Here is a 115,343-nt window from a genome sequence, read left to right as displayed (position 1 = left end):
AAATAGGCATTGACAAAAAGGGAAGCTTATGTTAAAGTAATATCAGTAACAGTTACTAATATCAAAAATAAAAAACTGTTATAAACCACAAAATTGGAAATGATAAAATTAAATACACAACAAAAAGAAAGGAAAGAAAGACTATGAAAAAATTTGTATGCAGCGTATGTGGATATGTTTATGAAGGAGCAGAAGCACCGGAAGTCTGTCCGATCTGTAAAGCACCGAAAGAGAAATTTATCGAGCAGGGCGAGGATCTGACCTGGGCAGCAGAGCATGTAGTTGGCGTAGCATCCGATGTTCCGGAAGATATCAAAAAAGACCTGAGAGCCAATTTCGAGGGCGAGTGCTCTGAGGTTGGTATGTACCTGGCAATGTCCAGAGTAGCATTCCGCGAGGGATATCCGGAAGTAGGTCTGTACTATGAAAAAGCAGCTTACGAAGAAGCAGAGCACGCAGCAAAATTCGCAGAGCTTCTCGGCGAAGTCGTAACCGACAGCACCAAGAAAAATCTGCAGATGCGTGTAGAGGCAGAGAACGGAGCAACCGCTGGCAAAACAGATCTTGCAAAACGTGCCAAAGCCCTGAATCTCGATGCAATCCATGACACCGTGCATGAGATGGCAAGAGACGAAGCTAGACACGGAAAAGCATTCGCTGGTCTGCTGGCTAGATATTTCGGTAAATAAAAACTTTTTAGTAAAATAAATTTATTGAAGAGAGAATGGAGAAATCTGTTCTCTCTTTTTGTGCGTTTTTTCTGCATTTCCTATGTCTTTTTCGTGTACAGCTGTCTTTTTGATAAATCCCAAGGAAGAAAATGTGCTTTTAATTTTAAATGGAGAGCAGTGTGAACAGGATATTTGCAACACAAAATGTCGGCAAATAATACCGATTTAATGCCGGAAATAATACAGTGCATGGGACATTAAGTAAAGAAAAGCTGATAAGCTGGGATTTTTATGATTTATTCACAGCTTATCAGCTAATACACATCAATTATTGAGACAGTTGTATATTGAACAGTGTTGAAAAAACATAATAGAGTAATCTGATTTTATTCTTCTATTCGTTTTTTGTCATAGCAGATAAAGGTATAAGTTCCATTATCTGCGAGAGGATGTGTTTCACCAGAAAAAACAAAATTGCGATCCGTAACATTTCCAGAACGAATATCCTGACATACTTTGAGCACATCTTCTAAAGTGGTTGGCTTGGAATCTCCATTTCCATGTGAGATCAGGACTCGGTCATATTTTCCGGCAATTTTTTTCTGTAGCGCTCGTAAATTTTTTTCATAGGAAGCAAGTCCTGTGGAAAATTTGTCAAACAGGAATAAAAATGGATTGCAGGCATCACCGAGAAGAATTGTCCGCTCTTCCGGAATCAGCATGACAACACTGCCCAGGGTATGACCGGGTAATTCATAAATAACAACATGAATTCCACCAAGCTCAAAAACATCACCTTCCTGCAGATTATGAAATTTTTCAAATGGAGCAGATGGTATCATATCTGTTTCTTTGATAAGCCCTTTTTCAGGACACAATCCTTTCGCGCCTTCCAGACGGAAGCCTTTTTCAGAATGAAGCTGATATACGGATTTATCCTTATGATTCAGATAAATTTCTTCAAATTCATTGGCGCCCATGGCGTGATCTACATGACCGTGGGTTATCAGGACTTTTAATGGCTTGTTAGTCAGGTTATGGATACAGTTTTTTAAACTATAGAATCCGCATCCAGTGTCGATTAGGACAGCTGCTTTGCTGCCTTCAATTAGATACATAAATTCTGTGCAGAATCCATGAATTCTTGTAATGTGTTCTGAAATTTTTTCAGTTTTAAATTGCATAGTAGAACCCCCATTCTTTTTGCTTTAAATCTAAGTATAGCATAGAAATTAGTTGAAAAGTTGTTGAAAAACAGCAAAAACATAGGAATAAATTTATAAAAACACAGTATAGAAAATGTGTATGTGTCAAAAAACACAAAAAAATATAAAAACAAGATCAAAAATATCATATAAAACAAAAAGCATATTTGATATACTGAGATTATTCAAAATCATATGAGTTTGTAGAAACTGAAATTTGCAAATTAAAAAGGGAGAATTCTTATTGTCTAATATCAGACAGGGTTTTAAAGGAGGTTTTTATGAAACGAAAAATAATATCAGTGATGCTAACGGGCACTATGATCGCAGGAATGCTTACAGGCTGCGGTTCAGACAGTAGCAGTAAAAGCAGTTCAAGTGTAATTTCCGGGTCGTCAGAAACTGAAACGGAGACTACAGAAGCAGACGAAAGTGATGATAAGACACCAGTCACATTTGAATATTTCAATGCAGACGGCAAAAATGGAAATTGGGATAATCCGGTAGCAAAAGCGATCACAGAGGCGACAGGTGTTACGTTGGATGTCAGCTATCCGGTTGCATCGCAAGGAGATGCAAAAGAGGATGTTGCGTTGATGATTGCAAATGATGAATATCCGGATTTGATTTATGCAAAATCGAATGCAACGGATCTGTATGCAGCCGGTGCCTTAATTGATATGACAGATCTGATTGAAAAATATGGACCTAATATAAAAAAAATGTACGGAGATGAGCTGGAAAAATTACAGTGGAGTAAAGATGATCCGGGAATTTATCAGCTTTCTTATGCGGGTGTAAATCAGAAAACACTGACAACAGGAGGAACCTGCCAGATCCAGTGGGCTGCACTGAAAGAGAATGATTACAAATATCCAAAAACAATAGATGAATATGAAAAAATGATCAAGAGCTATTTGGCAGCTCATCCAAAGACAGAAGATGGTTTGGATATGATTGGAATTACTATGAGTGCAGCAGACTGGCATTGGCTGATTACACTGAGTAACCCGGCAGGCTTTATCGCAGATGCAGCGCCGGATAATGGACAGTGGCTGATTGATGATGACTATACAGTACATTTAAAAACGGTTACGCCGGAAGAAAAAGAGTATTTTAGATGGTTATGCCGTATGTACAATGAAGGAATTCTGGATCCGAATTTTGCAACACAGACGGATGATGACTATATTGCAAAGGTTGCCAGCGGCCGTGTTGTTGCCTTGACAGATTCAGAATGGCACTATAGTCAGTGTGAAACAGCATTGATGGCTGATGGAAAAGTAGATCAGACATATGTTGGACTGCCGGTAACCTTAAGAGAGGATCAGGTCTGCAAAGCTCTTTTGTATCAGGGAACAACGGTCGGATATGGAATGGCAATTACAAAAAGCTGTGAGGACCCAGTTCGTGCAATCAAATTCATGGATTATCTGTGCTCAGATGAAGGACAGATTTTATATCATTGGGGAATTGAAGGAGAAAATTATTTCCTGGACGAAAATGGAAAGCCGTATCGTACCGATGAAGAAGTTGCCAAAGCACAGTCAGATCCAGACTATCATAAGAACACAGGTATTGATAACTATACTGGATTTCCAATCTATGGAGCAGGTTCTTATACTGAGGACGGATTCCCGTATACTCCAACGACGAAAGAATCTGTGATTGCAAATTATAACGAAGCGGAAAAAGCCGGATGCGAGGCAATGGGAATCGAAATGCTGACAGATATGTTTCCGCAGCCAGAAGAATTTGAGCTTCTTCCATATTCTGCACTCTGGGCATATCAGCAGCCACAGGAACTGACCGAGCAGCAGAATACAATTTCGGATATTAGTTGGCCAGGGCTGGTAAAATGTGTTTCGGGTACGGAAGAGGAATTTGACGCAAATTGGGACAACCTGGTAAACGAACTGGAAGAAAATGGTCTGGCGGATACAGAGAAGGCTGTTACTGAATTTCTTGCTACGAAACTTGTGAATACTGATAAATGAAAAATCTAAATTTCCCGGCTATACTGGGAAGAATAGAGTAGTTGAAAACGTTAATGATTGCAATAAAAACGCCAAACTTCTATGCAGCAATGAAGTTGACACTGCAAGCTAAATTTACGTATAGAACAGGTACGAATTTTACATACAAGTCGCTGTATACCAGTGAACTGTAATCAGCTTTAGTCCGCGATTATGATAGCCTGGTTGATTTTTTACTTGAAGTGAGTATAATTAGGTAAGAACAGAAATGTTCTCGATGTAAGAGCATCGTTAAAAGTTGGACTGCAGATGGAGCAGGATAAATTTCCATCTATTTAGGTCCTTTAATAAGACATTGAGTCTGACAGCTTGGAGTAAGTTATAGTCCACGTGGGGGACTTAATGATTTCCATGCCGTTAAAGGTATCTTAACTGGATACCGAGGCTGACAACCAGCAGAAAACTCTTTACAAAAGATGTTCTTAGAGGAGTGTGGTTAAGTATCACACTCCTCGTTACATATGAGATATGGATAGTAAAAAAGAAAGGGATTTCAATATGGAAAAACAGACAGGCTGTGTCCACATCTACTGTGGGGATGGAAAAGGAAAGACGACTTGTGGTATGGGACTCTGCACGCGTGCGGCAGGGTATGGATACCGTGTTTTGATTTATCAGTTTATGAAAGATAACAGCACGAGCGAGCGGAAGGTGCTCTTACTGTCGCCGAATGTGACGTTTGTGCCGGGGCAGGACAAGATAAAGTTTTCGTTTCTGATGACACCGGAGGAGAAGGCAGAGCAGAAACGGTATTATGAAGAGCAGTTTCAGAAAGTGACAGAAAAAGCAGTTCAGGAAGAATACGATGTACTGTTTCTGGACGAGCTGGTTTATACGATTGGAAGCAAACTGTTTGATGAGCAGCTCCTTCTGGATTTTCTGGACCACAAGCCGGAGAAGCTGGAAGTGATTCTGACCGGGCAGGGACCGTCGGAGGCGCTGATTGAGCGGGCGGACTATGTTTCGGAGCTGAAAAAAATCAAGCATCCGTTTGACAAGGGTCTTGCGGCAAGAGATGGAATCGAGCGGTAACGCTGAAAAAACAAGAAAAAAGATACTGTTTTGCGGGGAAGGTGATTCCATGCAGAACAGTATCTTTTTCTTGATTTTGCGGCAATGAACCAAAATCTGTGATGGAACAAGTTTCTGGTGATTGCCGCGATAACCTGAGAAGTATCTGGAAGGCGCTGTAAGACAGAAAATAACGTTATTATTTCGCACCGCGATCCGCAATCATTTTCGTGGATTTCTTCACGCAGTACAGACATGTCGGTGCGATATAGCAGCAGGCGGCGAGCCACGCAGCCTGATCCGCAAAGCAGATTGCGGTGAAGCCAAACGCACCGACAAATCCCAGGCAGACAATCGTTCGTGCCAGCATCTCCATTACGCCGGAGAAAACGGCTCTTCCCGAGTAGCCAAGTCCCTGCGTTACCATACGGCAGACATTCAAAATACCAAGCATCCAGTAGAAAAATCCGAGGCAGCGCAGATATTTTGCCGAAGCGTTGATTGCTTCGAAAGCAGAGCTGACAATAAAGAGCTTTGTCAGCGGCCGTCCGAACAGAATCATGATGACACCTGCAAACGCACCATAGCCGACACCGACAAGCACACCCTGGCGGAGTCCCTGACGGATTCGCTTTGACTGGCCGGCTCCGAGATTCTGACTGCAGAAGACGGAAGCCGCGGTACTGATCGCATCAAACGGACACATCATAAACTGTTTGATTTTCATGGCAGCTGTGAACGCCGAAACATAAACACTGCCAAGCCCATTATTCGCTGACTGCATTACCATACTGCCGATCGCCGTGATCGAAAACTGCAGTCCCGTCGGAATGCCCATTGCGAGGAGTTCCTGCGCGGCATCCTTTCGCAGAGTGCGGTTTTCCTTTGTCGGAAGCAGGAGCTTTACCTTACGGGAAATAAAAAACAGACATAAGAGTCCGCTGATCGCCTGGGCGGAAATCGTCGCAATCGCCGCGCCTGCGCACCCCAGATGCAGAATGATAATACAGAACAGGTCGAGGAAAATATTCAGGATTGCCGAAAATGCCAGAAACAGAAACGGCGTGCGGCTGTCCCCGACGGCACGCAGGATGCTGGAAAGATAATTGTACAGAATCGAAAACGGAATCCCGAGGAAAATCACAAGCTGATATGCGTAGGCATCCGCGAAGATATCGGACGGAACCGACAGCAGGTGCAGAATCGGTGCACAGAGTAAACTGCAGAGTGTGGTCAGAATAGCCGCAATCAGGACAGCAAGTGCAGCACCATTAAAAATATAATCGCGCATTTTATCAAGCTTTCCGGCGCCGAAATACTTGGCAACCGGAACACTGAATCCCGTGCAGCTTCCCATACAGAAGCCGAGCACCAGAAACTGTACACTACTGCTTGCACCGACGCTGGCGAGCGCCTCCGGGCCAAGTGCCTGGCCGACAATCGCCGCATCGATGATGTTATATGTCTGCTGCAGCAGATTTCCGATGAGAAGCGGAAAGGCAAACGAGAGCATCAGCTTTACCGGATTTCCCTTTACCATAGATGTTGCCATAAAAAACGCCTCCCCTGCTTAATATGCACGTGAATTATAAACGAGTGCCGTCTTATTCAGGTTCTGAATCATGAAATAGTCGGCAACGAGTTGGCCGATTCCGCCGGTCAGGTAGCCGAGTAGCGTCCACAGAAGAATGGCGGAACCGTTTTCCTCAATCATCACACCGTAGCGGTCGTAGGATTCGCGGTACATGCGGTTTGCCTGTTTGTAACGCCAGTAAACGCCGTAAATTCCACAGGTAACCCAGGACAGAAGCAGCACAATAATGTAGTTCGGGCTGTCTTCGCCGTCACCGTAAAAGATGGTGTTCAGGTCTTCCACATAAACATACCAGAAGTAGATCGAGTAGAGTCCGCACGTCAGAAATGTGAGCAGAAGATAGAACCAGAAACTGCGGTTGTCTTTTACATTCATTTGTAAATACCCCCTTTAATTAAGATAGAACCATTGTAGCACGCGCCCGAGAGAGGGGTCAATAGAAAGGAGCGGGTCGTGGTAATAAATGCGCCAGGCATAAACGGCGAGAAGCAGCACGACAAGCACCGTAATGATCCCCTTTTTAAAACGCCGAAGTCCCGCCGTCTGTTCCGGCCCGAAGAAGAGCCAGACACCTGCGGGCAGCACGGCATAGACAAGCGGATGCATCCGAAACGCCGCCTGAAAATGACTGGAGAGCATTAACAGTACCGCGCGGCTCATTCCGCAGCCCGGGCAGGAAATGCCTATGAAAAAACGGATCGGACAGCCGATGCCTGTGAGGGTGATGAAGGCGACGTAAACGCCGAGGAGCAGGCAGAAGAAAAAGAAATCGCGGCAGCGTTTCCTCAGAAAAGAAAGATACGCGCTGCCGCGGCCGGGATCACGTTTCATGGAGTTTGGTAACGGCGTATTCATATAAAGCCTCCTTGCGCTCGCTGTCGGTCGTGAGAAAATGCGAGTACAGAACGTCGATCATAACGAGAATCGGGAACTGCGGAGAGATTGCGCCGCCGTTTTTCAGATGCTCTTTGACCGCAAGCAGCAGGACTTCATCGCAGAAGGCATCGTAATCGCTGGAGCTGCGGGAAGTAAAGAGAATGGTAGAGGCTCCCTTTTCCTTTGCGGCTCCGAGCGCACGCAGCACCTCCGGTGTCTGTCCACTGACGGTAATGCCGATTGCAGCGCAGCTCTCATTGAGCAGAACGGCATTCATTTTCATGATGTGAATGTCGGTAATTGCTTCAATATCCACGCCTGCAAGCATAAAACGCAGCTTCATTTCCTGGGCGGAAAGTCCGGAGCTTCCAAGACCGTAGACATACACCCGACGCTTCGAAGTGAGAATATGGCAGATGTGGTCAATCTGCGCGCGGTCGGCGAGCGAGTAGCTTTTATTCAGCAGCTCCTGATACGTATTCAGCACCTGTTTGATGTGATCGTCCGTGCCAGGCAGTGCGGCGTTCAGACCTTCCTGGTAACGGTAGACAAATTCGCGGTAGCCCGTGTAGCCGCATTTTTTCGCAAAGCGGGAGAGCGAAGCCTCCGAAACATAGAGCAGTTCCGAAACGTGGCGCGCGGACAGATCCGACTCGTCGGTATTATGAATAAAAAAATCTGCTACCGTCCGTTCCAGGGGAGTGAACGAGGGATAGACAGACTCAATGACAGGAATAATCGATTTTTCAAAGTGTTCCATGGAACGTAAGTCCTCCTGGTATCTGTAAATATCTGAAAAAAATTCAGATCAGTTCTTGCTTTATTGTATCACAGGCAGAGTGGTGAATCAACTTTCAATTGTGTGTGAATTGCACGGGAAAGCGGGCGGAAAAATGGAAAGAACTTTAATGGCGTGAAAGTAATTTCTAAAATATAAAAATAGTTGAAAATAAAATCAACATAAATTATAATCAGAACAGATCAAAGAAAGAAGGCAAGACAATGATTATCAAAAACGGACGTGTATTTCAGGAAGACGGAACGTTTGCGGAAAAAGATCTTTATATAGAAGGAAAACGTTTCGTTTCCACAAAAGAAGAAGTGATCGATCAGGAAGTGATCGATGCGAAAGGCATGATGGTTCTGCCGGGACTGGTTGACGTACACAGCCACGGCGCTGCCGGACATGATTTTTCAGACGGAGACGTGGAAGGTTTAAAAGAGATCCTGCGCTACGAGAAAGCGCACGGCATCACCTCTTACTGCCCGACATCCATGACACTGCCAAAAGACGATCTGCTGAAAATCTTCGGAACCATCGAAGCAATCAAAGATGAGCCGGAAGCAGAAGTGATCGCCGGCGTCAACATGGAAGGACCGTTCATCGATCCGATCAAAAAAGGCGCACAGGCAGAGGAGAACATCGTGGCTCCGAACGCTGAGTTCTTCCGCGCATGCAATGCGGCGAGCGGCGGAAAAATCCGTCTCGTAACCCTGGCCCCGAATATGCCTGGCTCACTGGAATTTATCAAAGAGGTTTCCGATGAAGTCATGGTTTCCATCGGCCATACGACAGCAGATTATGACACCGCGCTGGCTGCCATGAAAGCAGGAGCACACCATGTCACCCATCTGTACAACGCCATGCCGCCGTTCGCACACCGTAACCCTGGTGTCATCGGCGCCGCATTCGACGATCCGGAGTGCCGCATGGAGCTGATCTGTGACGGCTATCACATTCACGGTGCGGTTGTCCGCGCGACCTTCTCCATGATGGGAAGTGAGCGTATGGTTCTCATCAGCGATTCCATGATGGCAACGGGAATGCCGAACGGAACGTATTCTCTCGGGGGACAGGCTGTCTGGATGAAAGACGGAAAAGCAACACTGACTGACGGCGAGACGATCGCGGGTTCCGCTACGAACCTGTACGACTGCATGAGAAAAGCAGTTTCGTTTGATATTCCGCTGGCAGATGCCATTTTTGCGGCAACAAGAAATCCGGCACAGAGCATCGGTATCTACGATGAAGTAGGATCCATTGCACCGGGCAAAAAAGCGCATGTACTTCTGGTGGACGACGAACTGAACCTGAAACAGGTTATTATGTAATTTATTATATAGAAGAAATTTGGAGGAAAAACAAATGTTATTAATTGAAGCAAAAGATTACAATGATATGAGCAGAAAAGCAGCAAACATCATCTCCGCGCAGGTGATCATGAAACCACACGCAGTGCTCGGCCTTGCAACCGGATCTACCCCGGTCGGCGCTTACAAACAGCTCGTTGAGTGGTACAACAAAGGCGACCTTGATTTCGCAAATGTCACCAGCGTAAACCTGGACGAGTACAAAGGACTCTCTCCGGAGAATGATCAGAGCTATCGTTACTTCATGAACACCAACCTGTTCAATCATGTCAACATCAACAAAGAGCGCACCTTCGTTCCGAACGGACTGGAGCCGGACAGCGAAAAAGCATGTGCAGCATACAACGAAACCATCCGCAGCGTCGGCGGCATTGACCTGCAGCTTCTTGGACTTGGAAACAACGGCCACATCGGATTCAACGAGCCGGGCGCAGCATTCGAGAAAGAGACACACTGCGTTGACCTGACCGAGAGCACCATTCAGGCAAATAAACGTTTCTTTGAAAAAGTAGAGGATGTTCCGACCCAGGCATACACCATGGGAATCAAGAACATCATGCAGGCAAGAAAAGTTCTGCTGATCGTCAGCGGCGAAGGAAAAGCAGAGATCCTCGACAAAGTTCTGTACGGACCGGTTACTCCGCAGGTTCCGGCTTCCATCCTGCAGCTTCACAACGATCTGACAGTTGTAGCAGATGAAGCAGCAATGTCTGTGATCAAAGCAAACCACAGATAATTGTTATGATGAATGAAAGGTCCGCCGAATGGGGAGAATATAAAAAAATCCCCGTACGGCGGGCTTTTTTGCGGTTTACAAATTGATGTAAATGTGTTAGCATAAAACCAGTGCATAAAAACAAAACACAGTGACGAAGAGAGTACATCTGCATGTGCGAATTTACAGAGAACACCCCCGAAAACCATTCCGGTTTTGCAGGCTGAGAGGGGAGGAGGAGCGGCAGATCGAACATGGCTTCCGAGAGGCGCACCGAACCGTGAGAACAACAATCTGAAACGGTAAGGCTGCGACAGGTTCCGCCTGTTACAGCGGAGAGGTATGGCACATGTACCTGCAGAGGTTTCTGCCGTGAGGCAGGGACGAAAAGAAGTGGTATCACGGGTAAACAAACCTGTCTTCTTCCGACTACAAGAGAGCGGAATAAGGCAGTTTTTTTATTTGAAAGGAGAAATGAAAGCAATGGAAAAAATCAGACCGAAATATTATATCACCACGGCGATTGCCTACACATCCGGCAAGCCGCACATCGGGAACACCTACGAGGTCGTACTCGCGGACAGCATCGCCCGCTTCAAACGTCAGCAGGGCTACGATGTATTCTTCCAGACCGGAACCGATGAGCATGGCCAGAAGATCGAGCTGAAAGCAGAAGAGGCAGGTATCACGCCAAAAGAATTCGTAGACAACGTATCCACCGAGATCAAGAGAATCTGGGATCTGATGAATACGTCCTACGACAAATTCATCCGTACCACCGACGCCGATCACGAGGCACAGGTACAGAAAATCTTCAAAAAACTGTACGATCAGGGAGATATCTACAAAGGATATTATGAAGGTCTTTACTGTACACCGTGTGAATCCTTCTTCACCGAGTCCCAGCTTGTAGACGGAAAATGCCCGGACTGCGGACGCCCGGTTACCCCGGCAAAAGAAGAGGCATATTTCTTCAAAATGAGCAAATATGCACCGAGACTGATCGATTATATCAACACCCATCCGGAGTTCATCCAGCCGGTTTCCAGAAAGAACGAGATGATGAACAACTTCCTTCTTCCGGGACTGCAGGATCTCTGTGTATCCAGAACCTCCTTCACCTGGGGAATCCCGGTATCCTTCGATCCGAAGCACGTTACCTACGTATGGCTGGACGCACTGACCAACTACATCACCGGAATCGGTTATGACTGTGACGGAAACAGCTCCGAGCAGTTCAACAAGCTGTGGCCGGCAGACCTGCATCTGATCGGAAAAGACATCATCCGTTTCCATACCATTTACTGGCCGATCTTCCTGATGGCACTCGATCTGCCGCTTCCGAAACAGGTATTTGGTCATCCGTGGCTGCTGCAGGGCGACGGCAAGATGAGTAAATCCAAAGGAAACGTGATCTACGCAGACGATCTGGTAGACCTGTTCGGCGTAGACGCTGTCCGCTACTTCGTTCTGCACGAGATGCCGTTTGAGAACGACGGTGTCATCACCTGGGAGCTGCTGGTTGAGCGTATGAACTCCGACCTTGCCAACACGCTTGGAAACCTGGTAAACCGTACCATCTCCATGAGCAACAAATATTTCGGCGGCGTTGTGACAAAGACCGGCGCAGCAGAAGAGGTGGATGATGATCTGAAAGCAGTCGTTACCGCAACAAAAGCAAAAGTTGCTGCAAAGATGGAAGAGCTGCGTGTGGCAGATGCGATGACCGAGATCTTTGGTCTGTTCAAACGCTGCAACAAATACATTGACGAGACGATGCCGTGGGCATTGGCAAAAGACGAGGCAAAGAAAGACCGTCTGGAAGAGGTTCTGTACAACCTGGTAGAGAGCATCACCATCGGCGCATGCCTGCTCGAGTCTTTCATGCCGGAGACCACCGAGAAGATCCTGGCTCAGTTGAATGCAGAGAAACGCAGCTACGAAGAGCTGGATCAGTTCGGACTGTATACATCGGGCAATCAGGTAACCGATCAGCCGCAGATCCTGTTCCAGAGACTCGACGTCAAAGAGGTTATGGAAAAAGTAGAAGTGATCCAGGCAAAACAGAAAGCTGCCATGGCTGCCGCATCCGGAGAAGAAGAAAAAGAAGAGGAGGCAGTGATCGACCTTGAGCCGAAGGAGGAAATTACCTTCGAAGATTTCGGAAAAATGCAGTTCCAGGTAGGTGAAATCATCTCCTGCGAGCCAGTGAAGAAATCGAAAAAACTCCTCTGCTTCCAGGTTAAAGTCGGAAGCCAGACAAGACAGATCGTCTCCGGAATCAAAGCATATTACAAACCGGAAGACACCATCGGAATGAAGGTTATGGTCCTGACCAACCTGAAACCGGCCAAACTGGCAGGAATGATGTCCGAAGGAATGCTGCTCTGCGCCGAGGACGCCGAAGGCAACGTATGCCTCATGACCCCGGAAAAAGCAATGCCGGCGGGTGCGGAGATCTGCTAATTGATTAAAAGAAAAATAGAGTAAATAGAGAAATCCCTTTCCATGCGTGATGTGTGGGAAGGGATTTTTTGCGTTTTAAAAAGTTAAGGAAAACGTCATATAAAGATTCTGAATCTTATGATAATATAATGATAAAGAGAGAATATTTGAACGGGTTTATCGAATATGACAACAGGAAGGAGGAGCGTTGTATGAGAAAAATGCGGACGTTATTTCTGGTTTTACTTTGCTGCGGACTGTCATTGTATGCGGGGGTATCTTATGTGAAGGCAGAGGAAAAGGTTCCTTCTGATTACGATGCTTATTTGCAGGAAACAGGGATGCCAGAGAATGAGATACAAAAGCTGGATGAGCATGTGAAGCAGTTTATCGTCGATGATTTAAAAAGCGGAGATGGAAAATTCGAGTATATGAAAATCAATGCAGAAGAACAGATGATGAATGGAAGTGCGGAAGATTTTACGGGAATTGAATTTTATGCATCAGCCTTCAAAAATGGTTCGGCGATTTATGTTTATCCAACCTATGGATTCACAGAGAACAAAAAGCCCTGTGGAAACGACAGCTTCTCGTTTTTACTAGGAGAGGCGATCAGACCGTATGAATTTGGCGGAACCTTATGGTACAAAGACAACACAATGAGCGACTGGGCAGTCAGTGGAAATCTTATTGCAAACAACCAACAGCTAAACGGCGCCAGCTACTCCGGAAGCCAGCTGGGAACACCGAGATCTGCGATGAAATTCATGGGAACCACATACTGCCATGCGTCGGTGGGGACGGGGGATGATAACAGAATTTTGATGGGGTATTCGTATCAGCCGAAGGAAGTAAGGGTTGAGTTATTCGGATGGAGGCTTTCGAGAAAACAAATAATTTTTGTGCTGGCGGGAGGAGTTGTTGTAGGAAGCGTATGGTGGAGAAAAAATAAGGGTAAGACGCAAAAATAGCCACCCCTGTCTGCAAACTAGGCGACCATTTTTGACATAATTAGTAAACAGGCTGACCGTCTGTCGGCAGCGCTCTTTTTCGACATCATAGCATCACGCTTTTGCAAAAATGTCAAAAGTTCTTTCAAACGTATTTTCTGAATCCAAATTTTTCTATTTGTTGTTTTTATACGCCTTTAGGAGTATAATTCGAAGCAGAGGTGATAAAATGAAAAAAACAGTTTATCATGGTTCGGATCATATTATTGAACGGCCGAAATATGGTTATGGAAAAATTTATAATGATTATGGTGTTGGATTTTACTGTACAGAAAACCAAAATATGGCCAAAGAATGGGGTGTCAGTGCGGATAAAAATGGTTACGCAAATAGATATGAGATTGAATGTGATGGATTGAAAGTTCTCAATTTGAATATGCGCGACTATACAATGCTCCATTGGCTTACGATTTTGTTGGAAAATCGAGAATTTGATGCATCCACACCGTTGGCGGCAGAAGCAAAAGAATATTTGCTACAAAATTTTCATCTTGATTATGAAAAGGCAGATATTATCATTGGATATCGTGCTGACGACAGCTATTTTTCTTTTGCAGCGGATTTTATTAATGGTGCAATTTCTTACCGTCAGTTGAGTAATGCAATGCGTCTGGGAAAACTGGGCCAGCAGTTTGTTTTAAAAAGCAGAAGAGCATTTGAAAGTTTGGAATTTACAGGGTATGAGATTGCAAGTGTGCAGGAATGGTATAAGAGGAAAGCATCCCGTGATCATATGGCGCGTCGGCAATATTTTGATCTGGAACGAAACCGCCGTCAGCGGGGTGATTTATATATCACCACAATTTTAGATGAGGAGATGAAACCAGATGATCCACGCTTACGATAAATTATATCTTTCTGTTGCACAAAAAAATCTTGCCTGCATGCTGGATTATATGGTCAACGATTTAAAACGGCCGTTGGAAACTGTATGGCAGTGGTTTTGTATGAGTAATACAGCGTCACGGTTTGAACGAGGTGACTGTTCTGTGGTAGCGGGAATGTCGGGAGTTGAAATTGCATATGAAGTATTACAGGAAGCAGGGGAACCAAAGCCGGAACAAGCCCCCTCTTATTCTTACGATCGCAGCCCTGAATATTGGACAGGCTGGGCGTTGGCCTATTATCAGTGGAGTACCAGTTTGTCTTTTGCGGAAATAAACCAGGCTATTCCTGTAACTGAAGTGCGAATGCTCTACACGCCATATCATGAAATGGATGTTCGTCAGTTTGTAGATAAAATGAATGAATTATATCGTGAAGCAAAACCGGAGACAAACTTGAAAGAATTGCGTACTTTTGCAAATCTAAGTCAGAGTGAACTGGCACAGCAGGCAGGTGTTTCGGTTCGGACCATTCAGCAGTATGAACAGCGAAGAAAGGATATTAACAAGGCGCAGACAGAGACCTTGTTGAAGATTGCGCGGGCATTAGTATGTACGGTAGAAGATCTGGTGGAGAAAGTTCCAACTTGATAAAATGAATAAAAAGTTTCTTGTTCAAAGTTTCAGAAAACGTCATAAACTTTTCACCTACGCAAGGTTATATCTTCAGCCCCGGGAGGCCGCTGGGAGAGAGCTTAAGCAAAACTCGATTATCAGAACAAGCGAACTAATTGAAAATAGACGCTCCCCTTGCGTTATAGATACTAGGGGAGCGTTTTTGAATAGCGGTAGAGAATTTCTATAAGGGATGTTGTTGCTTTTTCTTTGATTTAAATCGAATGCATAAGAAAAATGTAAGAAAATTTTCACCAAACGTCATAGATTTTCAGAAGAATATATGGTAGTATAGGGCTAACAAAAAAGTATGTGAAAAAAATAACAAAGCGGAAAGGAGATGCAGGTGTATGAATAAAAAATTAACAGGTATTTTTGCAATGTGTGCTCTGTTGCTGACTGGATGTCAGGGAGCGAAAGAGAGCAGCAAGGAAATTACGCCGCCGGATACCGGATGGGGAAAAACAGTGGATGAAGTGCTTGCCGACTGGAATTTAGATCGGGATCAGGTGGAAATTTTCTCTGAGACCGAAAGTGCAGCCGCGATCGCAGTAGATACAGAAGCCACTGTTTTCGGCGAGCAAACTTCCAGAGTCATGTTTCAGTTTATCAACCTCGATCAGACCGGAGCGACGGGAAAACCGGTATTGTGCGAAGTAGACATCACCTACCCGGATGATGCCGATATGGATACCGTGAAAAAAGAAATGGAAAAATCCTACGGAAGTTCCAAAGACTCCATTACCCGCTACGAGCTGTACCAGTCGCTGGGCGACGATCAGCTCCCAGAATACACTTACAAAAAAGCAGATCAGCTTGCCGTCTGGTCCGGCGAGAGCCTGAAAGATGCGATTCCTTCCGATAAGAGCACCGAATACGAAACCGCCTGGGAAGCATACCAGCCTGGCCTTACCACCGACAACTGGGAGAACTACACCGAACAAGCAAGCATGGCAACCGCCGTATGCGCATCCGGCGCAGAAGCATTCCCAATGTTTGAAAAAAACGGTGTCAGCCTCGAAGCTTATCCGGGACTGGTATATGAGCAGGTGAAAAGTAATATGAAATAAGAAAGTCATAAACTCCCGGCAGTGCCGGGAGTTTTTCCGTGCATAGGGAGAAGGAAAAGAGTGTGTCCCGGAAAAATTTATGATATACTGAAAAGAGAAAATTCAACTTTTGGAAGGTTCCCGGAATGTCTGTTTTGGAAGAGAGGTGATTCGCCCGTGTATTTTAAACCTGAAAGAGGAGAATCAGGAAAAACTGAAAAGCGGAGAGGCAACACAAAGAAGGGTTGCGATTCCATAGAAAAATAGAGAAAAGCGTGCCTGGAGAACAGACACGCTTTTTAACGTCATGCAGAATGAAAGAGTCTGATGAATATTTGGAAGTACGATTTTAATTTGCACAATTCCGCTCACACAGGAACGCCAGCCCTTTCAGCAGAAGGTTCGGGTCATAGATATGAGGATGTAAAACGAGCGGTTCGACGAAGCGTGCCGCGCCGCCGGTGAGGATGAGGGTGGCGGGGGAGCCGAGTTCGGCTTCGATGCGCTGGACCATTCCGTCGAGCATCGCGGCCATGCCGACGATGGTGCCGGAGAGAATGCATTCTTCGGTGTTTCTGCCAATGATGCGTTTCGGGATCTGGAGGTCGAGCCGCGGGAGCTGGGCGGTCCGCTCGGAGAGGGCGCCAAGTCCCATATCGAGTCCCGGTGCGATGGCGCCGCCGCAGAAGACGCTGTTTTCCCGGATGACATTGAAGGTCGTCGCTGTTCCAAGATCCACGGTGATGACCGGCAGCGGATAATGTGCGGCGGCCCAGGCTGCATCAACGAGGCGGTCGCGGCCTACTTTTTCCGGTTCCGGGATGGAAAATGTCATGCCGAGATCACTTTCGGATGTGACGAGCAGCGGTTCTGTGCCGAACAGATTACGGACACATTCCTGCAGAAGCGTCAGAACCGACGGAACAACGCTGGAAATGATGACGCCCCGAAAGTCGGACGGGGAAAGATTCTTGTCTTCAAAAAGCTGCTCGATCGCAGATTCATACTGGCTGGCAGACCAGGTGTGGTTGATGTCAATCCGGGCTGTGAATTCGAGGGAATATGCTTGCTGCGGTGCGATCCGGACGCCGCCGAGCGTAACGGTTGTGTTCCCGATATCAATGGCTAAAATCATAAAAATACCTCGCGATTATTTTAAAAGTAGAGCTCTTTTGTCCTTTTATTATAAAGCCTTTTTGCATCAATGGCAAACAGGATTGGTTGTAATCTGTTTTTCTGTCTGCTATACTTAAAACTATCATAGGAAAAAAGTTGCTTCGAGGCAGCAGAACGGAGTTACAATGGAAAATCTTGACGGAAAATGTGTTGTACTTGGTGTGACAGGCGGAATTGCCGCCTATAAAATGGCAAATGTGGCGAGCGGTCTTCGGAAAGCCGGAGCAGACGTGCATGTCATCATGACCGAAAACGCGACGCAGTTCATCACCCCGCTGACGTTCGAGACGCTGACCAACAACCGCTGCGTGGTCGATACGTTTGCGCGTGATTTTAAATATGAGGTGACGCATATTTCGCTGGCAAAAGCGGCGGATCTGATTATGATTGCCCCGGCTACCGCCAATGTGATTGCAAAAATGGCACACGGCATTGCAGATGATATGCTGACAACGGTGGTGCTCGCAGCGAAGTGCAAAAAGCTGGTCGCTCCGGCGATGAATACGGCGATGCTGGAAAATCCGATTACGCAGGATAATCTGGCGACGCTGAAAAAATACGGTTTCGGCATCATCGAGCCGACCGTGGGAATGCTGGCGTGCAAGGACGTCGGAAAAGGAAAACTGCCGGACCCGGAGGTGCTGCTCGATTATATCGCGATGGAGCTTGCCCGCGAAAAGACGCTCGCTGGTGTGCGTGTCACCGTGACTGCAGGCCCGACGCAGGAATCCCTCGATCCGGTGCGGTATCTGACGAACCATAGCAGCGGCCGCATGGGATACGCGATTGCGCGGGAGGCGATGCTCCGCGGCGCGCAGGTAACGCTGATTTCCGGCCCGGTTTCATTAGCCCCGGTTCCAGGCGTTGCGATGCGACCGGTGACGACGGCGAAGGACATGCTGGAGGCGGTGCGGGAGACATTGCCGGAGACGGATATTCTGATTAAGGCGGCCGCGGTTGCTGATTACCGGCCTGTGACGGTGGCGGATCAGAAAATCAAAAAGAAGGACGGTGACATGAGCATTCCGCTGGAGCGCACCGACGATATTCTGGGATGGGTGGAAAAGAACCGTCATCCGGGGTTGTTTGTGTGCGGCTTCTCGATGGAAACCGAGAACATGGTGGAAAACTCGCGTGCAAAGCTGGAGAAGAAGCATCTGGACATGATCGCGGCAAACAATTTGAAGACAGAGGGTGCCGGCTTCGGTGTGGCGACGAATGTGGTGACGCTGATCACGAAGGACGGCATCAAGGAGCTTCCGCTCATGGGAAAAGACGAAGTGGCGGGCTGCCTGTTGGATGAGATTGCGGCGCGGCGGTGATCATGTTGAAGTGTGACTTTTTTTCGTTTCCTGGTTGACGCGGGAAAAATGAATGCGTTATAATAAGCACAGGCGCAGCGGCGCACTTTACTTTTACGAAAACAACGAACGATAGGATGGATAAACGTGGAAACGGAAACAGGGGAAGGCTATGCAGAGCTTTCTTCCGTTTCTGTTTCGTTTTTTTAAGGAGAAATTCGGATATGATATTTGAAACACATGCACATTATGACGATGAGAAATTTGATGAAGACCGCGCAGAGCTGCTTTCCTCGATGCAGGAAAACGGGATCGGGCGTATCATCAATGTCTCGGCAAATCTGGAATCACTGGAAAATACAAGAAAACTGATGGAAGCGTATCCGTTCATCTACGGCGCGTTCGGCCTTCACCCGGATGAGGTGGGCGATCTGAACGAGGACGTGATGGCGCGGATGCGGGAACTCTGCCGCATGGAAAAGGCGGTCGCGGTCGGTGAGATTGGCCTTGACTATTACTGGGACAAGGAGAATCATGAGAAGCAGGAATACTGGTTCCGCCGTCAGATTGCGCTTGCTCGGGAAGAAAAACTTCCGATGATTATTCACAGCAGGGAGGCGGCGGCCGATACGCTCCGCGTCATGAAAGAAGAAAAATCGGAGGAGATCGGCGGCGTCATTCATTGTTTTTCCTACTCTGTGGAGATGGCAGAGGAATACCTGAAAATGGGATTTTATCTTGGCATTGGCGGCGTGGTGACGTTCAAAAATGCAAAGAAGATCAAAGAAGTGGTTCAGATGGCTCCGATGGAGCGCATTCTGCTGGAAACAGACAGTCCGTATCTGGCACCGGTTCCGTACCGGGGAAAACGAAATTCATCTCTGTATCTGCCGTACGTTGTGCAGGAGATCGCAGAACTCAAGGGAATTTCGGAAGAAGAAGTCATTGAGACGACAGAAAAAAATGCGGTCAGACTGTTTCGAGCAGAGGAATAGGAAGCGATACCAGAGGTGTTTCTTCTGTTTTATTTGTTCGGATCAATTCCGTCTGGCCGGACAAATTGAATAGGAGAAAGCGAAAATGGTTGATAAAACAATGATGGGCGACAAATGCGCCGAGCTGGTGCGCGCCGCGATGATCGGTGCGCTCGCAGTGACACTGGGAAACCCGACAGCCGTTTATGCAGCAGAAGAGGAAACGGCCGATCCGGGACAGATTGGAATTGAGATTGCAGGGGAAGCAGCCGTTGGGGCTGCTTCTTTTTGCGTGGAGGAAGATGCGGCGGAGGAGGCACCTGCGGAAGCGGAAGAGGTGACAGAACCGGAAGGTACGCAGAATGATGAGATGGAAGAGGAAAGTGGATCCGAGGGAAAAGAAGATGAGACAGTCCCGGAGGAACCGGAACCGCAGGAGCCTGACGGCGGAGAGAATGCAGGAATGACGGAACCGGGAAAAACGGGCGAGACAGAACCAGAGGGGCCGGAAAATGCAGAACCGGGAGAGGCAGGCGAGACAGAGCCAGAGGAGCCGGAAAATCCAGAACCGGGAGATCAGGGAGACATGCCGGAAACACCGGGAAACAGTGAAATGGATGGATCGTGGCCGGGCGAAGGGGAAGATATTTCCAACGATCCATGGCCGGGGCAGGAAGAAATCGGCGGCGGAGATGGGGAGCAGATGGAACCGCCGGAGGAAGAAAACGGATCTGCAGGAAGTGATGATGCAACTGGTGGGGACAAGACGGCAGAAGTCTCTTCGGATTCTGATTTATCACAGTCTGCGGAACCGCCAGCCGCTGAGGCTGAACCCGTCTTTTCGGCAGAGCAGGAAGCTGAGCGTACGCGGGAAAGCTACAGTGAGTGGCAGGCGGCAGAAGCTGAAAAAGTCACGATTTCCCGTATGCCGTGGCTGTTTCATACGGTTGAAAAAACATATGCTATCGCCGATGTGAATTCCTGGCTTCACGTCCGCGAAGGAAAAGGCACAAATCAGAAAATCGTCGGAATCCTGCCGAAGGGAAGCCTCTGTTATATTTTAGCGGATGCGGATTCTGACTGGGTTTATGTGGAATCCGGCGATGTCCGTGGATTTGTCTGCGCGCGGTATCTCCTGCGCGGAGAAGAGGCTGAAAAAGAGGTAAACCGTTGGCAGGAGGAAAGTTTTCCCATGGCGGAAATGTGGGTGAAGCCATGGAATAATAAGGCGTACACCTATACATATGCAACGACGAGAACACTTCTTTCTTCTGACGAAGCGCGCGGCGAGGTCCTGCAGTACGCGAAAAAATTCCTGGGAAATCCGTACGTCTGGGGCGGGACGAGTCTTACAAACGGCTGCGACTGTTCCGGCTTTGCCCAGCAGATTTTTGCTAATTTCGGGTATACCCTTCCGAGAACCTCACGCCAGCAGGCGAAAGCTGGAACACGCATTCCGGTGCAGGAGGCAAAGCCTGGTGACCTGCTGTTTTACCAGCGGGAGAGCGGGTTTATTTACCATGTCATGATTTATCTCGGTGATGGAAAAGTAATCCACGCTGGAAGCGAGGCGACGGGGATTCTGATTTCAGATTTTAACTATGAGAAATCGACAGAATTTGCTGTGCGGGTGATTTCGGAGGAAATACGTGAGAGCAAAGTAGAAACGGGAGATGTGGATAATGGGAGAAAAGAAGGAAACTCTGTGGATAACCAGACAACAGAAAACGGGAATGGTGGAAAACAGAAGGCGGGAGCAGAAAATGTGCAGAATACAAGTGCAGAAAACAGTACCGCAGGTGATCGGTTGGAAAGCGCTTCGGGAAAATATCTCGGCAATTTTAAACTGACCGCTTACTGCAACTGCGCCGTCTGCTGTGGCCGCTGGGCGGGCGGCCCGACCGCATCCGGAAAAATGCCGGTGCAGGGCCGGACCATTGCAACCGGCGTTCTGCCGTTTGGAACGAAGCTGAATATCGGCGGAAAAATTTACACGGTCGAGGACCGCGGCACGCCGTACGGCCACATTGATATCTATATGGAACGCCATGCAGACGCAGAGGAGTTCGGCGTGCGCTACGCGGATGTATATCAGTCAGAAGAAATCTGATAAAATTTGCCGATCACGGCGGCATGTGCATCCGTGCCGTGGCCGATATACGGAGTCCTTGCAATCGGGAGATCCGGTCCGGCCGCCTGGCGGACAAGCTGCGGCATATCCGGCGTCAGCTGGTCGCGTTCCATCTGGGAAAATGTTCCGAGGAGAATACCATTGATCTGTTCAAAGGCATGCATCATTTTCAGCTGGGACAGAAACGTAACCATCTGCGGAACGCCGCCGCCCATGGCTTCGAGGAGCAGGATTTTTCCGCGGAAATCCGGCTGAAAATCCGTTCCGGCGAGCTTCAGAAAACAGCGGATATTTCCGCCGATCATCACACCTTCCATGTGATCGCCCTGCAGAAATGTGCAAGGGAGGTCGAAGAGGCTGGGAGACTGCCCGGAAAAAGCGTTTTGGAACAGAGTGATCTGTTCGGCGCTGTGGTCGTACAGCAGATTTCGAACCTGATACAGCATCGACTCATTTCCAGTCGCAGTCGTGACAGCATTGACAATCGTTGTGAGATCACTGTATCCCCAGAAGCGCTTGCCGGAGGCGGCGATGACAGAAAAATCCAGATACGGCAGAACTTCATTCGCCATATCGCCGCCGGAAACATCAAAAATATCCGTGATTTCTGGGTCACAGTAAAGGTTCATCAATGCATCCGCCCGCTCCGCGCCCGTGCCGGAAAAGCCGGAACCGTTGTCGAAGAGGCAGGGGCTTAAAACAGGATCGAAGCCCAGCTCCCGCAGAATCTGACAGAGACGCGCCAGATCGGCGGAAAAGGAAGGATGCATGGGGTTGGAGCAGGCGGTAATACCAATTTTATGAGACATAAAGATTCCTTTCTCGGAGTAAAACAAGGCAAAATCTGCATTTTCGTGGCACACCGGTACAGCTTTTTCTTTGAATTTGCAAAGCAGATTTAGAGATCGCCGGTGTTTGCAGAATGCCGTTTTGGACAAAAATTATAAAGCTTTGAGGTCGTCAATCAGTGTCTGCACTTCCTCTTCCGTCGTTGCCCAGCTGGTGCAGAACCGCGCAATATTTCCGCCGTCCGCGGATTTCCCCATTGGCTCGAAAATATAGCGTTTTTCCAGAGTTTCCTTCTGCGCATCGGTGAGAATCACAAACTGCTGATTCGTAAAACTCTCCACCCAGAATGGAATCCCCTGCGCCGCAAATGCTTTGCGGAGTTTCATGGCAAGTTCATCGGCGCGGCGTGTCGCAGTAAAATAAAGATCATGCCCCAGCAGGCAGTGGAACTGCAGTCCGAGCAGCCATCCCTTTGCGAGGACAGCGCCGTTCTGTTTCATGTAGGCTTTGAACCGCTTTTTCAGCGAGTCAGCTGTAAGCACAACGGCCTCACCAAACAGCGCACCGCATTTCGTTCCGCCGAAATAGAAAACATCTGTGAGAGCAGCGAGATCCTCGAGAGAAACATCATTCTTCTCTGATCCAAGCCCGTATCCAAGCCGTGCCCCGTCCACAAACAGATACATATCATACTTCCGGCAGACCTCGTGAATCTTCGTCAGCTCCTGCAGCGAATACAGCGTTCCCTGCTCAGTCGGAAATGAAAGATATACCATCTTCGGCTCCGTCAGATACTCCGGCTCACCGCCTTCATAATAAGCCGCCGCACACGCCGCAATCTGTTCCGCCGAAATTTTACCATCCGTATTCGGCAGCTCTAGAATCTTATGCCCGGTATTTTCAATCGAAGCCGCCTCATGGCAGTTAATATGTCCGGTATCCGCCGCAATCACACTCTGCACCGGCGAAAGCGCTGCTGCCGTCACAATAAAATTCGCCTGCGTCGCCCCCGGAAAAAAATGAACCGCCGCATCCGCACAATGAATCTTCTCCCGAATCAGCTCCGCAGCCTTCTCACACCATTCATCCTCCCCATATCCACCATAACTGTTCCCATTAATAGCCCCCAGCGCCTCCAGAATCTCCGGGTGCGCACCGTGATTGTAGTCATTATTAAATCGTATCATCAGTTTATGTTCTCCTTAATTTGAATTTGAAAAATGCTGTTTCCATTATACGGCATCTGAAGGAAAACAGCAATTGGAGAACAAAAAGAGAAAATGCAAAAAAATGCAGAAGGAGGATTATCTGCATCGTACAATATTGGAGCAAGATATTTTATCCGTGAAATTTTAAAACCCTTACCGGCAACGGAAAGGTCTTTGCTGGAGGCAAAAGTTCCTGCAGTAAAGAGTAGAACCTCATGTGTTTATGCGGATTTGAGAGACTTAATTTCAGAAATGGAACTGCGAAAAGCAGCATAAACACAGGCAGATATACCGTGGACTACCTGTTATGTGGAGGCCTGCCGTATCCGGCATGGAAGAAGCGCGTATCCGCGCAAGATCTAAGAAACAGGCGTATCCGCCGATATTTTGTCTGCCGCCTAAAGCGGTCTGAAGCACGTGACTTTAGTCATGTGAGGTTCAGTTCGTATAAAAACAGTATCGGAAAATAAGAAAAGAACCGACAGAGAAATCTGAGAACTAAACTAAAGATTTCCCCGCCGGTTCTTTTTCTATGCATCTATTTTCATCCATTATATATTTCGCATTGACTTTTTATATACCGATTGGTATAATGATAACAGAAACACACATAAGAAACCTGCAAAATCCAACAAAATTCGTCAAAATTGCCAAAAACTCACGCAATTCGACCATCACACACAAAAGCAGACTTCTTAAATACAAAATCAACAAAAGCATTTTAAACCAAAACAAATGCCAACTCACACGTAACAAACAACCACCCAAACACACCGCGGCCAGGCGAACTCCAGAGAGCGTCCCTTCCGCAACAAAGAGGATTCAAAATGGACAATCGTCAGCTAATCATGAACTCAGCTCTGACCCTCTTCTACGAAAGCGGGTACGACGCCGTCGGTGTTCAGCAGATCGTAGACTCCGCCGGAGTATCCAAACCAACCCTGTACTATTACTTCGGAAGCAAACAAGGCCTCCTCGAAGCCCTGCTAAACGAGCACTTTCAGCCCATGGAACAAAAACTCATCGAAGCCTCCGAAACCGGGAAAAACATCCCCGAAAAACTGTACCGCATCGCGCGTGCCTTCTTCAACGGAGCCTCCGAAGACCCGAAATTCCATATGCTGATGATGGCACTGTTCTATTCCGGAAGAAAAAGCGAAGGCTTCCGCACCGTATACCCCATGATTGACCGGTTCTATCACCTGTGCGTCGACGTCTTCGACAACGCCAGCGCCGAACTCGGCAACATGAACGGCCGTCAGGAACAATTCGCCGTAGGCTTCTCCGGAATCCTGATGCACTACCTGATGATGACAGCAGGAGATCAATCCGATCTTTCCAACCTCGTCGTCCGGGACGAAGAAGTCTACCGTCTGGTACACCAGTTCATGTATGGAATTTACTCATAACCCAAAAACAAGGAGGACAAACAAAATGGCACCATGGTATGAAGAGGCAGAATTTTATCACATCTATCCGATCGGACTGACCGGCGCGCCGAGAAAAAATGAATCGGAAGAAACCGTACACCGCTTTTCCACACTGGAACAGTGGCTTCCGCACATCGCAGATCTCGGTTGTACCGCAATCTATATCGGCCCCTTGTTTGAATCAACCGCACATGGATACGACACAAAAGATTACAAACAGGTAGACCGCCGCTTAGGCGACAACGCGGACTTTGCCGCATACGTAAAAAAAGCCCACGAACTCGGCATCAAAGTCGTCGTAGACGGTGTCTTCAACCACACCGGCCGCGAATTCTTTGCCTTCCGCGACATTCAGGAAAAAAGAGAACAGTCCCCGTACTGCGGATGGTACAAAGGAATCTGGTTCGGCGGAAACACCTGCTATAACGACGGATTCTCCTACGAAGCATGGAGAAACTGCTTCGAACTCGTCAACCTGAATCTCCAGAACCAGCAGGTCCGCGACTATCTCCTTGATGTCATCGACTTCTGGATCGACGAATTCGACATCGACGGCATCCGTCTCGACTGCGCCGACTGCCTGGATTTCGGCTTCATGGAGCAGATGCGCGCACGCACATCCGCCAAAAAACAGGACTTCTGGCTGATGGGCGAAGTCATCCACGGCGACTATGCACGCTACATAGGAGATGGACAGCATCTGCTGCACAGCGTTACAAACTATGAGCTTCACAAAGGACTTTATTCGGGACATAACGATCATAATTACTTTGAAATTGCACATACGATTCGCCGCGAATTTGACGAAAACGGCGGTATTTACAAAGGAAAGAAACTGTACAGCTTCGTTGACAATCACGACGTAGACCGTCTGGCCAGCAAGCTGAACGTAAAAGAAAACATGATTCCAATTTATGCGCTGCTGTACTTCCTGCCGGGCATCCCGTCCATCTATTACGGATCGGAATTCGGCATCGAGGGAAGAAAAGAAGGCGGAAACGACGATCCGCTGCGTCCGGCGCTGAATCTGGAAGAACTGGAGAAAAATCCGCCGGCAGAAAAACTTCCGGCATGGATCAAAACATTATCAGACGTCAGAAAAAAACATCCTGCAGCACGAACGGGAAGATACCGCGAACTCATGCTGACCAACCGCCAGTATGCCTTTGCACGCCTGGATGAGACAGACGCTCTGATCACAGCAGTAAATAATGATGAAAACCAGAGTGCGGGAGTCTGGATTCCTGCATCTTGCGACGGAACATGGAAAAACGCGGTAACCGGAGAAGCCATTTCTCCGGAAAATGGAAAACTTTTTGTTGAAGTGCCTCCATGCGGCTGTGTTCTGATTGAAAAAGAAGCATAAAGGGGATTTTTTCTATGAAGGAAACTGCGAAAACAACGGCAAAAACAACAGCAAAAACCAGAAAAGCGCCAAAAAAACCGGCGGGCTATCAGCCAAGATTTTCTGAACTGGATCAGTACTTATTTGGACAGGCAACCCATTACGATATTTTCCGGAAAATGGGTGCGCACCTGGACAAAAAAGACGGCAAAGTAGGAGCCTGGTTCACCGTATGGGCTCCGCATGCGGCGGAAGTATCTGTCATCGGCGAATTCAACGGCTGGGATGCCCATGCCAATGTGATGCGGAAAGTCGGCGAGGACGGCGTTTATGAAGTGTTCATTCCGGGCGTGACCGAGGGAATGATGTATAAATATTACATCCGCACACCGGACGGAAGAGAACTGTACAAAGCAGATCCATACGCATTTGCATCCGAAAAACGGCCGGGTACCGCGTCAAAAGTAGCGGAAATCGAAGGCTACCGCTGGGGTGACAGCGAATGGCTGACGAACCGCAAAAAATTTGACGTTCAGAAATCCGCGCTCTCCATCTACGAAGTGCACCCGGGCTCCTGGATGAAACATCCGTGGTCCGAATCCAACCCGGACGGATTTTACAATTACGTTCAGTTCGCACATTCGCTTGCCGATTACGTAAAAAAAATGGGCTATACCCACGTAGAGCTGATGGGAATTGCAGAGCATCCGTTTGACGGTTCCTGGGGCTATCAGGTAACGGGCTATTACGCACCGACCTCCCGCTACGGAACACCGAAAGAGTTTAAATATCTTGTTGATTATCTGCATAAAAATAAAATCGGTGTTATTCTGGACTGGGTACCGGCACACTTCCCGAAAGATGCGCACGGCCTTGCTGATTTTGATGGCCAGCCGCTGTATGAGTACGCCGACCCGAGAAAGGGCGAGCACCCGGAGTGGGGAACGAAGATCTTTGATTACGGCAAAAATGAAGTGAAAAACTTTATGCTGGCAAATGCGCTTTACTGGGTAGAAGAGTACCACGTAGACGGTCTCCGTGTCGATGCTGTTGCTTCGATGCTGTATCTCGACTATGGAAAAGAGCCGGGCCAGTGGGTGCCGAACAAGAACGGCGGAAATGAAAATCTCGAAGCCGTCGAGTTCTTCAAACACCTGAATACCTTGGTGCGCGGACGAAACAAAGGTGTCATCATGATTGCCGAGGAGTCCACAACGTGGCCGAAGGTAACGGGAAGCGTAGAGGACGGCGGCCTGCATTTCTCCTACAAATGGAACATGGGATGGATGCATGACTTCCTCGATTACATGAAGCTCGATCCATACTTCCGCAAATACAACCATAACAAGATGACCTTCGGCATGACCTATGCATTTTCCGAGAACTACATTCTGGTGCTCTCGCACGATGAGGTTGTCCACTTGAAATGCTCGATGATCAATAAAATGCCGGGCGATCTGAAGGAAAAATTCCAGAACCTGATGGTAGGCTATGCTTTCATGTTCGGGCACCCGGGCAAAAAACTTCTGTTCATGGGACAGGATTTCGGACAGCTCCGCGAGTGGAGCGAGGAACGCGAGATCGACTGGTTCCTGCTGGCAGATGAGGGGCATCAGCATCTGCAGACCTTCTTCAGTGACCTGCTGAAAATGTACCGCAAGTACCCGGCACTCTACGCGAACGACTGCGGCTACGAAGGCTTCCAGTGGATCAATGCCAACGACGGCGACCGCAGCATTTACAGCTTCGTCCGCTGGTCACCGACAGGCAAGAACAATCTGCTGTTTGTCTGCAACTTCACACCAGTCGAGAGACCGGACTACATGTGCGGCGTACCGCGCAAAAAACAGTACCGCCTGATACTCGACAGCTCCGATATGAAATACGGCGGTCCGACCGAAAAACGCCAGATGGTCTACCGCGCCAAAGACGGCGAATGCGATGGCCAGCCATATCGGATTGCATATTCACTTCCGGCGTATGGTGTGGCGGTGTTCAGCTTCTAAAATAAGATAGCTACTAATTTTCATCAATATCATGACCGGCAGAGAACGAAAGAGATTTCTTAAATCTGTCGGTCATTGTGTTTTGTGTTCGAAGGAAAAGAGGTGTTGATTTGATGAAAGAAGAAAGAAAAGAGCCGATACAGATTCCGCACATCCAGACAATCAACGATCACATTTCCTATCTTACACCGACAGAACATCCACTTTCGGCAAATGTTGTGATCATCGAGGGTGATGCATTTTTCTGGGTATATGACGTGGGAAATCATCCTGCGGTTTCAGAAATTCTGCAGAAAAAGTCAGAACAGACAGGAAAAGAAATTCGGGTGATTTTATCCCATTTTCATCCCGACCATATCGGGAATCTGTCGGAGATTTCGTGCGAAGCGGTTTACCAGGGGAAAAATACGTTTCGTTATACAAAAACAGGAACTGTGATAGAAGAAGATACGTGGTTTCAGGACGGTGACGTGTGGTTACATTTATTTCCGATTCCATCGAGTCATGCCAAAGGATCGCTTGCATTGGAAGTGGATGAGACGTGGTGCTTTCTCGGGGATGCGGCATATGCGACGCAGAAAAACGGACAGACCGTTTATAATGCCGAGCGCCTGCTGGCAGAAATCCGAGTTCTGAAAAACGTGCGTGCGCCGCATTTTTTCCTAAGTCACAGCGAACCGTTTCAGCAGAACAAAGAGGATGTGCTGGAATGGATGGAAGCGATTTATGAGAAACGGAAACGAGATGAATCATATATAAAAACACCCCAGCGCTTATGACAGGGAGTCCTTCGAGGCTGAATCAGTTATGCCACTTCGGCAATTCACTTTCTTTCACCGAAACTGATTCAAGATCCATATTCGACCAATATGAGCCGATATCTGAACTTGTGAAGTATTCAAAATTGCCCGTGGAAGATTTCAGCTTTCCGTTCTTGACTCCATTGCAGACATAAACCAGTTCGTAGTTTGTCCCATCCGAAAGGTTAAATCGAAAACTGGTCACATCTGCGCCTGTGATTTCCTCGACTTGTTTGTCTGTCAATGATAAGTTTTCAAACATATGATACAAGTCTGTTATATCAGTTTTTGCAACGACTATTTTCTTTTCTGCTGATACCGGTGCTCCCGCATAGTGGTACATTTCGATATTTTCAACATCTCCAACTTCAAAAGGAAAGTCGATATGGACCGTTTCTTTGCTACAGCCGACCAGTACCATCATTAAAATCAGAAAGGATATCAAATTTGTCGCTTTTTTCATATCATTGCACTCCTCGTCATGTTTTTGACAGGTCAAGAGTTCAAAAATCCTCTTGCAAGCGAGCTTGCATTAGCTTTTTGAGCCTGGTATCATGATGATTTGAGTATATCATAGTTTAACCGAATCAAGCAAGTCACCTGCTTCCATTGCGCGAAGCAATAAGCAGGGGGTTGGAACTTACTTGATTCGGTTAAACAAACAAGGGAGATGAAAAAATGAATGAAATTATAGCTTTACAGAAATATGAAAACGAAGCACAACTTGCAAAAGAGCTGATTCGAGGCTTTTGGCTGGCTCATGGTGATTATGTTATAACCGACGAAGAGGCCGCGGAGAATCTTGCTGCCTGGACAGACAAAGGGCATGTGTTTTATTTTATCTTAAAAGAAGAGATCCCCATTGGATTTGTGCATCTCGGAAGCCGCGGGGCGGAAGTTGACTGGATCGAAGATCTTTTCGTACTTCCGGAATACCAGGGAAACGGATACGGAAGTCATGCGATTGCGCTGGTTGAAGCCGAGATAAAAAAGTATTCTGAATCTGTCTATCTTGAGGTAGCTGCACGAAATTTTGGAGCGATGAAACTCTATCATAGATTGGGATATCATTGCCTGAACACTGTGACGTTACGCAAAGATTTTCAACCGGAGAATTTTGAAGTGATTCGCAGCGAAGAGCTTTTGGGGTATCCGTTGGAAGTTAAGAAGTATATTAAGTAGAATCTCACGCCGATTTGCGCAGCAAATCCAGACCTCCCCACCGCCCGGCTCAATGTCAGCCCGGAAGTGCGTCTGTGTCGTCTGGGACTGTGCCCCAGGGCACAGTCCCAGGCGGCGCAGGTGCACTTCCGGGTGTCCGTTTTTTAAACAACCGCAACCCCCGCCATCCCCAGTACCGCCGCAATCGCAAACAGCACCAGCAGATGCACCGGATAAAACGCATAAAACGGATACTTCAGATTCAATCCTCGTTTTCCGTTATAAAAATGCACCGGGATCATAGCCAGAAAACAGGTGATTTCATTCAGACTCAACAGCGTAAGCACCGCACACCCGATTCCGATACAGTACATTTTATTCTTTCTCATATTATACATCAGCACAATCGTCAGAATTCCCATTGCACTGTAATCTGTCTTCAACAGCGTGGCCACTGCACAGGCTGCCACAATCACCAGCAGCTTGCCAACCGAAACCTTCCAGTTCGCCCTCTGCCATGCACCGGCATCTTTTTGCGCTTTTGAATCGATTTTCTGAAGAAAAATCATCATCACAAGGCCGATAAATAAAGTGAAAAAGACATTCTGATAATCCAGATAAAACGGTTTTCCCGCAAATGCCAGATCGAACGGGATCTCCGAAACCAGTGCAAAAATCCCAAGATTCAGCGCATACTTTTTCACATCATGCGTATGCATGAACCCTTCAATCAACAGAAAACAGAAAATCGGAAAACTGATCCTTCCGATTGCGCGCATAATCATATCCGCATAATAAATCACAGCTGTGTTTCCGGTAGAGAGAAATGATGCGCCTCCGTCCGAAGCGTTCACCGCATCCAGAAGACCACGGGAAATCAGGATTCGGTCGAAAAGTACAGCTGCAGTGTGGTCGATCAGCATACAGACCATCGCAATGATTTTCAAGGTACTGCCGGGAATTTTACCGGCGCTTTTTACGGGTTTCGCAGTAGTAGCTGCCATATAAAACATCCTTTCTGGAACGCAAACGAAAGGCAGACTGTGCAAGCCGTCTGCGGATCAGGTTCCTGTAACGACAAACAGCAGAAAATCCTGCTGTTTTGCCAGAGTTGTAATACTATGATTATACGTTCTGAGGAGGTTAATGTCAAAGAAATAAATGGTTTTCATCACTGGCTGTTTTTGCGTATTTTCTTCTGCGTCCTGTGGTAAATCACAGGCAGAGACAGAAAAAACAGTTCTGAAATAACGCAGAGTATGGTAGAATCTGCCAGTCGGGTAAATGAAAATAGAAAGCGTCTCCGGGCTCATCCCAAAACGAACGGGGCAGCGTACCAATTCGTAAACCAGAATTGGTACGCTGCCCCGTATTTTAAAATACATCCAGGTCTTTTCCGTTCACGACATATCCGTCATACCCTGCATCCCGGATTTCATCCAGTATCGCAGTATCGCGCCATGCCATCTCGGCGGCAAGGTTTTTGTGGTTATCCTGTACATTCATATGGTAAATCCGGTGATACGTAACGAGCAGTTTCGGATTTGCTTTTTTTGCAACACCGGCAAGATCCGTGCTTAACGTATGCACTTCCCGGTGGTATTTCTGCCATTTGGGTTCGCGGCAGGAGATTCCGGCGGCGTATTCCACTTCGTGCAGCAGGATATCACAGCCTTTCGATTTTTCTGCCACGAGATCCAGCGGAGCGGTATCGCCGGTGATGACGATTGTGCGGTCCGGTGTGGTGAATTTATAGCCGTAGCATTCCAGTGTTCCGTGGCTGACCGGAAAAGCCTCCACCGTAACCAGGTCATCCCGGTAGACAATGCCGGATTCAATTTCTGTTACCTCAACGCGGTAGCCGGATTCGTTTGCTTTTTCGAAACCGTGAATTCGGAAATCAATGTCGGTTTCATAGGCCTGTAAGATATGATCGGTCATGTGCTGTAAGCCCTTTGGCCCGAAAACTTTCAATGGAACCGGGCGCTCCAGCACCCACGGAGTAAAAATCAGATCCGGGTATCCTGCGGTATGGTCTGTGTGAAGGTGCGTACAGAAGGCAACGGTCAGAAGATCCGGCCGCAGGGCATCCACGCCGTTAAAATAGGCGGCTGAGGCCTGGCGGACAACGCCAGGACCAAAATCTACCAGATAAGCACGGTCACCGACCACGACAGCGGAGGAAGGTCCGTTGGCATTCGGACACGCATTTGGTGTGCCGGTTCCGAGAAGAACAAGTTTTGTCTGCATTCTTTCTCTTTTCCTTTTCTTTTTTTGTTTCTGTTTATGATTTCCTGTTACGATTTCTGCTTTTGCCTTATTTCTCTTCTTTTGATTCATTGTTTTTGGTTTCCGGAAGATGCTTAATGGAAATTCCGGTAAATCCATAGAAAATACTGAAAACCGGGGTCAGGTAAAGCAGGAATAAGTACGGGAAAAATGCCGACCATGCAACACCAAGTGTGCCGGCCATGTATACGCCGTAGCCATGCCATGGAATCATAGGACCAGCCATAGTTCCAGAGTCTTCGAGGCAGCGGGAAAGAATTTCCGGTGCAACCTTGCGCTCTTGAAAGACAGGTGCCATCAGACGGCCGGTCAGAACGTGTGCCATCGGCTGGGAGCAGCTGATGAGGCTGGTCACGTAACCGACAATCATCGTTGCCAGGATCATACTTCCATCGCTGTTGATTCTCTTTACAATCGCCTGAAGAATGTGATCCAGTACACCGAGTTTTTCCAGCATGCCGCCCATGCCGACAGCAAAGCAGATAATGGCTACGTACTGGAGCATGCTTCCCATGCCGCCGCGGTTTAAGATGGATTGTAATACCGGTTCTTCGATTGCGGTTGTGTAACCGTTGTAAGCTGTGCGGATGATGCCCTGCAGAGTATCGTGCTGCACAAAATAGGAAACAAATCCGGCAGCGAAGCTGGAAAGACCAAGTGCAGAGATCGCATTTACTTTGCAGAGGAGCAATACAATAATCAGGATGGCAGGGATCATGGTAATCCATCCAAGCTGGAATTCACCGTTTAAAGCATCGATGTAAACGGTAATGCTTCCCTCGGTATAGCTTCCGCTGGTCTGCTGGAAACCGAGAATAGTAAAAAGAATTAAGGTTATCACATATGTTGGAAGGGTGGTCCAGAGCATCGAGCGGATATGATCGCCAAGTTTGGCATCTGCAACGGCCGGAGCAAGGTTTGTGGTATCGGAAAGAGGACTTAATTTGTCACCGAACATGGCACCGCAGATGACAGCACCGGCTACCATGCCAGGATGGATACCCATGGCGTTTCCGATCGCCATCATGGCAACACCTGCGCTTCCGACGGAACCATAGGAAGTACCGGTTACAATACTCAAAATGGAGCAGAACAGCAGCGTCAGAGGCAGCAGCCAGGACGGGTTAATCATTTTTAAGCCCCAGGAAATGATGGTGGCAATGGTGCCACTCTGCAGCCAGGTGCCGATCATGACACCGATGGCCATCAGAAGGCAGAGCGTCGGGACGACCATACGGATGGCATCGTATGCGCCGGCAACAATGTTGGTGTAAGAAATACCGAAAATCTTACAAAACAGATAGATAAAAATCCAGCTTGCAAACAGGCCGATCATAGGACCGCCGGTTTTCAGGCGGATACAGACTGCGACGGATACGATGATCAGCAGCAGCAAAAGCAGTGACTGTGGCAGATTGAGTTTTTTTTCTTTTGTTCCACTCATAAAAAAATCCCCCATTCATAGGTAAAATGATTTGCCCATTCAACGCGTTAAAGTAGAAAAGACATGTAATATATTATAATGGTGAAATGCAGAAAAAGCAAGGGAAATTCTCTTGATTTTTTGTTCTATGGTTGCTATAATAAGCGTGAGTGTGGGGCGGAGGATAAACTTCGGCCCTTTTGCAGCTAACTATAAACGGAATCAACAAGATAAAGAGGTTAAATCAATGACAAGAATAGACATTATTTCAGGTTTCCTGGGCGCAGGAAAAACAACCCTGATCAAAAAACTCCTCGGAGACGCACTGAAAGGCCAGCAGGTTGTTCTGATCGAGAACGAATTCGGTGAAATCGGAATCGACGGAGGCTTCTTAAAAGATGCCGGTATCGAAATCCGTGAAATGAACTCCGGCTGCATCTGCTGCTCTCTTGTGGGAGACTTCGGCGCAGCATTAAAAGACGTTATCACCAAATATCACCCGGACCGCATCATCATCGAGCCGTCCGGCGTAGGTAAACTCTCCGACGTCATCAAGGCTGTAGACGGTGTAGAAAAAGAAGCAGGCGTAGCCCTGAATTCCGCAACAACCGTAGTCGACGTTATGAAATGCAAAATGTATCTCAGAAACTTCGGCGAATTCTTCGAGAATCAGGTAAAGAGCGCAGGAACCATCATCCTGAGCCGTACCGATAAAGCCGATACCGAAAAAGTAGAGGCAGCTGTAAAAATGCTCCGCGAGCTGAATCCGGAAGCACACATCATCACCACACCGGTTGAAGTTCTGGGCGGCAAGAAAGTACTCGATACGATGGAAGGTGCGATCATCAACCTTGCGCAGGTAGAAGAGGAAGAGCATCATCACCATCATCATGACCACGACGAGTGCTGCTGCGGCCATGACCACGATGAGGAGCATGAGCACCATCATCACGATCATGATGAGGATGAACATGAACATCATCACCACGACCATGACGGCGAGTGCTGCTGCGGCCACGATCACGACGAGGAGCATGAGCATCATCACCACGACCATGATGACGAGTGCTGCTGCGGCCATGATCATGACCATGAGCATCATCATCACCACGATGACGAGTGCGGCTGTGGTCATGAGCATCATCACCATCATCACGCAGACGAAGTTTTCACAAGCTGGGGTCAGGAGACTGTGAAGACCTTCACCAAAGAGCAGATCGAAGGCATCTTAAAGAAACTTTCCGAGGATACCGCTTATGGTATGGTTCTTCGTGCCAAAGGTATGGTAGCAGGCGCCGATGGACAGTGGATCTATTTCGATATGGTTCCGGAAGAGTACGAAGTACGTGACGGAGCACCGGAATTCACCGGAAGAATCTGTGTCATCGGTTCCAAATTAGCAGAAGATAAGCTGGCAGAGCTGTTCGGACTGTAAAAATACAAAGTAGCTGCGAAAATTACGGTCCGCAGGGTACCTGTGAATTGTAGTGAAGCTGCCGCATCAGAAACAAAATCCGATGTGGTAGCTTTTTTCTTGATTTAGAGACAAAGCAAAAGGTACGCCCGGAATCTCAGCCGCAAAAGCAAGTGCAGAAAGATTCCGGGAGTACGTCAAAGACAACGGAGGTACAAAATGTACGAAGAAGACGAAGTAGAAATTCCGATTTATCTCATAACAGGATTTCTGGAGAGTGGAAAAACCTCTTTTATCAATTTTACCGTAGCACAGGAATATTTCCAGATTGACGGGCCGACCCTTCTGATCACAACCGAAGAGGGTGAGGTAGAGTATGACGAAAAAGAACTGCTCAAACACAATACAGTACTGGAAATCGTAGAAGGACCGGAGCAGTTTACCTTAGATTACCTGAAAAAACTGAACCGTAAATATCGCCCGGAGCGTATTATTCTGGAATACAATCCGCTCTGGAGCGTAAAAAAACTCGAAGAAATGGAGCTGCCGCGCGGCTGGGGCATTGTACAGGAGATTGTGACGGTCGATGCAAGCTGCTTCCAGATTTATATGCAGAATATGAAATCTGTTTTCATGGAGATGGCAAAAAATGCGGATATGGTTATGTTCAACCGCTGTCGTCCGGAAGATCCGCTTCCGGCATTCCGCCGCAGCATCAAAGTAGTCAATCAGGCATGCGACGTTCTGTTTGAGAATGAAGAAGGCGAAATTGACAACATTTTTGAGGATCAGATGCCGTTCGATACCGATGCCGATGTGATCGAAATCGACGATGCCGATTACGGAATCTGGTATGTCGACATGGGCGACAACCCGGAGCGCTACGAGGGCAAAACCGTTCATTTCCGAGGCATGGTATTAAAGAGCAAAGACGTCGGAGCTGATTTCTTTGTCCCGGGTCGTATGGCAATGACCTGCTGTGCAGATGATACTTCTTTTATCGGCTATGTCTGCAAATGCGCAAGCGCCAAATCTCTCGTAATGGGTTCCTGGGTTGACGTGACTGCAACGGTAAAATGGGGCTATATGAAGGTTTACGATGGCGAAGGCCCGGTTCTGTATGCAAAAGAAATCAAACCGGCCAAGAAACCGGAGAGCGAACTGGTATATTTTAACTAAAGAAAAAGAACAATCATACATCAGACAACAGAGGGCAGGGAAAGTTTTTTCTGCTCTCTGTTGTCTGCATTGCAGGAGGAAGTATGTTTATTATAGTAGGTTTGGGAAATCCGACGCGCCAGTATGAGGGCACGAAGCACAACGTCGGATTCGACACCATCGATTACCTGATCGACGAATATCAGATCCCGTCTTCCGGTGCAGGCCACAAGGCACTGTTCGGAAAGGGCATGATCGCAGGCCAGAAAGTCATTGTCGCAAAGCCGATGACATATATGAACCTGAGCGGCGAGTCCGTTCGGGAGCTGGTGAACTATTACAAAGTGGATCCGGAGAGCGAGCTGATCGTGGTTTACGATGATATCAGCCTGGCGCCGGGACAGATCCGTATCCGCAAAAAAGGAAGCGCGGGCGGCCACAATGGCATCAAAAACATCATTGCCAATCTTGGCACCGACCGATTTATGCGTGTGAAGGTCGGCGTCGGTGAGAAACCGAAAAACTGGGATCTGGCGGACTACGTGTTAAGTCCGTTTACGAAAGACGAACGTCCCCTTGTAAATCTGGCGATCGAGCATGCGGCAAAAGCAATCGAGCAGATGCTGAACGGGGATGTGGACGCAGCTATGAATGAGTATAACCGCAAATCTGCAAACCCGGCAGAGTAAGGAAAATGAAAGCGTTATTAGAACCGATCAAAGAAATTGCCCGTTTTGACGAGCTGTTCCGTGATCTGAAAAAAGGAACCGCAGGTGTGACGGTGATCTCGGGCTGTTTGGAAAGCCAGAAAGCCCACATGATCGCAGGTCTCTCCGAGGATGCCCCGGTGCGGCTTCTGATCGCGGAAAATGAATTAAAAGCAAAAGAATTATATGAGGATTACCGGCTGTACGATGCGGAGACGCTGTATTATCCGGCGAAGGACCTGATTTTCTATCAGGCGGACATTCACGGAAATCTGCTGATCCGGCAGCGGCTTCAGGTCATCCAGGCACTTCTTGAGCGGAAGGAAGTTACCATCATCACCAGTGTGGGGGGATGTATGGACTTTCTTCTGCCTCTTGACGTGTTTGAAAAGCACTGTATCCATCTGCGTAATGACAGCGAACTCGATCTGGATAAAATAAGAAAAGAGCTGGTGCGGCTCGGCTATGAGAGTACCTTTCAGGTGGAGTCGACCGGCCAGTTTTCCGTCCGCGGCGGCATTCTCGATATTTATCCGCTGACGGAACAGAACCCGATCCGGATTGAACTCTGGGGCGATGAGATAGATTCCATCCGAAGCTTCGATGCGGAGAGCCAGCGGTCGATTGAAAACCTCGAGGAAATCACAATCTATCCGGCATCGGAGCTGATCTTAACTGAGGACACGATTGCGCGCGGTGTGAAAGCGATTAAAAAAGAGGCAAAAGCGCAGAGCACAAAGTTCCGCGATAAGATGATGACGGAGGAAGCGGCGCGTATCCGCCATGCGGCAGAGGAAATCTGCGATCAGATCGGCGAGGGCGAAATTCTGCAGGGAGCGGAGCAGTATCTTCATTATTTTTATCCGGAGACCGTCTCGTTTTTTGAGTATCTGCCGGAGAACAGCCGCATTTTCCTCGATGAGCCGAACCGCATCATCGAGTGTGCCGATGCGCTGGAAGCAGAATTTCAGGAGAGCGTGAGCCACCGTCTCGAAAAGGGATACCTCCTGCCGGGACAGGCGAAGCTGATGTGCAGTACGGCGGAGCTTGTGGCAAAACTGAACCGCCGCGGCTGTGTTGCCGTATCGCTGATGGAGCCGCAGAAGGGCGAGTGGAATATCCGTGACGAATTCAGTGTGACGGTGAAATCGGTCAATTCGTATAACAATCAGTTCCCGCTTCTGGTAAAAGATCTGAAATCCTGGAAAAAAGCGGGTTACCGTATTGTACTGGCGAGTCCGTCGCGGACGAGGGCGCAGCATCTGGCGGAGGACCTGCAGAATGAGGAGATTCCGGCCTTCTACAGCGAGAATGAGGAGCGTGTTCTGAAACCGGGCGAGGTCATGCTGATCCACGGCGCGGCCCGCAGAGGCTTTGAATATCCGATGCAGAAATTTGTGCTGATCACAGAGACGGATATTTTTGGAAAAGAGAAGAAGAAAAACCGGAAGAAATCGGAGTATTCCGGTCAGAAAATCCAGAATTTTGCGGATCTATCGATCGGTGACTATGTCGTGCATGAGAGCCACGGTCTTGGTATTTACCGCGGTATCGAAAAAATTGAGATGGACCGCGTAACGCGTGATTACATGAAAATCGAGTATGCGGGCGGATCGAACCTCTATGTGCTGGCCACCCAGCTCGATACGCTGCAGAAGTATGCGTCCGGCGAAGCTGCAAAGGTGCCGAAGCTGAATAAAATCGGCGGTCAGGAATGGAATAAGACGAAAACACGGGTTCGCCATGCGGTAAAAAATATCGCACAGGATCTCGTGAAGCTGTATGCCGAGCGGCAGGCGTCATCCGGCTATCAGTTCGGAAAGGATACGATCTGGCAGAAAGAATTTGAGGAACTGTTTCCGTTTGAGGAGACGGACGATCAGCTTGCGGCGATCGAGGCGACAAAGGCGGACATGGAGAGCAAAAAGATCATGGACCGCCTGATCTGCGGCGATGTCGGATACGGCAAAACCGAGGTTGCAATCCGTGCAGCGTTCAAGGCAGTACAGGAGAGCAAACAGGTCGTCTACCTCGTTCCGACCACCATTCTGGCACAGCAGCATTACAATACGTTCGTTGAGCGCATGAAGGACTTTCCGGTGCGCGTTGATCTTCTGTGCCGGTTCCGCACGCCGGCAGAGCAGAAAAAAACGCTGGAGGATCTGAAAAAAGGACTCGTGGATATTGTCATTGGAACACACCGCGTTCTTTCAAAGGATGTGAAGTTCAAAGATCTTGGCCTTCTGATTGTCGATGAGGAGCAGCGGTTCGGCGTGACGCATAAAGAAAAAATCAAACAGCTGCAAAAAAATGTGGATGTTCTGACACTGACGGCGACGCCGATTCCGCGTACCATGCACATGAGCCTGATCGGCATCCGCGATATGAGTGTGCTCGAGGAAGCACCGCAGGATCGCCAGCCGATCCAGACTTTTGTCTGTGAATACAATGAAGAAATGGTTCGCGAGGCGATTAACCGTGAACTTGCGCGGGGCGGGCAGGTTTACTATGTCTATAACCGTGTCCAGTCGATTGCGGATATGGCGAACACGATCCAGAAGCTCGTGCCGGATGCAAATGTGGGCTTTGCGCACGGGCAGATGAAGGAGCGCGAGCTCGAGAAGATCATGTACGGATTTATCAACGGAGAGATCGATGTGCTCGTGTCAACAACGATCATTGAGACAGGACTCGATATTTCGAATGTCAACACGATGATTATCCACGATTCCGACCAGATGGGACTGTCACAGCTCTATCAGCTCCGCGGCCGCGTTGGACGGTCGAACCGGACTTCCTACGCATTTCTGATGTACCGCAGAAACAAGATGTTGAAGGAAGTGGCGGAGAAGCGTCTCCATGCGATTCGTGAATTTACGGAGATGGGAAGTGGCTTTAAAATTGCAATGCGTGATCTTGAGATCCGTGGCGCCGGAAATCTGCTGGGCGCAGAGCAGTCGGGCCATATGGAATCGGTTGGATACGATCTCTATTGTAAAATGCTCGCAGAGGCTGTCCAGGAAGCGAAGGGCATCGCACCGGCAGAGGCGTTCGAGACAACGATCGATCTGAATGTCAGTGCCTATATTCCGGACGGCTACATCAGCAACGAGGCTCTGAAGCTTGACACCTATAAGCGAATTGCGGCGATTGAAAATAAGGAAGAGTATGAGGACATGACGGAGGAGCTGACCGACCGCTTCGGGGAACCGCCGAAAAATGTACAGAATCTTCTGGCTGTCGCAGAACTGAAAGCGCTGGCGCACTGTGCGTATGTGACGGAGCTGAAACAGATGGGCGATTCGGTACGAGTCACCTTACAGCAGCATGCCAAAATCGATGTGGCGCGGATTCCGGAGCTGCTGCAGAAATACCGCGACGAACTGAAATTCCAGATGGAGTCGCTGGCGTTTGTCTACACGCCGCGGCGGAGAAATTCAAAGGAAAAGATCGATCTGCTGGAGAAGAGCCATGCACTGGTGGAAGATCTGCTGCAGATCACGCAGGAGTGAAACACTCGCATACCCACAAAATCGTGTGAAAAAGGCGTGAACAGGGAAGAAAAAAGTTGCCCTGTATCAGCAAAAAGGGTATAATAGAAAAAGCGTTTATAAAAATCGATGCAGGACCGGAAATTCGAATGTGTAAAAAAGTCGGGCATTTGAAAGGCCCGGACAGTTTTGAAAAGGTAAATTCTTTTTGAGCATACATTTCGCCCTGCATGAGGAGGAAGTAATGAAAAATTTAAAAGCAAAAGCAGTCTGCGTTATGCTGAGTGCTTCGATGGCAGCGATGGGACTGACCGGCTGCGGTTCCGACAATGTGGACGGAACAAAAACGGCAATTACTGTAAATGACGAGTCGATTACACTCGGACAGGCAAATTTCATGCTGAGATATCAGCAGGCAACCATGTACAATTATTATTCCAAGATGTACTCGATGTACGGAATGCAGATGCCGTCTGAGATGTACGACAAGGAAGGCGACGATGGAAAGACTACCGGGGAAACGTTCAAGGAGCAGTCTCTTGATACGATCGAAAAAGAGCTTCTGATGCGGCAGCACGCAGAGGAATACGGAATTTCCCTGACAGACGAGGAAAAACAGCAGGCGAAAGAGGCTGCACAGGCATTCGCAGATAAGAACGGTGACGATGTGATGAAAAAGCTGCACGCAACCGTTGAGGACATCCAGGATGCACTGGAGCTGTATGTTATTCAGACCAAAATTTATGATCCGATCATCGCAGATGTAGATACCGAGGTATCCGATGAAGAGGCAAAGCAGACCTCCATCAGCTACATCACGGTATCCACAGCAGGAACCGAGAAGGATGACGATGGAAAAACGATTGATTTGACGGACGAGGAAAAAGCGGCAAAGAAAGAAATCGCACAGAGATTCCTGGATCTCTTAAAAGAGTCTGAGGATCCGGCAACCGCATCGTTTACCGATCTGCGCAAGGAGCTGAACGATCAGTTAAATGCGGAGAATACCGCAGATTCCACCGATTCTGCAGATGGCTCCGATGAGAGCAGCTCTTCTTCCGATGCTTCCGACACAAGCGCATCCGACGCTTCAAGCGCGAGCACATCGAGCAGTTCCGACAGCGATTCCTCCTCTGAGGTTTCTTATCTGACCTCTTCCGAGACATCCTTTGGAACCGGATCGGAGAAAGACGATGACGATACCTGTTCTCTTGGAGATAAGGTAGCGGAAGAAGCAGCAAAGCTGAAGGATGGCGAGTATTATGACGGTGTCATCGAAGGCGACGATGCATATTATGTGATTCGTGTAGATAAAGCATTCGACGAGGATAAAACCGAGTCCAGAAGACAGACTATCATTTCCAACCGCAAATCGGATAAGTACAACGATACACTGGATGGATGGGTAAAGGAGAGCGATATCAAGGTCGCATCCAACTGGAAAAAGCTTGAAGTAACCGACGCAGATCTGTATACGATGACAGTTGACAGCGCTTCTACAGATTCCACAGATGGAACCACAACCGACAGTACAACAACGGACAGTACAACGTCTGACAGCACGACATCAGGCAGTACCGAAACGACATCGACAAGCAGCACAGGCACTGCTTCGACGTCTTCAAGCACTGCAGAATAAAAGCATACGATACAGGACAAACGGCAGCCGGATCCGGGAGAGGGGTCCGGCTGCTGTTTGTGTCTGAAAATATTTTGGAACAAAAAAAAGAAAATAATAGGGAATTTGTAGAGTAAATTGACAATAGTAAGAAGTCTATTTATAATGAAATTACAACCAGAGTGTGTCTCACAGATTGCGGAAATAATTTTTCAGATATGCTCTAATGTTCAGGCGAAAACGATGTACCAGGAAAGAAGGTGGAGAAATGAAGAAGGCAGTAATTTCCGTACTTGTTGGTACAGCAGTATTGGCTTTCGTTGCGTGTGGAAAAAATGCTGCAACGGAAAACAGTTCCGATTCGGGTGTTTCAACGGTATCGGCATCCTCGCAGGTGGAAAATGGACAGAAAGCAACCCGTGTGAACCAGGGAACAAATTTGTCTCCGGGGTCACCGAAGAATATCCCGTCCGGTGGGGGGAACAGCTCGGGCAGGACACATCATTCGGAGACGCATCATTCGGAGACACATCATTCAGACGCGCATCATGATTAAGGATGTCAGGGTTTGCTGAACATCCGTGAACGGAAACAGGAGAAGGGGTATCCAAAACGGATACCTCTTTTCTACTTGTCGGGAAAACAATACAATGCTATACTGAACATGAATTTGACGCGAAAAGTGCGGCAGGTTCAGAAAAAACAGCCGGGATTTGTCAGTATACGCGGACATGTGCTGCAGGTAACTCGGGCAGAATGGAGAAAAGAAAATGACAAGAGAAGAATTTGAACAGCTTGCCGGAGCAGGTGTCATTTTATTGGATGGCGCAACCGGATCAAATCTGACAAAAGCGGGAATGCCAAAAGGAGTCAGTACAGAGCTTTGGGTTCTGGAGCACCCTGATATTCTGGCAAATTTACAGAAGGCTTACGTGGAGGCGGGAAGCCAGATTGTCTATGCGCCGACCTTTGGTGCAAACAGACTGAAATTAGCGGATTATGGAAGAGAAAACGAGGTGGAGGAGCTGAATGCACGCCTGGTGGACATCTCGAAAAAAGCGCTTGCCGGAACAGGTGCGCTGATCGCGGGAGATTTTTCTACACCAGGAAAAATGCTGCAGCCAAAAGGCGATCTCTCTTATGAAGAGCTGCTGGAATCCTACACAGAGCAGGTAACAGCGGTAGCAAATGCAGGCGTTGATCTTCTGGTAGCGGAGACGATGCTGAGCGTAGACGAAACGTGTGTCTTTATGGATGCTGCACTTTCTGTCTGCGATCTGCCGATTATGTGTTCTCTGACGCTGGAAGCAGACGGTTCTGCCCTGTTCGGCGGAAACGCTGTGGAAGCAGTTGAGACACTGCAGGAAATGGGAGCATCCGCCGTAGGACTGAACTGCTCGGTCGGACCGGATCAGCTTGAGGCAGTCGTAAATTCCATGAAAAAAGTGGCAAGAGTACCGGTTATCGTAAAACCGAATGCCGGCCTGCCGAAAATCACGCCGACCGGAGAGGCAATCTACAGCATGGATGCGCCGACGTTCGCAAAATATATGAACATTCTGGTAGACGCAGGAGCAGGCATTGTCGGCGGCTGCTGCGGAACGACACCGGAGTATATTCGTCTGGTGAAAGAAATGCTGGATGCGAGAAAGTAAATCAAAGATTACAATTCGCAGGAAACTGTGAGATGTAATGAATTCCCCTGTTGCGGACAAAATCTGTACGGGGGAATTTTTTTACGTTACCGGAAACTTTGTTGAATTTTCCGATAACGTAAAAAGCCCTCCGGGCAGGATTCTTTCTTACAGAGAACAAGACAAAACAGGTTTCAACGATCTGGTTTGATAGACAATCTGGGTGGAGAAAAAAGGATAGGAAGTCTGGAAAAAAGACATGGAATTGTGGAGAAAAGTCTGGTAGAATACGTGTCGTGTGGAAAACCTTCCGTACAGAAAGGATGATAAAGGATGTATCAGAATTATATTTTTGATTTATATGGAACTCTGGTAGATATACATACGAATGAAAAGAAAGCGTATCTCTGGAAAAAAATGAGCCTGTTCTTTGGGATGAAAGGGGCCGCCTATGAGCCGAAAGAACTCCGGATGGCGTATGAGACAAAAATCAAAGAGCAGGAAGCTGCGCTTAAAATGGAGTGCCGCGGCAGCCATGTACCGGAAATCGACATTGCGGATGTGTTCCGGCAGCTGTTTGAGGATCAGGCTGTTTCAGTAACGGAAGAAGAAATTGCAGATCTGGCGAAAATGTTCCGTGCGATTTCGATAGAAGAACTGAAATTGTTCCCCGGCGTGCCGGAAATGCTGCAGCGTTTAAAAGACGCAGGAAAGAAGGTTTTTCTGCTGTCCAATGCACAGGCGCTTTTCACCGCGCCGGAAATTTCCCTGCTTGGACTGACAAGATACTTTGATGGAATCCTGCTCTCGTCAGATGCCGGTGTGAAAAAACCGGATCCGGCGTTTTATGAGATGCTGCTGAAGCAGTATCACCTCGATCCGGCAGAATGCCTGATGACAGGAAATGACGATATCGCTGACTGCCACGGTGCAGCCTCTGCCGGAATCGCAAGCCGTTACGTGGCAACGCGCCAGTCACCGAAAATCAATGGTCCGCTGCCGGAAAACTGTGAGAAGATCGCGGCGATTGCGGAGTTGTTCTGATTAAAGAGCATTCAGCAGCACTCCTGAAAAAATAATGCGAAAAAATGGGCTGTCGCACTACGTTCATTTTCTTAGTGCAACAGCCCATTTTGCTTATGTCAGGAAAGGAATCCTTCAGTTTTTCCGCATTCCTTTATTCCATCGGAATTTCCGATAGCAGGCATAAATCAGAACACTGCATACCAGCCATCCCGCCGGATAACCAAGTGCAATCGGAATGATGGAATCAAATATATGTGACATCACAAACAGGTAAATCTGGCGGAACACGACGAAGCTTCCGAGCATTACGATCATTGGTGTTCTGGTGTCTCCTGCGCCACGCAGGACGTTGGAATAAACCTGGTTGACGCAGCAGAGAATGTAGAACGGGGATAGCAGATACAGAAACAGGGTTCCGTAACGAATCACAGCTGCCTCCTGGTTAAACAGATAGACCATTTGCGGAGCGAAAATCAGCAGAGGAATCATCATCACAATGGTTACAAGCTCAGCAAGCAGGAATGCGGTTGTAGCACCCTTTTTTGCACGGTCAATGTAGCTGGCACCGACGTTCTGTCCGGTGAAGGTGGTCGAAGCAAGACCAACACTCATCATCGGCAGCATCATAAACTGGTCGATTTTCATGTAGGCACTCCAGCCCGCCATAACATCCGAGCCGAATACATTGATATAGGACTGCACGAAAACGTTGGAAACGGAAGTCACCATCTGCTGGATCGCTGCCGGCAGTCCGACGCAGACGATGCGGTACAGCAAAGACCAGTCCATGCAGAGCTTTTTCCAACAGATGCGGTATGGGCCGTCTGTTGTGGTCAGCACATACAGCGTCAGAACCGCCGAAAGGTACTGTGCAATAACGGTTGCAAGCGCCACACCCTCGATTCCCATGCCGAAGGAAACGACAAACAAAAGATCGAGCACGGTATTGACAACAGCGGAAAAAATCAGGAAATACAGCGGATGGCGGGAATCGCCGACAGCGCGGAGAACGCCGGAGCCCATGTTGTAGAACATCAGACCGGCAACACCGCCAAAGTAAATTTTAAGATACGTTGCCGACTCACGGATGACATCGTCCGGTGTGCTCATCATGCGGAGCATGTACGGCGTGATGAGAATGCCGAGAATGGTAAAGACAATGGAGAGAATAAACGTCATCACCAGTGTCGTGCTGACGGTGCGGCTGACCTTTTCATCCGCCTTTGCGCCATAATACTGAGAGATAATGACACCGGCACCGGTGGAAAGTCCCATGAAAAAGCCGATCAGAGAATTGATGATCGGACCGACGGAGCCGACGGCGGCGAGTGCTTCCTTGCCGACAAAGTTGCCGACAACGATGCTGTCAACGGTGTTGTAAAGCTGCTGGAAGAGATTTCCGGCCATCAGCGGAAGAGAGAAGAGAAGAAGCTGTTTCCAGATAGAGCCCTGGGTCATATCGCGGGCTTTGCTCTTTTGTACTGTTTTCGTCATAGTAGTCCCCTTTTTTACGTTGATTTTACCTTCTTTTTTATTGTAGCACTTTGAAGTTGTGATGGAAATATCCATTTTTGACGTGATTTTCGGACTTTGTTGATATAAACAGCCGAAAATAAAAGTAAAAAGAATTGTTTCTGAAAAAATTGTCTGGTATAATAGGGAGCAGATGCGTAAATGCAAAAACAACAGATGCTTCAAAGACCGGTGCAAAAACGGAAAGATCAGGGGGATTTTGCGGTGGCTTTTTGGAAACTGCGCGTCACAGAACAGGATAGAAAGAAGGTAACCGAAATATGGGAGATTATTTTGTATGCAGTAAAACAGATCCGGTAGTAGAGACAAAGGCGGGAAAGGTACGCGGCTTCCGCCTGAATACGACATACGCGTTTCATGGAATCCATTACGCTGAGGCGGACCGTTTCCAGATGCCACAGCCGGTGAAACCATGGAAAGGAATCAAAAATGCGCTGGCATACGGCTATGTATGTCCGCTTTTAAAGCAGGATGAGCCGAACATGGAGGTGCTGGTACCGCATCGTTACTGGCCGCAGGACGAGCATTGCCAGAACCTGAATGTCTGGACACAGAGTCTTGATCCGGGTGCGAAAAAGCCGGTCATGGTATGGCTCCACGGCGGCGGCTTCAGCGCCGGCTCTGCGATTGAGCATGTGGCATATGAGGGGGATCACTTAAGCGAGTTCGGTGATGTCGTTGTTGTTTCCGTGAACCATCGGCTGAATATCCTCGGTTATCTCGATCTCTCGCCGTTTGGCGAAAAATACAAAAATTCTGCGAATGCAGGAAACGCAGATATGGTAGCTGCATTGCAGTGGGTACATGACAATATCGCGGCATTCGGCGGAGACCCGGAGAATGTTACGATTTTCGGTCAGTCCGGCGGCGGTATGAAGGTAGCAACGCTGATGAATACGCCGGCAGCAGACGGCCTGTTCCAGAAGGGTATCATCGAGAGCGGTGTTTATGAGGCAAAGGTTTATCAGAAAGAGGACGGAGACGGCACCGCGATTGTGAAGGCTCTGTTAAAAGAACTGAATCTGGACGAGTCCGAGGTGGAGAAGCTTGAGACGATCCCGTATTATGAGCTGTCAAATGCGTACAATAAAGTTGAGGCAGAGGTTGCTGCGAAAGGCTGCTATATCGGACAGGGACCGATGGAGAATGGCTGGTTCCACGGAAATCCGATCAAGTGCGGATTTACGGATCACGCTAAAACGATTCCTGTGCTGGCAGGAACCAACATCGGTGAGTTTGATTTTGGACCGGTTGTGCCGGGAAAACATGAGATGAACCGTGAGGAACAGATTGCGTTCCTGACGAGAAAATATGGCGATGCAACGCCGGAGCTGATTTCTCTTTTTGAAAAAGCATATCCGGACAAAACAATTGCCGACCTGTGGTCTGTGGATACGTTCTTCCGTCCGGCAACGATCGAATTCATTCGTCAGAAATCGGAGTTTACAGAAGCGCCGACTTATTCCTATCAGTTTACCTATGAATTCCCGATCGATGGCGGAAAAGCCGCATGGCATTGTGCCGAGATTCCGTTCGTATTCCATAACATCGACCGCATCGCCGTATGCAATGTCCCGGGCGAAACAGACCGTCTGCAGGAGCGTATGGCCACCGCCTGGATCAACTTTGCCCGCTACGGAAGCCCGGAAACCCCATCCCTCCCGAACTGGCCGGCATGCACCCCGGGGGATGAAGCAACCATGATTTTCGACAGAACCTGTGAAATCCGCCGCAACTTCGATCACGAGCTGGTGAAGAAGCTGGTAGAAACCGAGTATAATCCGATGACACCGGTTGTGGAAGACGAGGAAGAGGACGCGTTCTTTATTCATTGAGGAAAAGCAGGATTTCAGAACGGAAAGCAGAAGTGAAAATCAAAAATAAAAAGCAAAAACAGAAGTGAAAAACAAAATCCGGAACGGATCGAAAAATCGGAGACCGTTCCGGATTTCATTTTTTTTGAAATGGTTACGGCTCCGGTGTTTCCGGGACCGGTTTTGAGCGGCAAAAGCTATACAATTTTAAACGAAAAATGGTATTATAGAAATAATATGTAATGCTGCTTAGAAAGAGGAATAACTACATGTACACATATCTGATTGTAGATGACGAAATGATAGAGCGAAAGGGAATTCGGATGCTGCTTTCGTGGATGAATATCCGGGAGAATATTCTGGAGGCCTCCAATGGGGAGGAGGCACTGGAGGTGTTTGAAAAAGAGAAGATAGACGTACTGCTGACCGACATCAATATGCCGTTCATGGACGGAATTGAGCTTCTTTCCCGGATTCATGAGGAGTATCCGGGGACGGAAACCGTGATTTTCAGCGGGTACGACGAGTTTTCCTACGCGAAAAAGGCGATTTCTTACGGTGTTTCCGCCTATATTTTAAAACCGGTCAACCCGGAAGAATTTAAAAAGGTGGTTGGTGAAATCACCGAAAAGCTTGCAAAGAGTGAGCGCGAGGAAAAACGGAAGGACGAAAGCATGGAGTTTCTGCGGGAGCATTTGCTGTATCTGATGGTCAACGGGCAAAGCCGCAGCACAATGCAGGAGAAAACACAGATGCTTCTCGATATGAGCTTTGTCCGGGATTTCTGCCGTATGGTACTGCTGGAGTGTGCCAACAACTATTTTGAACAGGTAAACAGCGAACAGATTGAAAAGATGCAGAGCGATTTGCAGATGCCACGACGCCGGAGCCAGATCCTGGGGTTGGAGGACGGGAGGAGTGGTCTGGATCTGCCCGGAGGGCAGATCGGCGTGAGATTGTTGCGTGGAAGGGGAGAGTGTGTTGGAGGACGGGGAGAGGGGCTGGATTCGCCCGGAGGGCGAATCGGCGTGAGTTTGTTGACTGGTGCAACGTTTGGAGATAGAATGAAAAAAAATATTTTCGGAGTTTTTTGTGCTTGATTTTATGAGAACAGAAAAGTTTCGGGAAGATATTGTGTGAAATTTGGAGGTTTTGGGGTATGGATAGGATTCGACTGAATGCTTCGGAGTGGATGGATTTTCGGAGTGGGGAAAAGAAGTGTTTTTTGCTGACGAACGGACTGGGAGGTTATTGTTCGCTGACGGTGATGGGGAATGCGGCGAGGAATGATCAGGCGCTGTTGATGGGGGCGCTGAAGGCGCCTACGGTGCGGGAGCATCTGATTTCGAATGTCTGGGAGACGTTGGAGGTGGATGGTGAGGAGACGGAGCTGTTTTCACAGGAGTTTGTGAATCGGACGCAGAATGTGGAGGGGTTTCGGTTTCTGGAAGGGTTTGAGATGGGGAGTCTGCCGGTATGGTTTTACCGGGTGAAGGGGGTTGAGATTGAGAAGACGATTGGGATGGTTCAGGGGGAGAATACGGTTCTTGTCCGGTATCGGGTGAGAAGTGGGAAGAAGGGGAGTTTTTCGGTTCGGCCGGTGATGCGGTTTGCTGCGAAGGGGGAGCAGCTGCAGGAGGGGCAGGATTTTGCGGTGGATCGGAAGTGCATTGCGAGCAATGGTGTGATTCTTTCTTATGGGACAAATGGGGAGCTTCAGATGGAGAAGGAGAGGATCTGGAGGGATTTGTTTTTTGAGCAGGATGCGCGGGATGGAAGAGATGGCATCGGAAGTGCTGTCGTGAATCATCGGATTCGGTTTGAGATGACGGGAGACGGCAGGGAGCAGGTCTTTTTTGTTGTGTATAGTCTCGCGGATGATGTGGATAAGTGGGATGAGGAAAGGATTGCGCTGTGGATAGAAGAGGAAGAGAAGCGGCAGGAGATGATTGCGGAAAAGTCCGGGATTTCTGATCCGGTGGGAAAGCGGCTGGCGGTGAGTGCGAGTCAGTATATTACGGAACGGGCATCGACAGGCGGGAAGAGTATTATGGCTGGTTTTCCCTATTTTGCGGACTGGGGGCGGGATACGATGATTTCGCTGCCGGGATGCACGCTGGCACTTGGGGAGTATGAGGCGTGTAAGAGCATTCTTCGGACTTTTATGGCATATACAAAAGAAGGACTGATGCCGAATCTGTTTCCGGAGGGGGATGCGCTTCCGATGTATAATACGGTGGATGCGGCCCTTTTGTTTCTGGATGTGGTGTATGAGTATTACCTTGAAACAGGAGATCTGGAGTTTGTGCGCGAGGCGTTTCCGGTGATGGAGGATATTGTGTTCTGGTATCAGAAGGGAACGGATTTCCATATTAAAATGGACAGTGACGGGCTGATTATGGCCGGGGGCGGTCTGGAGCAGGTGACGTGGATGGATGTGCGGATTGACAAGGAGCTGCCGACACCGCGTCACGGGAAGCCGGTGGAGATTAATGCGTACTGGTATAATGGTCTGAGGATTCTGGAAGAGCTGGCGCCGTTTGTCGGAAAGGATGGATCGGCGTATGGGAAGCTTGCGGAGCAGGTGAAGAAGAGTTTCCTCGAAAAGTTCTGGATGGAAGAGGAAGGATATCTGAAGGACGTGCTGAACGGCACGTATGAAGAGAAGCAGTTCCGATGCAATCAGGTCTTTGTGCTGGCACTTCCGTTTCAGATGGTGAGTCAGAAGCAGGGGCAGCGGATCTTACAGGCGGTCAAAGAAAAGCTGTATACGACAGCAGGACTGCGGTCATTGGAGATGGAGGATCCGGCATTTCATCCATGGATCGGCGGAAGCCAGCCGGAGCGTGACAGGGCATATCATCAGGGGACAGTCTGGGGATTTCCGCTTGGGGCGTATTTCCGTGCGGTGCTGAACTATTTCCCGAAGGAGGGAAAACAGGAAGTGCGCCGCGGACTGGACCGTCTTGCGAGCTGGATGCAGGAAGGATGTCTGTTTCATCTGGCGGAGATTTATGATGGTGCGGCGCCGGTGATGTCGAAGGGCTGCTATGCGCAGGCGTGGAGTGTCGGAGAGATTCTGCGGGTTTACAAAGAAATGGAGGGAAAGAAGATGAATGCGGTGGTGAAAAGAACGCCTGCGGAGTGGAAAAGCTTTTTTGAATCGGAAGAATTTGTGGAAAACTTTACGTATGAAGGGGATGACCTCGGTGTCTCGGTGAAAAAGGATGAACAGCTTGTGACAGAATGGAAGCTTTGGGCGCCGACGGCGATGGAGGTTTCACTGGAACTGTTTTCCCGCGGCAGCAGCCGGGAGCACGGGGACCGAAAAATAGCTTCGCTTGCGATGACGCGCGGCGAAAAGGGTGTCTGGAGTTGCGCATTGCAGGGAGCCTGGTATGGAACGTATTATACATATCACATTCTGCACTCAGATGGCGTTTTTGATACGGTCGATCCGTACGGCGTGGCTTCCGGTATTGATTCGGAGCGGAGTATGGTAGTAAATCTTGCAGAGACGGACCCGGTGGGCTGGGAGCAGGATAAAAGACCGGAAATCCGGCCGGAGGACCGCTGTGTGTATGAGCTTCATGTGAAGGATTTTTCAAGCGATCCGAAATCCGGTGTTTCGGATAAGCACCGTGGAAAGTTTCTGGCATTTACGGAAGAAGGCACAACGCTGAATGGAGACGGAATTCATGCGACAGGGCTCGATTATCTGAAGTCGCTTGGCATTTCTCATGTGCATCTGCTTCCTGTTTTCGATTTCGGAAGTGTGCCGGAAGACGATGCGGAAGCGTTCAACTGGGGCTACGACCCGGTGCAGTACAATGTGCCGGAGGGATCCTATGCAACCGATCCGTTCCACGGAGAGGTACGTATCCGGGAAATGAAGGAAATGGTTCAGGCATTGCATAAAGCCGGCATCGGCGTGATTATGGATGTGGTATACAATCATACGTACAATCTCGATTCGCCGCTTCAGAAAACAGTCCCTTATTATTATTACCGTGAATGGGAGGATGGCACGATTTCCAATGGTTCCGACTGCGGAAACGAGACAGCGAGTGAGCGGGAGATGTTCCGCCGCTTTATGGTTCACTCGGTTTGTTACTGGGCGAAGGAATATCATATCGACGGTTTCCGTTTCGATCTGATGGCACTGCATGACACGGAGACCATGAATGCGATCCGCACAGCTCTGAACCGGATGCCGCGCGGTGAGGAGATTCTGGTTTACGGTGAACCGTGGAAAGCAGCGGCAAGCGCAATGCAGGAGGGATATTTCCCTTCGGATAAACAGAATATCGGAAAGCTGATGGATGGCATTTCCATGTTCTGTGACGATACGAGAGATTCCATCAAGGGAAGTGTTTTCATTGCCGCAGAGGGAGGCTATGTCAATGGAAAAGAGCGTCTTTCAGCAGGAATACTTTCCGCGACAGATGGCTGGCTGGACGGAAAAGGAGCCTATGAGCCGCGCAATGCGAGCCAGCTGATTCCGTACGTGTCGGCACATGATAATTATACGCTGTGGGATAAATTGAAACTGTCCGATCCGAAGCGGAAGGAGGATGCGGAGCCGGATTTTGACAAGATGGATGAGCGGACGCTTTCAATGAACCGTCTGGCGGCGGGCATTGTGATGACCTGCAAGGGAATGCCGTTTTTCCAGGCAGGAGAGGAATTTGCGCGCACGAAGCATGGCGAAGGAAACAGCTTCAAATCGTCGTGGCAGCTCAACAAAATTGACTGGACACGCGCCTTAGAGCAGGAAGAGCTGGTGGACTATTATCGTGGTCTTCTCGCTCTGCGTCGAAAATTCCAGGCATACGGAACGTGCGAGCCGGACTGTAAAAAGACATTTTTCCGTGAAAACCAGATCGCAGGTTACGAATTGGAATACCCGGATGGCCGCGCAGTCTGCGTCTTCTACAATCCATGGGAAAAAGAAGCTTTGCAGAAACTCCCGGAAGGAAACTGGAAACTGCTCTGCGATGGAAAACGCTGTGCAGAGGATGGAGCAGAGATGAAAGAAAGCATGATGCTTCCGGCAAAATCGATGGTTCTGCTGGCGCGGGAGTAAAATTGTAAATTTTGTCCCTTTTTGTCGGAATGCCGTCTGTGGAAACGGGCATCGATCATTCTGCCAGGCAGCGAGCGGGAATCAATTGTTTTTCGTTTAACATAAAAATACACTGTGGAATTGTCCGACGACGTTCCACAGTGCATTTTTATGTTTATGTGAGCAATGAGTCAGGATCTGTGCTTACACGAGATCCCGACGATATCTCAGAGTTCGGATCATTATTCGTCCACAACTTCCAGTACATCCATCGGACAGGCTTTCGCGCAGATACCGCAGGCAATACATTTGGAAGCCGGATTGCCCTCGGTTTTTACGATCAGGCCAAATGGACAGGCCTTCGCACAGGCTCCGCATCCCGTACATTTTTTCTTGTTGATCATGTAAACGCCCTTCGGGTTCTGGGTAATGGCGCCTTCCGGACAGGCCTCGGCACATTTACCGCACTGCGGACAGGCAATCGGGCGGACAGCCTTTTTCTCTACGATCTGCAGACATGCCTTGTCCGGATCAAATACCTTATAAAATGCCTCAGAACATGCTCCCACACAGGCAAGACAAGCCATACAGGTGCTGCCTTTTTTTACTTTCAGTTTTTTCATTTGTTTTATCCTCCGCTTAAAGTTTGTATTTTCCTTATTCTACTATTTTTGATATTTTTTCTCAACGATATTTCCAGAATTTGCCATCATTTTCCTGCTTGCGATTTTTCTTCCATCTTCCATTTCGCATGGCTCTGCATAGCTACAAAAAATCTTAAGGAAGCGGACAGAAAAATTGCAGTTTTTCTTCGGAAAATATACAAAAAGAAAAATCGGAAATTTGTTATGATGAAAGAGAAGAATGTACTCTCAATCATCTCACAAAATCAGGAATGGAAAGATTTTGGGAGTACACAATAAGATCGGGAGGGGGATTTTTCATGATCCGTGAAAGCAATACACTGACATGGCAAGAGACGGCAGAACGAAAAAAGATGATGCGAAGAAGAGAAAGAGTGCGGAGACGAAAAAGAAAGGTGTGGCGAATCCGCGGGCTGCTGCTGTTACTTAGCTGTCTCCTGATTTTGGGCGGTGTGCGGCACTTCCGGCAGAATCCGATCCAGCGATATGCGAAAGCAAACGGCATTTCAATGGATCAGTACCCGGAGGATCTGCTATCGCTTTATGAGAGAAACAATGAGACGGAGACGTTCGTTGAAGAATATCCGTTGAAAAAAGAGGAGGAGCCGGAGATTGACCTGAGCGACCTGTCATCCGCATCGGAGGTTCCGCTTCTCTTGCAGTGGGATCAGAGATGGGGCTATCACCGATATGCCGGTGAAGTGATGGGATTAAGCGGCTGCGGACCGACAGCACTTTCCATGGTTGCCATTTTCATGACCGGCGATATCACAAAAAATCCGCGCTGGGTCGCCGATTTTGCCTCACAGAACGGCTATGCCGTAGACGGCAGCGGAACCGCCTGGTCTCTGATGCTGGAAGGAGCCCGGCAGATCGGCCTTTCCAGCAAAGAAATCCCTGTGGAACGGGAACGGGTGGAAAACAACCTGCAGGCCGGAAACCCCATCATTGCCCTGATGGGACCCGGGGAGTTTACCAGCAACGGTCATTTTATCGTTCTTACCGGATTGCAGAATGGCAGACTGAAAATCAACGACCCAAACAGCAGAAAAAATTCCGAAAAAACCTGGGATATCGATCAGGTGCTGGAACAGACAAAAGCGGTATGGGTATATTACAAATAATAAAATAGAAGACATACCCATCATAGCCTCCGAATACACTGTAAAAACAGCGTCTTCGGAGGCTTTTTGTGAGGGACTATATCGAGGAGCGTGCTGTAGAAACAGCGATTTACATGATCGAGACGAAAGCGACAGTACGGCAGACGGCGAAAAAATTCGGGGTGAGCAAGAGCACTGTGCATAAGGATCTGACCTCGCGGCTGGTGCTGGTGAATCCGCAGCTGGCGGCGGAGGCGCGGAAGATTCTTGATGTAAACAAGTCCGAGCGCCACATCCGCGGCGGGATGGCGACGAGGGAGAAGTATCTGCATCAAAAGCAGAAGTGAACGAAAGTGAACCAAAGAAGCTCTTTCCTAATCGCCCTAAATAGGGTATGATAGAGAAAGAAAACTTACGAAAACAGAGGGAATTTTATGAACGATTATATCCTGGAAGTCTGCGTGGACTCGGCGGAGTCGGCGCTTGCGGCGGCAAAAGGCGGAGCGAGCCGGCTGGAGCTGTGTCAGAATCTGGTGATCGGCGGAACAACGCCGAGTCCGAAGCTGTTTGAGGTGATCCGCAGACAGACAACCATTCCGATTCATGCATTGATCCGCCCGCGGTTCGGGGATTTCTGCTACACCCCATATGAATTAGAAGAAATCCGCGAGGAAGTCGCGATGTACCGCGAACTTGGTGCAGAGGGCGTTGTGGTCGGTGTGCTGAAAGAGGATGGAACGATGAATATGGAGGCAATGGAACAGCTGATGGAGGCAGCCGACGGCATGTCCGTGACGCTGCACCGCGCGTTCGATGTCTGCCGCGATCCGAAAGAAGCGCTTGAGCAGGCGGTATCGCTCGGTATGAACACCATTCTCACCTCCGGTCAGCAGAACAGTGCGGTAAAAGGAGCAGAGCTTCTCGCCGAACTGCAGCGCCAGGCGGCGGGACGCATCCGTATTCAGGCGGGCGGCGGTATCTGCGCGGATGCGATCCGCGAGCTGTATCCGAAAACCGGCGTGACCGCCTACCACATGTCCGGAAAAATCGAACTGGCGAGCCCGATGCAGTACCGGAAAGAAAATGTGAACATGGGACTTCCATCCTTAAGCGAATACACCCTCTACCGCACTGATGTCAAAGCCGTGCGCAGCGCGAGAGCGGTACTGGAAGAACTTTAACACCAGTAGACAAGAAGTCCCCCGTTTCTGAAGCAGTGGGATGAATTGCTAAAAGAAACATAACGGCAGTGGCGGGCGGAGAGAAATCGGTATCCTCCACTGACATGAGACAAGTCACAGTCGAACTATTTTCGACATGTCAGACTCCGTGAAATACCGACTGTGAGTTGAAACAAGAAAATAAAAAAAGAAAAGGACATAACATTATTATGAAAGCAAATACCATCAGCGGCCAGCGGCAGTATGCGTTCATCAGCCAGTTTAACTACATCCGCGAAGCCGGAACGGAAGGCGAAGAAAAAGCAGCCTGCCGGATCGAAAAAGAACTTTCTGAAATCGCAGAAAAATGGGGGCAGGGCGAATTGCAGATCCGCCGCGAGCCGTTCGAGATTGAGACATGGCAGGTTGACGAAGCTGTCTTTACGGTCACAGAGCCATATGAGAAAACATACACCGTCCGCGGCTGCTTCGCGGCAGCCAATACCGCTCCGGAAGGCGTGGAGGCACCATTCCTCTACGTAGAAAACGGCGACCCAGTCAGCCTTTCCCATGCAGAAGGGAAAATCGTCCTGATCAACGGCGGTGCCAATGCAGAAAACTATGAAAAACTGGAAAAAGCAGGAGCCGTCGGATTTCTGATCCTGACCGGAACGCCGCTGGACAAAGACGAGGACCGTCTGCCGGACTACCGCACCCTGCGCGGCGTAAAAAATCCGAAACTGCCGTGCGCCGTCATTCATTATCTTGATGTGATGGAACTGGTAGAACGGGGAGCGAGCCGTGCACGCCTCGTTTTACAGCAGAAAAAAATCAGGAGAACGTCGAAAAATATCATCCTGCGCATCCCGGGAACCGAGCAGCCAGAGGAAATCCTGACGCTGACGGCTCATTACGATTCCGTTCCGCAGGGACCTGGTGCATACGACAACATGGCGGGCGCAGCGATCATCATGGAGCTGGCACACTACTTCGCCGAAAACCGCCCGAAACGGACACTGGAATGCATCTGGTTCGGCGCGGAGGAGCTGGGTCTCTGCGGAAGCCGGGCGTATGTGAAAGCGCATGAAGCCGAGCTGGCGCAGCACCGCTTCAACATGAACGTCGACCTCGCCGGACAGGCCATCGGCGGAACCGTGCTTGGCGTGGCAGCAACGAAAGAGGCATGCGACGTGATCATGGAGCACTTAAAACAGGCGGACAAAGGCGTATCGCTCATCAACAACATCTGGAGCAGCGATTCCAACACCTTCGCATGGAAGGGCATCCCGGCGATGACGCTGAACCGCGATGGTTTCGGCATGCACACCTGCCACGATACGATCGACTGGATCTCCGCCTGGTCACTGAACCGGAGCGCCGGTGTCCTGGGCGAAATCGCCGAGTATCTGGCGGATGCAGAACCATTTCCATTTGAAAGAGAAATCCCGGCAGACTTTGCGGAGAGATTAAAAGTTTATTTTGGAGAATAAAAAGGAGAGAACATCATGAGCAAAAAACCAGTATTAGTCATCATGGCAGCAGGAATGGGAAGCCGTTACGGCGGATTAAAACAGATTGATCCGGTTGACCCGTACGGAAATATGATTATCGACTTTTCCATTTATGATGCAAAACAGGCAGGCTTTGAGAAAGTCATCTTTATCATCAAAAAAGCCATCGATGAGGCATTCCGCGAGGGCATCGGCAGGCGAATTGAGAAATACATGGATGTAGAGTATGTTTACCAGGAACTCGACGTTCTCCCGAAAGGCTACGAAGTGCCGGAAGGCCGCGTCAAACCGTGGGGAACCGGTCATGCGATTCTCTGTGCGGCAGAAGCCATCGACGGCGCACCGTTCGCCGTCATCAATTCCGATGATTATTATGGAAGAACGGCATTCGAGGAGATCTACCGCCAGCTGACAACCGAGCAGGACGGCGCGACCTATCAGTACGCGATGGTTGCCTACGACCTGTACAAAACCCTGACCGACAATGGCCACGTAGCCCGCGGCATCTGCACCGCAGACGACCAGAACCACCTTGTCGGCATTCATGAGCGCACAAGAATCGAAAACCACGGCGGACAGGCCGAATACACTGAGGATGACGGCGCAACCTGGACCGGACTGTCGCAGGGAACCATCGTTTCCATGAACCTCTGGGGCTTCACACCGAGCATTCTGATCGAGCTGAAACGCCGCTTCCTGCCGTTCCTCGAGAATGTATACAAAACCAACCCGTTAAAAGGCGAATACTTCCTGCCGTTCGTTGTCGATGAACTGCTGCAGGAGAAAAAAGCGGAAGTCACCGTACTCCGCTCCTATGATAACTGGTACGGCGTAACGTACAAAGAAGACAAAGAAAATGTCATGGCAGCACTGCAGAAATTAAAAGACGAGGGCCGTTATCCGCAGAAACTGTGGGAAGAATAACAAACGAACGGTACTGGGAAATTTTCTCCATGAGTGCATCTTTCGCAATGAAAAGAAATCCTGTATAATGGATGGAAGGAAATGCAAGGAGAATACCAATGGATACCTTATATATTGTAATACCAGCCTATAATGAGTCGGAAAATATCAAAAGAACGATCGAGGAATGGTGTCCCGTCGTGGAGAAGCATAACGGCGGCGGTGCGTCCCGTCTTGTGATCATCAACGACGGAAGCCGCGACGATACGTATGAAATTGCTTCAGCAGAGTGCGAAACCCACCCGTTGCTCACCGTGCTGACGAAGCCAAACGGCGGCCACGGTTCCACCGTTCTGTACGGCTACCGCTATGCACTTGAAAACGGTGCGGACTATATCTTCCAGACCGATTCCGACGGTCAGACCGATCCGGAGGAGTTCGAAAAGTTCTGGCAGATCCGCGAGGGCTACGACGCCATTTTCGGAAACCGCACAAGCCGCGGCGACGGCTTTTCCCGCGCTGTCGTGGAAAAAGTGCTGTGCGCGGTGCTCTGGACCTATTTCCACGTATCCGTGCCGGATGCAAATGCCCCGTTCCGTCTGATGAAAACAGACTACGTGGCCGAGTATCTGCCGCTGATGCCGGAAAACTACAATCTGCCGAACGCACTGCTGACTGCCTTCGGAGCGTATTTTCACCGGAAAATCCGTTTCATCCCGATCAGCTTCAAGCCGCGTCAGGGAGGAACAAATTCCATCAACATCCGTAAAATTGTAAAAATCGGCCGTCAGGCGCTGCACGATTTCTGTGAGATTCAGAAAGCGGCTGCGAAAAAAAGAGGATAAAAAATAATATAAGAGAAGGAACGTATCCCATGTTTCATGAGATACGTTCCTTCTTTTTGTATGCTTATTTTTTATTATGGACCTTATTTTTAATAGAAGCGATGCGATCTTTTCTGATTCATGGAATCCTTTAGTGCCAGAAGTGATTCGATCAGGATCAGAAGCAGGATCACAGCGATCATGACTGCGAGGATCTGATTTGTTCGCTGATGGAACCAGGAGCCGATTCCTGTGTGTGCAGTCTGTGTATTCTCGGTCTGTGCGGCATTTTCAAGAGCTGCAGTTTCCGAAGTAATAATCTGTGCATCCGGGTCTGTTGTTCTGACAGATGGTACAATCTGCGTTGCGGCTGGAAGCTGGCTGGAAGAAGTAACAGCGGATGCGGTAACTTCCGGGTGGATGGTGGAAAGATCAACTTCTTCGTCTTCTGTAACAACTGCGCTGGCAATCGGTTCTGCTGCGATCGGTTCGGATGCAGGAACCTGTTCCGGTGCGGTTTTGGATGCAGGAGCTGCGGTTTCCGGAAGAATATTTTCCTGTGCCGGCTGTTCCGAAGCAGATGGCTGTACCACGGTTGGGGTTTCTGCCGGTGCGGATGGCTGTTCCGGAACGGATGGTTCTGGAGCGGCCGGTTCTTCCGGAACTTCCGGTGCAGATGGCTCTTCTGGAAGAGATGGCTCCGGGTCAGTTGCCGGTGTTTCCGGGATTGCGGTACAGTAAACAAGAGAAGTCATCGCCGCCGAAGAATCCGTAATCACAACGGAACCGCCATTGGAAACGGCCTGTCCATTAACATAGAAGGAAATCTGATCCATATCCAGTGTGTAGCCAGGTTCCGTAACCATCGATACGGAGAACGTTCCGTTTACTTCCTCGACCGGTTCGCTGTTCTGATACAGGACATAGGAACCATCATCGGAAAGATATGACATGGTGACCGGCGCATCCATTGTGGAATCCTGAAATGTCAGGGCAGCATCGGTAAAAGCAAGGGCCGCCTGATCGGTGTTCAGATAGAATTCCAGGTCCTGTGCATCGTAATGGGTGAAGTGAATGGTAATTTCACCGGCGTCTGTATTTTCTGCACTTGGAACTGTCTCGGCTGCTGCCGAATACGGAGCGGAAAAAAATAATCCGGCCGCCAGGAGGCCTGCCATTCCGAATCTCAGAATCAAATTTCCTGTGTGTTTTTTCGTTGTCTGTGTGCTGTGTAACATATGACATCCTCCTTTCACCTGATCGGTTTCTGATGTCGATCTGTTTTATTTTCCTGCGGTAAGTTTCACGTATAAATTGAAAGAAAAATAATTGATAAAATATAAATTTTCTTTCTTTTTAAAGATTATACCATATGTAGAAAGAAATGTCATGTAAAAATAAAAAGTTAAAAGAAAATTTGAAAATGCGTCAAAAGTGGAAAAGGTTTGTAATGCATGTCGAAAAATAGAAAAAGAACTGTCACAATTTCTTAAAAAATATTTGCGGAAAAAGAGGGCAGAAAGGGCAGAATGTGAAACAAAAGCAAAATAAAAAGAAGGAAACAAGACACGGAAAAGTATTCCAGGCAGGCCGCATGCAGAAGAAAAAGTGGGAATAAAAACCGATCCAATTCGTCAAAAAAGCGGAAAAGTGGTGAAAAATTGTGGGTTCTATGAAAAAAACGATGGGAAAAGACAGGAATGTTGTCGAAATATTCTAGTTGACAAAAAGATGTAACACTGGTAGAATCGGTTTGTAACAAGATGTAACAAAAACGTAATAATTATTCAGGAGGTAAGTATGACATTCAAAAAAAGTTATGTGCCGGGCATCCTGGGGAGCGTGCTCACACTGACTGTCATCATGGCTGCACCCGTAAAAGCAGAGACAAAGGAAGAAACCATTTTAAATAAAACAGACTGGAGCACAATGGCTGCAGCAAACGTAGAAGGATATGTCAACATCCGCAGCGAGGCAAACGCAGATTCCGAGATCGTCGGAGTTCTGATGCCGGGCTATGCGGTTACTGTAACAGAAAAAGGAGACGAGTGGAGCAAGATCTCTTCCAATGGTGTAGAAGGCTACATAAAGAATGAATATCTGGTATTTGGGGAAGAGGCAAAAGCACATTACCGCAATATGTGCGGTATCACCGGAGTTGTTCAGGCGGACAGCCTTCGTGTCCGTGAGGCAGCATCCACAGATTCCGCGCAGGTTGGAACACTGACACAGAATGGTGAAGTCAGCATATTCGGCGAAGAGGCTGACTGGTATCAGATCCAGTACAGCGGAAGCAGCGCATACGTTCATGGAGACTATGTGACACTTTCAGAGGAGTTAAAAGGTGCTGTTTCCATGGAGGAATACCAGGCATCACAGGCCTGTGCGGCAAGCAGCGCAGCAGCAGCCTCCACAGCAGGCAGTGCATCGGTAATTTCCGCAGACAGCAATGATGTGGCAATGCTTGCAGCACTGATCGAGTGCGAGGCAGGCGGCGAGAGCTACACAGGAATGGTGGCAGTCGGAGCGGTTGTAGTAAACCGTGTCAACAGCGGTTCCTTCCCGAACAGCATTTCCGGCGTTATTTATCAGAGTGGACAGTTTACACCGGTTGCGACCGGAACTTTCCAGAGTGTGCTCGCACGCGGAGCGAGAAGTGACTGTTACGCAGCTGCACAGGCTGCACTTGCAGGTGAGAGCCCGGTTGGCGGATGCCTGTATTTCAACAGCGGCTACGGCAGCGGAATTCAGATCGGATATCAGCATTTTTATTAAAAACAGGCGTGGAACCTTTGCAAGGGGATAGGCAGAGGGAAGACGCATTCCCATAGATTGACAGAACAGAAAAACGAGTAAGTGAACAGGGGAGACGTTCGCTTACTCGTTTTTCGTTTTATTGCAAATCGTTGTTGTCGAAGATTTTTAACAGCTTGGTCTTCCGGTTATCGGCCCGGAAGTCTGCCAGCGTCTGCCGCAGTGTCGTGTGGCGGATACGGTAGGTGTTGGACAGGAAACAGAAAAATGTGATGACCCAGAGAACCGGCCAGAGAAGTACGCATTTATGAAGCTTTGGGAACCGCAGCTTCATCTGAATATGGCCTTCGTGGAACCAGGCATGGATACCGGTGTGCTGGTAGGAACCGCTGCTGACAATTTTTCTCTGTGTATCACTGCCGAAATCGCCGTCTGCGAGAATTTTTTCCAGAAAAATGGCACAGTCAGAGGCAGAGCAGTGAACCTGCGGATCAATGGAGGCAGAAAGACCGAAATAAATACGGCAGGATTCCAGAATCAGCTCATACAGATGAAAAATTTTCGATTCCCGGCACCAGAAGTGGATTTTTTCAAAATTAACCTCGGAGGCATAACGTTCCAGATACAGAGTGAAATCGCAGAGCAGACGGCTGCCAAAACCGCTGTAGAGGTAATGCTTGAGCATGTGATGCAGCATGTAAAACACATTTTCCGTTGGCGGCAGTACCGGATAGGTCTGACCGTAGAGTTCCACGAAAGATGGTTTCAGATGACTGGCGGAAAAAATTTCGTCCACCAGTTCATTGGCCCGGGAAAACTGATAAATACCGACGATGCGGTAATGGAGTTCCAGCGTAAAGGAGCGGCCAGTCTCGGGAAAAGTGAAGCGGTAGGTGACATGGTGATCGCTCTCCTCCGGCTCCTCCGTGTAGCCATGAGCGTTAAGAATCCGGCAGGCACGGGAAAAAGCATCTTTTTCGGGAATATAAAGATCCAGATCTCCCAGCTTCCGATATTCGGGAATGGGATAATTGGCGGCGAGACTGATGCCCTTTAAGAGAAAGCAGGGAATCTTCTCCGCAAGGAGGAGCGAAAAAGTAAGGCGTGTAAAATGTTCCAGCTGATAATAGGAGAGCAGCATCTGCTTCGTCTGCTGTTTGAGAGCAGAAAACTGCGGCTGCTGTTCAAAATATGGCAGAAGAAACGGAAGCGAACAGTGTTTTTCGGCCAGACGGTATAAGGCGGACGGATCCACACCATCAAGCGGGACCGGTTCGGACAAATCCGTGCATAAATTTTTTAAAATCTGTAAATAAACGGCATCAAGCGGCTGCATAAGATACTCCTTTGGGGAAAAGATTTTTCAAATATGTTTTAGTATATCACAAAATGGAAAAAGAAAGTGCAGAGAAATAAAACTTTATTACAGATATCAATAAAAAGCAAAATAAAGTTTACAATGCAATTGGGTAGGGCTATAATAGAACTATTAGTATCCTTGTTTTTCTCTGAGGTAAGAAAGAAAAGCAAGACGCAGAAGAATGGAGATAAAAATGACCAGAAAAGGTGATTTTGTACTCAGACAGATTGCAGACGAATATGTTCTGATTCCATATGGGGCGACGGCGGAAAAGATGAATCAGGTACTCACACTGAGTGAAACAGCAGCTTTTATTTACGAGCAGACCGGCGATGCCGTATCTGCAAAAGAGATTGCAAAACGGCTCGGAAAAGCTTACGATATGCCGGCGGAGGAAGTGCAGGAGGACGTAAACGCAGTGCTGGAAACATTCCGAAACTATGGTATCCTGGAGCGTGTTTGAAAAATCTACGAAAACGGCGAGGTAGCGTATGATAGTATTTTTAGTCGGCGGCGAGAGCAGACTGATGGATGCTCTGATCACCAAAATGGAAAAAGACGGACATAAGACATATCTGCTGACCGGAAAGCGGGATGGAAGAGGAAAGTACCGCCGCGTCTTCGAACGGTATAATTTCCCCTACGACAGCGAGAGCGTGCGGGAAATTTTTACCAATGTAAACCCGGATCTTGTTATTTTTCTCGGAGCTTACGATACCAACTATGACTGGAGTGATGCCAGAAGAGAGTCGGTCCGTTACACCGCAGATCTGACGAACCTTCTTTCGGCGTATGCATTTAAACAAAATGGTCGTTTTGTGTACCTGTCTTCCGAAGTTGTTTATGGCCGGTCTTACAGCAGCGATATCCACGAAACGGAACCGGCATCGTCCAAAAGCTTTCAGGCAATGGCGATTTTGCAGGGAGAAAATATCTGCAAAAGCTATCGTGACACCAGAGAGATGGACACGCGGGTTCTGCGCTTCGATCATATGTATGATATTCCACGGAAAGGAAAGGCCGACAATAACCCATGTTTCCAGATGATGCTGAAAATGCTGAAAACCAATCAGATTGCAGCAAACAGCCGAAATGTTTTTTCCATGATTTATCAGAGCGATGCGGTGGAGTTTGCGTACCGCGTGATGATGGCAGAGCATCCGAAATATCCGCTGTATCACATTTCTTCCGGCGAGGTCATCAGTCAGATGAAACTGGCAGAGCTGATTCAGCAGAATGCGGGAGACGGAACGACGATTCGGGATGATACCGTCGGAGAGGGCTATCGCCTGGTGCTGGATGGCAGACGGTACAGGAAAGAATTTGACGGAAAAATTTTTGTCCCATACGAAGAAGGCGTAAAAGCTGTTGTAGAGTATATGAAGAAATACAGCAGTTCCTTTTTACAGAGAGAAGATACGGGCGCCGGATGGGGCAACCGGGTCTGGAGACTGCTGGTGCGGATTTTCCGCATGCTGGCTCCGTATCTGGAAAACCTGATCTGTTTTATCCCGTTCTTTATGATTCATAACCGTGCGGTCGGCAGCCAGTATTTTGCAAAGCTGGATGCGTATCTTTTGTATGTGCTTTTGTTTGCGATTGTGTATGGACAGCAGCAGGCGATCTTCTCAGCGCTTCTGGCGACGGCTGGCTACTGTTTCCGCCAGATGTATAACCAGAGCGGTCTGGAAGTGCTGATGGATTACAGTACGTATATCTGGATGGCGCAGCTTTTTATCCTGGGCATGGTAGTCGGTTACATGCGTGACCAGATTCATCATATCAAAAAGGACGATCAGGAGGAGATCAGCTATCTGCACGGACAGCTTGGCGATATGACTGAGATCAACGACAGCAATGTGCGGATGAAACAGATTTTTGAACTGCAGCTTGTCAACCAGAAGGACAGTCTTGGAAAAATTTATGAAATTACATCGTCACTGGATCAATACGGTGCCTATGAGGTGCTTTTCTATGCAGCACAGACGATTTCCAAGCTGATGAATACGGAGGATGTGGCGGTTTACACCGTTGCCAACCAGTCGTATGCGCGTCTCTTTTCCTTTACTTCGCCGACGGCCAGAAAGCTGGGAAATTCCATCCGCTACCCGGAGATGGAAGCGATGTATACGGATCTGAAAGAACGCCGCGTATTCATCAACAAGACGATGGATGAGCGCTATCCGCTGATGGCGCAGGCCATTTATGCGGAGGATGAAATGCAGATCATTCTGATGCTGTGGGGACTTCCGTGGGACCGCATGAACCTGGCCGAGTCCAATCGTCTGACGGTCATCAGCTATCTGATTCAGAATGCGGTTGTCCGTGCAAACCGTTATCTGGAAGCACTCCGGGAGCACCGTTATCTGGGCAACAGCAGCATTTTGGAAAAAGAGGCATTTACACAGCTGGTAAGTGCGTTTTTTGAGGCAAAGCGGAATGGACTGACAGAATGTTCCCTGGTAAAGATTACCTGCGGAGAAGAAAAATATCTGGAAGCAGCAGAGGTGCTCGGAAAGAAACTGCGACAGACCGATTACGTCGGAATGCTGGATGGCGGCCTGTATGTATTGCTTTCGGATACAGAGGAAAAGAATGCGCTGGGTGTTATTACTCGTTTTGCAGAAGCTGGATATGAGAGTACAATTGCAAATGGGGAGGTGGCCGCATGAGCATAAACGGAACACTGGCGTTTGTGATCCTGTGGATCGTGAATGCTCTGATTGCGCTTGTGTATCTGCTGGTTGGAATTTTCCTTTATGTTCCGGCGTGTGATCTGAAAAGAGAGCAGGGGGAGGAGATTCAGTACGACAATCGGAGAGCATTTTTTATTCGTTTTATCGTCATGGTTCTCTGCCCGGTCGTCGGTCCGGCATTTTTTCTGTGCAGTTATCTGATTTACAAGACGGTATTCCGCCAGGCGGTCGATCTGGAAGATGTTATTTTCAGCAAGGAACGTGTGCAGACACATCTGAAAGCGGACGAGGAGCGGGAGCGCAACATGGCGCCGCTGGAAGAATCGCTTGCCGTCAGTGACAAGCGGAATATGCGTATGCTGATGCTGAATGTGATCCGCGGAGATATGCAAAAATCCCTGGAATCCATTACCATGGCACTGAACAGCGAAGATTCTGAGACATCCCATTATGCGGCCTCGGTATTGCGGGATGAGCTGAACGATTTCCGGTCCAATGTGCAGAAAATGTACACGCAGATGCAGCAGGAAACAGAGACGGAAACAGAATGTGAAGAAATGCTGATCGATTATATGAATCGAATTTTAAGTCAGAAAATTTTTACAACAATGGAGCAGACCAAGTATGTCAATATGCTGGAAGAAGCGGCCGAATCGCTGTACCAGAAAAACGGTGCACGAATTACGGCAGACCGGTACGAGGGACTGTGCCTGAAACTTCTGGATTTAAAAAAAATTCCGGAAACCGAAAAGTGGTGTATGCGTCTGGCACGGCAGCACGGAAATGCGCTGGCAGCGTATACCTGCCGGTTAAAACTGTATTTCACAATGGGGGAAAAAGAGAAATTCTTCGAAGTTTTGCAGGAACTGAAAGAGTCTGATATTATTATTGATAATGAGACGCTGGAGCTGATCCGGATTTTCAGTTAAGCAGGAAGAAAAAGAAAAGCAGAAAGGAGGAACAGAGATTATGACAATGAAATGGCTTACAATTTTACAGTTTCTGGAAATTGTCGCGGCATATGGCATTGTAACTTTGTTCCTCCCATGGCTGGTACTCCGGAAGCGGTTCCGCCGTTTTTCTGCTGCGGAACAGCTGACCGGATATTTTTTTGCGGGAAATTTTTATATCATCTATCTGGTATATCTGCTGCAGTTTCTTCATATCAGCAATCGTGTGACACTGACGGCAGGCACCGTGGGGCCGTTTCTTCTGGTGTGGATCTGGAAAAGAAGAAGTAAGATTCCAGGTGTGATCGAGTGGGTTCTGGAGAATGTAGAGCGTCTGCTGAGTGGAGAACGTGGAAAGAAAACTTCGCTTGTGCAGCTGCGAGGGACCATTTACAGGCGGTTTTTCCGTGGAAAAAGAAAGCAATGGCTGAATGTGCTGCTGGAGCTTGCTGTGATGGGGGCCGCGATTGCGGCAATTACGTATGTCTATGGGCCGAATATGATCGAAGCTTACGGTTATAAAGCCAGTGATATCCCGGTACACAACTACTGGATCAATGAGCTGGATCGGAACAACATCTGGGTTGCAGGTGTGTACCCGTATGGATTTCACATCGTGATTTATTATCTGCATATGGTGTTTGGGATCAAAACGTATGTCTTGCTGCGGATCTTTGGCGTAGTGCAGACATATTTTGTATATCTGGCAATGGTTGTGGCGCTGAAAATGGTGTGCAAGGGAAGATTTACTCCATATCTTGGCGTGCTGTTCTATGTGATGGATATTTTTAACCGGAATACGTATGCAAGATTTGAAGGTGCGCTGCCGCAGGAATTCAGTATGATCTTTATTCTGACGTCTGTCTGCATGGCGATCCGTTTTTTTCAGGAATTTGCAAAAGAGCAGAAGGCAGAAGAGAATGAAAAAAAAGAACTGGATCAAAACTGCCGTTGGTATCTGATCCAGTTTGCCATTGGATTTTCGCTTACGCTGACGATCCACTTTTACAGCACGATGATCGCCGGGCTGTTTTGCATTGGCGTTGCAGTCGGCTTTTGTTTCCGGTTTGCCCGGTGGAAGTATTTCCGCAGAATTATGGCAACGGGAATCCTGAGTGTGCTGCTTTCTGTACTGCCCATGGCGGCGGGTGTTGCGATGGGAAAAGGACTGCAGGGATCCCTGTACTGGGGATTAAGTGTTATCAATGGAGGAAAGGATGATGAAACGGAAGCGACAGATTCTCTGGTGGAAAATACAGAGCTGAGCACCATTTCGGAAAGTGAGGGGACAGAAAACAGGGATGGCGGCTCAACAGTCAGTGCATCACAGGTCGAGGCGCTGAAAAAAGCGGCTGAAGAGAAACTGGCAGAACAAGCGAAGGAGCAGCAGAAGCCATTAAAGGAACGTTTAAAAGAAAAATTTGCAGCAGTTCGAAGCAGCATTCGCGTAAATGTGATGAATGTAAAACCATATATTGTGGAAATTACCCTGGGAAGTATTGTGCTTTTGGCTGCGCTTGGAAGTTTGATGGTGCTTTTACGGGAGATTGATTTTGCGGGAGTGATTTTTTCCACTGCCTTTTATCTGCTCTGTATGTGCTGTCTGCAATGTGCATCCCTGCTGCATTTGCCGGCATTGATGGATCCAAACCGCTGCAGCATTTTCCTTTGCTATTCGGTTTGTTTTTCATGGACGCTGGGAGCAGATGCCATCGTACATCTCCTGATACGATGGTGGAAGAAAAGATGGGTCAGCAATGTTGCATCTATCCTTACTTTAGTCATAGCGGTTTCTGCTGTGATATCAAATGGTCTTCTGAGAAAGCCGATTGTTGTAGACGCTCTGGAAGATAATGGAGCGATTGCCTGCGTTACCAATATTTTAAAAGAAAACAGGAATTTCACCTGGACCATCTGCTCTGCCGATGATGAACTTCGAATGACGGAGTTTTACGGCTACCATTATGAGACCATTACTTTTCTGCGTGAACTGCAGGATCTGGAAAAAAATCCGGAGATCATTATGCCGACACAGAATGTATATTTTTTTGTGGAAAAAATTCCAATTGATTATGCGGGAAGTACCAACCACAAAGAAGTAACCGTGGAGGGAGCAGAAGCATCCCTTCCGTCAGCAGGCGGAATTGAACCGTATTTTGCAGAAAACCGGTGGTATACGATGTGCCATATTTATTACTGGACACAGAAATTTAAAGAACTTTATCCAGACGAGATGGAAGTCTATTATGAAACAGACAGTTTTATTTGTTATCGTGTACAGCAGAACGTAAACAGTCCGTACAATTTTGCAATTGATTACGGATATAACAATCCAACGCCAAAGGCAGGAAGCGAGGAAGAATAGAGATGGTTTCGCGTAGAAATTTTGTAGCAATTACAATCATTATGGCGATCGTTCTTTTCTTATTCCAGGGATTGAATGTGGCAAGAGAAAAGCTGAACTATTACGATACAAATGCATATGCGAAGGATAAAGAAACGTTAGCGGATGGAAGCGGAGCATTTGGAGCAGTGGATGCTTCCGATCAGATTAACATAGAGGGCAGCAGGGGAACCATTGTTTATATCGGAGCAGAAAAGAGCGACTCTATCGGTACCGTTGTTCAGGAATGGTGCCGGTATATGAAATATGAGTCAGCAGTCTATTCATCGATAACAAAATATGAGAAAGCAATGGAGAAAAAAGATACCAGGCTGCCGGAAATGGTGATTGTGAATTCGGAAAATATAGACTGGACAACCGTAAAGGATACCGTGGAACTGCAAAAATGTACAGAACAGGGGATTCATCTTGTATTTGCAAATCTGCCTGATGTTTCTGTGATAAAAAAGAATCAGAAATTCATGGAATTGCTTGGCATCAAAAAAATTACAGCAGATCAGGTAACGGTGAAGGGAATGGATTTGTATGCGAATCTGATGCTTGGCGGAGAAAACATTTATGAGGCGAAGAAACAGGAAGAGAAAAAGATGCAGGATCTTGAACTGACTTTTCCGTGGTTTAAACTGGCAGGTGGTACGAAAGCTTATATGAAAGGTATTCCGGAAGACAGTACCTTAAAAGTGCAGGAACATCCCGTTGCAATCTGGCGAAAAAGTACGGGAAATGCCTATGTTTTTGCAGTAAACGGAGATTATATGGAGGATGAAACGGGACTTGGAATCCTGACCGGAATGCTTTACGAGACAAGAGATTATCTGATTTACCCGGTCGTAAATGCACAGAATCTGATTGCTGCTAATTTTCCGGTTCTGACAGAGGAAAATACAGCACAGATGCAGGAGATTTACGGCAACACAGCAACAGCTGTTAACCGTGATATCATCTGGCCCTCTTTTGCTTCTGTTTATGAAAAGAATCATCTCGGACTGACCTGTATGCTGGCGCCGAAGCTTGATTACAGCAGTACAACAAAACCAGATGGCAGTATGCTGAACTATTATGTGAAACTGATTAATGAGCAAAAAGGGGAAACAGGGCTTTCCGGTACTTGTGAGTCAGAAACGGATGTGATACAGAAACTGCAGGAAGATCAGGAGTTCATGCAAAAAAAATTGAATACGTTTGCTTTTTCTTCTTTTTACGCTGGAGAACAGACGGATGAAGAAATGGAAAAAGCATTGCAGCAGCCTGTTCTTGAACAGATTCGTACGGTTGTAAAAGCCAAGGATACCGAGGGGGATATTGTAAGATATCAGAACGATCAGGTTACAAGCCAGAAAGTGATATCGGAAGAAGAGGAGCAATTTACATACCGTTCCTGGATGAAAGTAAAGAGTGTGGAATCTGCACTTGGATATACCAGTGTTCTGCTGGATTTGGATGCTATTCTTTATCCGAAAACAGAAGAGGATCGCTGGGAAAATATCGGCAAGGAATTTGCGGCGAATCTTTCTACGTACTGGAAGCTATTCTCCGGTTTTGACGGCACGACCGTATCGGAATGTGACACCAGAATCCGGACATTTCTGAATTCCCGTTATGAAGATGACAGAGAAGACAATGCCATCACATTAAGGACAACAGGAACCGATGAAACAGCGTATTATGTTCTTCGCACGCACAATGAAGATGTCAGAAAAGTTACAGGCGGAACAGCAGAAAAACTTGAAGATTCCGCGTGGCTGATTCGCGCAGAGCAAAGTGAGGTAAGGATTACGCTTGGAGCATCGGATCAACGGTATTACTATGAGAAAGGGGCGAAAAACGAATGAGAGTCTGCATTGTTGCGGAAGGATGCTACCCTTTCGTCGTAGGAGGTGTTTCAAGCTGGGTACACAGCCTGATCCAGCTGTTTCCGGAAACGGAATTTGTGATTCTTGCAATTGCGGCAAATCGTTCCCAGCGGGGAAAATATGCCTATGAATTGCCGAAAAATGTGTCTGCGGTCTATGAACTTTATCTTGACGATGTGGACTGGAGCGGCAGCAAGAAACTGCACAGAAAACGGCTGAAAAAAGAACAGTATCAGGCACTGCGCAGTCTGATTCTGGATCAGGACATCGAGTGGGATGTTTTGTTTGACCTTTTCCAGAAAGAAAATGTTTCCCTGAATGCGCTACTGATGGGGGAGGATTTTCTGAATGCGGTCAGAGACTGCTATAATCTGAAATACAGTCAGATTGTCTTTTCTGATTTCCTGTGGACGATGCGTTCGATTTATCTGCCGCTGTTTCTCACCATGCAGACGGAAATACCGCGTGCCGATTTGTACCACTGTGTTGCAACCGGTTATGCGGGGGTTCTTGGTGCCATGGCAAAACACTTCTACGGCAGCCGTCTCCTGATTTCTGAGCACGGAATTTACACCAGAGAGCGGGAAGAAGAACTGATCAAAGCCAAATGGGTAGAAGGAATCTATAAAAATATCTGGATCGATCAGTTTCGAAAAATGTCAAAGCTGGCGTACAACGAAGGGACGCTCATTACATCACTGTTTGAACATGCACGGGAACTGCAGATCGAACTTGGCTGCCCGATCGAAAAAACCATGGTCACGCCAAACGGAATCCGTGTGGAAAATCTGCAGAATATTCCGGGGAAAACGGAAGAAGATGAAGGAAAAATCAACATCGGTGCGGTACTGCGTGTGACCCCGATTAAAGATGTCAAAACGATGATTCAGGCATTTGGTTTTGCGAAAGAAAAAGATGACCGTCTGAAACTCTGGATTATGGGACCATGGGAAGAAGACCGGGAATATGCCGAGGAGTGTTTCCAGCTTGTCTCGGATATGGAAATCCCGGATGTTGTTTTTACCGGAAGAATCAATATCCGCGATTATCTTGGAAGAATGGATGTGACCATTCTGACCAGCATAAGTGAGGGACAGCCGCTGACCATTCTGGAAAGCTATGCGGCGCATAAGCCGGTGATTGCAACGGATGTCGGAAACTGCTATGGACTGATTTACGGGGAAAGTGATGATTTCGGTGCGGCCGGAATTGTCACGCATATCATGAATATTGAAGAAATCGCGCAGGCGATGCTGGATATGGCGGCAAATGAAAAAATGCGCCTGGAAATGGGAGAGACCGGCTATCGCCGTGTGATGGAGAAATATAGAGTAGAATATATGCAGAAAACATACTGGGAGATTTACCGGGATTTCGCAGAACAGATGGGGCTGGAGTGGAAGGAAGAATCGGTAAAACTGCCGGATAAGGAAAAGTAAAACCGGAGCAGGCACAAAAAAGGAGGAAGAGGATATGGCAGGAATCGGAGTTCGGCTGAATCGGATTTTTGAAAAAAATACACTTACGACAAATCTGGTTGGATTTTTCTACAGCACCGTAGTGACGGTTGCGCCCATGTTTGTCATCATTATCAATCTGATTTTAATGGAATATCTGCTGGATTTTGCCAGTGTGGGATATGTGACAAGAGAGCTGTTTTCCTGCACGATTCTTTATACCTTTATCTTTTCTCTTCTGACGGCGTCCCCGTTTAATGCGGTGCTGTCCCGCTATATGTCTGATGTGATCTACGAAGAGCGGTATCAGGATATTTTACCCTGCTATCATATTGGTATGCTTCTGAACATTGGTCTCAGCTGTCTGTTGGGGATTCCGTTCTGTCTCTGGGAACATTTTGTGGGAAAGGTACCAACCGCATATGTATTCTGTGGCTTTTGCGGTTATATCAGTCTGGTGCTTGTTTTTTACTCGATGATTTATCTTTCTATTTGCAAAGATTATCAACGGATTTCACAGTATTTTTTCTTCGGCATGCTGGTGGCATTTGTCCTTGCCCTGATTTTACACTTTATTCTGAAGTGGGAGACAACATGGAGTATGCTGTTTTCTCTGACGATCGGATTTTTTGTGACGGCAACGCTGGAAAATGCGCTGATCCGCCGGTATTTTGTGCGAAATAGCAATCATTACCGGCCGGTACTGCAGTATTTTAGGAAATATTGGAAATTGATTTTTACAAACTTTTTGTATATCCTTGGGTTATACATTCACAATTTTGTGTTCTGGACAACGGATATGCGGATGGAGATTGCAAAAAGTTTCGTATGTAACCAGCCATACGATATGGCATCCTGTCTCGCCATGTTTACCAACATTTCCGCAACGATCATCTTTATTGCGCGTGTGGAGATGAACTTTCACGAAAAATATAAACTGTACTCGGAGGCAGTCATCGGCGGAAAAGGCGCCGATATTGACAATGCGAAGAAACGGATGTTCCGTCAGCTTTCCAGTGAACTGATGACACTGGCGCGGTTACAGTTTATCATTTCTGTTGTGGTTTATCTGATCTGTGTTATTCTGCTACCAGGGGAGGGATTTTCCGGTATGACACTGAAAATTTATCCGTCACTTGCGGTTGGATATTTTATTCTGTTTCTGATGTATGCGGAAATTATCTTCCTGTATTATTTTGACGATCTGACAGGGGCAATCTGGACAGCGATCGTGTTTTGCCTGGTGACATGGATTGGCAGTCTGATTGCAACACATTTACCGGTGATCTGGTATGGCGCCGGGGTCATAGCAGGAGCATTTGCAGGATGGAGTGTGGCATATGCGAGACTGCGATGGGTAGAAAAAAACATGGACAGACATGTCTTTTGCCGTGGAAATCTGATTCCTCAGGGAAAGGGGAAACGGCCATCCGGTATGGTTTATGAAAGAAAAGCAGAGCAAGAGCAGAAGGAGGAAGCGTAAATGAGCACAGCAGCAATTGTAAAAGCTTGCGTTATTTTGATGGGAATTGGAATTATGATCGTTACCTTCGTGCTTCATGCGAAAAAGAAGCTGACCGTAAACCTGGCAGTTACCTGGGAACTGCTTGGAATTGCAGCAATCTTAAGCGGAGCGGTTCCGAGATTTTCCGGATGGAGCAGCCGGATCGGGCTTGGGAGCCTCGTTGTTCTTCTGATCACAGCGCTTCTGGTTCTGTGGGGCGTTTACCAGATGACAATTCAGATCTCTTCCCTGTTAATGAAAAACCAGGAACTGGCGATTCTGGTTTCTCTTTTGAACCAGGAGAATGAAAGAATTCTGAGAGAACTGGAAAAACTGACGGGCAAAAATGCAAGAGAGTTATAAGGGAATAGAAGAAGGAAGAACGAATGAAGAAAATTTTGTTTGTGATCAACACCCTTGGCCGGGCGGGAGCGGAAACAGCGCTGCTGGAACTTTTGCGCCGCCTGGATGCGGAGGAATATGAAATTTCACTTTACGTACTTTTGGGGCAGGGTGAAATGATTTCCCAGGTACCGCAGAGGGTACATGTGAAAAATAAGAAAATCTGTACCGCTTCTGTGCTGTCCGGTGCGGGGCGGAGAAAACTGATACAGACATCTTTTCTGGCGTTTTTCCGCCATGGTCGCACCATAAAGAAAATGCAATATGTGATACAAAATTTTTTCCGAATGAAAAAAACTGGAAACATTCAGCCGGACAAGCTGCTCTGGCGTGTAATTTCGGATGGAGCAGACCGATTTTCGGAAACCTTCGATCTGGCGGTTGCTTACCTGGAAGGCGGTTCTGCTTATTACGTTGCCGATCATGTGAATGCTAAGAAAAAAGCTGCCTTTGTCCATATTGCATACGGCAATTCCGGTTATACAAGGGAAATGGATCGGGACTGCTACGAAAAGATGGATCAGATCTTTACCGTTTCGCAGGAGACGCGCCGTCATTTTCTGGAATTTTATCCGGAATATGAGAAGAAAGTGCAGGTTTTTCACAATATTCTCGATACAGACCGGATTGCGCGTGAGGCGCAGCTGCCGGGCGGTTTTTCAGATTCCTATACAGGAATTCGAATCTTAACTGTCGGAAGACTGGCCTATCAGAAAGCATATGACATCGCAATTCCGGCCATGAAAAAGATCCGCGAAGATGGCTATGAGGCGCGATGGTATGTACTGGGAGAGGGATCCGAGAGAAATGCGCTCGAAAAGCAGATTGCAGAGCTTGGCCTGCAGGAAGATTTCCAGCTGCCGGGTGCAAAAGAGAATCTGTTTCCTTATTATGCACAGTGTGATCTCTACGTTCATGCAACACGGTTTGAAGGAAAAAGCATCGCCATCCAGGAAGCGCAGACACTTGGCTGTGCTGTGATTGCATCGGACTGTGCGGGAAACAGAGAGCAGATTGTGGACGGGGAAGATGGTCTTCTCTGTACGCTGACACCGGAAGGCATTGCCGAAAAAGTAGAAGAACTGCTGGATGATCCGAAGAAACGGGAACGGCTTGCAGCAGCGGCAAAACAGAAAATGAACGGTCAGACAGAGGAAATCTGGAAACTGCTGAATCTAATGAAATGAGGCGGACATACATATGAGACAAAAAGAGGTACTGCTGATTATTCCGGCATACAACGAGGAAAAAAATATAGAAAAGGTCATGAAACAGCTGGCGCAGCCGGAGATAGCAGATATTGTTGATGTGCTGGTCATGAACGATGCTTCTTCTGACAATACCAACTGGCTGGCGAAGGAATATGGCTGTGCGGTGGTTACTCATGTTTTTAATCTGGGATATGGCAGTGGGCTGCAGCTTGGATATAAATATGCAATCCGAAGGGGCTATTCTTATGTTATTCAGATGGATGCGGATGGGCAGCACGATGTGTGCAATATCCCGAAAATTTACCAGAGATTAAAGGAAAAAGATGATGATGGAAGAACGCCGGACATTGTGCTTGGATCCCGTTTCATGAAGGGGAGTACAGAGTTTGAAGTTTCCTTTGCAAAAAAAATGGCATTTGTCCTGTTTCGAAAAATGCTGTATTTGGCAACTGGACGGAAAATTGCGGATCCGACAACCGGACTGCAGGGTTTAAGCCGGAAAGCTGTTTTATACTATTCCAAATATAATCATTTCGATGATAAATATCCGGATACTAATATGATTACTCAGATGCTGCTTCTTGATTTTAAAGTTGTGGAGATTCCAGCTGTTATGCATGCTCGGACTTCGGGGAAAAGCATGCATTCTGGTTTGAAGCCAATCTGGTATATGATGCGGATGTTTTACAGTGTCCTGGCTGTGATTTTCCGGTGTAAGGTATTGAAAATGGATGCAGGAGCAGGACGGATTGATGTGGAGAGAGAAGATAAAAAGTATCCTGAGCTGGCAGAAGGGAAGAGAAGCTAAAGGCAGGGCAGAAAAGAAAGAATTTCCAGAACTGCGGGGAAAACAGGATAAAAAAGAGCTTTTCCAGAAAGCGATACTTCAGGAAAGCAGGAAAGCGATACAGAATCCCGGGTGTGGCTGGTATCATTTATATACTTTCAACGCGGCGCAAACCGGGGAACCGCTCTACATCGCCTGTGAAGAGGAAGAACTTGTCCTTCTCAGAATTGATATCGGAGCATTCCGGGACAAGCCGATTTCAGAACCGTCTCTGGAATGGATTCGAAGGATTCTGGCATTTTTTCGGGAGAAAAGAAAAGGAATGATCCTGCGGTTTTCCTATGATCTTGAGGGAAAAGGACTGGAGAAAGAGCCGGGCAGTATCCGTCTGGTGGAAGAACATATGCAGCAGATCGGAGAAGTCATTCGGGAATATGCGGACGATATTTTTGCAGTACAGGGAATTCTGATCGGGAACTGGGGCGAAATGCACGGTTCCCGTTATCTGACCCCGGATGCCTTTCGAACCCTGACCGATACCATGATAAAAGCAGTGGACGGCGCCTGCCCGGTTGCAGTGCGGAAACCGGCGCAGTGGCGGGAACTGACTTTGGGATGGACGGAGCAGGAAAAGAAAAAACTGACTCTGTTTAACGATGGGATATTCGGATCGGAAACGGATCTTGGAACGTATGGCACACTGTCACCGGAAACACCGGGACAGAAAATCTGCAGCCGGGAAGAAGAACTGGAATGGCAGAAAAACGAAATGTGCGGAAAATTTTGCGGCGGAGAGGCCATATGGGGAAGTGGGGCAGAACCGGCTCCTTTCGTCTCGGCCCCAAAAGCAATGGCGGATCTCGAAAGAATGCATATTTCCTATCTGAACAGTACGTATGATTTACGACGGCTGGAACAATGGAAAGCAGAAACGGTCGAGGACGAAAGCGGCCTGGAGGCAATTGGAAAACGTCTCGGCTATCGGTTTGTTGTGGAAGGTGTGGAGTTTGTTTCGGAAAGGGAAGAACTTCAGATTACACTGGAAAACAAAGGATTTGCAGAACTGACCGAAGAGGCAGACTGTTATCTGGAGCTGGAAAGAAACGGAACGCTTCAGAAAAAAATACAGATTGCAACAGATGCGAGACTCTGGAAGAGCGGAGAAAAAACCACTCTTTGCCAGAAAATAAAACTGCCTGCGGAATTAGCAGAACCAGAAGAACAGAAACTGTATCTGGCGCTGTACCGCAGGCGGGATGGAAGAACTATTTCATTTGCCAATCAGGGAGAAAAACAGGGACGCCCCTTTTTGGGAATTTTCAAAATTGACCCGATTGTTTTAATATAATTTGCTGATTTCGAGCGTACCAATCGAAAATCCATGCGTATCATGAGAAAATGTGTTTGCGGGCAAAATTTCCCTTTGCAGAACAGGATCCGTCATCTGGAAATATACCGTATAACTGCCTTTGGTGAGTCTCGCAAGCGGGAGAGAAATAGAGAGCTCTGCAGTAGTCCCCGGTATCCAGAATCTGGAATCCGAAGAGATGGGAAATGAGAAAACCTCACCATCGGAAGAAACCAGGGTGAGCTGTAAATCCAGTTTTCGATAGCAGACAGAAAAACCAACATTTTCCAGCCGTATCTGAAAATCAGACGAATCCAAAGCAGTGTCCTGGATGACATAGCGGTATCCCAGATGACGCTCGATATAATCATAGCCGGACAATCCGTTAAAAACGGAAGCTTTGTCTTTGTAAGCAGCTGCTTTCCATTTATCCAGAACCGCGGGATCGTGTTCCGAATTCAGATAGGAGACATGCATGCGCGATAAATCCTGAATGGCATGTGCGAGATCATTCAATGGGTTATCCAGAGTGACCTCGCCGCCGTTTGGGACGAAATTGCAGAGTTCATTCTGGAAGGAAAGCTCATCCTCACGAACCCAGGCGGAACGGTAAGTGTCTGCGGAGGCAGCGGTATCACCATAAGTGCCGGTATCGTTGGCCGTTCCGAGCATACCATCGTTAAACAGTCCAAGCCGGGAGGAAAGCGAACCATCAAAAGCTGTTTCCTTTGTCGGCCGTTCGGAGGAATCCAGAATTTTCCGCCTCTGTACCGGTGTGCGGACAGACAGAAAAACCGAAGGATCCGTTACCTCTGCCAGATGGTGCATCAGGGTAGTACAGTCCTCATCGGACATGTAGTGAGAATTGTTCATTTCCCCGCAGTTTCCGACAAAAATGCCCTGCATCAGAAAAACACAGTCCGTGTAGCGATTTACAACTTCAGCTGTCTGGTCCATGTGACGCAGAATTTGCTCCAGACTTTGCGGCTCTGTTTCCATTGCTTTTCCATCCCAGTCGTAGAGAAAACGTAAGATCACCTGACTGCCATGTCTCTGCCAGGCAGAGAGAATGGTATCAAGCTGGGAAAGAGCTGAATCGGAGAGATCTTCGTTTGAAAAATTCTGCAGATTCACTTCCAGCATGACAATTCCCTGCCTGTTTTTGGCGTCGGAATCAGAGGCGGCAGGAAGATTCGAGAGCGAATCGCTTCCAAGAACATAGCCATACATGTGATAAAATCCAATGTATGGATTGGATAACTCGTCTGCGGATTCTGTGCATGGTTCCGGCATGTAATTCGCACGATAAAAAGAACGGATACCAAGAAATGCGAACAGTGCAAGGAATACCAGAAGCAGAAGAAAAAACAGAAGATAAGAAAATGATTTTTTTCTATTTGTTTTCATAAAGGAAAGCCTTTCCAAAAGGGATACTGCCATTCACAGGTATCTGGAAACGGCAGCAACGATAGCAGGTATTAGATATATGATACCATTTTAATGTTACAAAATCCATGAAAACAGTGGAAAATAAGAGTGATGTAAAATTACGGAACTGTTTACCCGCGTAGCATGTTATAAAAACGAGAAGAAGGAGGAACTTATGCGCATTAAAAATTTATTCCGAAACAGTTTTTTCAGTATGCTTTCACAGTTTGCGCTTCTGATCCTCGGCTTTTTCAGCCAGCGTGCCATGAACCTGTACATGGGCGCGGAGCTGGTTGGAATGAATGGTGTTATTTCCAATGTCATCAATATCCTTTCCGTGACGGAGCTTGGCATATCCACGGCAATCGTTTACCATTTGTATGGCGCGCTTGCAAGAAAGGATGAGGCAGAGATTGCATCGCTGATGAATCTTTACCGAAAGGCATATCACGTCTTTGCTGTTCTTGTATTTGCGGCGGGAATGGCGGTTCTGCCGTTCATCCACCTTTTTATGAAAAATAACAGTTATTCGTTATCCTATATCCGCGTTCTGTATGCGATGTGGCTGGTTCGAACCGTTCTTTCTTATCTTTTAACGTACCGGAAGTCGTTGCTGATTGCGGATCAGAAAGAATACATTGCAAGCATCACCGGACTGATTTTAAATGTGGTCAGCTATCTGGCGATTATTCTGCTGGTTACATGGGAACAGAATTATCTGCTGGCGCTTGGTATTGGAACCGTAACGGAAGTCGTGCTGAATATCTGGATCAGCTGGTATGTGGAGCAGAAATATCCGTTTTTGCGCCAGCGGAGAAAAGAAAAGAGCACATCGTCTCTGACGAAAAGAATTGTAAGAGATCTGAAAAGCCTGTTTATTTCCAGAATTTCAGAAAAAATGCTGTATTGCACGGACAACCTGATTATTTCCGGTTTTATCGGGGTCGGTACGGTAGGACGATATGCAAATTACTGTATGATTACGCAGGCGATCAGCAATATTCTCACGATCCTTGCGAATACGATCCAGCCGACGGTCGGAGATTATTTTACAGAAAAAAATCGTCAGAGAAATTATGAGATTCTGCGGCAATTGACCTTTGGCTTTTTCTGCATTGCGTCGGTTGTATCGGTTGGCCTGTTTTCTCTGATTACACCATTTGTCCGTGATATCTGGCTTGGTCCTTCCTACGAACTTGGCTGGGGAATTACTGTTTTTTGTATTGTAGTATTGCTGGTTCGAATTATGGGATTGCCGCTCAGCCTTGTGATGGGCGTGACGGGACTGTTTGAAAAAGAGAAAAATGTCGGAGCATCCTCCGCACTTCTTAATCTGATCGTGTCACTGGCACTTGTAAAACCGTATGGGATGGCAGGCGTTCTGCTTGGAACCTTACTGTCTTATCTGCTGCAGATCTTGTATCGGTATATCATTTATTTCCGGGATTTCCTCGAGATGCCGGGAGAGGCGCTGCGGTATGCGCAGGATATCGGAGAGTATCTGGCAGTCATAGCGGGCGAAGTTCTGCTGATGCAGAAAATCGTACCACTGATATACGGAGCAGGCGGTATGCTTCTGTTCTGCGTCTGCTTTCTCCTGTGTATTGCGATTCCGCTGCTGCTGGATCTGGTGATCTTTGGAAGAGGCTGGAGACTTCAGAGCATTGTAACCATGGTGAAGGGAATGCGAAAAGCCTGATGCAATAGAAATTTCTCTGTGCATTTTGAAAAAAATTCGGAGAGGACAATGAAAAAATCAGTGCTTCTGAAAAAACCTGCGGAAAAAAGCCGTTACCGACCAGAAAAACGGGCGGACAGGGCGTAAAAAGAGCCAGATGGAAGAAAGCATCCGATAAATTGGATACGAAACAGAAAACGATTTTCCATTGCGTACGACACCAGTCAGTTTTCCATGAATCTGCTCCGGGGAAAGAGGTCCTTCCACTTCGGTCTGATTGTCCCCGACCAGATAGAAGCCATCCCTGGTAATTCGGCAGATGCGGTGCAGAACAAGGATTCCCTGCACACGGCGATACAGAATTACATCGCCGCGATGAAGTTCGGAAGGAACACAGTGTTCAATGACAGCTTCGTCCCGGCCCGGAAGAAAAAGAGGATACATACTGTAGCCCTGCGGTTTCAGTTTGACGGCAGAACCGTTTTTTAAAAGTTGTTCAATATCGTAAGTGTACATAAAAAACTCCATTTGGCGGATACGCCGAACCGACGAAATGCGTGGCATTTTGACGAGTGGCTCTGAATAGTTACCTGAATTTTATTATAACAGCTTACCCTGAAAATAAAAAGGATGATGAGCAGAAAAAGCATAACTTTACATACAAAACGAAAGACAGCAAATATAAGAAAACAAACACAGGAAGGGAAATCAGATTATGAGAATCAGAAGGCAGGAAGGATATTTACTGCAGAAAATCGGGAACACACATTATCTTCTGCCTTATGGGCAGAAAATAGCAGACCAGCAGCGAGGAATGGAGCTGAATGAGACCGCACGGATTCTCTGGGAAGCGCTGGAAACACCAAAAACAATGGAAGAACTTCAGCAGAAAATGATTCGCTGTTATGAAGTGCCGGAAGAAGAGCAGGAGGAACTGAAAAAAGATATTCAGGCTTTTGTGAAGGAGCTTCTTGCCTTTGGTGCGGTACGACGGGAACTTGGTTCTCCGGATGGAACTTGCGCCGGAGAATTGAAGATCGCAGGAATTTCCATTGCTGTTTATGGAAAAGAGGGCTGCATTCCAAAACAGTTTGCTTCTTTTGAGAAGAAAAGAGGAAAGGAAGAAGCAACAGAGAAAACAGAAGGAGAGGCAGCGAAAAAAACAGGAGAAAAAGAAGTGGAAGAAACGGTGATAAAAACAGAAAATAGGCAGGATGCGGCGGATCTCACGTTAGAATTGATCGAGCATGTACCGGAAAGCCACCAGAATGGAAACATTCTGATCCGGAATAAAGATCTGACAGTCTGCGCGTGGGAAGAAGGCTATGTCCTCTGGTTCCCGGCTCTTAAAAATATCTATGAAATCTGGATGGAAGCGGATGGAAGCTTCGCCTGTATTTATTACCGTCTGCCTATGACAGAAGAAGAGCAGGATTCCCTCTTTCTGGCGATCCGGCCGGTATTTCTGTTCCTGGCACAGAAAAAAGGCATGTTTGTGCTGCATTCCGCATCTCTTCTTTATCTGGAAAAAGCATGGCTGTTTTCCGGTCCGTCGGGAATGGGAAAATCGACTCATACGGCACTTTGGAAAAAACTGTTTGACACGCCGTTTCTGAACGGAGATCTGAACCTCATAGGAAAAGAGGGCGATCAGTTTGTAGTATACGGAATCCCGTGGTGCGGCACATCAGAAATTTTCACAGTCGAAAAGAAAGAGCTGGGAGGGATTGTGCTGCTGGAAAAAGCGCCGGAGGATAAAATCGTTTCCCTGACGAAAGAGCAGAAAACACTCCGTGTGATGCAGCGGATGATCTCGCCGCCCTGGACGGCAGGGCTGATGAAAAAGAATCTTGCTTTTGCGGAAGAAATTGCAAATGAAAAGCCGGTTTACTTCCTGCGCTGTACGAAAAATGATACAGCGGCAGAAGTGATGCATCACAGAATCACGGAGGATGAACTTGCGCAGGAGGCTTTAAAATGAGCAACTTGTGGACAAAAATAAAAAAATGCCTCCAGGCGGAAATGCTTCAGAAGATGTGGAAAGAATTTCTGTGGATTGCACAGTATGCCAGACGATACTGGAAAGCCATGATTTTCTATACCGCACTTGGTGTTTTCGGAACCGGTGTTTCTCTTGCGTCCAGTGTGATATCGAAAGATCTGGTTGATATTATCACCGGGCACCAGACAGGAAAACTTTTGCAGACCTTCGCACTGATGATCGGCTTTTCTTTTGGAAATACCCTGATTTCGCAGGCATCTGCGTATGCATCTACGATGATTAACCTGAAGGTAGACCGCGAAATCCAGAATGATATTTTTGCCAAGATTCTGGTCACGGACTGGGAATCGCTGACAGCGTATCATACCGGAGATCTGGTAACACGGTGGAGTTCTGATGCTTCAAATATTTCCAGTGGTATCCTGAACTGGCTGCCGAATCTTGTGATCTATACTGTGAAATTTATCAGTGCATTGGCGATTGTGGTACATTATGATCCCACCTTTGCCATTTTTGCATTGCTTGGCATCCCGTTCAGTGCGCTTCTGTCCCGCCCGCTGCTGCGCCGGATGACGAACAATAACCAGCGGAGCGCACAGATGAGTGCGAAACTTTACGGATTTAATCAGGAAGCATTTTCCAATATTCAGACAATCAAGGCATTCGATATGATCCGCTTTTATGTCGATCGCCTGAAAAATCTGCAGCAGGAATACATCAAAATGCGCCTGGATTTCCAGAAAATGTCGATTGCAACCTCGCTTCTGATGACGTTAATCAGCTATCTTGTATCTTACAGCTGCTACGGATGGGGAATTTACCGTGTCTGGAGCGGGGCAATTTCTTACGGAACCATGACCATGTTTCTGTCTCTGTCCGGTACACTGACGGGTTCCGTCAATTCGCTGGTCAGCCTTGTGCCATCGGCGATTTCTCTTGGCATCTCAGCCGGCCGTCTGATGGATATTGTGGAGATGCCGCAGGAGGACTACAGTGCGGATCGGGAAGTGGAGCAGTTTGCAGAAAAATACCGGGCAAGCGGCATCGGGCTTGCTATGGAGGACTTGAGCTATACCTACCATACGGGAACAGAAGTGTTTTCGAAAGCATCACTGGAAGCGTGGCCGCATGAAATTATTGCACTCGTCGGCCCGTCCGGCGAGGGAAAGACAACGATGCTGCGGCTGATCTTATCCTTGCTGCGTGCCCAGGGGGGAGAAGCATGGATTGGTGCAGGGGAAGACAGAGAACAACGGATTGCACTGTCGCCGTCCACAAGGAAATTGTTTTCTTATGTGCCACAGGGGAATACGATGTTTTCAGGAACAATTGCAGAAAATATGCGAAATGTGAAACCGGAAGCCACAGATGAAGAGATCGTGGAGGCGTTGAAACTGGCATGTGCATGGGAATTTGTGGAGAAACTGCCGGATGGTATTGAAAGTATGGTGAAAGAACGCGGCGGCGGATTCTCAGAAGGACAGGCACAGCGGCTTTCGATTGCGCGTGCACTGCTTCGAAAATCTCCGATTTTGCTGCTGGATGAAGCAACTTCGGCGCTCGATGTGGCGACGGAACGGAAAGTGCTGAAAAATATTATGACAGATACGTATCCGCGAACCTGCATTGTAACGACACACCGGCCGACGGTGCTTGGAATCTGTACGAGAGTGTATGCGATTCGAGGAAAGAAGTGTGAGGAGCTGGGCGAGAAAGAAATTTTGGAGATGGAGAAGGATTTCTAAAATTGAAGAAAGTTGCAGAATTGAAAGTACCTGCAAAATTTGGAGCCGAATTTGTAAAAACAGGTTACAAGCGAATAAAAAATGGAATGCCAAAAGGCATTCCATTTTTTAGAATACGGGAAGTGATCCATTAATCGGTAATGCTTACTCCAGTAATTGCAAGACCTGCATCGGAAGTAACAACCAAGTCACCGAAACCGATATTATCGGTTGAATTCTGATGATAAGCCAGTTTTACTTTCAGTGTAGTGGTTTCGTTACCGGAAATAAGTCCTGCGCCGCCAGAAACATAAGTAACATTCTGGTTGAAACTGATAGTCAGAACCTGGGCTTCCTTGGTATGATCAGCATTATGCTTTCCATTTACCTGAATACGGTAATCGCCACGTCCGTTTTCTGGAGTCTGGTGAATATATGCAGATGCAGTATAACATCCACTTGCCGCATAAACACCTTCTGCCATACCAGAATCAATTGTAACGATTGGTTTTGTGTAATTTTTAGTCATATATATTCACGTCCTTTTCTTGCAAAATCATCCTTGGTTACAATTCTTATTATAGGAGGAAAATCCCGCAAATGTCAATAGATTTGGGGTAAAAATGTTACTATTTCGATTAAAAAACAAGAACGTTCCGATAACGTAATGCCAAAATAGATGCAGATAAATTTCCGCCTCTGAATATGGAACAAAATTTACTTTTCAAACTGTGATTTCTGCGGAAAAAGTTTGGAAAAGGCATCGTTCAGTTCCCGTTTTACATGTTCATATGGGATTTCAAAATTGCTGTCATTGATGCAGATGCACTTTGCAGTCTGCTTTGTGATTGTCTTTACCAGTTCCGGGTTTTCCGGTTTTAAATTGAAGTATTTACAGAACTTGTGCGTGTTTCTTGGAACGAAATCACCACTCAGTTTCTGATATTCCCGCAGAACATATTGGCTCACATCATCTTTATGACGAAATGGGTGGCTGCAGACACCGTCTAACAATTCTTCTTCCTTTTCCCAGAAGAAACGATAAGTCTCCTTTTTCAAAGGAGACGGGCCATGAACGGTGTAAAAACCGGTAAATCGTGGAAATGCCATTTCCAGAAGATTATATCCAAAGTACATGGGAGGATATCCGATGTGAAAATAGGCACCTGGCTGCTTTTTCATGTTTTCCCGTTTGTCAAAGTACTTGGCAAGCAGCATAGTATTGTTCAGATAGATATATGGCATAATGGTATCTTCTACGTTTGCAACATCGGGCTGCAGGGCAAGCATATCAACGGGTTTTCCGTTTTCAAAAAAATCGGTTGGCTTTATTGGATGCAGCAAAAACATATCATCATTAAAATAAACAAAGTGTTCCGACAGATTTTTTATCCGGTGGAAATTCCACTCAATGGAATGCGAGTTAAAGGTGGGGAGATATTTTTCGGGAATAAAATCTTTGTGTGAAACAATCTGCAATTTTGGACATTCTGTATTGAGCCACGCCGGCAGATGACCGCATGTTACAAAATATACGTTATTTACCCATGGAGCAAAGTTTTCTATCGAACGAAATAGATACTTTAGAATTTCCCAGTCGCGATAGCGTTCAATACGGTCGTCGATATCAACAGAAACTCCTTGCTTTTTTTTGGCGTTCTGTTTTTGGCGAAACCATAAGGGGTCTGATCCGTCCACCCATGTGATGACAAAATCAATGATCTGTTTTTTCATTTGTAACGATCCTTTCGTATATTGTACCAAAAAAAACAGTATACTTTCGATAACGAAACAGTACAAAAAATCAGTTTACATTGTCAAAGTTGTTCAATTTTCTTTGTAGAAGTTGATATATTTTTTTCTTTACTTTAATAGTGAGAACGATTTATTTAGTGTTTAAGGAATTTTTTGATATAATGTATAAATGTTGTTGGTATACAATTCAGTATAATCTTTTTCCAGATATGTTTGTACAATTTGGTTTTGAATCTGCACATTGCGCCCTGTTACTATGTACATAGGCTCTCTGTGCTCGAATAAATTTTGAATATGCTGAAAAATTTCATTTGAAAGCATCGAAAAATGGTCTGCTGTAATACAGTATTTGTCATAAGGTTCAAGTCCAGACAGCAGCCATTGGGAACTTGTCTCATAATTATATACACTGGACCGCTCATTTTCTGGTATTTTATTTAAGATAGCATCTGGTAATAATGGATATATCCATTTCCAAGATTCATGATTAACAACATGACAAAAGCATCCAGACAGATAAAACGTATTTTTTTATGATCTGTTCGCCAAAGCCATATATTGATGCAACTGCTAAGTAGGAATACTGCCAGTAATGTCCAACGTGCAGAATATATCCGAAAAATGTTTTCAGGAAAAATAGGAATGGGTGTGCAAATGTTTGACCCTTTTATAACTTTAGCACAACATATACTGTGGTGTAAAGAGTGGATGAGAAATAGCTTGTTTTATAGAATAATGGAGGAATCAATACGCTGAGACATTTGTAAATGAAAACAAAAAGAAAGCAAAGTTCAGTTGACGTTTCTTTAAAAATCCGCTATATTTTGGGTACAAAGAATAGGAGAAGAGGAAAGAAAAAAGATGTTTTATCCACTGGTAAGTGTGATTATTCCGGTCTATCAGGCGGAAAAATTTCTGACGGAGTGTGTTGAGAGCGTACGAAAACAGGACTATTCAGAGTTGGAGATTGTTTTGGTGAATGACGGTTCAACAGATCGTTCCAATCAAATGTGTGAGGAACTTGCTGCAGCAGATCCAAGAATCCGTGTGATTCATCAGAATAATAAAGGCAGTGGAGCAGCCAGAAATGCAGGGATAAAAGAAGCAACAGGAAAATATCTTCTCTTCCTGGATGCAGACGACAAGCTGGACGATTCATCTGCCATACGTTCCCTTGCCGCACGGGCAGAAAGAGAGCAGGCAGATATTGTGATCGGAACATATCGCAGATGGAGGGCGAATGGCGAAAAAGTGAAATGCTGCAGTAATCTGGAAAAAGAAAACCCGGACAGCGCAGAGTTCCGGTTTCATGGATTTTTTCAAAAAGGAACGCTTTCTTACGACTGGGGAAAACTCTACCGCAAATCTTTTCTGGAGTCTCACGATTTGTGGATTCCCCCATACAGTTACGCCGAAGACAAGGCACATAATTTTAGATGCTGTGCATGCCATCCGAAATATGCTTTTGTCCCACAGAGCATCGTTCTTTACCGTGAAAATCTCCAGTCCCTGACATATCAACCGAAAAAGAATCTGATGAGAAACTGGATTTTGATTGCATCTGATTTTGAACAGTTTCTGAAAGAAAAGCATCTTTCCAGAGAATATGGAGATCTGATTTTCTTTCATCTGCTCATTGGTGCAATGTATCTTGCCAAAGAAGAAATGACATATCAAGGGAAAAAAATTCGTGTCGCGGCGAAGATATTAAAGCAATACAGCAGAAACCCGTTTGTAGAACAAAAACTGACACTAAAAGAGTGCATTCGTTATACAAGGCAGATTAAATCGCTGTTTTGGAAATTATTAGCATTTACCTTGGTACTTTTTATACAGATGCATATGTATTTTGTTGTGGCAGCTGTTTTTGTATGGATGTCAAGCCTTGGAATTGATAGTTTATAAATAAAAAATCAGTCTTTATATTTCCTTTCTTTATTTCCTTCTTGAAAGAGCTGTTTTCCAGTTTTTCATTTTTATAGCCATTCCTTTCACTTCACACAGGTGCAAAACGTTATGAAAATGTAATCTGCTTTTTCGAACGCTTTAAACATTACAAATTTCTTCGTTTCTATAACTGCATCACAACAGATAGGAGTGTGTAAAGAATGGTTGTAGCCGTTTTAAAATGAAAAGATGTGATGGAAGAATAAGAAGATCGGGTTTTCTGCGCTGTCTCTGTGCGACCAGTTCTTAAAATCCTGTCTTTTTTCTGAATATTCCACCTCTCCGCTTGCTATTTTCATTCTCATATAGTATCATGAATCCAACAGCCAAGAAATCGGAAAGGAGAGAGGAGCATGGAATATGCAGTGTACTGGCTGATTGCGCTTGTGGTTTTGCTGGTGATTGAGGCGGCAACGTTAGGTCTGGCAACCATCTGGTTTGCGGGCGGCGCCCTGATTGCTCTGATCGCAGCTATGTGCGGAGCCGGATTTGTAATTCAGATGGTCTGCTTTCTTGTTGTATCGCTGATACTTCTGATTTTTACACGTCCTGTAGCCGTCCGTTTCCTGAATAAGGATACCTTAAAAACAAATGTAGACCGCGTGATTGGAATGGAAGGGATCGTCGCAGAAGAGATTTCCAACCTGGCAGGCACCGGAAAGGTATCGCTGGGCGGAAACACCTGGACTGCGAGAACGGAAAGCGAAGGAGGCATTATCCCGAAAGAGACCGTGGTGGAAGTGCTCCGTGTGGAAGGCGTCAAGCTGATTGTAAAGGTCAAAGAAAAAGAAGGAGGAAATGAAACATGAGTGGTGGAGGAATTGCAGGAATTTTAATGATTTTTCTTCTTGTGATTGTACTGTTTATTGCAGCATCGTGTGTGAAGATCGTGCCGCAGGCCAGTGCTTACGTTGTTGAGAGTCTTGGAAAATACAAAGGCACCTGGGCAACCGGTCTTCATTTTAAGGTTCCGTTTATCGAGCGCGTGGCAATCCGCGTGAACTTAAAAGAGCAGGTGGTGGATTTCCCGCCGCAGCCGGTCATTACAAAAGATAACGTTACGATGCAGATTGATACGGTCGTATTTTTCCAGATTACCGATCCGAAGCTGTTCGCATACGGTGTTGTAAATCCGCTGATGGCCATTGAAAACCTGACCGCAACGACACTTCGAAACATCATCGGAGATCTGGAGCTGGACGAAACACTGACATCCCGTGAGATTATCAACACGAAGATGCAGGCAGCTCTCGATATCGCAACCGACCCGTGGGGCATTAAAGTCAACCGTGTTGAGCTGAAAAACATCATGCCTCCGGCAGCCATTCAGGAAGCCATGGAGAAACAGATGAAAGCAGAGCGTGAACGCCGTGAAGCAATCCTGATTGCAGAAGGTGAGAAAAAATCGACCATCCTGGTTGCCGAAGGTAAAAAACAGTCTGCGATCCTGGATGCAGAGGCAGAGAAGCAGGCAGCGATTCTTCGTGCTGAGGCAGAAAAAGAGAAACGAATCCGCGAGGCAGAAGGCCAGGCGGAGGCGATCCTCAAAGTACAGCAGGCAAATGCCGATGGTATCCGTGCCATCAAAGAGGCAGGTGCTGACGATGCGGTTCTTACCTTAAAGAGTCTCGAGGCACTTGGTGTTCTGGCGAATGGAAAAGCAACGAAGATTGTTGTTCCGTCCGATCTGCAGGGACTGGCAAGTCTGGCTACCACATTCAAGGGAATCGTGGAAGAGCAGAAAGGCCCGGCAGGGAAAGAAGGACAGAAATAAAAAAGCAGGATTCTCCCGTGAAACGCATCATGCCGGACACGGGAGAATTTTTTATTGCTCTGCATCCGGAGGGAGCTGCCACTGGCAGATTCTGTAGTTGCCGGTAAGAATAACAGAATAAAAATGTATAAAAATACATATATTATGAATAATACAAGTAAAATACGTAAAAATATACATTTCACCCCTTGACAGATGCGCCGGCCTGTTTCATAATAGAAACCATCTTAAGCGATAAAAATACATTACATACCGATATATTTAAGGAGGAACACACCATGGATTTAAAAGGACGCGATTTTCTGACATTAAAGGATTTCACCCCGGAAGAGATTTCCTATCTGCTGGATCTGTCCGCAGAGCTGAAGGATAAGAAAAAGAAAGGCATTCCGGTGGACACCCTGCGCGGTAAAAACGTTGCGCTGATCTTCGAGAAAACCAGCACCAGAACCCGCTGTTCCTTCGAAGTAGCCGCACATGATCTCGGCATGGGAACCACCTATCTTGACCCGACCGGTTCCCAGATCGGTAAAAAAGAGAGCATCAAAGATACGGCCCGCGTTCTTGCAGGAATGTATGAGGGAATTGAGTACCGTGGATTCGGCCAGGAGATCGTAGAGGAGCTGGCAAAATATTCCAAAGTCCCGGTATGGAACGGACTGACCAACGAGTACCACCCGACCCAGATGCTCGCCGATATGCTGACAATCCAGGAAGAGTTCGGCCACTTAAAAGGCATCAAACTCGTTTACATGGGCGACGCCCGCTACAACATGGGAAATTCCCTGATGATTGCATCTGCAAAAATGGGTATGGATTTTGTAGCCTGCGCACCGAAGAAATACTTCCCGAACGCGGAACTCGTTGCACAGTGTGAAGAGTATGCAAAGGAGAGCGGCGCAACCATCACCCTCACCGAGGATGTAAAAGAGGGAACGAAAGACGCCGATGTTATCTATACGGATGTCTGGGTATCCATGGGTGAGCCGGACAGCGTATGGGAGGAGAGAATCCACGATCTGACTCCGTACCGCGTGACAAAAGAAGCAATGGCAAATGCCAAGGATACCGCGGTATTCCTGCACTGCCTGCCGTCGTTCCACGATCTGAAAACAAAGATTGGAAAAGAGATCCACGACCGTTACGGACTGGATGAGATGGAAGTTACCGATGAGGTATTTGAGTCCGCACAGTCGAGAGTCTTCGAGGAAGCAGAGAACCGCATGCACACGATCAAAGCTGTGATGGCAGCAACGCTTGGTGCATAAACTTTCTGGTGGAAAAACCGGAACAGACTGTGTATAATAGAAGAATGGCAAGACACGTACAGCAGCGCTGCGGAGCACGTCTTTCGCAGCGCTGCTGTTGGTTTATGTGAGGAGTGTGAAGATATCATATGCTGGAAAATAAAAGAGCTGAGACACTGCGCCTTCTGCGAGAATCAGGAGAAAATGTTTCGGGTCAGGATTTGTGTGAACATTTTGGAATTTCCCGTACTGCAGTGTGGAAGATCATGAATCAGTTAAAAGAGGAAGGATACGAGATCGAGGCGGTACAGAATAAAGGTTACCGTCTGCTGAACGAGCCGGATCTGATGACGAAGGACGAGCTGGAAAGCCGCACGCATACGAAATATGTTGGACAGACGGTCTATTACAGCCATGAAGTAGATTCGACAAATACGTGGGCGAAGCGCCTGGCGGAAGAAGGAGCGCCGAACGGTACACTGACAACGGCCGAGACGCAGACCGCTGGAAAAGGCCGCCGCGGAAGAGTCTGGAAATCGCCGGAGGGAACTTCCGTTTCGATGTCCCTCCTGCTGTACCCGGATCTCGAGCCGGCCAAAGCGCCGATGCTGACGATTGTGATGGGACTTGCTGTTGTGCAGGGGGTACAGAGAGCGCTCGGCGTCGACACGAGAATTAAGTGGCCGAACGATGCGGTGCTGAACGGGAAAAAGCTCTGCGGAATCTTAACCGAGATGAGTGCACAGATCGATTACATCAATTATGTCGTCATTGGAACGGGAATCAATGTGAACCAGACGGAGTTTCCGGAAGAAATTGCTGAGATCGCGACGTCACTGGCGATCGAAATGGGGCATCCGGTCAATCGGGCGAAAATAGTCGCAGCGGTGCTGGAGGCGTTCGAGGAGAATTACGAAAAATTCCTGGAGGCGGGAGATCTCTCGGCGCTGCAGGAAGCCTATGAGGCTGTACTTGCAAATAAGGATCAGCCGGTGCGTGTGCTGGATCCGAAAGAGCCGTTCGAGGGTGTGGCGCTCGGCATCACGTCGACGGGTGAGCTGCGTGTGAGAAAAGAGGATGGAACGATCGCGGAAGTGCATTCCGGCGAGGTTTCAGTGCGCGGCCTGTACAGTTATGTATAAAAAACTTGGATCAGGAAAGGAAAATATATGTATTCAGATGATGAAAAAGTAGTGCTCTGCGGAGCGAGTGCGTATGAGCAGAAATATTATTTTAACCAGGATTTTGCATCCCTGCCGCAGTCCGTGCAGGATGAGCTTCATATCATGTGCGTTATGTTCACCGTGGAAATCGGCGGCATTTTCACCATGTGGTTTGACAGTGACGGCAGTCTGCAGTTCGAAACAGAGGCTGTAGATGCGGATGCGATGTACGATGAGATCGGCGGTGCGCTGCGGATCAAGCAGTATCAGGAGGAGAAAAAGGATCTGCTGGAATCTCTGGAGCTGTATTACCGCGTTTTCTTCCTCGGCGAGGAAGTGCCGGAGGAAGCGTTCGCAGAAGAAGACGGAGAGAAGCCGGATGGAAAGTAAGAAACGTACGCTCCAGACGATGTCTCCGCTGAAAATCGGAAATGTGGAAATGCAAAATCCGCTCGTGCTCGCACCGATGGCAGGTGTGACGGATCTGCCGTTCCGCGTTCTCTGCAAGGAGCAGGGAGCAGGCCTGATCTGTATGGAGATGGTCAGCGCGAAGGCGATTCTGTATAAGAACAAAAATACCGAGGATCTGATGACGATTCATCCGGGTGAACATCCTGTATCGCTCCAGCTTTTTGGCAGTGATCCGGAAATTCTGGCGCAGATTGCCGCACAGATCGAGGAGCGGCCGTTTGACATTCTGGATTTTAACATGGGCTGCCCGGTGCCGAAGGTCGTCAACAACGGCGAGGGCTCCGCGCTGATGAAGGATCCTGCGCTGGTGCGGAAGATTGTGACCGGTATGGTAAAGGCAGTGAAAAAGCCGGTGACAGTTAAAATTCGAAAGGGATTTAACGAAGAGTCGGCGAATGCTGTGGAGATTGCAAAGATTCTCGAGGACTGCGGTGTGGCTGCGATTGCGGTGCATGGAAGAACGCGGGCACAGTTCTATTCCGGAAAAGCAGACTGGGATATCATCCGTCAGGTAAAAGAAGCGGTTTCGATTCCGGTCATCGGAAATGGCGATGTGGTTGATGCGGCGAGCGCCGAAGCGCTGGTTGAACAGACGGGCTGCGATGGCATTATGATTGGCCGCGGCGCGGAAGGAAATCCGTGGATTTTTAAACAGATTCTTCATTACAGGGAAACCGGAGAAACACTTGCAAAGCCGACGCAGCATGAGGTAAAAGAGATGATGCTTCGCCATGCGCGCATGCAGGTGGAATACAAAGGCGGCGCGATCGGCATCCGCGAGATGCGGAAGCACGTTGCGTGGTACACGGCGGGATTCCCGCACTCGGCGAAACTGCGCGCAGCGATCAACCAGGTGGAGAGCCTGCAGGAGCTGGAACAGATGCTGAATGAGTGGGAACGCGGCTGACAAGTAAGTAAAATAAGTCAAAAAAGTACCTATGATATGCCAATATTGATATATCACGGGTACTTTTTCTATGCTATACTGACATTTAGAGGTATTGGGAATAAAAAAACAAAAGAGGGAGTGTAGTGTATGACTATCAAAGAACTTTTCGCACCGTCCGACATGACGGTGGGAAAGCCGTGGGAAAAGATTGTAGCTTTTACAATCCCTATGCTGATCGGCAACATTGCCCAGCAGCTCTACAACACGGTTGACAGTATTGTGATCGGAAAATATGTCGGGGACAATGCGCTTGCGGCAGTTGGAAGCGCCAGCCCGATCTTAAACCTGCTTCTGGTTCTGTTCGTCGGAATTTCCGTCGGCGCCGGCGTCATGGTGTCGCAGTATTTTGGGGCAAAACAAAGAAAAGAGCTTTCGATGACGATCGGAAACTGCGTCACGCTGACAGCAATTTCTTCCATCATTATTATGATTCTGGGAGCCGTCCTCTCAAGGCCGCTGCTGGAAATGCTGAAAACACCGGATTCCATCATCGACTGGTGTACATCGTATCTGGTGATCCTGATGGTGGGCTGTGCCGGCAGTGCGTACTATAACATTCTATGTGGTATCCTTCGCGGACTCGGCGATTCGATTTCGGCGCTGATTTATCTGCTGGTGGCAACGGTCATCAATATTGTATTGGATATTGTATTCGTTTCCCAGTTCCACATGGGCGTTGCCGGAGTTGCATACGCGACCGTGATTGCGCAGGCAATTTCTGCAGTACTCTGCATGTGGCGTCTGATGCGTATGACCGACATTTTTGATTTCAGACCCAAATATCTGAAAATGAAAAAACAGTATTCGATGGAAATTATCCGCCTTGGCCTGCCGTCCGGTATTACCCAGGCGATCTTTTCCATGGCGATGGTTATCGTACAGTCGCTGACCAACAGCTTCGGTGAAATGGTTATCGCCGCGAACGTTATCATCATGCGTGTCGATGGCTTTGCAATGATGCCGAACTTTTCGTTTGGTACCGCGATGACAACGTATGCCGGTCAGAACGTTGGCGCACGCCGTATGGACCGCGTAGAGCAGGGTGCAAAACAGGGAACACTGATTGCAGTCGGAACCTCAACGACTATTACCCTTTTAATTGTTATTTTTGGCCATCATCTGATGGGAATCTTTACGAATACCACAGAGCTCGTAACATTAAGTGCCAATATGATGAAGATCCTTGCGGTCGGCTATATTGCCATGGCAGTAACACAGTCGCTTTCCGGCGTCATGCGTGGAGCAGGCGATACGATGACCCCGATGTGGATTTCGATGGTTGTTACCGTTGTAATCCGTGTGCCGCTGGCATACGGTCTGGCCTTTCTGACCAGAACGCCGGAGCTGCCAAACGGACGATATCAGGTACTCTGGATTTCCATGCTGGTAAGCTGGTGCATGGGTGCGCTTCTGACGCTGATTTTCTATAAAAAAGGAAATTGGAAAAAGAAAGCACTGACAGGAAGCTCATCCGAAAAATAAAGGAAAAATAAGAGAAAGATGCAGGAAGGATTTGTGAAAAAGAAAATCTTTCCTGCGTTTCTTTTTTTCTTGACATTCCGTGGGCAATCCTTTATACTACTTTAATTGTTAGGATAGGCGGAGTCTATCCTTATTTCAACCGGGAATACTGAAAATACAGCGCATTTCCGGAGAGTTTACAGAATAAAATCAGATATGACTGGATACAGAAACGATAGAAAGGGTGTATAAAATGGAACAGAAAAAAACGATTCTTACCTATGCCGGCCTGAAAAAACTGGAGGACGAGCTTCATGACCTCAAAGTAAACAAACGTAGAGAAATTGCCGGTAAAATCAAAGAAGCAAGAGAGCAGGGAGACCTTTCCGAGAACGCCGAGTACGATGCAGCAAAAGATGAGCAGCGTGACATCGAGGCAAGAATTGAAGAGATCGAAAAAATCCTGAAAAACGCAGAGGTTGTTGTTGAGGACGAAGTAGATTCTGATAAGATCAATATCGGATGTAAAGTAGACGTACTGGATCTGGAGTATGACGAGGAAATCGAGTTCCAGATCGTTGGCTCCACCGAAGCAAACAGCCTGGAAGGAAAAATTTCCAACGAGTCTCCGGTAGGAAAAGCTCTGATCGGCGCGCACAAGGATGATATTGTCGATGTAGAAACACCGGCCGGAATTATGCAGTACAAAGTACTTTCTATCCAGAGAAATATCTAATAAAATACAAAGAAAAGGGAGTGAAGAGATTGGCACAGCAGACACAGGAACAGGACATTAACCACTTACTGAAGGTTCGCCGCGAGAAACTTGCAGAACTGCAGCAGAACGGAAGAGACCCGTTCCAGATTACAAAGTTCGATCAGACACATCATTCGCTTGAGGTGAAAGGTCTTTACGAGGCACATGAGACTGAGCTGTTAAAAGACCGCCAGGAGCCGAACGTAGAGGGAATGGATGAGGAGCAGGCGAAAGAAGCTCTTAAAAAGGATTACGAAGAGAGAAGAAATATCATGGACGCAAGCCCGATCCATGTGGCAATTGCAGGACGTATGATGTTTAAGAGAGTCATGGGCAAGGCCTCTTTCTGCAATATCCAGGATTTACAGGGAAGCATCCAGGTATACGTTGCAAGAGATGCGATCGGAACAGAGTCTTACGCTGATTTTAAAAAATCGGATATCGGTGATATCTTCGGAGTAGAAGGATTTGCTTTCAGAACAAGAACAGGTGAGATTTCTATCCATGCAGAGAAGGTGACACTCCTCTCCAAGAGCTTACAGATCCTCCCAGAGAAGTTCCACGGTCTGACAGATGTAGATACCCGTTACCGTCAGAGATATGTAGACCTGATCATGAATGCAGAGTCTAAAGATACCTTTATCAAGCGTTCCAAGATTCTCAGTGCGATCCGCAAGTACTTAAGCGGAGAAGGATTCATGGAAGTTGAGACTCCAATGCTTGTACAGAACGCAGGTGGAGCAGCAGCAAGACCGTTCGAGACACATTTCAATGCCCTGAACGAAGATCTGAAGCTTCGTATTTCCCTGGAGCTGTACCTGAAGAGACTGATCGTCGGAGGACTCGAGAAGGTATATGAGATCGGACGTGTATTCCGTAATGAGGGTCTTGATACAAGACATAACCCGGAGTTCACTCTGATGGAGCTTTACCAGGCATTTACAGATTACCACGGCATGATGGATCTGACAGAGAACCTGTATCGTTTTGTCGCACAGGAAGTGCTCGGAACGACACAGATCGTATACAAAGGAATCCCGATGGATCTCGGTAAGCCGTTCGAGCGTATCACAATGGTTGACGCAGTGAAGAAATACGCAGGCGTTGACTGGAATGAAGTTGAGACTCTGGAGCAGGCAAGAGAACTTGCAAAAGAGCATCATATTGAGTTTGAAGAGAGACATAAAAAAGGTGATATCCTGAATCTCTTCTTTGAGGAGTTTGTAGAGGAGCATCTGCTTCAGCCGACGTTCGTTATGGACCACCCGGTTGAGATCTCGCCGCTGACGAAGAAAAAGCCAGAAAATCCGGAATATGTAGAGCGCTTCGAGTTCTTCATGAATGGTTGGGAGATGGCAAATGCTTATTCTGAGCTGAACGATCCGATCGACCAGAGAGAACGTTTTAAAGCCCAGGAAGAACTGCTTGCACAGGGCGATGATGAAGCCAATACAACAGATGAAGACTTCATGAACGCATTGGAGATCGGTATGCCGCCGACCGGTGGTATTGGATTCGGCATTGACCGTATGTGTATGCTTCTGACAGGAGCTGAGGCAATCAGAGACGTGCTGCTCTTCCCGACAATGAAATCACAGGGCGCTGCTAAGAACGAAGCAAACAACGCAGCTCAGTCTGGTGCAGCAGCTCCGGCAGAGACAAAAGTAGCTGAGAAGGTTGATTTCTCCAATGTGAAGATTGAACCAATCTTTGAAGAAATGGTTGATTTCGATACATTTGCAAAATCTGATTTCCGTGCAGTTAAGATTCTTGAGTGTGAAGCAGTTCCGAAATCCAAGAAGCTTCTGAAGTTTGTACTGGATGACGGAGAACGCAAGGATCGCGTGATTTTAAGTGGTATTCACGAGTATTACGAGCCGGAAGAACTGGTTGGTAAGACAGCAATCGCTATCGTTAACCTGCCACCGAGAAAGATGATGGGAATTGATTCCGAGGGTATGCTGATTTCAGCAGTACACGAGGAAGATGGTCACGAGGGACTGAACCTTCTGATGGTAAATGACAGAATCCCAGCAGGTGCTAAGCTCTATTAAGATGATGTAAAGATGTACCGTTTTACCAAATAGACGGGACGTACTTCATTTGATAAAAAACTAAAAAAACAGCGATTTACATTAAACTTACATCAATTGATGCAGAAATCGGTGCAAGCAAGGGAAAATCGCATAATTAGTGCAATGGGTGGGCAATTCCAATCGGAGTTGCCCATTTTCTAAAATGAATGGAAATGCAAATCGATATTTAGCGAGGTAAAGATATATGCTTCATTTAGAAAAAGTAAATGGTAATAATGTCTGGGATATCCTGAAACTGACGGTATCGAAATCGCAGAAGAACTTCGTTGCCACCAATGAGATCAGCATCATTGAAGCGTATACTGCAATTACGGGAAACGGTCATGCATTCCCGTTTGGTATATATGATGAGGATAAGCCTGTAGGCTTCCTGATGATTGGTTTTGATGTTGATGATTATTGGACGGATGCACCTGAAATTGCAAAGGGAAACTATAATCTGTGGCGTCTTATGATCGATAAGGCATATCAAAACAGAGGGTACGGAAAAGAAGCGGTCAGCCTTGCATTAGAGTTCATAAAATCTATGCCTTGTGGAGAAGCGGAATACTGTTGGCTATCATATGAACCCGATAATGCAGTTGCCCGTCAGATGTATCGCTCTTTCGGTTTCGAAGAAACCGGTGAAATGGACGGCGAAGAACTGATCGCTGTTCTGAGACTGCAATTAACAACTTCAAGTTTTTGAAACTGAGAAATAGGAAGTTGTGGAGGTAATTATCAATGAGAAATATTTACGATAATAGTGAATTTTTTGCCGCATATGCGGAAATGGGAAGAAGCAAAGATGGTCTGAAAGCTGCTGGAGAGTGGCATCAGTTGCAACCGTTATTCCCTAAATTACAGGGAAAAAAAGTTTTGGATTTAGGATGTGGTTACGGTTGGCATTGCAAATATGCCGCACAAATGGGAGCTACTGAAATTCTTGGTATTGATAGTAGTCAAAAAATGATTGCAAAAGCAGTAGCTGATAACTCTGATGACAAAATCAAGTATAAAGTTTGCGGTGTTGAAGAATACATTTATCCTGAAAATACTTATGACCTAGTTGTTTCTAACCTGGTACTGCACTATATCGAAAATTTAGCTAATGTTTATCAAAAGGTGTATTGCACATTAAAAGTAGGTGGGTATTTCCTATTCAATATTGAACATCCGACTTTCACCGCAGGTGTTAATGAGGATTGGATTTATGATGAAAATGGGAAACCTAAATATTGGCCAATCGACAATTACTATTACCCAGGCGAAAGAGAAACCAATTTTCTTGGTCAACGAGTAATTAAACAGCACCACACATTAACGCAGATATTGAATCCACTTATAAAATGTGGTTTTCAAATTGAGGCTATTGAGGAAGCAATGCCTCCGGCAGATATGATGGGTATGCCGGGAATGTGTAATGAAATGCGTAGACCTATGATGTTGTTGGTTAAGGTTAAAAAGGTTTAATAAACAACTTCTAGTTTGTAGATGCAAATACATAGTAATTATGGTGTAGGGGACAAGGAATTGTTCCTTGCAAATCGCAATTTATAAAGGAGAATATTGATGAACCTATTTTTATGTTCGCACTTTTCAAGTGTAGGAAGTCTGATAAAGGAAGAAGTTGAAAATAAAAAAGTCGCATTTATTCCAACAGCTTCGCTGCGTGAAGGCTACACCGGTTATGTCGGCTCGGCTCGAAAATTATTCAAAAAGTTGGGAGCAATCGTAACTGAAATTGATATTTCAACGGAGGCTTATTCAACGATACAGTCTGTTTTTGAAGATGCGGATGTGATATATTTTACCGGCGGAAATTCTTTTTTCCTTATAGACCAGCTCCGTAAAACGGGAACGGATGAGCTGTTGAAGAAAGAATTGGCAAAGGGAAAACTGATGATTGGTGAATCGGCAGGTGCGATTATATGCGCTCCAAGCATCCAATATATCGAGCAAATGGATGAAAAGCCGGAGGACTACTCACAAGAAGATGATGCAGGGCTTGATTTGATTGATTTCTATGTTCTTCCGCATTATCTTACAGCACCATTTAAGAAAGTTACCGAGAAAATAATGACTGAGTTTTCGGATTTGAATCTATGCCCAATTAACAACCGTCAGGGAATTGTAATTGATGGTGAAGGTTCAAAGGTTATTTGTAAAGACTAATTTGAAAATTCAAGTTTGTCGGACTTACTCTACAATAATCAAAGACCGCTTACATCGTGTAGGCGGTCTATTTTCTTATTCAGAAATATTTGATTTTGAGCTTTCTTTTCTTGGCTGACATTACCTTGCAGAGAACATTGTCAACCCCGTCGGTATATCTGCCTTGTGCTATCAGGCTGTTCTTTAAACGGATAAGTGATTGTATTACTCTGCCATATTCGTCATCATTAAGATAGATGAAGCACTTGAATTGATGGGCAGGTAGACTATATGTATGGAGAAGCACTTTATAAGCCTGAAATGAAAGAAGGAAATCCTATAAGGTTATATAGTTTGGATGAAATCACGGAGATATTCGGTAAATTAGGACTTCGTATTTGTAACAGCTTTGCTGATTTCAGTGGAAAGCCGAGTTCTGATAATGATATTCAATTGATGGTTTATTCCATACGAGAATAAAAATAGAGTAGACGAATTATTTAGCAATCTTCATCAAATCTTTATTTTTTTCTGTTAGGTTATATTTCAGTAAGAAATGAAATATGGAAGGAAGGATAGTAAAGATGGAAATGATGTTGCAGACACAAAATTTGTGTAAATATTTTAGAAAGCAGAAAGCGGTAAATAATGTTTCACTTAATATAGAAAAGAAACAGATTTATGGACTGCTTGGACCGAATGGTGCGGGAAAATCTACCACATTGAAAATGTTGACTGGTATGATGAAACCAACTGCAGGAAAGATTTACTTTGATGGAAAACTTTGGGATAGGAAAGATTTATCAAAAATAGGAGCGTTAATTGAGAATCCGCCTATTTATGAAAATCTTTCCGCCAGAGAGAATTTGAAGGTAAGACAATTATTGCTTGGTACAGATGAAAACAGAATTGATGAGGTCTTGCAGATTGTATCACTTACAAACACCGGAAAGAAGAAAGCAGGACAGTTTTCTTTGGGAATGAAGCAAAGACTAGGCATTGCAATGGCATTGCTTGGAGAACCGGAACTTTTGATATTGGATGAACCTACGAATGGATTAGATCCAATAGGAATCGAGGAATTACGAGAGCTGATCCGGTCTTTTCCGGAACAGGGAATCACTGTAATTCTCTCCAGTCATATTCTCTCAGAGGTACAGTTACTTGCAGATAAAGTCGGGATTATTTCAGGTGGAATCTTAGGATACGAAGGAGCATTAAAGCAGGGAGATAATCTTGAAGATTTGTTTATGAATGTGGTAAGAAAAAACCAGAAAGCAGGTGAAATCCATGGTTAATATTATAAAAGCAGAACATCAAAAAGCCAAAAGAACCATGCGAAAAAAGTTTATCTGGGGATTTCCTCTTCTTACATTTGTCATGGCATTTATATTTACTCTTGGGATGACAAATGCTTATGCAGAAAGTGTTTGGAACTGGTGGTATACACTTTTGCTGCCGGGGATGATTGCTCTATTTTGTTATCTTTCTGTGGCGCAGGAGAAAAAGATAAAATACTATCATTTAATGACTATTCCCACAGATAGAAGAAAATTGTTGCTGGGGAAAATTATTTATATTGGGTACATGATTTTGTTTTCTAATGTGATTGTGTTTGCAGGAGCAACGCTTGGAGGCTTTCTTCTAACGACACATGTTCCAGTTGGAGGAGCGTTGATTGCAGTATTGTTTCTGACGGTTTCTGAGTTATGGGAGATTCCGGTAGCTTTATTTTTAAGTGAACGATTTGGAATGATTGTAAACCTGTTCGTCTGCCTGTTTATTACCGTCAGCGGTGTGGTAATATCACAAACCAGAATCTGGTATGTACTTGTTTCTGCAATCCCTATGCGAATGATGTGCCCGTTGCTTCATGTTTTACCAAATGGACTTGCCGCAGAAGCAGGGAATCCTCTTTTGGATACGGGAGTCATTGTTCCGGGAATGTGTCTCTCAATCATCTGGTTTGTTTTTGTAACGGTTCTGTTTTTGAAATGGTTTGAGAGAAGAGAGGTGAAATAAGATGATTGGAAGATCTCTTAATGCAGACTTGCGAAAGATGAAAGGAACATCTGTGATTCTGGCACACTTACTGATTCCGATTATAACCAGCGTTATATTTTTAATATATTACTTTTTTTCACCATGGAATGAAAATATGAAAGTGATTGCATTTTATCAGGCAATAGGAGCAGGACTTCCGGTACTTATTGGAATTTTTACAGCAAGTGTGATGGAACAAGAACAAAATGCAGGTAATTTTCAAAACCTGTTGTCTTTACCGGATAAACCTGCAGCATTTTTATCGAAACTGTTGATGCTACTGGTTTTGTGTCTGTGCTCTATCCTATTGACAGCAATCATATTCGGAATTGGATTTGGAAGAATCGCATCAAGCGATATCGAAATCATGAAAGGATGTATATTTGCAGCATTGCTGCTGTGGGGAAGCAGTGTTCCGCTTTATCTGTGGCAGCTGATTCTGGCTTTTCAGTTTGGAAAAGGGGTATCCATTGGAGCAGGGATTATATCAGGACTAATTAGTGCATTGATGCTTACCGGACTTGGAGATTATGTGTGGAAATATGTATTTGTCTGCTGGACGGGTAGAGTACCATATACTTATCTGCAATCTGTATTGGGAGAAACTAGTGTAGGTGAATGGTTGTCATTCATACCAGGTTGCTTAATATTTACAGGGATTAGTATGGTATACTATTTTTGGTGGGTAAACCACTGGGAAGGAAACAGAATATCGGAATAGAATCGAGGGAAACTATGGCAAAAATACTGGCAGTTGATGATGAACCGGCAATTTTGGAAATGATAGAAAGCATTTTGAATAAGGATGGACATCTGGTTACCAAAGTAAGTAATCCACTAAAAATTAATATGGAAGAATTACATCGTTATGACCTGATTTTACTGGACATTATGATGCCTGGAATTGATGGCTTCGAATTATGCAAAAGAATTAGGATACTTGTGGATTGTCCGATTTTGTTTCTTACGGCAAAAACGGAGGAAAACAGTCTGGTAAACGGACTTTCTTTAGGAGCAGATGATTATATTTCAAAGCCATTTGGAGTGATGGAACTTCGGGCAAGGATCAATGCACATCTTAGAAGAGAGCACAGGGAACATTCTGTCAGGATGGTTTTAGGGAGAGTCTGCATTCAGATGTCTCAAAAGAAACTGTTGATGGATGATAAAGAACTTCCGTTTACGAAAGCAGAGTACGAAATCTGTGAATTTCTGGCTAAAAACAGAGGACAGGTTTTCTCGAAGGAACAGATATTGGAAGCGGTCTTTGGCTTTGACAATGAGAGTAATGACAGTACTATAATCACGCATATCAAAAATATAAGAGCAAAATTTGCGGATTATGATTATATACCGATAAAAACAGTCTGGGGGATTGGATATAAATGGGAAGAGTAAAGAGAAGCAATGCACTCAGCAGGATTTTTATGAGATATGTACTGGTCATGCTTGGATCATTAGTTGGTTTGGTGATTGTTGCTTATCTGCTGCTGTGCCTTTTGATTAGTGTGGGCTGTATTTATCCGGCAAATTATGCAGAGCAAAAGATTAATGAAGCATATGATACGATTCTACGTGCAGATAAAGTGACTGCTGAGATGATTCCCGCACTTTGTGATTATGTAATCTTTTCAGAGAATGGAGAGAAAATAGGTGGAGATCTGTCAGAACAATACGAACAGATAGCATGGAATGTTGCAAAGTACGGAAACGCATCCGGGAAATATTTTTATAAAGTAATTGTAAGGGAAAATGAATATGTTGTATTGCAATATCGCCTGACACCTCAATATCATTCAGCTTTTTTGAGGGAGCATTTTATAGGACCACAGAATGTGATGAGTATTATGTCTGTGATTGGAGCGGTAGCGATTATCATCATTCCGTCCATACGTTTTGGAAAAAGAATCAAAAAGCAGATGCAGCCTGTATTAGACGCAATCAGACAAATAAAGGATCAAAATCTGGAATATGAGACATCCTGTTCCGGTATCAAAGAGTTTGATGACTGTTTATCGGCAATCGATGATATGCGAGATGCATTGCGAGAATCTTTAGAAAAGCAGTGGAAAACAGAGCAGGAAAAGAAACAACAGATGTCTGCTTTGGCGCATGATATTAAAACACCTCTTACGATTGTACGGGGAAATGCAGAACTACTTTCAGAGACTGAACTGACCACAGAACAGAAGAATAATATCACTTATGTTTTGAACGGCACAACACAGATACAAAGTTATGTAAAACAGTTGATAGATGTCACAAAATCATGGAATTGCAGTGATGTTACCTATACAACGGTGAGGTTAGAAGATTTTTTCGCAGATATAAAGGAACAGGCACTCGGACTGGTAGAAATCTATCACCAGAAGATAGATTGGAAGGCGGAACAAAGTGATAAAAAGGTAACGATTGCTTATGATCCAATGTTCCGAGCCGTAATGAATGTGATTCAGAATGCAGTGGAGCATACAAAAGAAAATGGAATCATTTATATTGACGCAAAGGAGCAGGATGGCCGGCTGACATTCATTGTGGAGGATAGCGGATCAGGATTTACAAAAGAAGCATTATTGCATGGCACAGAGCAGTTTTTTATGGATGACACAAGTAGAAATGGCGAAGCCCATTATGGGATGGGACTATTTTTTGCAAAAACTGTGGCTGAAAAATATGGTGGAGGTATTAAACTTTCAAATTCTGAAAATACAGGTGGGGCGAGGGTAGAAATATTTTTCCTGAGTAGTCAGGAAACAAGCTAAATAGACCGCAATTAAGCTATGTAAAAGAAATTTTACATGCTTTTATCTAATATGTAAAAGTCTTTTGACAGACGTTACTACTACATTTGCTGTAACATCATAGAGGGATTGAACCGTCAATACCTGAAAGTCACAAAAACCAAGAGTGTATTTCCAAGCGATACAGCACTGGAAAAGATGCTGTATCTTGCCAGCGAAAACGTAGTCAGGAAATGGACACAGAGATATCGGAACTGGGATCAGGTGTTGAATCAGTTGATTGGCTTGTATGGAGAACGGCTTACCAACTGTCTGTAGAGAAAAGAAAAGCAGGAATGGATTTGCTCCAAAGCTGACCATTCCCGCTTCCTTTCTATTCCGTCGGCAATTCTGGTATAGCAGTCTTTTGCTTTTTTTAATAAGCTCTCTTTATGATTTCATTCATATGCTGTGTAGCTTCAAAGCGAATTCGCTCTTCATCTAATGTAAGTACCTCACGATTTTTCATAACAAGCTTTCCATTGATGATGGAATCGATTACATCATGTCCATTTGCAGCATCTACAATAGTATTTACAAGATTCTGAGTTGGTGTAATATGCGGCTGATCAATATTTAAAAGAATCAGATCAGCTTTCTTTCCTTCTTTTACAGATCCCAGAATATCGCCATGTCCGATAGCATTTGCTCCTCCCTGAGAAGCCATTTTCAAAAGAGTCGGGCAGGTCATAACTACTGGATTAAAAGAAGGAAGTCCCCAATAAGCCAGCATAGAATAACGCAGAACCTTCATCTCATCGAAAATATCCAGGTTGGAAGGAGCAGCTCCATCACAACCCAAACCTACACTTGCACCAGCTTCCAGAATCTGAGGAGCCTTCGGGAAGCCATGATTTGCCAGGTTGGCTCTTGGACAATGGATCATTTTTACTCCTCGTTCTGCCATCAATGCAATATCATGGTCTGACAGCATAACATTATGTGCGGTCAGAAGATTTGGACCCAAAATTCCCATTTCATCTAAAAATTCAGCAGGACGTTTTTGATAATTTTGCAGGCAAAAGCTAACTTCATCTTTATGCTCACATAAATGTGCATGGATGCCTGTATGAAGTTCTTTGGCACATTCACCTACCATGGTGATGAGATCTCTGGAGCAGGTCATTACCTGACGAATAGCAAACCAGATATCCACACGGCCATCGCCGGCTCCCTGATAGTTCTTATACAGCTCTTTTGTATGGTCTATAGCTTCAGATGCAGTTTCCTTCATTGCGCCTGTAATAGCATTGCCCATATCCATTGTGGATTTCGCTATTGCGGCTCTCATGCCGGATTCTATAACTGCATCAGCTACACGCTCCATATGTACACCGCCGGAATCAGCAAAAGCAGTAGTTCCGTTTTTGATCATTTCCAGACAGGCTAACTGTCCGCTGACGTAAGAATCTTCCGGGAGAAGATTGCTTTCAAAGGGAACTAGGAAACGAGTCCAAACCATAGGATATTCATCAGCAACACGACCTCTTAACAGCTGCTGACAGGTATGTGTATGACCGTCTATTAAACCTGGCATAACAAGCTTACCTTTTCCATCAAGTGTTTCTGTGGCAACACTATCAACGAATTCATCTGCTGAACCGATTTTTTTAATCCAAGTGTCTTTAATTCCTACTGAACAGGTGGATGAAACGCTCATATCAGGATTCAGAACCTGACAATTTTTGATTAAAATATCATAGTTTTCCATAATTTACCTCATTTCATCTCATATGATTGTTAAATGGCTCCTGTCATTTTCAAAACAATGTCTGCAACAAGAGCGGAGAATATAAAGGTTCCGGTAATTACAAATAAAGTGATCAATACCAGCTTCCATCCCATTTTTGCAAAATCCTTTAAATCTTTTCCAAGAGAAATACCGGCAAATGCACCAAGTGCTGTAGCCGGAGCTAAAAATGCAACAGGAGTTGTAGTTCCAACTACGATATCTTTTACCGGAGAAACAGGACATGCAAGAAGCAGCCCGAGAAGGGATACATACATCATAGAAGGAAGCTTAACAAATCGGCTCATAAATTTACTTATAGTAAGACCGATAAGAGAAATAGCACTCAGTAAAAGAACTCCAATAATGGAATCTTTTACAGGCATTTTGTAACCAATTACATTTGTAAGTATTATAATCACAGACACCATGAGAAGCAGTCCAAGCTGCTGTACGAAGTATTTTCTGACCATTTATTTAACCTCCTGATTATTTTTGCGTCCAATCTTAGGCTCTAAAATTGCGTATAATTTTTTTGCAAGAGGAAGGCCTACGAAAGTACCCATGTAAATTCCGGTAATACCGGTCAGCATATCACTGGCACCACCCATAATCATAATATTTTCTGCCTGCTGTGGGTATATTTCACCTAATGTTCCGGCAGCAGCAGTCATCATGGATCCACTTCCTACTCCACTGGCCATACCAAGAGCAATAGGATCGAAAATATTCCAGGAAGCTACAACGCTTGCAAGAATGCTGATAAATACTGTTCCGATTACAGAACCTACGATATAAACTGCAAAGGTTCCTTTTGTTTCCGGAGCGTCCGGTCCAAAAATATCTGTAGTTAATCCAAGGTTTGAATCACGGTTAATTGAGTAACATGCACCAATAGATTCCTTCTTTAAACCAAGCAATAATGCGAGAGGCATAGATAAAAGAATCGTTCCAAGGTTTCCGAATTCCTGAAGAAGTAATGCAGGACCCACTGAAACCAGTTTTGCAAGATTTGCACCGGAAGAAATGCCCATTTTTGCCATAAAAGGTGCCAAAACCACAAGGACCAGACTTCCGCCTATTTTACATTCCTCAGTTTTGAATACTTTAAAAATATCCGGCCCTAAAAGCCCTCCGAATATGACGGCAAACACCATCGGAAACAGAGTAAGTGTACCAACGCCAATGTTAAGCTTAACGGTTCCGATCAGATCACAGACTGCGGAAATGACCAGAGCGGCAAGGTAAATTTTCCAGTACTTTTTGATGACAATCTTTAGTTTTTCCATATAAGAAACTCCTTCCTTTTTTTCTGCGCAGGTGCGTAGTAATTTACGTTGTAAGTATAACATGAGAGCTGGTTTCTGCGAACATACAAAAAAGCGATGGGAAGCCATCGCTTTTTTCACTATATCAAGAAAGGTGTTTTCTCACTGCATTATTTTTTTATAAGAAAATCGTCGGATCTTTATCTATATAAAAACAGCTTCATTCTGCATTAAAAGCTCCACAAAACGGCTGGCGGTATCAGAAAGTGTATGCTTTTGACGCAAAATCCATCCTATCTCAAGGCGAACTCCGTTTTTGACAGGCAGAGAAATAATGTCGCTGTAATTACTATCAAAAGATCTGTAACCACTTCCAATAGCAAATCCATGGCAATAACGCATAGCAGAATAGGAAGCTGCCCGGTCAGAAACATGGATTATTTTTTTTACCTGATAATTTGGAATGATAAGATCAGTATAAGCAGGGTTCGTGTCAGGTGAACGATCATAAGAAATAAAAGGATATTGTATCATTTCTTCAATATTAATTTCCTGGCTATTGGCAAGTGGATGGTTTTGGCATATGTAAGCATGAGCTGTCTGATAAACAATGTGATTAAAAATAATACCACGATTTCTTAATTCCTGAATCATCTGTCCTTTGCTATGCTCTGTGAAAAAAATAATTCCCAAATCGTCCAGTCCCCGTTCTACGCGATCCAGTACTTCTGAGGTACGGCATTCATAAAAACCACAGTGATAGGAACCATAGCTTTCATTTAACTTATTGATGACAGAAATAAAAGAGGCCATGCCGCAAATGTGATGCTGGGCAGAAACGGACAGACCTAAAGGCCGTTTTTTGGAACCGTTATATTTCTCATCCAGGTAGTCAAGACGGCTTAGAATTCCCTTAAACTCAATTAAAAGCTCTTCGCCGCTTCTGGTAAGACGTACGCCTGTGCTTTCTCTTATAAATGCAGTAATGTCATATGTGTTTTCTATTTCCTTAATAGCGCTGGAAATGCTTGATTGAGCTGTAAACAAACGCTTGGCTGCTTCACTGATAGAGCCGGACTCAGCTACGCTGATAAAATATCTTATTTGCTGCAGTGTCATATAAGGTCTCCTTTTTTAATCATCTGGATTCTCTTACGGTTATAAACCAGATGCAGATACATGGCATCCTGTGCCCGGAGGGGCTCATGAGCTGCAATGGCATCTGCAATCTCACGGTGAGTCTCGATGGTTTCTTCTGGCAGTGCACCTCCGGTGGTTTCTACAAAGAGAGGAATTGAGCTGTTGATCACAGGAACCAGTCTTGGAACTACAACATTTTTGCTGCTTAAAGCGATAGCTGTATGGAATTCGATATCCTTTTGCGTATGATCTTCGTGATTCCTTAACAATTCTTCAACCTCATCGCAAAGCGCAGTGATTTTTTTGATATCTTTTTTGTCAGCATGTGTGGCGGCCATTGCTGCAATAGATGGCTCAAGAAGAAAACGGACCTCCAAAAGATCGTTGATCAGCTTTTGCTTGTTGCCGATGAAGGTAAAGCCAAGAGGGCCCTCCACCATTCCGGGAGAGGAGGCAATATAGGTACCGGAACCCTGACGGATCGTAACAATATTTCGGGAAGCGAGAAGCTTCATGGCTTCGCGCACAGAACTTCGTCCTGCATTCAGACGTTCCGACAGAATGGTTTCATTAGGCAGCTTATCTCCTGGCTGTAAGTTTTCTTCCAAAATAAGTGCAATAATGTCTTCTGATATTTTTTGAGGAAGGCTTTTTTCTTCAGATAACAAATGCATCGTATGATTTGCTCCATTTCTAATAGTTATCGTTCTTGTTTCCTATGATAATGTGTTTCGGGTTCAATGTCAAAATGCTAAAATGTACAAAAACAGATACAAAAATTTAGACAAAATTCCAGCATTGCATTTTTGATGAATAGAATACATGAAAAATACATCAGATAAATTTAAAGGAAAAATGCATTAAATACGGGTAAGAAGGGTATAAGCACAAAAATAGATCAGATGAATTCATAAGAGAAAGGTAAAACATCAGATGAATCAAGGAGGTATGCGTCAAGTTAATGCAAGAATTATCGTGATACATTCTTTTGTATTTGGATTGAGTATTTTTCTTTCCCTGATTGTCAAAAGTAATGGATGGAATGTATAATATTGTTAATGATCCAGAGATATTTATTTTGGAAACAGCTTAATAAATTTGGAGGTATAAAATGAAAGCACATAAGTATTGGTCAATCGGAGCGTTAATTACTATGATTGGAACTTTTTATACTGGATATAAAGGATCCAAATCAGGTCATAGGTATTTTGCGTGTAGCACTCTTATATGTATGATCATGTCTATGTATACGGGACATAAAATGATTTCAGGTAATAAAAGAACAAGAAAACAGGTGGAAAATACAAAAGCGGAGGAATAGTAAATGTTAGAGTTAGGAAAAAAAGCACCGGACTTTGAATTGCCGGATCAGAATGGAGAAATGCATAAATTAAGCGATTATGCAGGAAAAAAAGTGATCTTATATTTTTATCCAAAGGATGATACACCAGGATGTACGAAGCAGGCATGTGGCTTTTCTGAGCGTTATCCACAGTTTACTGAGAAGGGAGCTGTTATTCTCGGAGTAAGCAAGGACTCTGTAGCGTCTCACAAGAGATTTGAAGAAAAATACGGACTGGCATTTACGCTATTAGCAGATCCGGAGCGTAAAGTTATTGAAGCATATGACGTCTGGAAAGAAAAGAAAAATTATGGAAAAGTATCTATGGGTGTAGTAAGAACTACATATCTTATTGATGAGCAGGGAATCATTATAAAGGCAAATGATAAAGTCAAGGCGGCAGATGATCCTGAAAATATGCTTAAGGAATTGGCATAATGAAGATTATTTTATCACCTGCAAAAAAGATGATTGTAGATACCGATAACTTAGCACCGGTTGAACTGCCTGTCTATATTGATAAGACAGCAGAAGTATTAAACTGGATGAAAAGCAAATCAAAAGAAGAACTGAAAGCTATCTGGAAATGTAATGACAAGATTGCAGAGCAGAACTTTAGCAGATTGGAAAATATGGATCTTTATAACAGGCTTACTCCGGCTGTTTTAGCATATGAAGGGATTGCATTTCAATATATGGCACCATCTGTGTTTGAAATCCAACAGTTTGAGTATTTGCAAAATCATTTAAGAATCTTGTCTGCGTTTTATGGCATTTTAAAACCAATGGATGGTGTGACTCCTTATCGTCTTGAAATGCAGGCAAAGGTTGGAATTGGAGATGCAAAAAATCTGTATGAGTACTGGGGAGAATTGTTATACCGCTCAGTAATTGATGACAGCAGGATTATCATTAATCTTGCATCAAAAGAATACTCAAAATGTATAGAAAAGTATCTGACATCACAGGACAGATATATTACGATTGTATTTTGTGAGTTATCCGGAGATAAATTGGTAACAAAAGGTACCTATGCCAAGATGGCTCGTGGTGAAATGGTCAGATTCATAGCGGAAAATAATATTGAAAATCCGGTGGAGATTCAGAAATTTGACAGACTCGGATATTCATTTAGGTCTGATTTATCTTCAGATTCAGAATATGTATTTGAACGCAAAATAAAATAGTTATTCAGGTAAAAGATGCTCAGTTTGACAGCTTTTGTAATAATGAGAATTATTACTATTTTTATTGACGACAGGATAATAGTGGTATATAGTACTTATTAAGAACTAATCCTAATAATGAGGACGAATGACAAGTAGGAGAAATACCATTCAAAAAGATCTCGTAAGAAATACCGTATACGAAATGAGAAGACACGTTACGGCAAATGAAGTGTATGAATTTATAAAAGAAGCATATCCAACAATTGGAAAAGGAACTGTATATAGAAATCTTGATATATTGGTAGAGGAAGGTGCATTAAGAAAGGTTGAAGTTCCGAATGGACCGAACCGATTTGATTTTACATTGAAAAATCATTACCATGTAAGATGTATAAAGTGCGGTGAAATTTTTGATGTGGATATGGATCAAATACCGGATTTACTGGAAAGAATTCATAACACTCATGGAATTGAATTTGTGGATTATGATATTTCATTTAAAGGCATTTGCCCGAAATGCAGGGAGAAGGTAAAGGAGGAACAGCATGGATAGGAAAGCAATGTATAAGTTGAGTTATGGACTGTTTATATTAACCGCTAAAGAAGCAGAAAAAGATAACGGATGCATCATTAATACAGCCATTCAGGCAGCTTCGGAACCAAACCAGTTAAGTATCTGTGTAAATAAGGCAAATTATACGCATGATATGATTCAAAGAACCGGAAAATTTACTGTATCAGTCTTAAGTCAGAAGGCACAATTTGAATTGTTCAAACATTTTGGCTTCCAATCAGGAAGAGATACCAATAAGTTTGAAGCCTTTGAGCAGTGTGCCAGGGGCACAAATGGTATTTATTATATTACAGAAGGTACAAATGCATACATTTCTGTGACAGTTACTAAAACAGAGGACTTGGGTTCACATACGATGTTTATCGGTGAGATAACCGATATGGAAGTTTTAAGCAATGTTCCTTCAGTAACATATGATTATTATCAGAATAATATTAAGCCTAAGCCACAGGAGGTTGGAAAAACAGAGGACAGTCAGACAATATGGCGTTGCAGAATTTGCGGATATGAATATGTAGGCGAGGAATTACCAGATGACTTTATATGTCCTTTGTGCAAGCACCCGGCATCAGATTTTGAAAAAGTAGTAAAGAAAACGGAGGTAAAAGAGATGGCAGCAAACAAATATGCAGGAACACAGACAGAGAAGAATTTACAGGAGGCATTTGCGGGGGAATCACAGGCAAGAAATAAGTATACCTATTTTGCTTCTGTAGCGAAAAAGGAAGGTTACGAGCAGATGTCAGCATTGTTTTTAAAGACTGCAGATAATGAGAAAGAACATGCAAAGATGTGGTTCAAGGAATTAGCAGGAATTGGTGATACAAAGGAAAACCTGGTGGCAGCGGCAGAAGGCGAAAATTATGAGTGGACAGATATGTATGATGGCTTTGCTAAAACAGCTGAGGAAGAAGGATTCCCTGAGCTTGCAGCAAAATTCAGGGCAGTAGGTGAGATTGAGAAGCACCATGAGGAAAGATATCGTGCACTTCTTAAGAATATTGAAACTTCACAGGTATTTGAAAAGAGCGAAGTTAAGGTATGGGAATGCCGTAACTGCGGACATATTGTGGTAGGAACTAAGGCGCCTGAAGTATGTCCGGTATGTAATCATCCACAGAGCTATTTTGAAGTACATGAAGAGAATTATTAAGGAGATGAGATTATTACGAAGAAGAAAGTGATTAATTCAAAGAAGCAGTAATGATAGGCTGTGGCTTTGTTGGTTCTGCATCGGTATTTGCTCTGATGCAGAGTGGCTTGTTTACAGAGATTAAGTGATAATTCTTTTGAAATGAAGCTATGGGAGATTATCCCAAGACAAAAACAGGTTTTTGATTGGAAAACGTGTAAAAATGTCGCAGATTTTTTTGCAAAGATTGTAGATTATAAATCTTCTTTTACAAGCGATAATAATCTGATGAAAACAATGATCATCAGGTGCTTCAAAACATCTTTCCAATTTGGTGCAGGCAGATATTATTGAACCAGTATCCGGTCACGGAAAAGGAAAATATAAATTCAAGAAGTAGTTTAGGTATTGTAAAATTTCCACTCGATGAGTGGAAAATTTGCTTATCCAATGCGTCGTAAAACCCCTTGCTTCAGCTATGGGGATATAAGACGCGTCCATCGAATTTACGCAAGTAATTGAAGATGGACAAAATAACAATTGTGTTAATTGATAAAACATTGTATAATACAAACATGAACACAACATATAAATCAAACAATAATGTCGTCTATTCCTGTAAATACCATGTAGTATGGTGCCCCAAATATAGACGAAAAGTATTAACGAACGGTGTAGATGTCCGGCTGAAGGAGCTGCTCACAGAGTATGCTGCAAATCTTTCTGTAGACATTCTGGAAATGGAGATCATGCCGGATCATGTTCATATGCTGCTGGAAGTAGATCCTCAGTTTGGAATCCACAAAGCTGTAAAATCGTTCAAAGGCTATACGTCCAGAATTTTAAGACAGGAATTTCCCCATCTCAAAACGAAAATGCCGACGCTCTGGACAAACAGCTATTTTGTATCTACCGTTGGCGGTGCCCCGCTGGAAGCAGTAAAACAGTATATCGA

At 46.2% G+C, this 115,343-nt stretch carries 102 protein-coding genes and 2 pseudogenes; 79 read left to right on the top strand and 25 right to left on the bottom strand.

Features of this window, described 5'->3' with window-relative positions:
- Nucleotides 1-143 precede the first annotated feature (143 nt).
- Complete coding sequence (locus DW915_RS10535; RefSeq protein ID WP_022462914.1) at nucleotides 144-689, top strand: NADH peroxidase; 546 nt, start codon at nucleotides 144-146, stop codon at nucleotides 687-689.
- Nucleotides 690-1,057: 368 nt separating this feature from the next.
- Here the strand turns inward: DW915_RS10535 and DW915_RS10530 are convergent, their stop codons facing one another.
- Nucleotides 1,058-1,855: an MBL fold metallo-hydrolase gene (locus DW915_RS10530; protein ID WP_118742093.1), complete on the bottom strand. Its 798-nt coding sequence runs from the start codon at nucleotides 1,853-1,855 to the stop codon at nucleotides 1,058-1,060.
- A 302-nt stretch (nucleotides 1,856-2,157) separates the two neighbouring features.
- Here DW915_RS10530 and DW915_RS10525 point away from each other — a divergent pair, with 302 nt between their 5' ends.
- Both DW915_RS10525 and DW915_RS10520 read left to right on the top strand, forming a co-directional pair.
- The gene (locus DW915_RS10525) at nucleotides 2,158-3,873 is read left to right on the top strand and encodes an extracellular solute-binding protein (protein ID WP_055222034.1); all 1,716 of its coding nucleotides are present in this window, start codon (nucleotides 2,158-2,160) and stop codon (nucleotides 3,871-3,873) included.
- A 537-nt stretch (nucleotides 3,874-4,410) separates the two neighbouring features.
- A complete protein-coding gene (locus tag DW915_RS10520) occupies nucleotides 4,411-4,944 on the top strand; it encodes a cob(I)yrinic acid a,c-diamide adenosyltransferase (protein WP_022462915.1) in 534 nt (177 codons plus the stop codon).
- Nucleotides 4,945-5,122: 178 nt separating this feature from the next.
- On the opposite strand, the gene DW915_RS10515 is transcribed toward DW915_RS10520, so the two are convergent.
- The 4 genes from DW915_RS10515 to DW915_RS10500 are packed head-to-tail and all read right to left on the bottom strand — an operon-like array spanning nucleotide 5,123 to nucleotide 8,153.
- Complete coding sequence (locus DW915_RS10515) at nucleotides 5,123-6,475, bottom strand: MATE family efflux transporter (protein ID WP_118742092.1); 1,353 nt, start codon at nucleotides 6,473-6,475, stop codon at nucleotides 5,123-5,125.
- A gap of 18 nt (nucleotides 6,476-6,493) precedes the next feature.
- On the bottom strand, nucleotides 6,494-6,892 hold the full coding sequence (locus tag DW915_RS10510; RefSeq protein ID WP_022462917.1) for a DUF4234 domain-containing protein: 399 nt from the start codon (nucleotides 6,890-6,892) through the stop codon (nucleotides 6,494-6,496).
- A gap of 15 nt (nucleotides 6,893-6,907) precedes the next feature.
- On the bottom strand, nucleotides 6,908-7,372 hold the full coding sequence (locus DW915_RS10505; protein ID WP_118742091.1) for a DUF2752 domain-containing protein: 465 nt from the start codon (nucleotides 7,370-7,372) through the stop codon (nucleotides 6,908-6,910).
- A complete protein-coding gene (locus tag DW915_RS10500; RefSeq protein WP_118742090.1) occupies nucleotides 7,338-8,153 on the bottom strand; it encodes a MurR/RpiR family transcriptional regulator in 816 nt (271 codons plus the stop codon). Before DW915_RS10500 ends, DW915_RS10505 begins: the two co-directional genes overlap by 35 nt.
- Before the next feature lie 242 nt (nucleotides 8,154-8,395).
- On the opposite strand from DW915_RS10500, the gene nagA reads away from it, so the two are divergent.
- The 7 genes from nagA to DW915_RS10465 all read left to right on the top strand — a co-directional run bounded on the left by nagA (nucleotide 8,396) and on the right by DW915_RS10465 (nucleotide 16,283).
- The gene (gene nagA, locus DW915_RS10495; protein WP_055220960.1) at nucleotides 8,396-9,505 is read left to right on the top strand and encodes an N-acetylglucosamine-6-phosphate deacetylase; all 1,110 of its coding nucleotides are present in this window, start codon (nucleotides 8,396-8,398) and stop codon (nucleotides 9,503-9,505) included.
- Nucleotides 9,506-9,539: 34 nt separating this feature from the next.
- Complete coding sequence (nagB, locus tag DW915_RS10490) at nucleotides 9,540-10,280, top strand: glucosamine-6-phosphate deaminase (protein ID WP_055220957.1); 741 nt, start codon at nucleotides 9,540-9,542, stop codon at nucleotides 10,278-10,280.
- Between the two features lie 462 nt (nucleotides 10,281-10,742).
- Nucleotides 10,743-12,725, top strand: a complete 1,983-nt coding sequence (gene metG, locus DW915_RS10485; RefSeq protein ID WP_118742089.1) for a methionine--tRNA ligase — start codon at nucleotides 10,743-10,745, stop codon at nucleotides 12,723-12,725.
- 191 nt (nucleotides 12,726-12,916) lie between these two features.
- A complete protein-coding gene (locus DW915_RS10480) occupies nucleotides 12,917-13,675 on the top strand; it encodes a hypothetical protein (RefSeq protein WP_118742088.1) in 759 nt (252 codons plus the stop codon).
- 208 nt (nucleotides 13,676-13,883) lie between these two features.
- Nucleotides 13,884-14,561, top strand: coding sequence for a DUF3990 domain-containing protein (locus DW915_RS10475; protein ID WP_082424703.1), 678 nt, complete (start codon nucleotides 13,884-13,886; stop codon nucleotides 14,559-14,561).
- The gene (locus DW915_RS10470) at nucleotides 14,542-15,189 is read left to right on the top strand and encodes a helix-turn-helix domain-containing protein (protein ID WP_055220951.1); all 648 of its coding nucleotides are present in this window, start codon (nucleotides 14,542-14,544) and stop codon (nucleotides 15,187-15,189) included. Before DW915_RS10475 ends, DW915_RS10470 begins: the two co-directional genes overlap by 20 nt.
- 374 nt (nucleotides 15,190-15,563) lie before the next feature.
- Nucleotides 15,564-16,283 carry a hypothetical protein gene (locus DW915_RS10465; RefSeq protein ID WP_118742087.1) on the top strand — a complete coding sequence of 240 codons (720 nt, stop codon included), beginning with the start codon at nucleotides 15,564-15,566 and terminating at the stop codon, nucleotides 16,281-16,283.
- A 328-nt stretch (nucleotides 16,284-16,611) separates the two neighbouring features.
- Here the strand turns inward: DW915_RS10465 and DW915_RS10460 are convergent, their stop codons facing one another.
- Nucleotides 16,612-17,397 (bottom strand): type III pantothenate kinase, encoded by a 786-nt coding sequence (locus DW915_RS10460; protein WP_022461121.1) that lies wholly within the window; start codon nucleotides 17,395-17,397, stop codon nucleotides 16,612-16,614.
- Nucleotides 17,398-17,563: 166 nt separating this feature from the next.
- On the opposite strand from DW915_RS10460, the gene coaBC reads away from it, so the two are divergent.
- The 3 genes from coaBC to DW915_RS10445 all read left to right on the top strand — a co-directional run bounded on the left by coaBC (nucleotide 17,564) and on the right by DW915_RS10445 (nucleotide 21,823).
- A complete protein-coding gene (gene coaBC / locus DW915_RS10455; protein WP_117510875.1) occupies nucleotides 17,564-18,760 on the top strand; it encodes a bifunctional phosphopantothenoylcysteine decarboxylase/phosphopantothenate--cysteine ligase CoaBC in 1,197 nt (398 codons plus the stop codon).
- A gap of 203 nt (nucleotides 18,761-18,963) precedes the next feature.
- A complete protein-coding gene (locus DW915_RS10450) occupies nucleotides 18,964-19,734 on the top strand; it encodes a TatD family hydrolase (RefSeq protein ID WP_022461123.1) in 771 nt (256 codons plus the stop codon).
- Nucleotides 19,735-19,819: 85 nt separating this feature from the next.
- Nucleotides 19,820-21,823, top strand: coding sequence for an NlpC/P60 family protein (locus DW915_RS10445; protein ID WP_118742086.1), 2,004 nt, complete (start codon nucleotides 19,820-19,822; stop codon nucleotides 21,821-21,823).
- On the opposite strand, the gene DW915_RS10440 is transcribed toward DW915_RS10445, so the two are convergent.
- The gene (locus DW915_RS10440) at nucleotides 21,805-22,653 is read right to left on the bottom strand and encodes an LD-carboxypeptidase (protein WP_147398432.1); all 849 of its coding nucleotides are present in this window, start codon (nucleotides 22,651-22,653) and stop codon (nucleotides 21,805-21,807) included. The two genes, DW915_RS10445 and DW915_RS10440, sit on opposite strands and share 19 nt — an antisense overlap.
- 132 nt (nucleotides 22,654-22,785) lie before the next feature.
- On the bottom strand, nucleotides 22,786-23,820 hold the full coding sequence (locus DW915_RS10435; RefSeq protein WP_055225768.1) for a threonine aldolase family protein: 1,035 nt from the start codon (nucleotides 23,818-23,820) through the stop codon (nucleotides 22,786-22,788).
- 93 nt (nucleotides 23,821-23,913) lie between these two features.
- On the opposite strand from DW915_RS10435, the gene DW915_RS10430 reads away from it, so the two are divergent.
- The 5 genes from DW915_RS10430 (at nucleotide 23,914) to DW915_RS10410 (ending at nucleotide 29,401) form a co-directional block, all read left to right on the top strand.
- Nucleotides 23,914-24,117, top strand: a complete 204-nt coding sequence (locus DW915_RS10430) for a hypothetical protein (protein ID WP_055220935.1) — start codon at nucleotides 23,914-23,916, stop codon at nucleotides 24,115-24,117.
- 551 nt (nucleotides 24,118-24,668) lie between these two features.
- Nucleotides 24,669-25,250, top strand: a complete 582-nt coding sequence (locus DW915_RS10425) for a TetR/AcrR family transcriptional regulator (RefSeq protein WP_022461597.1) — start codon at nucleotides 24,669-24,671, stop codon at nucleotides 25,248-25,250.
- Nucleotides 25,251-25,275: 25 nt separating this feature from the next.
- Nucleotides 25,276-26,637, top strand: coding sequence for an alpha-amylase family glycosyl hydrolase (locus tag DW915_RS10420; RefSeq protein ID WP_118742084.1), 1,362 nt, complete (start codon nucleotides 25,276-25,278; stop codon nucleotides 26,635-26,637).
- 14 nt (nucleotides 26,638-26,651) lie between these two features.
- Nucleotides 26,652-28,622, top strand: coding sequence for a 1,4-alpha-glucan branching protein GlgB (gene glgB, locus DW915_RS10415; protein WP_118742083.1), 1,971 nt, complete (start codon nucleotides 26,652-26,654; stop codon nucleotides 28,620-28,622).
- Between the two features lie 113 nt (nucleotides 28,623-28,735).
- The gene (locus DW915_RS10410) at nucleotides 28,736-29,401 is read left to right on the top strand and encodes an MBL fold metallo-hydrolase (RefSeq protein WP_055225761.1); all 666 of its coding nucleotides are present in this window, start codon (nucleotides 28,736-28,738) and stop codon (nucleotides 29,399-29,401) included.
- A gap of 22 nt (nucleotides 29,402-29,423) precedes the next feature.
- Here the strand turns inward: DW915_RS10410 and DW915_RS10405 are convergent, their stop codons facing one another.
- Nucleotides 29,424-29,885: a hypothetical protein gene (locus DW915_RS10405; protein ID WP_022461593.1), complete on the bottom strand. Its 462-nt coding sequence runs from the start codon at nucleotides 29,883-29,885 to the stop codon at nucleotides 29,424-29,426.
- Nucleotides 29,886-30,100: 215 nt separating this feature from the next.
- On the opposite strand from DW915_RS10405, the gene DW915_RS10400 reads away from it, so the two are divergent.
- Entirely contained in the window at nucleotides 30,101-30,604 is a 504-nt protein-coding gene (locus DW915_RS10400; RefSeq protein ID WP_117761329.1) for a GNAT family N-acetyltransferase, read from the top strand.
- Nucleotides 30,605-30,747: 143 nt separating this feature from the next.
- Here the strand turns inward: DW915_RS10400 and DW915_RS10395 are convergent, their stop codons facing one another.
- The 3 genes from DW915_RS10395 to nhaC all read right to left on the bottom strand — a co-directional run bounded on the left by DW915_RS10395 (nucleotide 30,748) and on the right by nhaC (nucleotide 34,316).
- Nucleotides 30,748-31,587 (bottom strand): TraX family protein, encoded by an 840-nt coding sequence (locus tag DW915_RS10395; protein WP_118641149.1) that lies wholly within the window; start codon nucleotides 31,585-31,587, stop codon nucleotides 30,748-30,750.
- Between the two features lie 370 nt (nucleotides 31,588-31,957).
- On the bottom strand, nucleotides 31,958-32,833 hold the full coding sequence (locus DW915_RS10385) for an MBL fold metallo-hydrolase (protein ID WP_118742109.1): 876 nt from the start codon (nucleotides 32,831-32,833) through the stop codon (nucleotides 31,958-31,960).
- 67 nt (nucleotides 32,834-32,900) lie between these two features.
- Nucleotides 32,901-34,316 carry a Na+/H+ antiporter NhaC gene (nhaC, locus tag DW915_RS10380; protein ID WP_118742082.1) on the bottom strand — a complete coding sequence of 472 codons (1,416 nt, stop codon included), beginning with the start codon at nucleotides 34,314-34,316 and terminating at the stop codon, nucleotides 32,901-32,903.
- Between the two features lie 226 nt (nucleotides 34,317-34,542).
- On the opposite strand from nhaC, the gene DW915_RS10375 reads away from it, so the two are divergent.
- From DW915_RS10375 to DW915_RS10335, 8 genes are all read left to right on the top strand, one after another.
- Nucleotides 34,543-35,730, top strand: a complete 1,188-nt coding sequence (locus DW915_RS10375; RefSeq protein WP_118742081.1) for a GTP-binding protein — start codon at nucleotides 34,543-34,545, stop codon at nucleotides 35,728-35,730.
- Nucleotides 35,731-35,928: 198 nt separating this feature from the next.
- Nucleotides 35,929-36,888 (top strand): TIGR03943 family putative permease subunit, encoded by a 960-nt coding sequence (locus DW915_RS10370; RefSeq protein ID WP_118742080.1) that lies wholly within the window; start codon nucleotides 35,929-35,931, stop codon nucleotides 36,886-36,888.
- An 83-nt stretch (nucleotides 36,889-36,971) separates the two neighbouring features.
- Nucleotides 36,972-37,556 (top strand): aminoacyl-tRNA hydrolase, encoded by a 585-nt coding sequence (gene pth / locus DW915_RS10365; RefSeq protein ID WP_055225751.1) that lies wholly within the window; start codon nucleotides 36,972-36,974, stop codon nucleotides 37,554-37,556.
- A 5-nt stretch (nucleotides 37,557-37,561) separates the two neighbouring features.
- The gene (gene mfd / locus DW915_RS10360; protein WP_118742079.1) at nucleotides 37,562-41,086 is read left to right on the top strand and encodes a transcription-repair coupling factor; all 3,525 of its coding nucleotides are present in this window, start codon (nucleotides 37,562-37,564) and stop codon (nucleotides 41,084-41,086) included.
- A 223-nt stretch (nucleotides 41,087-41,309) separates the two neighbouring features.
- The gene (locus DW915_RS10355; protein ID WP_118742078.1) at nucleotides 41,310-42,704 is read left to right on the top strand and encodes a SurA N-terminal domain-containing protein; all 1,395 of its coding nucleotides are present in this window, start codon (nucleotides 41,310-41,312) and stop codon (nucleotides 42,702-42,704) included.
- Nucleotides 42,705-42,951: 247 nt separating this feature from the next.
- Nucleotides 42,952-43,239, top strand: coding sequence for a hypothetical protein (locus DW915_RS10350; RefSeq protein ID WP_055220917.1), 288 nt, complete (start codon nucleotides 42,952-42,954; stop codon nucleotides 43,237-43,239).
- 214 nt (nucleotides 43,240-43,453) lie between these two features.
- Nucleotides 43,454-44,338, top strand: coding sequence for a homocysteine S-methyltransferase family protein (locus DW915_RS10340; protein WP_055220913.1), 885 nt, complete (start codon nucleotides 43,454-43,456; stop codon nucleotides 44,336-44,338).
- 312 nt (nucleotides 44,339-44,650) lie between these two features.
- Complete coding sequence (locus DW915_RS10335) at nucleotides 44,651-45,361, top strand: HAD family hydrolase (RefSeq protein ID WP_055225746.1); 711 nt, start codon at nucleotides 44,651-44,653, stop codon at nucleotides 45,359-45,361.
- A 114-nt stretch (nucleotides 45,362-45,475) separates the two neighbouring features.
- Here the strand turns inward: DW915_RS10335 and DW915_RS10330 are convergent, their stop codons facing one another.
- The gene (locus tag DW915_RS10330; RefSeq protein WP_055225745.1) at nucleotides 45,476-46,837 is read right to left on the bottom strand and encodes an MATE family efflux transporter; all 1,362 of its coding nucleotides are present in this window, start codon (nucleotides 46,835-46,837) and stop codon (nucleotides 45,476-45,478) included.
- Nucleotides 46,838-47,136: 299 nt separating this feature from the next.
- Between DW915_RS10330 and DW915_RS10325 the strand changes: the two genes are divergently transcribed.
- The 3 genes from DW915_RS10325 (at nucleotide 47,137) to pulA (ending at nucleotide 53,776) form a co-directional block, all read left to right on the top strand.
- Nucleotides 47,137-48,711 (top strand): carboxylesterase/lipase family protein, encoded by a 1,575-nt coding sequence (locus DW915_RS10325; protein ID WP_118742076.1) that lies wholly within the window; start codon nucleotides 47,137-47,139, stop codon nucleotides 48,709-48,711.
- A gap of 248 nt (nucleotides 48,712-48,959) precedes the next feature.
- Nucleotides 48,960-49,790 (top strand): response regulator, encoded by an 831-nt coding sequence (locus tag DW915_RS10320; protein WP_158581052.1) that lies wholly within the window; start codon nucleotides 48,960-48,962, stop codon nucleotides 49,788-49,790.
- 59 nt (nucleotides 49,791-49,849) lie between these two features.
- Entirely contained in the window at nucleotides 49,850-53,776 is a 3,927-nt protein-coding gene (gene pulA, locus DW915_RS10315) for a type I pullulanase (protein ID WP_118742074.1), read from the top strand.
- Nucleotides 53,777-53,997: 221 nt separating this feature from the next.
- On the opposite strand, the gene DW915_RS10310 is transcribed toward pulA, so the two are convergent.
- The gene (locus tag DW915_RS10310) at nucleotides 53,998-54,378 is read right to left on the bottom strand and encodes a 4Fe-4S binding protein (RefSeq protein WP_022463049.1); all 381 of its coding nucleotides are present in this window, start codon (nucleotides 54,376-54,378) and stop codon (nucleotides 53,998-54,000) included.
- Nucleotides 54,379-54,698: 320 nt separating this feature from the next.
- On the opposite strand from DW915_RS10310, the gene DW915_RS10305 reads away from it, so the two are divergent.
- The 6 genes from DW915_RS10305 (at nucleotide 54,699) to DW915_RS10280 (ending at nucleotide 59,921) form a co-directional block, all read left to right on the top strand.
- Complete coding sequence (locus DW915_RS10305; RefSeq protein ID WP_158568551.1) at nucleotides 54,699-55,523, top strand: C39 family peptidase; 825 nt, start codon at nucleotides 54,699-54,701, stop codon at nucleotides 55,521-55,523.
- Between the two features lie 68 nt (nucleotides 55,524-55,591).
- Nucleotides 55,592-55,849 carry a sporulation transcriptional regulator SpoIIID gene (gene spoIIID / locus DW915_RS10300; protein WP_055225733.1) on the top strand — a complete coding sequence of 86 codons (258 nt, stop codon included), beginning with the start codon at nucleotides 55,592-55,594 and terminating at the stop codon, nucleotides 55,847-55,849.
- 87 nt (nucleotides 55,850-55,936) lie between these two features.
- Nucleotides 55,937-56,683, top strand: a complete 747-nt coding sequence (locus DW915_RS10295) for a copper homeostasis protein CutC (RefSeq protein ID WP_117761291.1) — start codon at nucleotides 55,937-55,939, stop codon at nucleotides 56,681-56,683.
- Between the two features lie 209 nt (nucleotides 56,684-56,892).
- Entirely contained in the window at nucleotides 56,893-58,152 is a 1,260-nt protein-coding gene (locus tag DW915_RS10290; protein WP_117761289.1) for a M20/M25/M40 family metallo-hydrolase, read from the top strand.
- Between the two features lie 15 nt (nucleotides 58,153-58,167).
- Nucleotides 58,168-59,097, top strand: coding sequence for a nucleotidyltransferase family protein (locus DW915_RS10285; RefSeq protein ID WP_118742073.1), 930 nt, complete (start codon nucleotides 58,168-58,170; stop codon nucleotides 59,095-59,097).
- A 98-nt stretch (nucleotides 59,098-59,195) separates the two neighbouring features.
- Nucleotides 59,196-59,921, top strand: a complete 726-nt coding sequence (locus DW915_RS10280) for a glycosyltransferase family 2 protein (protein WP_118697406.1) — start codon at nucleotides 59,196-59,198, stop codon at nucleotides 59,919-59,921.
- Between the two features lie 89 nt (nucleotides 59,922-60,010).
- Here the strand turns inward: DW915_RS10280 and DW915_RS10275 are convergent, their stop codons facing one another.
- Nucleotides 60,011-61,138: a hypothetical protein gene (locus DW915_RS10275; RefSeq protein WP_055220897.1), complete on the bottom strand. Its 1,128-nt coding sequence runs from the start codon at nucleotides 61,136-61,138 to the stop codon at nucleotides 60,011-60,013.
- 562 nt (nucleotides 61,139-61,700) lie between these two features.
- On the opposite strand from DW915_RS10275, the gene DW915_RS10270 reads away from it, so the two are divergent.
- Entirely contained in the window at nucleotides 61,701-62,675 is a 975-nt protein-coding gene (locus DW915_RS10270) for a cell wall hydrolase (RefSeq protein ID WP_118719473.1), read from the top strand.
- 118 nt (nucleotides 62,676-62,793) lie between these two features.
- On the opposite strand, the gene DW915_RS10265 is transcribed toward DW915_RS10270, so the two are convergent.
- Nucleotides 62,794-63,990: a nucleotidyltransferase domain-containing protein gene (locus DW915_RS10265; RefSeq protein WP_022461109.1), complete on the bottom strand. Its 1,197-nt coding sequence runs from the start codon at nucleotides 63,988-63,990 to the stop codon at nucleotides 62,794-62,796.
- 217 nt (nucleotides 63,991-64,207) lie between these two features.
- Here DW915_RS10265 and DW915_RS10260 point away from each other — a divergent pair, with 217 nt between their 5' ends.
- The 11 genes from DW915_RS10260 to DW915_RS10210 are packed head-to-tail and all read left to right on the top strand — an operon-like array spanning nucleotide 64,208 to nucleotide 78,626.
- Nucleotides 64,208-64,477: a PqqD family protein gene (locus tag DW915_RS10260; protein WP_022461108.1), complete on the top strand. Its 270-nt coding sequence runs from the start codon at nucleotides 64,208-64,210 to the stop codon at nucleotides 64,475-64,477.
- 28 nt (nucleotides 64,478-64,505) lie between these two features.
- Complete coding sequence (locus tag DW915_RS10255) at nucleotides 64,506-66,686, top strand: NAD-dependent epimerase/dehydratase family protein (protein WP_118742072.1); 2,181 nt, start codon at nucleotides 64,506-64,508, stop codon at nucleotides 66,684-66,686.
- A complete protein-coding gene (locus DW915_RS10250) occupies nucleotides 66,683-67,639 on the top strand; it encodes a hypothetical protein (RefSeq protein WP_022461106.1) in 957 nt (318 codons plus the stop codon). The genes DW915_RS10255 and DW915_RS10250 overlap by 4 nt, the downstream gene beginning before the upstream one ends.
- A gap of 40 nt (nucleotides 67,640-67,679) precedes the next feature.
- Nucleotides 67,680-70,025 carry a hypothetical protein gene (locus tag DW915_RS10245; RefSeq protein ID WP_117813386.1) on the top strand — a complete coding sequence of 782 codons (2,346 nt, stop codon included), beginning with the start codon at nucleotides 67,680-67,682 and terminating at the stop codon, nucleotides 70,023-70,025.
- Nucleotides 70,026-70,027: 2 nt separating this feature from the next.
- Complete coding sequence (locus DW915_RS10240) at nucleotides 70,028-71,896, top strand: DUF2194 domain-containing protein (protein WP_055220894.1); 1,869 nt, start codon at nucleotides 70,028-70,030, stop codon at nucleotides 71,894-71,896.
- A complete protein-coding gene (gene pelF / locus DW915_RS10235) occupies nucleotides 71,893-73,356 on the top strand; it encodes a GT4 family glycosyltransferase PelF (RefSeq protein WP_022461103.1) in 1,464 nt (487 codons plus the stop codon). Before DW915_RS10240 ends, pelF begins: the two co-directional genes overlap by 4 nt.
- 34 nt (nucleotides 73,357-73,390) lie before the next feature.
- Nucleotides 73,391-74,857 carry an exopolysaccharide Pel transporter PelG gene (pelG, locus tag DW915_RS10230; protein ID WP_022461102.1) on the top strand — a complete coding sequence of 489 codons (1,467 nt, stop codon included), beginning with the start codon at nucleotides 73,391-73,393 and terminating at the stop codon, nucleotides 74,855-74,857.
- The gene (locus tag DW915_RS10225; protein ID WP_055220892.1) at nucleotides 74,858-75,241 is read left to right on the top strand and encodes a DUF2304 domain-containing protein; all 384 of its coding nucleotides are present in this window, start codon (nucleotides 74,858-74,860) and stop codon (nucleotides 75,239-75,241) included.
- Nucleotides 75,242-75,264: 23 nt separating this feature from the next.
- Complete coding sequence (locus DW915_RS10220) at nucleotides 75,265-76,467, top strand: glycosyltransferase (protein ID WP_022461100.1); 1,203 nt, start codon at nucleotides 75,265-75,267, stop codon at nucleotides 76,465-76,467.
- Nucleotides 76,468-76,480: 13 nt separating this feature from the next.
- Nucleotides 76,481-77,299, top strand: a complete 819-nt coding sequence (locus DW915_RS10215) for a glycosyltransferase family 2 protein (RefSeq protein ID WP_022461099.1) — start codon at nucleotides 76,481-76,483, stop codon at nucleotides 77,297-77,299.
- Nucleotides 77,244-78,626: a DUF4832 domain-containing protein gene (locus DW915_RS10210; RefSeq protein WP_055220888.1), complete on the top strand. Its 1,383-nt coding sequence runs from the start codon at nucleotides 77,244-77,246 to the stop codon at nucleotides 78,624-78,626. The genes DW915_RS10215 and DW915_RS10210 overlap by 56 nt, the downstream gene beginning before the upstream one ends.
- Here the strand turns inward: DW915_RS10210 and DW915_RS10205 are convergent.
- Nucleotides 78,618-80,033 carry a DUF4832 domain-containing protein gene (locus DW915_RS10205; RefSeq protein ID WP_158565045.1) on the bottom strand — a complete coding sequence of 472 codons (1,416 nt, stop codon included), beginning with the start codon at nucleotides 80,031-80,033 and terminating at the stop codon, nucleotides 78,618-78,620. The two genes, DW915_RS10210 and DW915_RS10205, sit on opposite strands and share 9 nt — an antisense overlap.
- A 196-nt stretch (nucleotides 80,034-80,229) precedes the next feature.
- Between DW915_RS10205 and DW915_RS10200 the strand changes: the two genes are divergently transcribed.
- Entirely contained in the window at nucleotides 80,230-81,753 is a 1,524-nt protein-coding gene (locus tag DW915_RS10200) for a lipopolysaccharide biosynthesis protein (RefSeq protein WP_055220885.1), read from the top strand.
- A gap of 57 nt (nucleotides 81,754-81,810) precedes the next feature.
- Here DW915_RS10200 and DW915_RS10195 read toward each other — a convergent pair whose 3' ends face one another.
- The gene (locus DW915_RS10195) at nucleotides 81,811-82,248 is read right to left on the bottom strand and encodes a S24/S26 family peptidase (RefSeq protein WP_117813382.1); all 438 of its coding nucleotides are present in this window, start codon (nucleotides 82,246-82,248) and stop codon (nucleotides 81,811-81,813) included.
- A 199-nt stretch (nucleotides 82,249-82,447) separates the two neighbouring features.
- Between DW915_RS10195 and DW915_RS10190 the strand changes: the two genes are divergently transcribed.
- Genes DW915_RS10190 through DW915_RS16255 form a run of 3 tightly spaced genes read left to right on the top strand, consistent with a single transcriptional unit; the run spans nucleotide 82,448 to nucleotide 85,613 of the window.
- On the top strand, nucleotides 82,448-83,713 hold the full coding sequence (locus tag DW915_RS10190) for a PqqD family protein (protein ID WP_055220881.1): 1,266 nt from the start codon (nucleotides 82,448-82,450) through the stop codon (nucleotides 83,711-83,713).
- Entirely contained in the window at nucleotides 83,710-85,479 is a 1,770-nt protein-coding gene (locus DW915_RS10185; protein ID WP_055220880.1) for a peptidase domain-containing ABC transporter, read from the top strand. Before DW915_RS10190 ends, DW915_RS10185 begins: the two co-directional genes overlap by 4 nt.
- 2 nt (nucleotides 85,480-85,481) lie before the next feature.
- On the top strand, nucleotides 85,482-85,613 hold the full coding sequence (locus DW915_RS16255; RefSeq protein WP_256372496.1) for a hypothetical protein: 132 nt from the start codon (nucleotides 85,482-85,484) through the stop codon (nucleotides 85,611-85,613).
- Here the strand turns inward: DW915_RS16255 and DW915_RS10180 are convergent.
- Nucleotides 85,610-85,987, bottom strand: a complete 378-nt coding sequence (locus tag DW915_RS10180) for a hypothetical protein (RefSeq protein ID WP_243033817.1) — start codon at nucleotides 85,985-85,987, stop codon at nucleotides 85,610-85,612. The genes DW915_RS16255 and DW915_RS10180 overlap by 4 nt on opposite strands.
- A 188-nt stretch (nucleotides 85,988-86,175) precedes the next feature.
- Nucleotides 86,176-87,192: a Stealth CR1 domain-containing protein gene (locus tag DW915_RS16250; protein ID WP_117813376.1), complete on the bottom strand. Its 1,017-nt coding sequence runs from the start codon at nucleotides 87,190-87,192 to the stop codon at nucleotides 86,176-86,178.
- 882 nt (nucleotides 87,193-88,074) lie between these two features.
- Here DW915_RS16250 and DW915_RS10165 point away from each other — a divergent pair.
- From DW915_RS10165 to DW915_RS10065, 20 genes and pseudogenes are all read left to right on the top strand, one after another.
- Nucleotides 88,075-89,118, top strand: a complete 1,044-nt coding sequence (locus DW915_RS10165; protein WP_055220873.1) for a glycosyltransferase family 2 protein — start codon at nucleotides 88,075-88,077, stop codon at nucleotides 89,116-89,118.
- Between the two features lie 395 nt (nucleotides 89,119-89,513).
- On the top strand, nucleotides 89,514-89,969 hold the full coding sequence (locus DW915_RS10160) for an NfeD family protein (RefSeq protein WP_055220871.1): 456 nt from the start codon (nucleotides 89,514-89,516) through the stop codon (nucleotides 89,967-89,969).
- Nucleotides 89,966-90,934, top strand: coding sequence for an SPFH domain-containing protein (locus DW915_RS10155; RefSeq protein ID WP_022461086.1), 969 nt, complete (start codon nucleotides 89,966-89,968; stop codon nucleotides 90,932-90,934). Before DW915_RS10160 ends, DW915_RS10155 begins: the two co-directional genes overlap by 4 nt.
- 278 nt (nucleotides 90,935-91,212) lie before the next feature.
- Entirely contained in the window at nucleotides 91,213-92,202 is a 990-nt protein-coding gene (gene argF, locus DW915_RS10150; protein ID WP_055220869.1) for an ornithine carbamoyltransferase, read from the top strand.
- Between the two features lie 128 nt (nucleotides 92,203-92,330).
- Nucleotides 92,331-93,323, top strand: a complete 993-nt coding sequence (locus DW915_RS10145) for a biotin--[acetyl-CoA-carboxylase] ligase (RefSeq protein ID WP_055220867.1) — start codon at nucleotides 92,331-92,333, stop codon at nucleotides 93,321-93,323.
- Nucleotides 93,324-93,350: 27 nt separating this feature from the next.
- Nucleotides 93,351-93,734 carry a DUF6145 family protein gene (locus DW915_RS10140; RefSeq protein ID WP_022461083.1) on the top strand — a complete coding sequence of 128 codons (384 nt, stop codon included), beginning with the start codon at nucleotides 93,351-93,353 and terminating at the stop codon, nucleotides 93,732-93,734.
- Nucleotides 93,724-94,722, top strand: a complete 999-nt coding sequence (gene dusB / locus DW915_RS10135; RefSeq protein ID WP_226906337.1) for a tRNA dihydrouridine synthase DusB — start codon at nucleotides 93,724-93,726, stop codon at nucleotides 94,720-94,722. The genes DW915_RS10140 and dusB overlap by 11 nt, the downstream gene beginning before the upstream one ends.
- Before the next feature lie 129 nt (nucleotides 94,723-94,851).
- Complete coding sequence (locus tag DW915_RS10130) at nucleotides 94,852-96,246, top strand: MATE family efflux transporter (RefSeq protein WP_117510127.1); 1,395 nt, start codon at nucleotides 94,852-94,854, stop codon at nucleotides 96,244-96,246.
- 232 nt (nucleotides 96,247-96,478) lie between these two features.
- Entirely contained in the window at nucleotides 96,479-96,961 is a 483-nt protein-coding gene (gene greA / locus DW915_RS10125) for a transcription elongation factor GreA (RefSeq protein WP_022461080.1), read from the top strand.
- A 29-nt stretch (nucleotides 96,962-96,990) separates the two neighbouring features.
- Nucleotides 96,991-99,036 (top strand): lysine--tRNA ligase, encoded by a 2,046-nt coding sequence (gene lysS / locus DW915_RS10120; RefSeq protein WP_118742071.1) that lies wholly within the window; start codon nucleotides 96,991-96,993, stop codon nucleotides 99,034-99,036.
- A 226-nt stretch (nucleotides 99,037-99,262) separates the two neighbouring features.
- Complete coding sequence (locus tag DW915_RS10115; RefSeq protein ID WP_022461045.1) at nucleotides 99,263-99,766, top strand: GNAT family N-acetyltransferase; 504 nt, start codon at nucleotides 99,263-99,265, stop codon at nucleotides 99,764-99,766.
- A 35-nt stretch (nucleotides 99,767-99,801) separates the two neighbouring features.
- Nucleotides 99,802-100,530: a class I SAM-dependent methyltransferase gene (locus DW915_RS10110; protein WP_055225707.1), complete on the top strand. Its 729-nt coding sequence runs from the start codon at nucleotides 99,802-99,804 to the stop codon at nucleotides 100,528-100,530.
- Nucleotides 100,531-100,629: 99 nt separating this feature from the next.
- Nucleotides 100,630-101,232 (top strand): Type 1 glutamine amidotransferase-like domain-containing protein, encoded by a 603-nt coding sequence (locus DW915_RS10105; protein WP_118742070.1) that lies wholly within the window; start codon nucleotides 100,630-100,632, stop codon nucleotides 101,230-101,232.
- 270 nt (nucleotides 101,233-101,502) lie between these two features.
- Nucleotides 101,503-101,691 carry a hypothetical protein gene (locus tag DW915_RS10095; protein ID WP_055040005.1) on the top strand — a complete coding sequence of 63 codons (189 nt, stop codon included), beginning with the start codon at nucleotides 101,503-101,505 and terminating at the stop codon, nucleotides 101,689-101,691.
- Between the two features lie 104 nt (nucleotides 101,692-101,795).
- Nucleotides 101,796-102,509, top strand: a complete 714-nt coding sequence (locus tag DW915_RS10090) for a lantibiotic protection ABC transporter ATP-binding protein (RefSeq protein WP_055225704.1) — start codon at nucleotides 101,796-101,798, stop codon at nucleotides 102,507-102,509.
- Nucleotides 102,502-103,233 (top strand): lantibiotic immunity ABC transporter MutE/EpiE family permease subunit, encoded by a 732-nt coding sequence (locus tag DW915_RS10085; protein ID WP_004853398.1) that lies wholly within the window; start codon nucleotides 102,502-102,504, stop codon nucleotides 103,231-103,233. The genes DW915_RS10090 and DW915_RS10085 overlap by 8 nt, the downstream gene beginning before the upstream one ends.
- Before the next feature lies 1 nt (nucleotide 103,234).
- The gene (locus tag DW915_RS10080; protein WP_055040007.1) at nucleotides 103,235-103,975 is read left to right on the top strand and encodes a lantibiotic immunity ABC transporter MutG family permease subunit; all 741 of its coding nucleotides are present in this window, start codon (nucleotides 103,235-103,237) and stop codon (nucleotides 103,973-103,975) included.
- Nucleotides 103,976-103,989: 14 nt separating this feature from the next.
- On the top strand, nucleotides 103,990-104,652 hold the full coding sequence (locus tag DW915_RS10075) for a response regulator transcription factor (RefSeq protein ID WP_117890902.1): 663 nt from the start codon (nucleotides 103,990-103,992) through the stop codon (nucleotides 104,650-104,652).
- Entirely contained in the window at nucleotides 104,640-106,016 is a 1,377-nt protein-coding gene (locus tag DW915_RS10070) for a sensor histidine kinase (protein WP_118742069.1), read from the top strand. Before DW915_RS10075 ends, DW915_RS10070 begins: the two co-directional genes overlap by 13 nt.
- A 90-nt stretch (nucleotides 106,017-106,106) precedes the next feature.
- Nucleotides 106,107-106,313, top strand: a pseudogene (locus DW915_RS10065) (transposase); the annotation flags it as partial.
- Nucleotides 106,314-106,410: 97 nt separating this feature from the next.
- Here DW915_RS10065 and DW915_RS10060 read toward each other — a convergent pair.
- The 5 genes from DW915_RS10060 to DW915_RS10040 all read right to left on the bottom strand — a co-directional run bounded on the left by DW915_RS10060 (nucleotide 106,411) and on the right by DW915_RS10040 (nucleotide 110,845).
- Nucleotides 106,411-107,745, bottom strand: coding sequence for an amidohydrolase family protein (locus tag DW915_RS10060; RefSeq protein ID WP_118666921.1), 1,335 nt, complete (start codon nucleotides 107,743-107,745; stop codon nucleotides 106,411-106,413).
- Between the two features lie 29 nt (nucleotides 107,746-107,774).
- Nucleotides 107,775-108,236, bottom strand: coding sequence for a hypothetical protein (locus DW915_RS10055; protein WP_118666920.1), 462 nt, complete (start codon nucleotides 108,234-108,236; stop codon nucleotides 107,775-107,777).
- The gene (locus DW915_RS10050) at nucleotides 108,237-109,052 is read right to left on the bottom strand and encodes a DUF3100 domain-containing protein (RefSeq protein ID WP_021925174.1); all 816 of its coding nucleotides are present in this window, start codon (nucleotides 109,050-109,052) and stop codon (nucleotides 108,237-108,239) included.
- Between the two features lie 183 nt (nucleotides 109,053-109,235).
- Complete coding sequence (locus DW915_RS10045) at nucleotides 109,236-110,150, bottom strand: LysR family transcriptional regulator (RefSeq protein WP_118742068.1); 915 nt, start codon at nucleotides 110,148-110,150, stop codon at nucleotides 109,236-109,238.
- Complete coding sequence (locus tag DW915_RS10040; protein WP_118742067.1) at nucleotides 110,147-110,845, bottom strand: FadR/GntR family transcriptional regulator; 699 nt, start codon at nucleotides 110,843-110,845, stop codon at nucleotides 110,147-110,149. Before DW915_RS10040 ends, DW915_RS10045 begins: the two co-directional genes overlap by 4 nt.
- Before the next feature lie 437 nt (nucleotides 110,846-111,282).
- Between DW915_RS10040 and DW915_RS16115 the strand changes: the two genes are divergently transcribed.
- From DW915_RS16115 to tnpA, 7 genes and pseudogenes are all read left to right on the top strand, one after another.
- Nucleotides 111,283-111,492, top strand: a complete 210-nt coding sequence (locus DW915_RS16115) for a DUF6219 family protein (protein ID WP_021737557.1) — start codon at nucleotides 111,283-111,285, stop codon at nucleotides 111,490-111,492.
- Between the two features lie 3 nt (nucleotides 111,493-111,495).
- A complete protein-coding gene (gene bcp, locus DW915_RS10030; protein ID WP_118742066.1) occupies nucleotides 111,496-111,951 on the top strand; it encodes a thioredoxin-dependent thiol peroxidase in 456 nt (151 codons plus the stop codon).
- Nucleotides 111,951-112,700: a peroxide stress protein YaaA gene (gene yaaA, locus DW915_RS10025; RefSeq protein WP_118742065.1), complete on the top strand. Its 750-nt coding sequence runs from the start codon at nucleotides 111,951-111,953 to the stop codon at nucleotides 112,698-112,700. Before bcp ends, yaaA begins: the two co-directional genes overlap by 1 nt.
- A gap of 127 nt (nucleotides 112,701-112,827) precedes the next feature.
- Nucleotides 112,828-113,235 carry a Fur family transcriptional regulator gene (locus DW915_RS10020; protein ID WP_055225693.1) on the top strand — a complete coding sequence of 136 codons (408 nt, stop codon included), beginning with the start codon at nucleotides 112,828-112,830 and terminating at the stop codon, nucleotides 113,233-113,235.
- Nucleotides 113,228-113,848, top strand: a pseudogene (locus DW915_RS16460) (flavin reductase); the annotation flags it as partial. The gene DW915_RS10020 and the pseudogene DW915_RS16460, both read left to right, overlap by 8 nt.
- An 18-nt stretch (nucleotides 113,849-113,866) precedes the next feature.
- Nucleotides 113,867-114,409, top strand: coding sequence for a rubrerythrin (gene rbr / locus DW915_RS16455; RefSeq protein ID WP_005426680.1), 543 nt, complete (start codon nucleotides 113,867-113,869; stop codon nucleotides 114,407-114,409).
- Between the two features lie 554 nt (nucleotides 114,410-114,963).
- Nucleotides 114,964-115,343, top strand: a 380-nt coding sequence (gene tnpA, locus DW915_RS10005) for an IS200/IS605 family transposase (protein WP_118742107.1), incomplete at its 3' end; no start/stop codon positions are given.

The sequence above is a fragment of the Blautia sp. AM42-2 genome, from assembly GCF_003480245.1.
Lineage (GTDB): Bacteria > Bacillota > Clostridia > Lachnospirales > Lachnospiraceae > Fusicatenibacter > Fusicatenibacter saccharivorans.
The sequence above is the reverse complement of the archived record's forward strand: the minus strand, read 5'-3'. Positions and strand labels throughout refer to the sequence as shown.

What these genes read in the sequence shown, in the direction of transcription:
- DW915_RS10330 (WP_055225745.1), bottom strand. Translation starts at nt 46,837, where the DNA reads ATGACGAAAACAGTACAAAAGAGCAAAGCCCGCGATATGACCCAGGGC.
- DW915_RS10440 (WP_147398432.1), bottom strand. Translation starts at nt 22,653, where the DNA reads ATGTCTCATAAAATTGGTATTACCGCCTGCTCCAACCCCATGCATCCT.
- DW915_RS10070 (WP_118742069.1), top strand. Translation starts at nt 104,640, where the DNA reads ATGGGAAGAGTAAAGAGAAGCAATGCACTCAGCAGGATTTTTATGAGA.
- DW915_RS10140 (WP_022461083.1), top strand. Translation starts at nt 93,351, where the DNA reads ATGTATTCAGATGATGAAAAAGTAGTGCTCTGCGGAGCGAGTGCGTAT.
- DW915_RS10095 (WP_055040005.1), top strand. Translation starts at nt 101,503, where the DNA reads ATGTATGGAGAAGCACTTTATAAGCCTGAAATGAAAGAAGGAAATCCT.
- DW915_RS10355 (WP_118742078.1), top strand. Translation starts at nt 41,310, where the DNA reads ATGAAAAATTTAAAAGCAAAAGCAGTCTGCGTTATGCTGAGTGCTTCG.
- DW915_RS10110 (WP_055225707.1), top strand. Translation starts at nt 99,802, where the DNA reads ATGAGAAATATTTACGATAATAGTGAATTTTTTGCCGCATATGCGGAA.
- nagA (WP_055220960.1), top strand. Translation starts at nt 8,396, where the DNA reads ATGATTATCAAAAACGGACGTGTATTTCAGGAAGACGGAACGTTTGCG.
- argF (WP_055220869.1), top strand. Translation starts at nt 91,213, where the DNA reads ATGGATTTAAAAGGACGCGATTTTCTGACATTAAAGGATTTCACCCCG.
- DW915_RS10515 (WP_118742092.1), bottom strand. Translation starts at nt 6,475, where the DNA reads ATGGCAACATCTATGGTAAAGGGAAATCCGGTAAAGCTGATGCTCTCG.
- mfd (WP_118742079.1), top strand. Translation starts at nt 37,562, where the DNA reads ATGAAAGCGTTATTAGAACCGATCAAAGAAATTGCCCGTTTTGACGAG.
- pelF (WP_022461103.1), top strand. Translation starts at nt 71,893, where the DNA reads ATGAGAGTCTGCATTGTTGCGGAAGGATGCTACCCTTTCGTCGTAGGA.
- DW915_RS10395 (WP_118641149.1), bottom strand. Translation starts at nt 31,587, where the DNA reads ATGGCAGCTACTACTGCGAAACCCGTAAAAAGCGCCGGTAAAATTCCC.
- DW915_RS10510 (WP_022462917.1), bottom strand. Translation starts at nt 6,892, where the DNA reads ATGAATGTAAAAGACAACCGCAGTTTCTGGTTCTATCTTCTGCTCACA.
- DW915_RS10530 (WP_118742093.1), bottom strand. Translation starts at nt 1,855, where the DNA reads ATGCAATTTAAAACTGAAAAAATTTCAGAACACATTACAAGAATTCAT.
- DW915_RS10370 (WP_118742080.1), top strand. Translation starts at nt 35,929, where the DNA reads ATGTACGAAGAAGACGAAGTAGAAATTCCGATTTATCTCATAACAGGA.
- DW915_RS10045 (WP_118742068.1), bottom strand. Translation starts at nt 110,150, where the DNA reads ATGACACTGCAGCAAATAAGATATTTTATCAGCGTAGCTGAGTCCGGC.
- DW915_RS10020 (WP_055225693.1), top strand. Translation starts at nt 112,828, where the DNA reads ATGACAAGTAGGAGAAATACCATTCAAAAAGATCTCGTAAGAAATACC.
- DW915_RS10055 (WP_118666920.1), bottom strand. Translation starts at nt 108,236, where the DNA reads ATGGTCAGAAAATACTTCGTACAGCAGCTTGGACTGCTTCTCATGGTG.
- DW915_RS10340 (WP_055220913.1), top strand. Translation starts at nt 43,454, where the DNA reads ATGACAAGAGAAGAATTTGAACAGCTTGCCGGAGCAGGTGTCATTTTA.
- DW915_RS10475 (WP_082424703.1), top strand. Translation starts at nt 13,884, where the DNA reads ATGAAAAAAACAGTTTATCATGGTTCGGATCATATTATTGAACGGCCG.
- DW915_RS10195 (WP_117813382.1), bottom strand. Translation starts at nt 82,248, where the DNA reads ATGTACACTTACGATATTGAACAACTTTTAAAAAACGGTTCTGCCGTC.
- DW915_RS10305 (WP_158568551.1), top strand. Translation starts at nt 54,699, where the DNA reads ATGATCCGTGAAAGCAATACACTGACATGGCAAGAGACGGCAGAACGA.
- DW915_RS10040 (WP_118742067.1), bottom strand. Translation starts at nt 110,845, where the DNA reads ATGCATTTGTTATCTGAAGAAAAAAGCCTTCCTCAAAAAATATCAGAA.
- DW915_RS10375 (WP_118742081.1), top strand. Translation starts at nt 34,543, where the DNA reads ATGACAAGAATAGACATTATTTCAGGTTTCCTGGGCGCAGGAAAAACA.
- DW915_RS10285 (WP_118742073.1), top strand. Translation starts at nt 58,168, where the DNA reads ATGAGCAAAAAACCAGTATTAGTCATCATGGCAGCAGGAATGGGAAGC.
- DW915_RS10525 (WP_055222034.1), top strand. Translation starts at nt 2,158, where the DNA reads ATGAAACGAAAAATAATATCAGTGATGCTAACGGGCACTATGATCGCA.
- DW915_RS10220 (WP_022461100.1), top strand. Translation starts at nt 75,265, where the DNA reads ATGAAGAAAATTTTGTTTGTGATCAACACCCTTGGCCGGGCGGGAGCG.
- bcp (WP_118742066.1), top strand. Translation starts at nt 111,496, where the DNA reads ATGTTAGAGTTAGGAAAAAAAGCACCGGACTTTGAATTGCCGGATCAG.
- DW915_RS10265 (WP_022461109.1), bottom strand. Translation starts at nt 63,990, where the DNA reads ATGCAGCCGCTTGATGCCGTTTATTTACAGATTTTAAAAAATTTATGC.
- DW915_RS10105 (WP_118742070.1), top strand. Translation starts at nt 100,630, where the DNA reads ATGAACCTATTTTTATGTTCGCACTTTTCAAGTGTAGGAAGTCTGATA.
- DW915_RS10500 (WP_118742090.1), bottom strand. Translation starts at nt 8,153, where the DNA reads ATGGAACACTTTGAAAAATCGATTATTCCTGTCATTGAGTCTGTCTAT.
- DW915_RS10535 (WP_022462914.1), top strand. Translation starts at nt 144, where the DNA reads ATGAAAAAATTTGTATGCAGCGTATGTGGATATGTTTATGAAGGAGCA.
- DW915_RS10465 (WP_118742087.1), top strand. Translation starts at nt 15,564, where the DNA reads ATGAATAAAAAATTAACAGGTATTTTTGCAATGTGTGCTCTGTTGCTG.
- DW915_RS10310 (WP_022463049.1), bottom strand. Translation starts at nt 54,378, where the DNA reads ATGAAAAAACTGAAAGTAAAAAAAGGCAGCACCTGTATGGCTTGTCTT.
- DW915_RS10295 (WP_117761291.1), top strand. Translation starts at nt 55,937, where the DNA reads ATGAACGATTATATCCTGGAAGTCTGCGTGGACTCGGCGGAGTCGGCG.
- pth (WP_055225751.1), top strand. Translation starts at nt 36,972, where the DNA reads ATGTTTATTATAGTAGGTTTGGGAAATCCGACGCGCCAGTATGAGGGC.
- DW915_RS10115 (WP_022461045.1), top strand. Translation starts at nt 99,263, where the DNA reads ATGCTTCATTTAGAAAAAGTAAATGGTAATAATGTCTGGGATATCCTG.
- DW915_RS10450 (WP_022461123.1), top strand. Translation starts at nt 18,964, where the DNA reads ATGATATTTGAAACACATGCACATTATGACGATGAGAAATTTGATGAA.
- DW915_RS10050 (WP_021925174.1), bottom strand. Translation starts at nt 109,052, where the DNA reads ATGGAAAAACTAAAGATTGTCATCAAAAAGTACTGGAAAATTTACCTT.
- DW915_RS10165 (WP_055220873.1), top strand. Translation starts at nt 88,075, where the DNA reads ATGTTTTATCCACTGGTAAGTGTGATTATTCCGGTCTATCAGGCGGAA.
- greA (WP_022461080.1), top strand. Translation starts at nt 96,479, where the DNA reads ATGGAACAGAAAAAAACGATTCTTACCTATGCCGGCCTGAAAAAACTG.
- DW915_RS10075 (WP_117890902.1), top strand. Translation starts at nt 103,990, where the DNA reads ATGGCAAAAATACTGGCAGTTGATGATGAACCGGCAATTTTGGAAATG.
- DW915_RS10260 (WP_022461108.1), top strand. Translation starts at nt 64,208, where the DNA reads ATGACCAGAAAAGGTGATTTTGTACTCAGACAGATTGCAGACGAATAT.
- DW915_RS10255 (WP_118742072.1), top strand. Translation starts at nt 64,506, where the DNA reads ATGATAGTATTTTTAGTCGGCGGCGAGAGCAGACTGATGGATGCTCTG.
- DW915_RS10205 (WP_158565045.1), bottom strand. Translation starts at nt 80,033, where the DNA reads ATGAAAACAAATAGAAAAAAATCATTTTCTTATCTTCTGTTTTTTCTT.
- DW915_RS10200 (WP_055220885.1), top strand. Translation starts at nt 80,230, where the DNA reads ATGCGCATTAAAAATTTATTCCGAAACAGTTTTTTCAGTATGCTTTCA.
- DW915_RS10520 (WP_022462915.1), top strand. Translation starts at nt 4,411, where the DNA reads ATGGAAAAACAGACAGGCTGTGTCCACATCTACTGTGGGGATGGAAAA.
- DW915_RS10270 (WP_118719473.1), top strand. Translation starts at nt 61,701, where the DNA reads ATGACATTCAAAAAAAGTTATGTGCCGGGCATCCTGGGGAGCGTGCTC.
- DW915_RS16250 (WP_117813376.1), bottom strand. Translation starts at nt 87,192, where the DNA reads ATGAAAAAACAGATCATTGATTTTGTCATCACATGGGTGGACGGATCA.
- DW915_RS10090 (WP_055225704.1), top strand. Translation starts at nt 101,796, where the DNA reads ATGGAAATGATGTTGCAGACACAAAATTTGTGTAAATATTTTAGAAAG.
- DW915_RS10190 (WP_055220881.1), top strand. Translation starts at nt 82,448, where the DNA reads ATGAGAATCAGAAGGCAGGAAGGATATTTACTGCAGAAAATCGGGAAC.
- DW915_RS10425 (WP_022461597.1), top strand. Translation starts at nt 24,669, where the DNA reads ATGGACAATCGTCAGCTAATCATGAACTCAGCTCTGACCCTCTTCTAC.
- DW915_RS10145 (WP_055220867.1), top strand. Translation starts at nt 92,331, where the DNA reads ATGCTGGAAAATAAAAGAGCTGAGACACTGCGCCTTCTGCGAGAATCA.
- pulA (WP_118742074.1), top strand. Translation starts at nt 49,850, where the DNA reads ATGGATAGGATTCGACTGAATGCTTCGGAGTGGATGGATTTTCGGAGT.
- DW915_RS10160 (WP_055220871.1), top strand. Translation starts at nt 89,514, where the DNA reads ATGGAATATGCAGTGTACTGGCTGATTGCGCTTGTGGTTTTGCTGGTG.
- DW915_RS10155 (WP_022461086.1), top strand. Translation starts at nt 89,966, where the DNA reads ATGAGTGGTGGAGGAATTGCAGGAATTTTAATGATTTTTCTTCTTGTG.
- DW915_RS10445 (WP_118742086.1), top strand. Translation starts at nt 19,820, where the DNA reads ATGGTTGATAAAACAATGATGGGCGACAAATGCGCCGAGCTGGTGCGC.
- DW915_RS10080 (WP_055040007.1), top strand. Translation starts at nt 103,235, where the DNA reads ATGATTGGAAGATCTCTTAATGCAGACTTGCGAAAGATGAAAGGAACA.
- DW915_RS10060 (WP_118666921.1), bottom strand. Translation starts at nt 107,745, where the DNA reads ATGGAAAACTATGATATTTTAATCAAAAATTGTCAGGTTCTGAATCCT.
- DW915_RS10290 (WP_117761289.1), top strand. Translation starts at nt 56,893, where the DNA reads ATGAAAGCAAATACCATCAGCGGCCAGCGGCAGTATGCGTTCATCAGC.
- pelG (WP_022461102.1), top strand. Translation starts at nt 73,391, where the DNA reads ATGGCAGGAATCGGAGTTCGGCTGAATCGGATTTTTGAAAAAAATACA.
- DW915_RS10240 (WP_055220894.1), top strand. Translation starts at nt 70,028, where the DNA reads ATGGTTTCGCGTAGAAATTTTGTAGCAATTACAATCATTATGGCGATC.
- DW915_RS10505 (WP_118742091.1), bottom strand. Translation starts at nt 7,372, where the DNA reads ATGAATACGCCGTTACCAAACTCCATGAAACGTGATCCCGGCCGCGGC.
- DW915_RS10405 (WP_022461593.1), bottom strand. Translation starts at nt 29,885, where the DNA reads ATGAAAAAAGCGACAAATTTGATATCCTTTCTGATTTTAATGATGGTA.
- DW915_RS10460 (WP_022461121.1), bottom strand. Translation starts at nt 17,397, where the DNA reads ATGATTTTAGCCATTGATATCGGGAACACAACCGTTACGCTCGGCGGC.
- nagB (WP_055220957.1), top strand. Translation starts at nt 9,540, where the DNA reads ATGTTATTAATTGAAGCAAAAGATTACAATGATATGAGCAGAAAAGCA.
- DW915_RS10180 (WP_243033817.1), bottom strand. Translation starts at nt 85,987, where the DNA reads ATGACTAAAAATTACACAAAACCAATCGTTACAATTGATTCTGGTATG.
- rbr (WP_005426680.1), top strand. Translation starts at nt 113,867, where the DNA reads ATGGCAGCAAACAAATATGCAGGAACACAGACAGAGAAGAATTTACAG.
- metG (WP_118742089.1), top strand. Translation starts at nt 10,743, where the DNA reads ATGGAAAAAATCAGACCGAAATATTATATCACCACGGCGATTGCCTAC.
- DW915_RS10350 (WP_055220917.1), top strand. Translation starts at nt 42,952, where the DNA reads ATGAAGAAGGCAGTAATTTCCGTACTTGTTGGTACAGCAGTATTGGCT.
- DW915_RS10225 (WP_055220892.1), top strand. Translation starts at nt 74,858, where the DNA reads ATGAGCACAGCAGCAATTGTAAAAGCTTGCGTTATTTTGATGGGAATT.
- DW915_RS10430 (WP_055220935.1), top strand. Translation starts at nt 23,914, where the DNA reads ATGCAAAAAAATGCAGAAGGAGGATTATCTGCATCGTACAATATTGGA.
- DW915_RS10410 (WP_055225761.1), top strand. Translation starts at nt 28,736, where the DNA reads ATGAAAGAAGAAAGAAAAGAGCCGATACAGATTCCGCACATCCAGACA.
- DW915_RS10275 (WP_055220897.1), bottom strand. Translation starts at nt 61,138, where the DNA reads ATGTTACACAGCACACAGACAACGAAAAAACACACAGGAAATTTGATT.
- glgB (WP_118742083.1), top strand. Translation starts at nt 26,652, where the DNA reads ATGAAGGAAACTGCGAAAACAACGGCAAAAACAACAGCAAAAACCAGA.
- dusB (WP_226906337.1), top strand. Translation starts at nt 93,724, where the DNA reads ATGGAAAGTAAGAAACGTACGCTCCAGACGATGTCTCCGCTGAAAATC.
- coaBC (WP_117510875.1), top strand. Translation starts at nt 17,564, where the DNA reads ATGGAAAATCTTGACGGAAAATGTGTTGTACTTGGTGTGACAGGCGGA.
- DW915_RS10385 (WP_118742109.1), bottom strand. Translation starts at nt 32,833, where the DNA reads ATGCAGACAAAACTTGTTCTTCTCGGAACCGGCACACCAAATGCGTGT.
- DW915_RS10130 (WP_117510127.1), top strand. Translation starts at nt 94,852, where the DNA reads ATGACTATCAAAGAACTTTTCGCACCGTCCGACATGACGGTGGGAAAG.
- DW915_RS10085 (WP_004853398.1), top strand. Translation starts at nt 102,502, where the DNA reads ATGGTTAATATTATAAAAGCAGAACATCAAAAAGCCAAAAGAACCATG.
- DW915_RS10480 (WP_118742088.1), top strand. Translation starts at nt 12,917, where the DNA reads ATGAGAAAAATGCGGACGTTATTTCTGGTTTTACTTTGCTGCGGACTG.
- nhaC (WP_118742082.1), bottom strand. Translation starts at nt 34,316, where the DNA reads ATGAGTGGAACAAAAGAAAAAAAACTCAATCTGCCACAGTCACTGCTT.
- DW915_RS10250 (WP_022461106.1), top strand. Translation starts at nt 66,683, where the DNA reads ATGAGCATAAACGGAACACTGGCGTTTGTGATCCTGTGGATCGTGAAT.
- DW915_RS10420 (WP_118742084.1), top strand. Translation starts at nt 25,276, where the DNA reads ATGGCACCATGGTATGAAGAGGCAGAATTTTATCACATCTATCCGATC.
- DW915_RS10210 (WP_055220888.1), top strand. Translation starts at nt 77,244, where the DNA reads ATGTGGAGAGAGAAGATAAAAAGTATCCTGAGCTGGCAGAAGGGAAGA.
- DW915_RS10470 (WP_055220951.1), top strand. Translation starts at nt 14,542, where the DNA reads ATGATCCACGCTTACGATAAATTATATCTTTCTGTTGCACAAAAAAAT.
- DW915_RS16115 (WP_021737557.1), top strand. Translation starts at nt 111,283, where the DNA reads ATGAAAGCACATAAGTATTGGTCAATCGGAGCGTTAATTACTATGATT.
- yaaA (WP_118742065.1), top strand. Translation starts at nt 111,951, where the DNA reads ATGAAGATTATTTTATCACCTGCAAAAAAGATGATTGTAGATACCGAT.
- DW915_RS10215 (WP_022461099.1), top strand. Translation starts at nt 76,481, where the DNA reads ATGAGACAAAAAGAGGTACTGCTGATTATTCCGGCATACAACGAGGAA.
- DW915_RS10400 (WP_117761329.1), top strand. Translation starts at nt 30,101, where the DNA reads ATGAATGAAATTATAGCTTTACAGAAATATGAAAACGAAGCACAACTT.
- DW915_RS10320 (WP_158581052.1), top strand. Translation starts at nt 48,960, where the DNA reads ATGTACACATATCTGATTGTAGATGACGAAATGATAGAGCGAAAGGGA.
- DW915_RS10335 (WP_055225746.1), top strand. Translation starts at nt 44,651, where the DNA reads ATGTATCAGAATTATATTTTTGATTTATATGGAACTCTGGTAGATATA.
- DW915_RS10245 (WP_117813386.1), top strand. Translation starts at nt 67,680, where the DNA reads ATGACAATGAAATGGCTTACAATTTTACAGTTTCTGGAAATTGTCGCG.
- DW915_RS10185 (WP_055220880.1), top strand. Translation starts at nt 83,710, where the DNA reads ATGAGCAACTTGTGGACAAAAATAAAAAAATGCCTCCAGGCGGAAATG.
- DW915_RS10435 (WP_055225768.1), bottom strand. Translation starts at nt 23,820, where the DNA reads ATGATACGATTTAATAATGACTACAATCACGGTGCGCACCCGGAGATT.
- DW915_RS10325 (WP_118742076.1), top strand. Translation starts at nt 47,137, where the DNA reads ATGGGAGATTATTTTGTATGCAGTAAAACAGATCCGGTAGTAGAGACA.
- DW915_RS10280 (WP_118697406.1), top strand. Translation starts at nt 59,196, where the DNA reads ATGGATACCTTATATATTGTAATACCAGCCTATAATGAGTCGGAAAAT.